The 114,985-nt window shown below is 51.0% G+C and carries 109 protein-coding genes, 1 tRNA gene and 4 pseudogenes; 61 read left to right on the forward strand and 53 right to left on the reverse strand.

Annotated features, from left to right (window positions below):
• The coding region (locus OGX84_RS21185) for a hypothetical protein (protein WP_286450525.1) at nucleotides 1-251 on the forward strand (251 nt) is incomplete at its 5' end.
• Nucleotides 252-315: 64 nt separating this feature from the next.
• On the opposite strand, the gene OGX84_RS21190 is transcribed toward OGX84_RS21185, so the two are convergent.
• The 3 genes and pseudogenes from OGX84_RS21190 to OGX84_RS21200 all read right to left on the reverse strand — a co-directional run.
• The gene (locus tag OGX84_RS21190) at nucleotides 316-1,416 is read right to left on the reverse strand and encodes an ankyrin repeat domain-containing protein (RefSeq protein ID WP_153257859.1); all 1,101 of its coding nucleotides are present in this window, start codon (nucleotides 1,414-1,416) and stop codon (nucleotides 316-318) included.
• Nucleotides 1,400-1,693: a hypothetical protein gene (locus OGX84_RS21195; RefSeq protein ID WP_233594387.1), complete on the reverse strand. Its 294-nt coding sequence runs from the start codon at nucleotides 1,691-1,693 to the stop codon at nucleotides 1,400-1,402. Before OGX84_RS21195 ends, OGX84_RS21190 begins: the two co-directional genes overlap by 17 nt.
• A gap of 48 nt (nucleotides 1,694-1,741) precedes the next feature.
• Nucleotides 1,742-1,864, reverse strand: a pseudogene (locus OGX84_RS21200) (RHS repeat domain-containing protein); the annotation flags it as partial.
• A 120-nt stretch (nucleotides 1,865-1,984) separates the two neighbouring features.
• Between OGX84_RS21200 and OGX84_RS22780 the strand changes: the two are divergent.
• Together OGX84_RS22780 and OGX84_RS21210 are read left to right on the forward strand one after the other, a co-directional pair.
• Nucleotides 1,985-2,122 (forward strand): annotated as a pseudogene (locus OGX84_RS22780) (hypothetical protein); the annotation flags it as partial.
• A gap of 30 nt (nucleotides 2,123-2,152) precedes the next feature.
• Nucleotides 2,153-2,293: a hypothetical protein gene (locus OGX84_RS21210; protein WP_257983259.1), complete on the forward strand. Its 141-nt coding sequence runs from the start codon at nucleotides 2,153-2,155 to the stop codon at nucleotides 2,291-2,293.
• Nucleotides 2,294-2,365: 72 nt separating this feature from the next.
• On the opposite strand, the gene OGX84_RS21215 is transcribed toward OGX84_RS21210, so the two are convergent.
• From OGX84_RS21215 to OGX84_RS21245, 7 genes are all read right to left on the reverse strand, one after another.
• Nucleotides 2,366-2,980: a hypothetical protein gene (locus tag OGX84_RS21215; RefSeq protein WP_047461254.1), complete on the reverse strand. Its 615-nt coding sequence runs from the start codon at nucleotides 2,978-2,980 to the stop codon at nucleotides 2,366-2,368.
• Nucleotides 2,974-7,338: a PAAR-like domain-containing protein gene (locus OGX84_RS21220; RefSeq protein ID WP_286458364.1), complete on the reverse strand. Its 4,365-nt coding sequence runs from the start codon at nucleotides 7,336-7,338 to the stop codon at nucleotides 2,974-2,976. Before OGX84_RS21220 ends, OGX84_RS21215 begins: the two co-directional genes overlap by 7 nt.
• Nucleotides 7,328-8,518 (reverse strand): DUF2169 family type VI secretion system accessory protein, encoded by a 1,191-nt coding sequence (locus tag OGX84_RS21225; protein WP_153257858.1) that lies wholly within the window; start codon nucleotides 8,516-8,518, stop codon nucleotides 7,328-7,330. The genes OGX84_RS21220 and OGX84_RS21225 overlap by 11 nt, the downstream gene beginning before the upstream one ends.
• Nucleotides 8,519-8,528: 10 nt before the next feature.
• Complete coding sequence (gene tssI, locus OGX84_RS21230) at nucleotides 8,529-10,529, reverse strand: type VI secretion system tip protein TssI/VgrG (RefSeq protein WP_012135100.1); 2,001 nt, start codon at nucleotides 10,527-10,529, stop codon at nucleotides 8,529-8,531.
• A 143-nt stretch (nucleotides 10,530-10,672) separates the two neighbouring features.
• Nucleotides 10,673-11,260 (reverse strand): hypothetical protein, encoded by a 588-nt coding sequence (locus OGX84_RS21235; RefSeq protein ID WP_286458365.1) that lies wholly within the window; start codon nucleotides 11,258-11,260, stop codon nucleotides 10,673-10,675.
• Between the two features lie 21 nt (nucleotides 11,261-11,281).
• Nucleotides 11,282-12,247 carry an Ssp4 family T6SS effector gene (ssp4, locus tag OGX84_RS21240; RefSeq protein ID WP_024130945.1) on the reverse strand — a complete coding sequence of 322 codons (966 nt, stop codon included), beginning with the start codon at nucleotides 12,245-12,247 and terminating at the stop codon, nucleotides 11,282-11,284.
• Between the two features lie 206 nt (nucleotides 12,248-12,453).
• On the reverse strand, nucleotides 12,454-12,972 hold the full coding sequence (locus OGX84_RS21245) for an Hcp family type VI secretion system effector (RefSeq protein WP_020689513.1): 519 nt from the start codon (nucleotides 12,970-12,972) through the stop codon (nucleotides 12,454-12,456).
• Nucleotides 12,973-13,553: 581 nt separating this feature from the next.
• Here OGX84_RS21245 and tssB point away from each other — a divergent pair.
• The 18 genes and pseudogenes from tssB to OGX84_RS21335 all read left to right on the forward strand — a co-directional run bounded on the left by tssB (nucleotide 13,554) and on the right by OGX84_RS21335 (nucleotide 35,346).
• Nucleotides 13,554-14,058, forward strand: a pseudogene (gene tssB, locus OGX84_RS21250) (type VI secretion system contractile sheath small subunit).
• 20 nt (nucleotides 14,059-14,078) lie between these two features.
• A complete protein-coding gene (gene tssC / locus OGX84_RS21255) occupies nucleotides 14,079-15,554 on the forward strand; it encodes a type VI secretion system contractile sheath large subunit (RefSeq protein ID WP_153257856.1) in 1,476 nt (491 codons plus the stop codon).
• Between the two features lie 5 nt (nucleotides 15,555-15,559).
• Nucleotides 15,560-15,985, forward strand: coding sequence for a type VI secretion system baseplate subunit TssE (gene tssE / locus OGX84_RS21260; protein ID WP_153257855.1), 426 nt, complete (start codon nucleotides 15,560-15,562; stop codon nucleotides 15,983-15,985).
• Nucleotides 15,986-15,989: 4 nt separating this feature from the next.
• Entirely contained in the window at nucleotides 15,990-17,822 is a 1,833-nt protein-coding gene (gene tssF / locus OGX84_RS21265; protein WP_153257854.1) for a type VI secretion system baseplate subunit TssF, read from the forward strand.
• On the forward strand, nucleotides 17,789-18,823 hold the full coding sequence (gene tssG / locus OGX84_RS21270; RefSeq protein WP_153257853.1) for a type VI secretion system baseplate subunit TssG: 1,035 nt from the start codon (nucleotides 17,789-17,791) through the stop codon (nucleotides 18,821-18,823). The genes tssF and tssG overlap by 34 nt, the downstream gene beginning before the upstream one ends.
• A gap of 16 nt (nucleotides 18,824-18,839) precedes the next feature.
• The gene (gene tagH / locus OGX84_RS21275; RefSeq protein WP_286458368.1) at nucleotides 18,840-20,117 is read left to right on the forward strand and encodes a type VI secretion system-associated FHA domain protein TagH; all 1,278 of its coding nucleotides are present in this window, start codon (nucleotides 18,840-18,842) and stop codon (nucleotides 20,115-20,117) included.
• Nucleotides 20,114-20,626: a type VI secretion system lipoprotein TssJ gene (gene tssJ / locus OGX84_RS21280; protein WP_200073951.1), complete on the forward strand. Its 513-nt coding sequence runs from the start codon at nucleotides 20,114-20,116 to the stop codon at nucleotides 20,624-20,626. Before tagH ends, tssJ begins: the two co-directional genes overlap by 4 nt.
• Nucleotides 20,627-20,628: 2 nt before the next feature.
• A complete protein-coding gene (gene tssK, locus OGX84_RS21285) occupies nucleotides 20,629-21,972 on the forward strand; it encodes a type VI secretion system baseplate subunit TssK (protein WP_286458370.1) in 1,344 nt (447 codons plus the stop codon).
• 4 nt (nucleotides 21,973-21,976) lie between these two features.
• Nucleotides 21,977-22,723 carry a type IVB secretion system protein IcmH/DotU gene (gene icmH / locus OGX84_RS21290; RefSeq protein ID WP_286458372.1) on the forward strand — a complete coding sequence of 249 codons (747 nt, stop codon included), beginning with the start codon at nucleotides 21,977-21,979 and terminating at the stop codon, nucleotides 22,721-22,723.
• 8 nt (nucleotides 22,724-22,731) lie between these two features.
• Nucleotides 22,732-25,416 carry a type VI secretion system ATPase TssH gene (gene tssH / locus OGX84_RS21295; protein WP_286458373.1) on the forward strand — a complete coding sequence of 895 codons (2,685 nt, stop codon included), beginning with the start codon at nucleotides 22,732-22,734 and terminating at the stop codon, nucleotides 25,414-25,416.
• Nucleotides 25,413-26,090 carry a type VI secretion system-associated protein VasI gene (gene vasI, locus OGX84_RS21300; RefSeq protein ID WP_153257851.1) on the forward strand — a complete coding sequence of 226 codons (678 nt, stop codon included), beginning with the start codon at nucleotides 25,413-25,415 and terminating at the stop codon, nucleotides 26,088-26,090. The genes tssH and vasI overlap by 4 nt, the downstream gene beginning before the upstream one ends.
• Nucleotides 26,087-27,490 carry a type VI secretion system protein TssA gene (gene tssA, locus OGX84_RS21305; protein WP_502873620.1) on the forward strand — a complete coding sequence of 468 codons (1,404 nt, stop codon included), beginning with the start codon at nucleotides 26,087-26,089 and terminating at the stop codon, nucleotides 27,488-27,490. Before vasI ends, tssA begins: the two co-directional genes overlap by 4 nt.
• Nucleotides 27,491-27,507: 17 nt before the next feature.
• Nucleotides 27,508-31,047, forward strand: a complete 3,540-nt coding sequence (gene tssM / locus OGX84_RS21310; protein ID WP_153257849.1) for a type VI secretion system membrane subunit TssM — start codon at nucleotides 27,508-27,510, stop codon at nucleotides 31,045-31,047.
• 13 nt (nucleotides 31,048-31,060) lie between these two features.
• Entirely contained in the window at nucleotides 31,061-32,407 is a 1,347-nt protein-coding gene (locus OGX84_RS21315; protein ID WP_112001557.1) for a VasL domain-containing protein, read from the forward strand.
• A gap of 25 nt (nucleotides 32,408-32,432) precedes the next feature.
• Nucleotides 32,433-32,912, forward strand: coding sequence for an Hcp family type VI secretion system effector (locus tag OGX84_RS21320; RefSeq protein WP_112001558.1), 480 nt, complete (start codon nucleotides 32,433-32,435; stop codon nucleotides 32,910-32,912).
• 23 nt (nucleotides 32,913-32,935) lie between these two features.
• Entirely contained in the window at nucleotides 32,936-33,586 is a 651-nt protein-coding gene (locus OGX84_RS21325; RefSeq protein WP_286458375.1) for a hypothetical protein, read from the forward strand.
• Between the two features lie 1,100 nt (nucleotides 33,587-34,686).
• The gene (locus tag OGX84_RS21330) at nucleotides 34,687-34,932 is read left to right on the forward strand and encodes an AcrVA2 family anti-CRISPR protein (protein ID WP_134863651.1); all 246 of its coding nucleotides are present in this window, start codon (nucleotides 34,687-34,689) and stop codon (nucleotides 34,930-34,932) included.
• A 3-nt stretch (nucleotides 34,933-34,935) separates the two neighbouring features.
• Nucleotides 34,936-35,346 carry a hypothetical protein gene (locus OGX84_RS21335; protein WP_012135090.1) on the forward strand — a complete coding sequence of 137 codons (411 nt, stop codon included), beginning with the start codon at nucleotides 34,936-34,938 and terminating at the stop codon, nucleotides 35,344-35,346.
• A gap of 152 nt (nucleotides 35,347-35,498) precedes the next feature.
• On the opposite strand, the gene OGX84_RS21340 is transcribed toward OGX84_RS21335, so the two are convergent.
• Entirely contained in the window at nucleotides 35,499-36,260 is a 762-nt protein-coding gene (locus tag OGX84_RS21340) for a lipoprotein YafT (protein WP_024130942.1), read from the reverse strand.
• Nucleotides 36,261-36,416: 156 nt separating this feature from the next.
• On the opposite strand from OGX84_RS21340, the gene OGX84_RS21345 reads away from it, so the two are divergent.
• The 3 genes from OGX84_RS21345 to OGX84_RS21355 all read left to right on the forward strand — a co-directional run bounded on the left by OGX84_RS21345 (nucleotide 36,417) and on the right by OGX84_RS21355 (nucleotide 37,262).
• Nucleotides 36,417-36,575: an AlpA family phage regulatory protein gene (locus OGX84_RS21345; protein WP_012135086.1), complete on the forward strand. Its 159-nt coding sequence runs from the start codon at nucleotides 36,417-36,419 to the stop codon at nucleotides 36,573-36,575.
• Between the two features lie 65 nt (nucleotides 36,576-36,640).
• Nucleotides 36,641-36,862: a hypothetical protein gene (locus OGX84_RS21350; RefSeq protein WP_012135085.1), complete on the forward strand. Its 222-nt coding sequence runs from the start codon at nucleotides 36,641-36,643 to the stop codon at nucleotides 36,860-36,862.
• 28 nt (nucleotides 36,863-36,890) lie between these two features.
• Nucleotides 36,891-37,262, forward strand: a complete 372-nt coding sequence (locus tag OGX84_RS21355; protein WP_012135084.1) for a hypothetical protein — start codon at nucleotides 36,891-36,893, stop codon at nucleotides 37,260-37,262.
• Here OGX84_RS21355 and OGX84_RS21360 read toward each other — a convergent pair.
• Both OGX84_RS21360 and OGX84_RS21365 read right to left on the reverse strand, forming a co-directional pair.
• A pseudogene (locus tag OGX84_RS21360) lies at nucleotides 37,166-37,857 on the reverse strand (transposase); the annotation flags it as partial. The gene OGX84_RS21355 and the pseudogene OGX84_RS21360 overlap by 97 nt on opposite strands.
• A gap of 58 nt (nucleotides 37,858-37,915) precedes the next feature.
• On the reverse strand, nucleotides 37,916-38,254 hold the full coding sequence (locus OGX84_RS21365; protein ID WP_024130940.1) for an Arm DNA-binding domain-containing protein: 339 nt from the start codon (nucleotides 38,252-38,254) through the stop codon (nucleotides 37,916-37,918).
• Between the two features lie 733 nt (nucleotides 38,255-38,987).
• On the opposite strand from OGX84_RS21365, the gene OGX84_RS21370 reads away from it, so the two are divergent.
• Together OGX84_RS21370 and OGX84_RS21375 are read left to right on the forward strand one after the other, a co-directional pair.
• The gene (locus OGX84_RS21370) at nucleotides 38,988-39,965 is read left to right on the forward strand and encodes an HrgA protein (protein WP_286458376.1); all 978 of its coding nucleotides are present in this window, start codon (nucleotides 38,988-38,990) and stop codon (nucleotides 39,963-39,965) included.
• A gap of 58 nt (nucleotides 39,966-40,023) precedes the next feature.
• Nucleotides 40,024-41,007, forward strand: a complete 984-nt coding sequence (locus OGX84_RS21375; protein ID WP_286458377.1) for a 5'-nucleotidase — start codon at nucleotides 40,024-40,026, stop codon at nucleotides 41,005-41,007.
• A 229-nt stretch (nucleotides 41,008-41,236) separates the two neighbouring features.
• On the opposite strand, the gene OGX84_RS21380 is transcribed toward OGX84_RS21375, so the two are convergent.
• Complete coding sequence (locus OGX84_RS21380) at nucleotides 41,237-42,493, reverse strand: site-specific DNA-methyltransferase (RefSeq protein ID WP_286458378.1); 1,257 nt, start codon at nucleotides 42,491-42,493, stop codon at nucleotides 41,237-41,239.
• Between the two features lie 71 nt (nucleotides 42,494-42,564).
• Here OGX84_RS21380 and OGX84_RS21385 point away from each other — a divergent pair, with 71 nt between their 5' ends.
• Nucleotides 42,565-43,215: a KpnI family restriction enzyme N-terminal domain-containing protein gene (locus tag OGX84_RS21385; RefSeq protein ID WP_286458379.1), complete on the forward strand. Its 651-nt coding sequence runs from the start codon at nucleotides 42,565-42,567 to the stop codon at nucleotides 43,213-43,215.
• A 51-nt stretch (nucleotides 43,216-43,266) separates the two neighbouring features.
• Here the strand turns inward: OGX84_RS21385 and OGX84_RS21390 are convergent, their stop codons facing one another.
• The 9 genes from OGX84_RS21390 to OGX84_RS21430 all read right to left on the reverse strand — a co-directional run bounded on the left by OGX84_RS21390 (nucleotide 43,267) and on the right by OGX84_RS21430 (nucleotide 47,793).
• Nucleotides 43,267-43,578, reverse strand: coding sequence for a hypothetical protein (locus OGX84_RS21390; protein WP_286458381.1), 312 nt, complete (start codon nucleotides 43,576-43,578; stop codon nucleotides 43,267-43,269).
• A 58-nt stretch (nucleotides 43,579-43,636) separates the two neighbouring features.
• Nucleotides 43,637-44,350 carry a helix-turn-helix transcriptional regulator gene (locus tag OGX84_RS21395; protein WP_286458383.1) on the reverse strand — a complete coding sequence of 238 codons (714 nt, stop codon included), beginning with the start codon at nucleotides 44,348-44,350 and terminating at the stop codon, nucleotides 43,637-43,639.
• A 104-nt stretch (nucleotides 44,351-44,454) separates the two neighbouring features.
• On the reverse strand, nucleotides 44,455-45,204 hold the full coding sequence (locus OGX84_RS21400; protein WP_045371317.1) for a YaaW family protein: 750 nt from the start codon (nucleotides 45,202-45,204) through the stop codon (nucleotides 44,455-44,457).
• A 136-nt stretch (nucleotides 45,205-45,340) separates the two neighbouring features.
• Entirely contained in the window at nucleotides 45,341-45,724 is a 384-nt protein-coding gene (locus OGX84_RS21405; protein ID WP_057071823.1) for a hypothetical protein, read from the reverse strand.
• Nucleotides 45,725-45,800: 76 nt separating this feature from the next.
• Nucleotides 45,801-46,040: a DeoR family transcriptional regulator gene (locus tag OGX84_RS21410; protein WP_072059255.1), complete on the reverse strand. Its 240-nt coding sequence runs from the start codon at nucleotides 46,038-46,040 to the stop codon at nucleotides 45,801-45,803.
• Nucleotides 46,019-46,483 (reverse strand): lecithin retinol acyltransferase family protein, encoded by a 465-nt coding sequence (locus tag OGX84_RS21415; RefSeq protein WP_221661572.1) that lies wholly within the window; start codon nucleotides 46,481-46,483, stop codon nucleotides 46,019-46,021. The genes OGX84_RS21410 and OGX84_RS21415 overlap by 22 nt, the downstream gene beginning before the upstream one ends.
• A gap of 58 nt (nucleotides 46,484-46,541) precedes the next feature.
• Entirely contained in the window at nucleotides 46,542-46,970 is a 429-nt protein-coding gene (locus tag OGX84_RS21420) for a DUF2787 family protein (protein WP_286458385.1), read from the reverse strand.
• 45 nt (nucleotides 46,971-47,015) lie between these two features.
• Nucleotides 47,016-47,447 (reverse strand): hypothetical protein, encoded by a 432-nt coding sequence (locus tag OGX84_RS21425; RefSeq protein WP_221661570.1) that lies wholly within the window; start codon nucleotides 47,445-47,447, stop codon nucleotides 47,016-47,018.
• Complete coding sequence (locus OGX84_RS21430; RefSeq protein WP_023892870.1) at nucleotides 47,440-47,793, reverse strand: hypothetical protein; 354 nt, start codon at nucleotides 47,791-47,793, stop codon at nucleotides 47,440-47,442. Before OGX84_RS21430 ends, OGX84_RS21425 begins: the two co-directional genes overlap by 8 nt.
• 495 nt (nucleotides 47,794-48,288) lie before the next feature.
• On the opposite strand from OGX84_RS21430, the gene OGX84_RS21435 reads away from it, so the two are divergent.
• The 3 genes from OGX84_RS21435 (at nucleotide 48,289) to OGX84_RS21445 (ending at nucleotide 52,106) form a co-directional block, all read left to right on the forward strand.
• The gene (locus OGX84_RS21435; protein WP_233132210.1) at nucleotides 48,289-49,701 is read left to right on the forward strand and encodes a site-specific integrase; all 1,413 of its coding nucleotides are present in this window, start codon (nucleotides 48,289-48,291) and stop codon (nucleotides 49,699-49,701) included.
• 85 nt (nucleotides 49,702-49,786) lie between these two features.
• Nucleotides 49,787-51,700 (forward strand): DUF927 domain-containing protein, encoded by a 1,914-nt coding sequence (locus tag OGX84_RS21440; RefSeq protein WP_286458386.1) that lies wholly within the window; start codon nucleotides 49,787-49,789, stop codon nucleotides 51,698-51,700.
• A 49-nt stretch (nucleotides 51,701-51,749) separates the two neighbouring features.
• Nucleotides 51,750-52,106, forward strand: coding sequence for an Arm DNA-binding domain-containing protein (locus tag OGX84_RS21445; RefSeq protein ID WP_097298229.1), 357 nt, complete (start codon nucleotides 51,750-51,752; stop codon nucleotides 52,104-52,106).
• A gap of 55 nt (nucleotides 52,107-52,161) precedes the next feature.
• Here the strand turns inward: OGX84_RS21445 and OGX84_RS21450 are convergent, their stop codons facing one another.
• Nucleotides 52,162-53,346, reverse strand: coding sequence for a tyrosine-type recombinase/integrase (locus OGX84_RS21450; protein WP_221661568.1), 1,185 nt, complete (start codon nucleotides 53,344-53,346; stop codon nucleotides 52,162-52,164).
• Between the two features lie 561 nt (nucleotides 53,347-53,907).
• On the opposite strand from OGX84_RS21450, the gene OGX84_RS21455 reads away from it, so the two are divergent.
• Nucleotides 53,908-55,440 (forward strand): AAA family ATPase, encoded by a 1,533-nt coding sequence (locus OGX84_RS21455; protein WP_286458387.1) that lies wholly within the window; start codon nucleotides 53,908-53,910, stop codon nucleotides 55,438-55,440.
• A complete protein-coding gene (locus OGX84_RS21460) occupies nucleotides 55,437-56,279 on the forward strand; it encodes an HNH endonuclease (RefSeq protein WP_072052121.1) in 843 nt (280 codons plus the stop codon). The genes OGX84_RS21455 and OGX84_RS21460 overlap by 4 nt, the downstream gene beginning before the upstream one ends.
• Nucleotides 56,280-56,476: 197 nt before the next feature.
• On the opposite strand, the gene OGX84_RS21465 is transcribed toward OGX84_RS21460, so the two are convergent.
• Together OGX84_RS21465 and OGX84_RS21470 are read right to left on the reverse strand one after the other, a co-directional pair.
• Nucleotides 56,477-58,306, reverse strand: coding sequence for an ATP-binding protein (locus OGX84_RS21465; RefSeq protein WP_046091465.1), 1,830 nt, complete (start codon nucleotides 58,304-58,306; stop codon nucleotides 56,477-56,479).
• Nucleotides 58,303-59,346, reverse strand: a complete 1,044-nt coding sequence (locus OGX84_RS21470; RefSeq protein ID WP_286458388.1) for an SIR2 family protein — start codon at nucleotides 59,344-59,346, stop codon at nucleotides 58,303-58,305. The genes OGX84_RS21465 and OGX84_RS21470 overlap by 4 nt, the downstream gene beginning before the upstream one ends.
• 752 nt (nucleotides 59,347-60,098) lie before the next feature.
• Between OGX84_RS21470 and OGX84_RS21475 the strand changes: the two genes are divergently transcribed.
• From OGX84_RS21475 to OGX84_RS21485, 3 genes are all read left to right on the forward strand, one after another.
• Nucleotides 60,099-60,347 (forward strand): hypothetical protein, encoded by a 249-nt coding sequence (locus OGX84_RS21475; protein ID WP_046091467.1) that lies wholly within the window; start codon nucleotides 60,099-60,101, stop codon nucleotides 60,345-60,347.
• A 22-nt stretch (nucleotides 60,348-60,369) separates the two neighbouring features.
• Complete coding sequence (locus tag OGX84_RS21480) at nucleotides 60,370-61,023, forward strand: hypothetical protein (RefSeq protein WP_286458390.1); 654 nt, start codon at nucleotides 60,370-60,372, stop codon at nucleotides 61,021-61,023.
• Nucleotides 61,024-61,255: 232 nt separating this feature from the next.
• Nucleotides 61,256-61,438: a hypothetical protein gene (locus tag OGX84_RS21485; RefSeq protein ID WP_128414885.1), complete on the forward strand. Its 183-nt coding sequence runs from the start codon at nucleotides 61,256-61,258 to the stop codon at nucleotides 61,436-61,438.
• 669 nt (nucleotides 61,439-62,107) lie between these two features.
• On the opposite strand, the gene OGX84_RS21490 is transcribed toward OGX84_RS21485, so the two are convergent.
• Nucleotides 62,108-62,183 (reverse strand) — tRNA-Phe (locus tag OGX84_RS21490).
• 105 nt (nucleotides 62,184-62,288) lie between these two features.
• Nucleotides 62,289-62,996 carry a DUF554 domain-containing protein gene (locus OGX84_RS21495; protein WP_012135082.1) on the reverse strand — a complete coding sequence of 236 codons (708 nt, stop codon included), beginning with the start codon at nucleotides 62,994-62,996 and terminating at the stop codon, nucleotides 62,289-62,291.
• Nucleotides 62,997-63,423: 427 nt separating this feature from the next.
• Here OGX84_RS21495 and OGX84_RS21500 point away from each other — a divergent pair, with 427 nt between their 5' ends.
• Complete coding sequence (locus OGX84_RS21500) at nucleotides 63,424-65,559, forward strand: ornithine decarboxylase (RefSeq protein ID WP_104868198.1); 2,136 nt, start codon at nucleotides 63,424-63,426, stop codon at nucleotides 65,557-65,559.
• 72 nt (nucleotides 65,560-65,631) lie between these two features.
• Here OGX84_RS21500 and OGX84_RS21505 read toward each other — a convergent pair whose 3' ends face one another.
• From OGX84_RS21505 to mutY, 4 genes are all read right to left on the reverse strand, one after another.
• Nucleotides 65,632-66,888: a nucleoside permease gene (locus OGX84_RS21505; RefSeq protein ID WP_049010794.1), complete on the reverse strand. Its 1,257-nt coding sequence runs from the start codon at nucleotides 66,886-66,888 to the stop codon at nucleotides 65,632-65,634.
• Nucleotides 66,889-67,099: 211 nt separating this feature from the next.
• The gene (mltC, locus tag OGX84_RS21510; protein WP_065422798.1) at nucleotides 67,100-68,182 is read right to left on the reverse strand and encodes a membrane-bound lytic murein transglycosylase MltC; all 1,083 of its coding nucleotides are present in this window, start codon (nucleotides 68,180-68,182) and stop codon (nucleotides 67,100-67,102) included.
• A gap of 97 nt (nucleotides 68,183-68,279) precedes the next feature.
• On the reverse strand, nucleotides 68,280-68,555 hold the full coding sequence (locus OGX84_RS21515; protein ID WP_112001562.1) for an oxidative damage protection protein: 276 nt from the start codon (nucleotides 68,553-68,555) through the stop codon (nucleotides 68,280-68,282).
• Nucleotides 68,556-68,583: 28 nt separating this feature from the next.
• Nucleotides 68,584-69,636 (reverse strand): A/G-specific adenine glycosylase, encoded by a 1,053-nt coding sequence (mutY, locus tag OGX84_RS21520; RefSeq protein WP_071257998.1) that lies wholly within the window; start codon nucleotides 69,634-69,636, stop codon nucleotides 68,584-68,586.
• A gap of 161 nt (nucleotides 69,637-69,797) precedes the next feature.
• Between mutY and trmB the strand changes: the two genes are divergently transcribed.
• The 4 genes from trmB (at nucleotide 69,798) to ansB (ending at nucleotide 72,844) form a co-directional block, all read left to right on the forward strand.
• Nucleotides 69,798-70,517 (forward strand): tRNA (guanosine(46)-N7)-methyltransferase TrmB, encoded by a 720-nt coding sequence (trmB, locus tag OGX84_RS21525; RefSeq protein WP_024130937.1) that lies wholly within the window; start codon nucleotides 69,798-69,800, stop codon nucleotides 70,515-70,517.
• A complete protein-coding gene (locus tag OGX84_RS21530; protein ID WP_012135074.1) occupies nucleotides 70,517-70,843 on the forward strand; it encodes a YggL family protein in 327 nt (108 codons plus the stop codon). Before trmB ends, OGX84_RS21530 begins: the two co-directional genes overlap by 1 nt.
• A gap of 52 nt (nucleotides 70,844-70,895) precedes the next feature.
• Nucleotides 70,896-71,615, forward strand: coding sequence for a YggN family protein (locus OGX84_RS21535; RefSeq protein ID WP_012135073.1), 720 nt, complete (start codon nucleotides 70,896-70,898; stop codon nucleotides 71,613-71,615).
• A gap of 182 nt (nucleotides 71,616-71,797) precedes the next feature.
• Nucleotides 71,798-72,844, forward strand: a complete 1,047-nt coding sequence (ansB, locus tag OGX84_RS21540; RefSeq protein WP_012135072.1) for an L-asparaginase 2 — start codon at nucleotides 71,798-71,800, stop codon at nucleotides 72,842-72,844.
• Between the two features lie 118 nt (nucleotides 72,845-72,962).
• Here the strand turns inward: ansB and hemW are convergent, their stop codons facing one another.
• From hemW to OGX84_RS21565, 5 genes are read right to left on the reverse strand one after another with little or no spacing between them, the layout of a single operon-like run.
• Nucleotides 72,963-74,099 carry a radical SAM family heme chaperone HemW gene (hemW, locus tag OGX84_RS21545; protein WP_047461345.1) on the reverse strand — a complete coding sequence of 379 codons (1,137 nt, stop codon included), beginning with the start codon at nucleotides 74,097-74,099 and terminating at the stop codon, nucleotides 72,963-72,965.
• Nucleotides 74,092-74,685 carry an XTP/dITP diphosphatase gene (locus OGX84_RS21550; RefSeq protein WP_012135070.1) on the reverse strand — a complete coding sequence of 198 codons (594 nt, stop codon included), beginning with the start codon at nucleotides 74,683-74,685 and terminating at the stop codon, nucleotides 74,092-74,094. Before OGX84_RS21550 ends, hemW begins: the two co-directional genes overlap by 8 nt.
• A gap of 7 nt (nucleotides 74,686-74,692) precedes the next feature.
• On the reverse strand, nucleotides 74,693-74,983 hold the full coding sequence (gene yggU, locus OGX84_RS21555; protein ID WP_112001563.1) for a DUF167 family protein YggU: 291 nt from the start codon (nucleotides 74,981-74,983) through the stop codon (nucleotides 74,693-74,695).
• Nucleotides 74,980-75,546 (reverse strand): YggT family protein, encoded by a 567-nt coding sequence (locus tag OGX84_RS21560; protein ID WP_012135068.1) that lies wholly within the window; start codon nucleotides 75,544-75,546, stop codon nucleotides 74,980-74,982. Before OGX84_RS21560 ends, yggU begins: the two co-directional genes overlap by 4 nt.
• Nucleotides 75,547-75,564: 18 nt before the next feature.
• Nucleotides 75,565-76,269, reverse strand: coding sequence for a YggS family pyridoxal phosphate-dependent enzyme (locus OGX84_RS21565; protein ID WP_112001564.1), 705 nt, complete (start codon nucleotides 76,267-76,269; stop codon nucleotides 75,565-75,567).
• A 17-nt stretch (nucleotides 76,270-76,286) separates the two neighbouring features.
• On the opposite strand from OGX84_RS21565, the gene OGX84_RS21570 reads away from it, so the two are divergent.
• Nucleotides 76,287-77,267 (forward strand): type IV pilus twitching motility protein PilT, encoded by a 981-nt coding sequence (locus OGX84_RS21570; RefSeq protein WP_071257863.1) that lies wholly within the window; start codon nucleotides 76,287-76,289, stop codon nucleotides 77,265-77,267.
• Between the two features lie 100 nt (nucleotides 77,268-77,367).
• On the opposite strand, the gene ruvX is transcribed toward OGX84_RS21570, so the two are convergent.
• The 8 genes from ruvX to metK form a co-directional block, all read right to left on the reverse strand.
• Entirely contained in the window at nucleotides 77,368-77,784 is a 417-nt protein-coding gene (gene ruvX / locus OGX84_RS21575) for a Holliday junction resolvase RuvX (protein ID WP_049010779.1), read from the reverse strand.
• Entirely contained in the window at nucleotides 77,784-78,347 is a 564-nt protein-coding gene (locus tag OGX84_RS21580; protein WP_012135063.1) for a YqgE/AlgH family protein, read from the reverse strand. The genes ruvX and OGX84_RS21580 overlap by 1 nt, the downstream gene beginning before the upstream one ends.
• A gap of 176 nt (nucleotides 78,348-78,523) precedes the next feature.
• Entirely contained in the window at nucleotides 78,524-79,471 is a 948-nt protein-coding gene (gshB, locus tag OGX84_RS21585) for a glutathione synthase (RefSeq protein ID WP_012135062.1), read from the reverse strand.
• A gap of 12 nt (nucleotides 79,472-79,483) precedes the next feature.
• Complete coding sequence (gene rsmE / locus OGX84_RS21590) at nucleotides 79,484-80,215, reverse strand: 16S rRNA (uracil(1498)-N(3))-methyltransferase (RefSeq protein ID WP_112001698.1); 732 nt, start codon at nucleotides 80,213-80,215, stop codon at nucleotides 79,484-79,486.
• A 77-nt stretch (nucleotides 80,216-80,292) separates the two neighbouring features.
• Nucleotides 80,293-81,000 (reverse strand): deoxyribonuclease I, encoded by a 708-nt coding sequence (gene endA / locus OGX84_RS21595; protein ID WP_012135060.1) that lies wholly within the window; start codon nucleotides 80,998-81,000, stop codon nucleotides 80,293-80,295.
• Nucleotides 81,001-81,094: 94 nt separating this feature from the next.
• Complete coding sequence (locus OGX84_RS21600; RefSeq protein ID WP_058668076.1) at nucleotides 81,095-81,592, reverse strand: SprT family zinc-dependent metalloprotease; 498 nt, start codon at nucleotides 81,590-81,592, stop codon at nucleotides 81,095-81,097.
• Between the two features lie 158 nt (nucleotides 81,593-81,750).
• Nucleotides 81,751-83,145 carry a galactose/proton symporter gene (gene galP, locus OGX84_RS21605; protein WP_012135058.1) on the reverse strand — a complete coding sequence of 465 codons (1,395 nt, stop codon included), beginning with the start codon at nucleotides 83,143-83,145 and terminating at the stop codon, nucleotides 81,751-81,753.
• Between the two features lie 417 nt (nucleotides 83,146-83,562).
• Entirely contained in the window at nucleotides 83,563-84,717 is a 1,155-nt protein-coding gene (gene metK, locus OGX84_RS21610; RefSeq protein WP_012135057.1) for a methionine adenosyltransferase, read from the reverse strand.
• Nucleotides 84,718-85,132: 415 nt separating this feature from the next.
• Here metK and yqgG point away from each other — a divergent pair, with 415 nt between their 5' ends.
• The 4 genes from yqgG (at nucleotide 85,133) to speB (ending at nucleotide 88,635) form a co-directional block, all read left to right on the forward strand.
• Nucleotides 85,133-85,270, forward strand: a complete 138-nt coding sequence (gene yqgG / locus OGX84_RS21615; protein WP_269475138.1) for a small protein YqgG — start codon at nucleotides 85,133-85,135, stop codon at nucleotides 85,268-85,270.
• 97 nt (nucleotides 85,271-85,367) lie between these two features.
• Nucleotides 85,368-85,499 (forward strand): acid stress response protein YqgB, encoded by a 132-nt coding sequence (gene yqgB, locus OGX84_RS21620; RefSeq protein WP_048902450.1) that lies wholly within the window; start codon nucleotides 85,368-85,370, stop codon nucleotides 85,497-85,499.
• An 8-nt stretch (nucleotides 85,500-85,507) separates the two neighbouring features.
• Nucleotides 85,508-87,484, forward strand: a complete 1,977-nt coding sequence (gene speA / locus OGX84_RS21625; RefSeq protein WP_024130934.1) for a biosynthetic arginine decarboxylase — start codon at nucleotides 85,508-85,510, stop codon at nucleotides 87,482-87,484.
• Nucleotides 87,485-87,714: 230 nt separating this feature from the next.
• Complete coding sequence (gene speB, locus OGX84_RS21630) at nucleotides 87,715-88,635, forward strand: agmatinase (RefSeq protein ID WP_012135054.1); 921 nt, start codon at nucleotides 87,715-87,717, stop codon at nucleotides 88,633-88,635.
• A gap of 39 nt (nucleotides 88,636-88,674) precedes the next feature.
• On the opposite strand, the gene OGX84_RS21635 is transcribed toward speB, so the two are convergent.
• Both OGX84_RS21635 and loiP read right to left on the reverse strand, forming a co-directional pair.
• Nucleotides 88,675-89,943, reverse strand: coding sequence for an OprD family outer membrane porin (locus tag OGX84_RS21635; RefSeq protein ID WP_012135053.1), 1,269 nt, complete (start codon nucleotides 89,941-89,943; stop codon nucleotides 88,675-88,677).
• Nucleotides 89,944-90,932: 989 nt separating this feature from the next.
• Nucleotides 90,933-91,691 (reverse strand): metalloprotease LoiP, encoded by a 759-nt coding sequence (gene loiP / locus OGX84_RS21640; protein WP_047461362.1) that lies wholly within the window; start codon nucleotides 91,689-91,691, stop codon nucleotides 90,933-90,935.
• A 277-nt stretch (nucleotides 91,692-91,968) separates the two neighbouring features.
• Between loiP and tkt the strand changes: the two genes are divergently transcribed.
• The 7 genes from tkt (at nucleotide 91,969) to OGX84_RS21675 (ending at nucleotide 99,650) form a co-directional block, all read left to right on the forward strand.
• The gene (tkt, locus tag OGX84_RS21645; RefSeq protein WP_049010273.1) at nucleotides 91,969-93,960 is read left to right on the forward strand and encodes a transketolase; all 1,992 of its coding nucleotides are present in this window, start codon (nucleotides 91,969-91,971) and stop codon (nucleotides 93,958-93,960) included.
• Nucleotides 93,961-94,273: 313 nt separating this feature from the next.
• Entirely contained in the window at nucleotides 94,274-94,714 is a 441-nt protein-coding gene (cmtB, locus tag OGX84_RS21650; RefSeq protein ID WP_047461368.1) for a PTS mannitol transporter subunit IIA, read from the forward strand.
• Between the two features lie 27 nt (nucleotides 94,715-94,741).
• Complete coding sequence (locus OGX84_RS21655; protein ID WP_101744087.1) at nucleotides 94,742-96,124, forward strand: PTS mannitol transporter subunit IIBC; 1,383 nt, start codon at nucleotides 94,742-94,744, stop codon at nucleotides 96,122-96,124.
• A 24-nt stretch (nucleotides 96,125-96,148) separates the two neighbouring features.
• Nucleotides 96,149-97,426, forward strand: a complete 1,278-nt coding sequence (locus OGX84_RS21660; RefSeq protein ID WP_112001566.1) for a zinc-binding dehydrogenase — start codon at nucleotides 96,149-96,151, stop codon at nucleotides 97,424-97,426.
• The gene (gene glpX / locus OGX84_RS21665; RefSeq protein WP_112001567.1) at nucleotides 97,423-98,394 is read left to right on the forward strand and encodes a class II fructose-bisphosphatase; all 972 of its coding nucleotides are present in this window, start codon (nucleotides 97,423-97,425) and stop codon (nucleotides 98,392-98,394) included. The genes OGX84_RS21660 and glpX overlap by 4 nt, the downstream gene beginning before the upstream one ends.
• Before the next feature lie 15 nt (nucleotides 98,395-98,409).
• Nucleotides 98,410-98,919: an MltR family transcriptional regulator gene (locus OGX84_RS21670; RefSeq protein ID WP_047461374.1), complete on the forward strand. Its 510-nt coding sequence runs from the start codon at nucleotides 98,410-98,412 to the stop codon at nucleotides 98,917-98,919.
• The gene (locus tag OGX84_RS21675) at nucleotides 98,916-99,650 is read left to right on the forward strand and encodes a nucleoside/nucleotide kinase family protein (protein ID WP_047461376.1); all 735 of its coding nucleotides are present in this window, start codon (nucleotides 98,916-98,918) and stop codon (nucleotides 99,648-99,650) included. Before OGX84_RS21670 ends, OGX84_RS21675 begins: the two co-directional genes overlap by 4 nt.
• Here OGX84_RS21675 and OGX84_RS21680 read toward each other — a convergent pair.
• Genes OGX84_RS21680 through OGX84_RS21700 form a run of 5 tightly spaced genes read right to left on the reverse strand, consistent with a single transcriptional unit; the run spans nucleotide 99,583 to nucleotide 102,685 of the window.
• Nucleotides 99,583-100,290, reverse strand: coding sequence for an ABC transporter ATP-binding protein (locus OGX84_RS21680; protein WP_112001568.1), 708 nt, complete (start codon nucleotides 100,288-100,290; stop codon nucleotides 99,583-99,585). The two genes, OGX84_RS21675 and OGX84_RS21680, sit on opposite strands and share 68 nt — an antisense overlap.
• Nucleotides 100,284-100,961, reverse strand: coding sequence for an energy-coupling factor ABC transporter ATP-binding protein (locus tag OGX84_RS21685; protein ID WP_012135041.1), 678 nt, complete (start codon nucleotides 100,959-100,961; stop codon nucleotides 100,284-100,286). The genes OGX84_RS21680 and OGX84_RS21685 overlap by 7 nt, the downstream gene beginning before the upstream one ends.
• Complete coding sequence (locus tag OGX84_RS21690; RefSeq protein ID WP_012135040.1) at nucleotides 100,949-101,656, reverse strand: energy-coupling factor transporter transmembrane component T; 708 nt, start codon at nucleotides 101,654-101,656, stop codon at nucleotides 100,949-100,951. The genes OGX84_RS21685 and OGX84_RS21690 overlap by 13 nt, the downstream gene beginning before the upstream one ends.
• A complete protein-coding gene (locus tag OGX84_RS21695) occupies nucleotides 101,656-102,234 on the reverse strand; it encodes an ECF transporter S component (protein WP_012135039.1) in 579 nt (192 codons plus the stop codon). Before OGX84_RS21695 ends, OGX84_RS21690 begins: the two co-directional genes overlap by 1 nt.
• Before the next feature lie 25 nt (nucleotides 102,235-102,259).
• Complete coding sequence (locus OGX84_RS21700) at nucleotides 102,260-102,685, reverse strand: PPC domain-containing DNA-binding protein (RefSeq protein ID WP_012135038.1); 426 nt, start codon at nucleotides 102,683-102,685, stop codon at nucleotides 102,260-102,262.
• A 374-nt stretch (nucleotides 102,686-103,059) separates the two neighbouring features.
• On the opposite strand from OGX84_RS21700, the gene epd reads away from it, so the two are divergent.
• The 3 genes from epd to fbaA all read left to right on the forward strand — a co-directional run bounded on the left by epd (nucleotide 103,060) and on the right by fbaA (nucleotide 106,504).
• Nucleotides 103,060-104,079 (forward strand): erythrose-4-phosphate dehydrogenase, encoded by a 1,020-nt coding sequence (gene epd, locus OGX84_RS21705; protein ID WP_012135037.1) that lies wholly within the window; start codon nucleotides 103,060-103,062, stop codon nucleotides 104,077-104,079.
• An 81-nt stretch (nucleotides 104,080-104,160) separates the two neighbouring features.
• Nucleotides 104,161-105,324 (forward strand): phosphoglycerate kinase, encoded by a 1,164-nt coding sequence (gene pgk, locus OGX84_RS21710; RefSeq protein WP_024130932.1) that lies wholly within the window; start codon nucleotides 104,161-104,163, stop codon nucleotides 105,322-105,324.
• A 100-nt stretch (nucleotides 105,325-105,424) separates the two neighbouring features.
• Complete coding sequence (fbaA, locus tag OGX84_RS21715; protein ID WP_112001569.1) at nucleotides 105,425-106,504, forward strand: class II fructose-bisphosphate aldolase; 1,080 nt, start codon at nucleotides 105,425-105,427, stop codon at nucleotides 106,502-106,504.
• A gap of 133 nt (nucleotides 106,505-106,637) precedes the next feature.
• On the opposite strand, the gene OGX84_RS21720 is transcribed toward fbaA, so the two are convergent.
• Nucleotides 106,638-107,543: a carbamate kinase gene (locus OGX84_RS21720; protein WP_275165220.1), complete on the reverse strand. Its 906-nt coding sequence runs from the start codon at nucleotides 107,541-107,543 to the stop codon at nucleotides 106,638-106,640.
• Between the two features lie 337 nt (nucleotides 107,544-107,880).
• Between OGX84_RS21720 and OGX84_RS21725 the strand changes: the two genes are divergently transcribed.
• From OGX84_RS21725 to OGX84_RS21750, 6 genes are all read left to right on the forward strand, one after another.
• The gene (locus OGX84_RS21725) at nucleotides 107,881-109,104 is read left to right on the forward strand and encodes an MFS transporter (RefSeq protein WP_286458397.1); all 1,224 of its coding nucleotides are present in this window, start codon (nucleotides 107,881-107,883) and stop codon (nucleotides 109,102-109,104) included.
• A 13-nt stretch (nucleotides 109,105-109,117) separates the two neighbouring features.
• Nucleotides 109,118-110,779, forward strand: coding sequence for an acyl-CoA synthetase FdrA (locus OGX84_RS21730; RefSeq protein WP_275165225.1), 1,662 nt, complete (start codon nucleotides 109,118-109,120; stop codon nucleotides 110,777-110,779).
• A 16-nt stretch (nucleotides 110,780-110,795) separates the two neighbouring features.
• Nucleotides 110,796-112,058, forward strand: coding sequence for a YlbE family protein (locus tag OGX84_RS21735; RefSeq protein ID WP_286458398.1), 1,263 nt, complete (start codon nucleotides 110,796-110,798; stop codon nucleotides 112,056-112,058).
• A gap of 94 nt (nucleotides 112,059-112,152) precedes the next feature.
• Entirely contained in the window at nucleotides 112,153-113,025 is an 873-nt protein-coding gene (locus tag OGX84_RS21740) for an oxamate carbamoyltransferase subunit AllH family protein (protein ID WP_286458399.1), read from the forward strand.
• The gene (allS, locus tag OGX84_RS21745) at nucleotides 112,943-113,875 is read left to right on the forward strand and encodes an HTH-type transcriptional activator AllS (protein WP_047461391.1); all 933 of its coding nucleotides are present in this window, start codon (nucleotides 112,943-112,945) and stop codon (nucleotides 113,873-113,875) included. The genes OGX84_RS21740 and allS overlap by 83 nt, the downstream gene beginning before the upstream one ends.
• Before the next feature lie 129 nt (nucleotides 113,876-114,004).
• A complete protein-coding gene (locus OGX84_RS21750) occupies nucleotides 114,005-114,862 on the forward strand; it encodes a small-conductance mechanosensitive channel MscS (protein WP_012135025.1) in 858 nt (285 codons plus the stop codon).
• Nucleotides 114,863-114,985 lie beyond the last annotated feature (123 nt).

A 114,985-nucleotide genomic window follows, 5' to 3' on the forward strand; every position in this document is an offset into this window, starting at 1 on the left:
CGGCCAACCGTATCTGTGATGGCATAGTGCAGTTGCCCTTTCTCATAACGCGCCAGCGGCGTAAAGCTCCCCGGCTCGTAAATTCAGCGAATGGCGTTTTCATCTTCCGGTTTAAGGTCTGTGTTTTTCGCCTCCGGCTCAGCCTGGCTTCCCGCGTGCTGCGTGGTCAGCAGTGTAACCCAGCCGCTGGTAAAAACCGGCCTCGCTTTTTCTTGATGCCTCCTGACCACACAGGTCATATTCAAATATAAGCGGCGATAGTTTGTCTGATGATCTCAAGATTGAATACATGACTATTTCGCTTATGTCATTTCGTCATACTGGGGACAACCACTCATTTTTAAACGATACACTATTCCATTTAGCAATACGCCGTTTAGTAATCCATTGATTGAGTTTATCTTCTTTTGGTCGCCCTGACTTGGGGTATTTAATTGGAATAAACAATAGCAAATCGACAGTCTCACCTTCAAGGTTTTGTTCTTTTTCTTGATGATCAAACGAATAATCTACCGCGACTAAAGCATCAATATTTTCTGGCCATTTCAGTTGACTCCAGATGATATCCTGTTTTTCTAAAATAGAGCCTTCTTTAACATCCATACCATTCTTATATAATTCAGATAGTAAAAATAAAAACTTTAATGGGAAAGCTTCTCTATAGTCCCCACTAAATATTTGAACGTTTATCGGCCAGCCATATGGGAGGCAGATAAGAAATTCTCTGCATGGTTTTTTAACAAAACTTCCAAATGTAAATAATATTTTATTGTTTATATATTGCTTCCTTTTCCCTATTAGAGATGTTTTTATTGATACATTACCTCTTATATATTCATCTGTAATAATAACACCTGCATTATCATAGATATGTGATAAGATACCACTACCATTTATATTTTTTAATTCAATAACCTCTAACAATTTTCTGGCACCATTACAGACCAGTATTGACGCAATATGTTCATGCCCATATGCAATTGAAATATCGAGAGCTGTGCAATTAAGTTTTGTTTGCAGCCTGTTAATATTAACTTTATATTTAAGTAATATTTTGACTATCTCTGGATGTCCACCTAAGGAAGCCTCTATTAGTGGCGTTGTAATCCCCCTAGGATCGCCATCGCTCCAAGCTCCGACTTCGAGTAAAAAACACAGAACATCTAGATGTCCCTCTCTTGCTGATTCAACCAAAGGTGTAAGATAATGGTCATCGATAGAATTAACATTGATTCCTTTATCAACTAAATATTTACAAACACGAATTTTTCCTTTAGATGCAGCAATGTGTAATAAAGAATCACCTAAGTATTTTTCATTTATAGAAATATCATGACTATAAAGAAAATCAGATAATGCGGAGATATTCTCATCATAAACTAATTGATAAAGATCAATATCAGAAAAATATGTCACGGCTCATCTCCTTACCTAACTTATCCAAAGCAGCCTCAACAGCATTTATACCCTTTGGTGCAGCATCCATCACTTTTTCCCAAACATGTTTAGCTGCTTTTATCGTATGTGCTCCACGACCATTTGTAGCCCACGTAAAATTACGGAGATCTTTATTTTTATCTATTCCGAAATACTCCAAAACATCATGTACCTGAGTTACATAATCACGATTTTGTTTTGACCAACTCTTGGGAGCATTCTCTCTACCAATATGGTGCCGATGTGGGTTATTCATGTTGGTAGGCGCACTTCCCATCTTGTCTCTGTCTGCTTTAGATAGTAAACATTTCTCCAGCCCTAGAGGATCGATCCAGCTTAACGGATTAGGTGCATATGCATATAAGTTTATGCCTCCCGCCAGCCCTATCGGGTCAAGTTGCGTAATCTGACCGAAGTCCGGTTTATACCGTCAGTTTCGGTCATACTGACCTGAAATTACCAGGTCATAATACATACGCTACCGCCATACCCTGATCAGTTAAGCTATCTGCACACTCATTATTGTACTATTAAATCAGTAAGTTAAATACATAGATATTCATCCAAAACCCGGCACAGTCTTAAAGTCGGTTATGCCGCATCCCCCGCACCAACCGTAAAACCAAAGTCCCCACCAGATATACACGCAGCCCCAGCCTGCACCTTAAAGGGAACGCTGGAAGAGGCGGGATTTGAGACCGGGCGCGGCGTGACGGTGAAGATTTCAGAGGGGTGCATTGTGCTGATGGCTGAGTGCAACGAGGTGCAGGAGCTGCGCGAGCAGCTTTATCAGGCTAAACAGACGGTTAAGGGAATGCAGAAAGGGATGTTTAGTATGCTGAACGAGGCTAAATAATAAAAAAGCCGGGAAGATTTAATTTCTTCCCGGTTCTTTTATCAATCAGTTAGCTAACTTACAAAAACAATCTTACCATTCTTTCAAATTATCAACTGAGTCAACCTCTTGAAAATCAATTCCATTGTTTTTGCAATATTCAATGGCTCTATCCCATATATTACAATCAAAAACAATTATACTTTTCCCGGCTACTGGAGTAAAAAAACAATCAAATAGAAAGTGATAACCTTCTTCTATTAAAGAATTTATTACACTTACTTCAATTCCACCATAATCATTATAGAGATTAAGTAATATAGGTTTTTCAGGACAGGTTTCTTCTAATAATCCTTTGTTAGTTCTTAGCTTATTTTTCAGAAGCACCTTGCGATACTCCACTAACTGTTTATTCATTCGATCATTATTGTTACCATAAAAATAAACCCCATTCTTACTTAGGGTTGAGCAAGCATCAAGCGTTTTGCCCTCTTTACTAAAAAACATAAGATTAGTAAATAAAATTGACAATAACCTATCCGATCTTTCCGTTAAAAAACCATAAGGACCATATCCATTACTATCTATATTGTATTGGTAGCAAATACAATAAGCTACCGATGGTAAATCAGTTTTGAAACGACCTGATTGAACCATCCATTCGGAAATGGGGAATTTAATTAATCTTTCAGGCATATTATTTACCATGTAAAAATCACCTCATTACCTTTAGGATCTATCGCATGTATATGACCACCAGAATGATGCTCAGGAATACCAGCTTGTCCAGCATCAGGATGACCGTCGGGGTGTTCAAACCATTGATTTTTCCCATTGGGATTACGCCGACCTAATGATTGCCCACCATTGGCTTTCATTTTACCCCAATTATTTCCACGACTGGTTAAATTTAAATCATCCAGACCAATATTTTCACCACCCCGCGAAATTCGTGGTACTTGAGCATGCTGCTGAGCTTGTCTCAAAGCATCATTTCGACTTTTAGCTTTGACAGTCTTACAACTTAATCCCAGCGGATCTATCCATGAGAGAGGATTCGGAGCGTAACTATAGAGGTTTATTCCCCCCCTCAGCTCTATCGGGTCTGCACAAATGTACTGCCCTGTCTCGCAATCATAGTACCTGAACCGGTTATAGTACAGCCCTGACTCCGCATCCTCATACTGCCCCGGAAAGCGCAGTCTGCATGGGTGGTTATCGTCGTTCGCACTTTCTTCCCGGCCCCAGAGTTGTTGCTTACCGCGCCAGACAATGGTGCCATCTTCGGTCAGCAGCTCCTGAATGCGGCCAACCGTATCTGTGATGGCATAGTGCAGTTGCCCTTTCTCATAACGCGCCAGCGGCGTAAAGCTCCCCGGCTCGTATATCCACCGAATCGCGTTTTCGTCATCCGGTGTGCCATCAGCGTTAACCGGGATTTCTTCGGTCAACCGGTCGACGTTCCAGTGAAAATACATACCGGGTTTGTCCCGGTTGGTACAGCGCTTGCTGATTCGCCTGCCGAACGGGTCATATTTATATTCCCAGCGCTCGCCTTCCGGTGTCTCCAGCCCGGTCAACTGACTCCGTGAATCCCAGCGGTAGCGCCAGTGAAGAGGGCGGTAGCCGCCTTGATCCACCAGTTTCTCCACCAGACGACCATTAATATCGTATTTCCAGGTGGTCTGCTCATCCCGGATGACTTTGACAAATTTGCCTTCTTCCGGCATCCCACAGTCCGGGTTAATACGGGAAGTTGAATGTCGCCACTCTTTGTACTCCCGTGATGTCACCCTGCCATGCAGTTGGCGCTGGTGTGCCTCACTCTCCATCACCTCATTCATCCAGGTCTGGCAACGGGAGATGTTGAGGCTTTTGTCGTAGGAGAAGCGTTCTTCCCGCATGGGGATATTGCTGCTGCCGGTCCAGGTGGCATGGCTGACCTGGTCATTCTCCGTCAGGCTGTTAACCATCGTCCCCCGGTGGGAATCGGCAATCATTGTCAGGTTGTAGGCTTTGTCGTACAGCCATTGACGGTGCAGAGTATTGTTTCGTCTGTAATGTGGATTCAGTTCTGTTGGGTCACCGGTCTGCTGTTCTGTCAATATTCCGGTGGGGGTGTAGCCCTGTCGGAGGCTGAACCCGGCTTTACTCTGCCGGGATATCTCCTGTCCGCACAGGTCATGTTCAAATGTCAGCGGGGCATGGTCGGTTATCTGCCACTGCGCCAATTCTCCCATCACCCCAAATGTGAAATACTCTCTAATGCCTGAACTGAAACGCTGCGTTATATGGTCGCGCTCATATTCCCATAAGAACTCTGCTCGTCTGCCGTTAAGGGTTTCGGCAGTTATCCGGCTGGCGTCATCGTATTCATACGTGACGGTGGCATCATCATTTTTTGCTTCCACCAGTCGGCAGAGGGAATCATAGCGAAAAGTGGTGGTACTCAGTGTCCGTTCGCTGTCACCCTGTGTCACCACCTCATCCGTTATCTGGTCGGTCACGTTATAGCGCCGGTTGAGGTGTGTATCGTCAGGGAAGGTGGTACGGATGCAGCGCCCGACAGCATCGTATGCGTAGGTCAGTGTGCGCCCGGTAAAGTCGGTTTCGGCGATAAGCTGCCCGGCTTTGTCATACGCCAGGCGGTAATGCCCCCCTTCGGCGTTGGTGATTTCAGTCAGGCGGGTGAGTTTGTCGTAGCGGCATTCCAGTCGTTCGCCATCCGGGCGGACGATTGCAGTCAGCAGGTCAAATGCGCCGTACTCATAGCGGGTGGTTTTTCCTTCGCCATCGGTGAAACTTTCCGGCAGCTTTTCGCTGTTCTGGCGCATCAGCTCCCGTACGCCGTCCGGGCGGTTAATCTCTTCCACGCTGCCTTCTGGCCCGGCATGGTTTTTACTGTGGCGGAACTGTGTGGTGAAGCCCAGCGGGTCTTTAACGCTCAGCAGTCGGCCCAGAATATCCAGCTCCGTCTGCGTCACCCCTCCGTCTGGTGTGGTGGTCTCCCTGAGCTGATGCAGGGTATCGTAGTTCCACTGCCAGGTGGCACCGCCTGGCATAATCTGCTGGAGTAAATTGCCCTGTTCATTGTAGCTGAACTGCTGCTGACGTCCCTGCGGGTCGGTCAGGCTGACGATATTGCCTTTCTCGTCATAAGCCCACTGCCAGACCTGATTGCCCGGTGCGGTTAGCCGGGTGAGCTGACCGTGTTCGTTATAGTCGTAATACAGACTGTAGCCGCCCGGCAGGGAAACCTGGCGGATATCGCCTTCGTCGTTGTACTGGTATTCCGTGGTACGCCCCAGTGCATCAGTCCGGGACTGAAGCTGCGTGTTCTCCCAGACGGTGGTTTCTTCCCGGCCCAGCGGGTCGAGGCTACGAGTGACCAGGCCATCTTCGTTATACCAGTAGTGGGTTTCCCCGCCTTCGGCGTCAATGTAGGTGGTACAGTGTTCTTCATCATTATAGATAAAGCGGTCGTCGTAATAACCTTCCGTTGATAGTGTACTGATAACCCGGCCCCGCATGTCATAACAGATATCCACGCAGGTTTTGTCCGTATCCTGCCAGCGGGTCATAAACCCTTCGGCAGTATATTCATACCGCAAATGGGTAAACTGAAAGGTGTTGCATTCCACCAGGAAGCCGTTGTTGTCATAATGGCAGGTAACGAGGCGTTGTTTTTGTGGGGTGGTCAGGTCAATGCTCATTAGCCGCTGTTGCTGCCAATCGAGTGCAAGCGTGTAACCGTCGCTGTGCCGGATTTCCGTCAGCACGCCATCTGTGCGAATAAAATCAATCCGGTTGTTGTAGTGGTCATGAACGGCAGAGAGCAGATAAATGCCGTGGCCTGCCGGGGAAAATATCTGCGTCTGCTGCGAGCGGCGGTCGAAAAGGGTAAGTTCTTCACGCATGTCGCCTTCCAGTCGGTAATGTGCCTGGCGGGAGTTGACGGTATCATGAAAAATACCGTCCTGCGGGATGGGGTAATAGAGAACCACGCCTTCATGGTCGGTGAAGTGCAAATTATCATCATGTACTGTCAGAGAGACAGACCAGTCATCCGTCCATTTCGGGCCAAAGATACCGCCACTTTTTGCTTGTGAACGGTAGAAACGGGAGAGGGTCAGGGGCAGGGTGCCAGGGAGGTTGAGAACGCTCAGTTCCTGAAGAAAATCGCCGGTTCCGGCATCAATGGGTTCACCGGGTTTAGTACATTTTTTTCCTTCCGCACCTTTTCCTTTGCCACCGTTTTTCTTGTTTTTCCCTTTAATTTTGCCGCCTTTCTTTTTGGCTGCGGCTTTCTTCTGGGCTTTTCTCAGCGCACGTGCCCGTTTTGCGGCTTCCATTTCTGCCTTTTTCTTTGCGGCTTTCTCGGCGGCCAGTTTTGCTGCTTTTGCCGCTTTCTTCCCTTTCAGCAGCATTTTCCCGGCGGCGGCTGCATCACCGATCCCCGGTATGGAGGCCGCCAGCGACATGGCGGCTTCAGCATAATTTCCCCGAGCCGCGCTGATGCCCGCATTGGCCAGGTCAGCAAAAAAACCGAATCCGGGTATAAATCCGGCAACATCTAACCCGGTCTGCAATGCATCAAGCCAGCCACCACCTTCTTTCTCTTCTTCTTCGGTTTCAGGCTCATCATCTGGGTCAGCGTCATCAGCCGACACTCCTGCGACAGGAGGCATACCTACAATCAGACCGACGGTGTTCCGGCTGTTCATCCAGAACTCATCATTGTGTCGCAACATGGGTTTACCGCCAAAGCGCACCGTCTGACTGTGATCCAGAGGTTCACACACATCACCGACTGTGCCGCTGCTGACACCTTTTGCTGCACCTGGTGTATCGCCGATGGTCTGCGGAATTTTACTCTGATCCAGCACCACTGCCGGGCAACCGTTAAGTTTCACCGACGACACGACCATCACTGCGGCACCCATATTTGCTGTCACAGGATAGGGGACGGGGGGCGTGGAATCACCGCGGGGGGTTTTACAGACATCGGGTTTGGTACTGACGACTTTCCATTGCCCGTTCTGGCGAGCGGTAAAATTATCTGCCATCCTGGGCACTCCTGGTTCTGTAACGTGCTTCCATGACCCTTACTGGTGTGCTGCCCGGCAGCAGGAAGCGCCAGGTCAGTGCCACGGTCAGGGCATCAGTATCAATTTCCAGCGTGTCCAGCCACATCGGCAGGGGTACGCGCTGCCCGGTCGGGACTCTCAACAGAATGCGTCCCTGATGTGCTGGCAGGGTGAAATGGATATCACCATCCGGGCGAAAACCACTCAGTACAAACTCCGGCCCCGGTTCGGGATACAGGATTTGCTGGTCATGTGGGGCGCAGTTCCAGTAACCGAAGTCAAAGTCATCCGGCAGATCAGGATGCTGTGTTTCCAGCCATTCCTGGTCATAGGTTCCTGCCAGCGGCAGGCGCGGCAGCCAGGTTCGGGTGATACAGCCAAAACCGGCTGGCTGATATGCCGGAGCAAACCAGTCCGCGTTGCCGTCAAGGGTGTCTGTAAAATGCTGTAGGGTGAACGGGCTGTCCACGGCGATAATTCGGGGGGCTTCGAGCTGCTGTATTTTGCAGGTCTGGAGATACCAGGGTTGCGTATAGCCCAGACCGAGTGGATTGACCGGACAGACTGTATGCGCCAGAGGTGGATTATCTTTATCAGGATGCTCACTGCGCTGCGCGTCAGTCAGACGGAACGCATCGGGGATATGTTTCGCATTATCACTGTCTGCTTCCACCCGGCACTCGCCGCCAAAAGCGTAACGATAATCCAGAGGCAGGGTGGTAAACGGTTCAGGCTCAGTTTCGTACCATTGCCCGGTTAACGCCTGACGCCGGTAAAAACGCTGACCGGTTATCCGCAGTTTCTTATTCAGTACCACGTCACCGGAAGGGGTGCGCATCAACACGCCTGCGGTCATTTCCGGCATGGCAGTGTCGCCTGGTGTGTGAGCTGTTCCGTTGATGATAATATCGCAGGCGGGTTTCAGGGGGGCGAGGTCGCTTTCGCGCTGTACCGGGGAGCGGTTCATTTCCCCTGAGAATTCGTCCTCCATACACAACGGCAGCGGCGGGTTCTCCATCAGTTGCGCCAGCCACTGACCATCGGCGTCCTGTAGCAGACGAAAACCGGTTTTCATGGCAACCACCCGATGCCGTTCATCCTGTTTATCGTCCATCGCGTACTCCATCACTGAGAATGGCGTGAGATTACGAAATTCCATTTGCGTTTCCTCAGTTGATGTCCACATCTTCGCCCTTGATTTCCACCGGACCATTGGCGGTAAAGTTAAACTTCAGACCGGAAATGGTGATGGTCCCGCTTTGCTCCATTTTGATGGAGCAGGGGCCGCAGATGAGTTCAATGGATTTACCCGAAATGATTTTTGTATCGTCAGTGACATTGAGTGTGTAGCTTTTCTTGACGGTTACATTCTGATCTTCTGTCACCGTTTCCGTATCTTTACCCGTGATGGTGACCGTCTGGTTGCCTCCGACGTTTTTCTCTCGATCCTTTGTGACTTCCAGCTTCTGATTATTTTGTACGGTGATGGTCTGATCATTGGCGACTGTGACTTTTTGGTCATGTCCATCTTCTTTCTTGCTACCAACGTTAATGGTCTGCCCGACACCCACAGTGATCGTCTGGTTGTTCTTCACCGTTTCGTTATGGTCGTGGTTTACTGTGGTAGTTTTGTCATTCAGCACCTCTGTTTGCATGTCCTTCTGGGCATGCATATAGATTTGCTCTTTTGCAGTGGCATCTTCAAAACGCAGTTCATTGAACCCCTCGCCTTTGTAAGTTTTAGAGCGAATGGTCATTTGCGTTTTTGTGCCTGGAAGGTCGCCAGGAGAACGATTGTCCTGGTGATAGGTGCGTCCCATGATGATTGGCTGATCCGGATCGCCGTTGAGGAAATCCACTATCACTTCCTGGCCCACACGAGGAATAGCAAGATTGCCAAATCCTGAACCCGCCCATGCCTGCGATACTCGTATCCAGCAGGAGCTGTCTTCACTGCTTTTGGGGCTGTTTCTGTCCCAGTGAAATTTCACACGAACCCGACCATGCTCGTCGCAGAAAATTTCTTCTCCGTCGGGGCCGGTTACGATAGCGCTTTGTGGTCCATCAACTTTGGGCTTAGGTGATGGTTGCGAACGCCAGGTTCGATCCGCTGGTATTACAGTAAAATCGTTGGTGAATGAGGTTCCCTGTCCTTGACTACCGTGCTGTGCCTGAGGTTGTATCCCCGTCAGCGTACTACTCACCACCTGCCACTCTCGGTTAAGGTCGGCTGTTGGGTGTCCTGACAGGGTAAAACGTGTACCAGGCCATAGTTTGGGGGAATTACTGGCACAAGTGGCCGTTTCGGCACTGCTGCGCCAGCCATCTATTTTGTAGCGGGTGAAATTCTGACCGTGTTGTTCATCTTTAAAACGGCCCGGATAATCAAAAATTTCGTACTGTGACCGCTGGCCGTTAAGATTGCCAGCTTTATGAGTATAGAGTCCCGGCCAGCCAGGAACTTTAAAGGTGTAGTCCTGACTCTGCACTGAAGAGTGTGTGACAGTAGCTTCATAGCGGAACAAACTAATGGATTTAGGGGTGACTTCCGTTGTTGCGTTTGGGTTAAATAGGATTGGAGTGGGTATGGTGTGCAATCCAGCAACATTGTCGCATAGAGTCAGCGTCTGCTGCGGCCCATTAGCGTCTGGGGACAGTTTTTCAAAAAAGAAGATTCCCTCTTCAGACCACAATCGTGTCAGAAAAGCGAGATCTGACTCATCGTACTGTACGCAGAATTCACGTGGCGGGTGGTTTTCATAAAAGTGGGACTTCCATTCTGTTACACCATTTTCTCTCAGTAGAATATCAGAGATGCTTTGGATGTCCTGTTGCTGGAAAATACGAAAGTTCTTGCGCAAACCACAGCGCCAAAGTGGAGGGGAAATGGTCAGATGATAATTTGTCTGCCATCCGTTGTTATTTCCCTGGACCATTGCAGTGACAATGCCGTTGATATAGCGTTGTGGAGTATTACCTTGCCAGATAGTCAGAACGACATTTTTTTCCAGAAAATCCGAAGCCACTAGAGTGAATTGAGTACTGGAAACATTTACCTCCATCACAAATGGACCAGAGTATTGCTGGTAAAGAGTAAAATCTACCACGGCCAGCGCTGTCTCTGCCTGACCATCAACATTTAACGTAAAGCGCAGTCCTTTTAATGACATATAATCTCCCTGAGGACGAAAAAATACTCATGTTGTTGATAAGTTACTTGATGTAGACGTTGTAATACCTGAATTAAGGAATGCTTAATATGGGCGCGATGAATGATCATAAGAATAGAGCACTATGCGAGGAGAATTATTTACTATTTTTTTTGCAGCATTTCTCTTTCTTTTTTAGCTTCCAGAATCAGACGTAAAGTGCGAAGAAATGAAATTATTCTATAAAATGATTTGCTATTTATAGTGTATCGAGACAAATAAAGGATCAGTAATTGTAATGAGAAGAAACTCAATTTCCTCATAAATTCATAAAACTCTACTGGTTGTACGAGTGTTAGGATAAAGGTGATTGATGTTAATAATATATTAAAAAAATAAAAATGGCGTATGAGGGTTAATCCACTGGTATAACCTCGTCCTAATCCATAGGGTATAAAAGCGGAGTATACACCAGCAATAGGCATAATAGATAGACATAATATCGTGCTTGTATCAACAGGAAGGTTGAAGAAATATATTATAGGCGTCCATTCCCATGCGATGGAGGCTACTAATAACATAACGATAACCCCAATTGAAATAGGGTTGGGGCTTGAAAGTCTGAACCATTGAAGATTGAGTGCATTTTCCTGCTCCGGGGTAGATTGTTTGAGTAAAGCCGCCCCTCCATTTTTGATCAAGCAGTCAGTTTGTTTTCCTTCATGAATTAATCGCAGGAACTGTGCACCCAATAATACTCTCGTTATATTCATTTAATTAATAGTGTCCACAGACTGTAATAACCCAAAAACATATTCACCGGAGGTGCTGATACTTTCCGGTGAATGTATAACACCACTGACCGCACTTCCAGAAACCGCCATTGTGCTGGTCATCGCGCTGATGAGTTGTTTTATTAACTCTCTGTGAAGTCCTTCTGTAGGATATCGTCTGGGATATTTTCCTGCGCGGATCATCGCTTTCATCGTTTTGTTAGATATCCCTGGGTTAAGTTGTTTTATGATAGCTTCAGTCAGACGAACTCGCTCCATTCTGGGGTAACGTTTTAACCAGTCGATCACTTTCATTGAAGAGGTCGATTTCATCACCTTGTATGTCATGATCACTTCTTTTAGTGGACCGGCAAGCGAGACCAGTGAAATTAAATCAAGTGCAGTGGAGGTGGCCGTGTACCATCCCTGCTGATCAATCCAGTCAACATTTTGGGCATCGTTAAGTCCTATATCATACAAACGCCATAGGCCATTAGCACACTGTACTGCTGTAGCAATCGTTCCGGCAGTCGCGAATACTGCCAGAGGTGTACTCATACCGCCAGTAAGCGGTACGGCGGTCATAGACGCAGCACATGCAACAGCCGTGAGTATACAGGCTCCGCAGGATAGTGCCGTTGACGCAATTTCTATTCCAATTGATGGATCTTTTACGGCTTCTTTGACACTTTTCTCCATCCCTTCACGAGATAATTGCGTGGTTTGAGTCACAATGACATGGGTTATTTGATTCAGGCCCGGAGTGGGGGAACGTTTTGAGGGGCGAACTAAAAATGAGCGATAACCGTCATTGTATATAATACCTGCACCATAAAAATCACGCTGACAATCAAGAGCATCAGCCAGTGCGGCGAAATTAAAATCCGTTCCCTGAGTTTGACCCAGTAGGCGTGACCACTCATAGCCAGGTAAATCATTACCTTCAGGATAAAATAAATGAGACACCTTGCCCTCACATTATCAATTCACTAACTGAATTAGTTGCAATGACCGTACAACGTTACGCTTGTTTTTTTGCACGCTACCGCCGAAGTCTCCGGCATCCGCCATCTCTCGTTTGCAAAAGGTAATTTTGTACCGACACTGTTTTTTATATTTGGACGAAATCGAAACAGCACTCTGCCTTTAGCAAGAGTGCTGTAGGTTAAGACTTAAGCTTCCAGCGGCGCACGCCAGTCATCAGCGCCTGAAGTACCGGCAGAAACGTGTTCCCACTCAATTTTGCGGTAAGCCAGAGAAACTTTAACCAGTTGCGTGAACTCACGTTTGGTGTCGTCCTGGCAGTGCGGCATAGTGCAGTCGATATCGACAATGGTGGAGTCGGTCAGACGGGTGGTGAAGAAGTGCTCCTGTTTACCTTCCACAGAAGTGCGATACCAGTGTAGTTCTGTCGTCGGCAGCATTTCACCGGAAGCCAGTGCGTTGTACAGCAGTGGAACCGCTTTGTTCAGCGCAACGGTGAAGATAAACGGCTTATGAGAACGCTGGCCGCTTGGTTGACCTGATTGTGGATCGGTCGGGACGGTAACGTTATGGCTGAATTCCTGTACCAGCATTTCGTCTTCGTGACCCTGGACGTAAATGTTACCGACAGATTCAGCGGTAAACGCACGATCGGTGATCAGTCCCTGGGTTTGTCCTTTAATTGAGATGTAACATGGAGTTGGCATCTTTGTAGCTCCTTTTGTGTATCCGTGAACATTTTGTTGCTATTTCCCCGAATCATCAGATAGTAATGAACCGAGGGGTTATCCATATTCATAGCAAGCTAATCCATCACTTGCTGTGAGCGTTTTTATTATTTATTTGAACGTTGGTGTATCAAGAATAAATATTATTTACTCCTCTTTGAATGATGTTTACTTTATCTGTGCTTACTTTTGATTTTAGTAAAATTAATTTTATGTATTTATTTTTATCATGAATGAAATAACCTTATGGCTCTTTGTATCTTGTTGTTTATTAAGTGATTCGCTTACTTGCTGTTATTAAATGCACTATGTGTTATTTATGGGTATCATGTAGAGAAAGATAATTTCTGTGCAAGGTGTCACAAACGAATATATCCCTTTATTTTTTCCATAAAATGGTTTTAAAATTCATTCTCTGGCGTATCATACGCCTTGTTGTTAATTCTGCATCATATTTTTTTACCACAAAGGCAGGGTTTTTGAGTATTTCCTTAATAAGGTAAGGAAGATCTTTTGTGACTCAAATATGATATGTAAAACATAATCTGGCGGAATATTTTATGAGTAATAGTAAAGATGGCAGTATAGCTCCTAAAGAGCGTATTAATATTCGCTATGTACCAAAATCAGGTAACCAGACGGCGGAAATTGAGCTTCCACTTAATTTGCTGGTGACTGGTGACTGGTGACTTGCTGGGAAAACCAGACGACACGCCGCTGGATGAACGACAGCCGGTTTCTGTTGACAGAAATACCTTAAATGCGGTGCTTGCCCAGTCCGGTATTGAACGACATGTTTCCGTACCATCGGTGCTCAGCGGTAGGGCTGATGCACGAATGGATATCAGTCTGAAAGTGAATTCGATGGCCGATCTCTCGCCGGACAGTATTGCCAGTCAGGTGCCGGAACTGAAAAAAATGCTGGAGTTACGTGAAGCACTGGTTGCCCTGAAGGGGCCGATGGGCAATATCCCCGCTTTCCGCGCTCAGCTACAGGCGTTACTGGATAACGAGGAAACTCGCGAACAGCTAATTCAGGAACTGGGGCTTGCCAGCCAGAAATAACTCTGCATAAGGATTTCACTATGTCTCTACAGGAAGAAGTCACTCCCGTCAGTGCTGCTCCGGTAACTGCTACGTCGTTGCTGGATAACATTATGGCGCAGAGCCGTTTTCAGCCCGAATCTGAAAGTTATGATATTGCCCGCCAGGGTGTGACGGCGTTTATTGCCGCGCTGTTGCAGAATGAAGCGGAGTCAGTCGATATTTTGGCGGTTAACGCCATGATTGCAGATATTGATGATCGCACAGGCCGTCAGATGGATTTGATCCTTCATGAGCCGGTGATCCAGGAACTGGAAGCGCTACTGCGTTCCCTTAAATTACTGGTGGAGCGTACCGATCCACGCGAAAACATCAAGATCTACCTGCTGCATGCCACCAAAGAAGAGCTGCTGGATAATTTTGAGTTTGCTCCGGAAATCACTCAGTCCGGTTTCTATAAGCATGTTTACTCCAGCGGTTACGGTCAGTTTGGTGGCGAGCCGGTTGCGGCAGTTATCGGTAACTATGCGTTTAAAAACACGGCGGCGGATCTCAAGCTGCTGAAATACGTCAGTGCAGTCAGTGCGATGGCGCACGCACCATTCCTGTCCTCCGTTGCGCCGGAGTTCCTGGGGCTGGAATCCTGGACTGAGCTGCCGGGCATCAAGGATGTTGGGGCGATTTTCGAAGGCCCAGCTTATACCAAATGGCGTTCGCTGCGTGAATCCGAAGATTCGCGCTATCTTGGCCTGACTTCTCCTCGATTCCTACTGCGTCAGCCATATGCACCGGGTGATAATCCGGTGAAAAGTTTTAACTACCGGGAAAATGTCAGCCACAGTCATGATGATTACCTCTGGGGTAACACGGCATTTCTGCTGGCCGCTAATATGGTTGAGAGTTTCAGGCAATACCGCTGGTGCCCGAACATCATCGGTCCGCAAAACGGCGGGGCGGTAAAAGATCTGCCTGTCCATCTATATGAAGCGATGGGGCAGTTGCAGGCTAAAATCCCTACCGAGGTACTAATCACTGACCGTCGTGAATTTGAGCTGGCGGAAGAGGGATTTATTACCCTGACAATGCGTAAGGGCAGTGATAACGCGGCCTTTTTCTCTGCAAATTCAGTACAGAAGCCAAAAGTCTTTCCCAATACCCCGGAGGGTAAAGAGGCAGAGACTAACTATAAGCTGGGTACCCAACTACCTTACCTCTTCATCATCAGCCGTCTGGCACACTACATCAAAGTTTTGCAGCGCGAACAGGTTGGTTCGTGGAAAGAGCGTGGCGATCTGGAACGTGAGTTGAATACCTGGATCCGCCAGTATGTGGCCGATCAGGAAAATCCGCCTGCTGAGGTGCGCAGCCGTAAACCGCTGCGTCAGGCCAAAATTGAAGTGCTGGATGTGGAGGGGGAACCGGGTTGGTACCAGGTGTCGCTCTCCGTGCGTCCGCATTTCAAATATATGGGTGCCAGTTTTGAACTGTCTCTCGTAGGTCGTCTGGACAGAGATTAACAACCATGACGGAACGGGATACTGGAATGCAGGGCAGTTTGTTTGAGCGGGTGAGGAATGCGGCCGGGTCGTCATGTTACTCACCGTCGCCAGGACGGTTGTTACAGTCCATCAGACATAACCTGGAAAACGTTCTGAATACCCGTTCCGGCAGTTGTTATGGCTCACCAGAGCTGGGTATTCCGGACCTGAATGATGATGCACTGATCTCCAGCGATTTTCGCCAGGAAATTGGCCGGGGGATCCGTGACTGCATTCTGCGTTATGAACCCCGGCTCGCTGATGTGGCGGTGGATGCGGACATGCAGGATGTTCATGCCCCGCAGGAATTACGTTTTCATATTGTGGCGCAGGTGAATTTCAACGATGCCAGGGATGTTCTGGCGTTTGACATTTTGCTGGATAACCGCCAGCGCTACCGGGTGGAGTGACAGAATGGCTTTTGAAGAACGTTACTACCGGGAAGAACTGGATTATCTGCGTCAACTGGGCAAACTGCTGGCAGAGGATAAACCTTATCTGGCCCGTTTTTTGTCTGAGAAAGAAGGCGACCCGGACGTGGAGCGTCTGCTGGAGGCCTTTGCTTTCCTGTCTGGTGGCCTCAGGCAGAAACTGGACGACGAGTTCCCGGAATTCACCCATGGGATCATCCGGATGTTGTGGCCCAACTATCTGCGCCCGGTTCCGGCCATGACGGTCATCGAATATAAGCCGGAAAACAATCTGAAAGCGCCGGTTCAGGTTTCCCGTGATGAGCTGGTGGCGACCCGTCAGAATAATCATGGCACGTCTGTACATAAAGGGGCATTAACAAACGGAGAAGGTGCTTTTGCCCCTGCCTGCCATTTCACTCTGGCACGGGATACATGGTTGCAGCCGCTGCAACTTCGCAATGTGCGTAACACCAGCACTCTCAAAAAAGGCACTATTGATATTGATTTTTTCGTGGATGATGGTGTTTCTCCCCGAACCTTGGATTTTAATAAACTCACGTTCTGGCTGGGGAATGACGATGACTATACCCGTCATCAGCTCTATCTATGGTTCAGTGAACACCTGATGGATGCTGAACTGGTTGCGGGGGAGTGTTGTATACCGTTACCGGAGTTGTGGTTGGATGCCGCCGGGTTTGAGCGTGAGGATGCGTTGTTGCCGTGGCCTAAAAATGTTCACAATGGATATCGGGTGCTTCAGGAGTATTTTTGCTACCCGGAAAGCTTCTTTTTCATCCATCTGCGGGATGTGGCACCGTTACCGGAAGATTTTCCGGCAGGCGCGTTCACATTACGTTTTCATTTTAATCAGCCGTTGCCGGTTGATATAAAGCTGCGTCAGAGTTCATTGCGGCTTTACTGTACACCTGCCGTCAACCTATTTGTTCACCATGCTGAACCCGTCAGACCGGACGGCAGTACGCCACAGTATCCATTAAAAGCCAGTCATCAGCACCCTGATGCCTATGACATTTTCAGGGTTAAATCTGTTTCCGGTCATATCACAGAGTCAGAGAATATATCTGGAAAAGGAAACCAAACCCGTTTCTGGCCGGAGTTTGAGAGTTTTAACCACCAGATTGAGTACAGCCGTCAGCGTGAGGTGGTGTACTGGCACCACCGGACAAGAACGTCCCTGTTTCATCGCGGCCTTGAGCATTCCATCGCCTTTGTTCACTCCGATGGCCGGCTGCCTGAGCCGTCTATGCTGGAAGGTGAGGTGGTTACCGCTTCACTGGTCTGCACCAACAGGATGCTCCCCACAGAACTGCATACTGGTGATATCTGTATCGCGGTGGGTAAAAATCCGGCGGTCGCTTCTTTCAGCAACGTCACGCGTCCGACGCGTCCGCTGTATCCGGTCACAGACGGCGATATGCACTGGTCGCTGATTTCCAGCATGAATCTGAACTATCTCTCCCTGCTGGATCGTGATGCGCTGGTGCAGATCCTGCGTACCTTCGATCTGCCAGGGATCCATCATCCGCAGCAGGCCCGGTTGTCGCAGCAAAAGCTGGATGCCATTGAGAAGATGGAAACTCAACCGGTGGATCGATTGTTTAAGGGCGTCCCGGTAAGAGGACTGGCTACCACGCTGTGGATCAACCCGATCCCGTTTGTCTGTGAGGGCGAGATCTATTTGCTGGGGGTAGTGCTGTCGCAATTTTTTGCTCTGTACGCCAGCATCAATTCGTTTCACTGCCTGAAAATTATCAACACGGAAAGTCAGGAGGTCTGGGAATGGAAGAGTACCGGCCAGCACGCCCTGATGTGACGTTTCCGGCAGATGTGCGCGACATCAATTTCTATGTGTTGCTGGAATCATTGCACCGTCGCTACGGTGAGCCGGGCAGTGAACCTTCTCTGCGCAACGAGCCGGAAGATGAGGTGGTGCTGTTTAAATCCGATGCCAGCATCGCTTTTCCGGGGAGCGATTTAACGTCACTCATGCGCAGCGACAAGGGGCAGTTTATGCTGACCTCAAAATTTCTCGGTTTTTCCGGCAGCCAGTCGCCGCTGCCGGGCTATTACCTGGATCGGATGGCACAGGAATCAGCACAGAACGAGGAAGGTCTGAAAGCGTTCCTTGATCTGTTCAGTCACCGCTGGACGCAATTTGCTTATCACGCCTGGCGTAAGTACCGCTACTACATCTGTTTTCGCAACGGCGGGACGGATGTCTTTTCACAGCGCATGTATTCCCTTGTGGGACTGGGTAACCAGAGCGTGCGCGACCGGCTCGCTATCAACCACAGCAAGATGTTGGCCTATGCCGGGGTTCTGGCGACGCCGGGTCGTTCGCCGGACGTGGTATGCAATTTGGTTTCCCACTGTTTTGAACTGCCGGATGTCACTATTGAGAGCTGGCAACTGCGTAAGGTGGCGATCGTGCCGTCAGAGCAGAACAGGGTGGGGGTGCGTAATCTGAAAATACGAACTGCCGGGCATGTCGTCGGACGTTCCGTCCTGGGCGTCAATTTTACCCTCGGTGCTCGGGTACCGGATCGCAGCGGCAAATTTTTGCTGCGGATTAACGGTCTGGAGATGGCGCGTTATCTGTCGTTTTTACCGGACGGTGATCATCATCAGGCGCTGAAAATGTTTATTTCGTTCCTGCTGCGCGATCAGCTGGCCTGGGACTTACGCCTGGATCTGGCGCCGGAACAGGCGCAGGGAATGCGGCTGGGTGACAGGTCCTGTTCCTGTATCGGGCGTACTGCGTTTATCGGGCAGCCGAAAACACCGCCTTCCGTCACTCTCCACATCAGGGAATAATTTTATGGAGCAACAAATGGCTGAGGAAAAATCGCAGTCTCCCTCGTTATCACTGACCTTACAGGTGATGAACGGTAATGAACTGGAAAGCGGCCGTGCGGCGAAATGCCTGTTTTCCGGCGACGGTGGCGAGATAGGCCATGCCGAAGAGTGCCACTGGTCGGTGCAGGATCGTGTCGGCTCGGTTGCCGGGCGTGCCTGTGCCATTGTGCTGTACGACGGTGCTTTCTGCCTGCGCAGCCTGATGCCGGGACTGATGATTAACCTTGCGCCGGTATCGACGGATACCGGTCTGGTACGCCTGCGACAGGGGGATGAAATCAGCCTCGGCGCGCTGGCGCTGAAAGTCTTTCTGCACGAGGGCAAACGTATCAGCTATGACGAGCAGATGGCGACGCCGGAAAGTATTGTGACACAGCGTGATGGCCTGGTGGAGGCGTTGATCTCCACTGACGGCCAGCCGGAGTATCCGGGGATGCAGCAGCGTCATCAGTTGACGTCCACGGTGGTGAACAGTTTTTCCTCCGATCCTTTGCAGGTACTACAAAGTGAAAGTCTGACAGTCTCATCCCTGGCTAACGGGCAACAAACCGTACCGCTTTCCGATCTGCGGGCGAACGGCGGGATCGACACGGCGTTTATGGATCTGCCGCCGGTTTATGCCGATCCGCATGATGAAGACGAATTCACTCCGGCGCAAACGGCGCAGAAACATCTGGCGGTGACGCCGCTGCTGCGCGGACTGGGCAGTTCGCTCAGCGTGCACAATTCGCAGGATGCCGACGCTTTCCTGGAAGAGAGCGGACGCGCCCTGCAGGCCGCGATTCAGGGGCTGCTGGATTTGCAGCACAGCCAGAACAGTCTGTCGGACAAACACCTGCGCCCGCTGGAGGATAACCCGCTGCGCCTGAATCTGGACTATGCCGCCGTGCTGGAGGTGATGTTCGCTGAAGGTAAAAGTCCGGTGCATCTGGCGGCACCTGCCGCCATTCGCGAAAGCCTGCGAAACGTCCGCCACCACGAAGAAGCCAACCGGGCTGCGATTGCCGAAGCGCTGCGGGTGATGCTTGAGGCCTTCTCGCCGCAGAGTCTGCTACGCCGTTTTGTTCAGTACCGCCGCAGCCATGAGCTGCGCCGCGAGCTGGATGATGCCGGAGCATGGGGCATGTACCGCCATTATTACGCTGAACTGGCGTCGGACAGGCAGCAGGGTTTCGCCATGCTGTTTAACGAAGTCTATGCCCAGGTGTACGACCGGGTATTACGTGAGAAGCAGCGGGAACCGGAAGCATGAGACGCGTTTTTGTCATGCTGATGCTGGCGTTAAGTGGATGCACCATGACCAAAAAGATCGGCCAGGTGATCGCCGATCCCGGTATTCAGGTCGGCGATCTGAAACAGCAGTCTTCCACGGTGACCCTCACGCTGTTGACCGAGCCGGATAGCAATCTGAACGGTGAGGGCGATCCTGCTCCGGTTGATATGCAACTGGTGTATCTGACCGATGACTCAAAATTTCAGGCGGCAGATTACGATCTGCTGGCGTCCACGCCGCTGCCGGAAGCGCTGGGGAAAAACTATCTCGATCACCAGGATTTCACCCTGCTGCCGGACACGCTCAAAACGCTGCCCGACGTTAATCTGGATGCAAAAACGCAGTTTATTGGCATCGTCGCCTATTTCTCCGACGATCAGGCCAGCGAATGGAAGCAAATCGTGCCGGTGGAAGGGACCGGGCATCACTACCGTCTGCTGGTGCATGTACGCCAGAATAGTATTGAAATGAAGACCGAGGACAAATAACGATGGCCACAATGAAAAACCGGGTGCTCTGGCAGGAAGGGATGTTTGCGTTGCCGCAGCACTTTCAGCAGCAACAGCGTCATAACGACGCGATGCTGCGCGAACGGCTGGACGCTCTGGGGGACTTTGCCTGGGGATTTACGGAGCTGTCACTGAATACCGAACTTCTGGCACAGGGCAAAGTGATGATTGACCGGGCGGCAGGCTGTCTGCCGGACGGTACGGTGTTCCGTATCCCCGAGCAGGATCTGCTGCCGCTGCCGTTTCAGCCGGGTGAACTGACCACCCCGGAAAGCTACGATATCTATCTGGCGTTGCCGGTGGCCACCCATAACATCAGCGAGGTGCAGGGCATTCGCAGCGCGGGCCAGAGTTCGGAGCGCTACAGCGAAACCCGGATCGATGTGCGTGACGTCCACAGTGATGATGGTGATATGCAGTCGCTGACGCTGGGCCAGCTGGTGCCGAAAATTGTCAGCGGTACGGAAGACCTCAGTGCGATGATGGTGCTGCCGTTGTGCCGTATCCGCAGTTTTCAATCTGGCGGTGCACTGGTGCTGGATGAGGAATTTATCCCGACCTGCCAGACGCTGCGTGTCAGCCCTGTACTGAACCGCTTTGTCGGTGACGTACAGGGGCTGATCGCCACCCGCGCCGCCGATCTGGCGAAACGTATTGGCTCGCCGGAGCAGAGCGGGATTGCGGATGTGGCCGAGTTTATGATGCTACAGATGCTCAACCGCTGGCAAATGCACTTCTCGCACCGGGCGCGCCTGCATACCCTGCATCCGGAAATTTTTTATCTGGATCTGGTCAGCCTGCTGGGCGAGCTGATGACGTTCACCGAAAACAGCCGTCTGCCCTGTGTGGTTGAACCTTACGATCACCGGGATCTGACGCAGTCCTTTAAAACGGTGATCCCGGAACTGCGTCGGGCGCTCAATATTGTGCTGCAACCCCGTGCGCAGAACCTGCCGCTTATCTTTACCGAGGGTGTTTACCTGGCCACGGTCAACGATCCGGGGCTGCTACAGTCCGGAGTCTTTGTGCTGGCGGTTCGCGCCCGGATGCCGCACGCCCAGCTAATCCTCCAGTTTACCCAGCAGTCGAAAATCGCCGCTACCGACAAAATCCGCAATATGGTCAGCGTGCAGGTGCCGGGTATTCCGCTGCGTGCACTTCCGGCGGCCCCCCGCCAGCTGCCGTACCATGACGGCTATGTCTACTTTGAGCTGGAAAAAGGCAGTTCCGCCTGGCAGGACGTGGTGAAAGCCGGAGCGCTGGCGATGCATATTTCCGGGACTTTCCCGGAACTCGATATGCAACTGTGGGCGATAAGAGGATAAGACGATGAGCGAATTCGTGCTTCCGTCAGAACCGGACTCCGGTCGTCAGTACCGTCTGGCACTGCGCGGTAACAGCCTTAACCCGATGATCGACGCCGCCACACCGTTGCTGGGGATGGTGATGCGCCTGTCGGGTATGAACAGCCAGAGTATGCCGGAACACCTGTTTGCGCAGGTGGTGACGGATGTGCAGGCGGTGGAGCAACTGTTGCAGGAGCAGGGCTATGAGCCGGGCGTGATTGTGTCATTTCGTTATGTCTTGTGTACGTTTATCGATGAAGCGGCACTGGGCAACGGCTGGTCAAACAAAAACGAATGGATCAAACAATCATTGCTGGTCCATTTCCATAATGAAGCCTGGGGCGGTGAGAAGGTGTTCATCCTGCTGGAGCGCCTGATGCGTGAGCCAAGGCGTTATCAGGATCTGCTGGAGTTTTTATACCTCTGCTTCTCGCTGGGCTTTCGCGGACGCTACAAGGTGGCGCAGCAGGGACAGGATGAGTTTGAACAGATATACCGTCGCCTGCATCACGTACTGCATCCACTGCGTGGCGACGCGTCGTTTCCGCTACTCCACCAGAATAAGGAAGCGCAGGGTGGACGTTACCGGCTGATAAAACGCCTGACTGTCAGACATCTTCTGCTGTGCGGCATCGTCGTGCTGGCGCTGGTGTATATGTTTTATCTGCTGCGCCTCGACGGCCAGACGCAGGATATTCTCCATCAGTTAAACCGGCTGCTTGCCAGGTAAGGACACCCATGATTCAGATTGAACTCTCCACGCTGGTAAAACGGCTGAACCCGTTCTCCCGCCAGGCGCTGGAAATGGCCGCCACGGCCTGTATGAGCCAGCAGTCCACTGAAATTACGGTCAGCCATGTATTGATACAGATGCTGGCTATTCCGCGCAGCGACCTGCGCGTCATTATTGATAAAGCAGAGATTAGCGTGGAAGAGCTGGGGCAGGCGCTGACGGTGGAGCATTACGCCACGATGCGCCATACCGACAGTTACCCGGTTTTTTCGCCGTTGCTGGTTGAGTGGCTGCGCGACGGCTGGCTGTTGGCCTCGGCGGAAATGCAGTCCAGCGAGCTGCGCGGTGGTATTCTGCTGCTGGCGTTGCTGCATGCGGCATCGCGATATGTGCCGCCTGCTGCGGCCCGGTTGCTGACCGGTATTAACCGCGATCGGTTACGCCAGGATTTTTCCGACTGGACGCGGGAGTCAGCGGAGTCCGTCATGCTGAACGAGGATAAGTCAGCCTCCATGTCTGTGCGTTCAGAAGAGAGTCTGCTTGCCCGTTATGCAAAAAACATGACCGAAGACGCCCGCAACAGCAGGCTCGATCCGGTGCTGTGCCGGGATAATGAAATCGATCTGATGATCGATATCCTCTGCCGTCGCCGTAAGAACAATCCGGTGGTGGTGGGGGAGGCGGGCGTCGGCAAGAGCGCGCTGATCGAGGGGCTGGCGCTGCGTATCGTTGCCGGTCAGGTGCCGGACAAGCTGAAAAATACCGATATCATGACCCTGGATCTCGGTGCGTTGCAGGCGGGTGCTTCCGTTAAGGGCGAGTTTGAGAAGCGTTTTAAAGGGTTGATGGCGGAAGTCATTCAGTCGCCAACATCCATCATCCTGTTTATCGATGAGGCGCATACGCTGATCGGCGCAGGTAATCAGCAGGGCGGGCTGGATATCTCCAACCTGCTGAAACCGGCGCTGGCGCGTGGCGAGCTGAAAACCATCGCCGCCACCACCTGGAGCGAGTACAAAAAGTATTTCGAAAAAGATGCAGCCCTGTCGCGTCGCTTCCAGTTGGTGAAGGTGAGCGAGCCCAATGCTGCCGAAGCCACCATTATTCTGCGCGGTCTGTCGGCCGTGTATGAACAGGCACACGGCGTGCTGATTGACGACGACGCGCTACAGGCGGCGGCGACACTGAGCGCGCGCTACCTCTCCGGGCGTCAGTTGCCTGACAAGGCTATTGACGTGCTGGATACCGCCTGCGCCCGTGTGGCAATCAACCTTTCCTCGCCGCCAAAGCAGATTTCGGCGCTGACCACACAATGCCAGCAGTGTGACGCGGAAATCCACCAGCTTGATCGGGAAATGCGGATTGGCCTGCGCACGGACGGCGGACGACGGGACGAGGTTTACGTGCAGTATGAAGCGGCGCAGGCAGAGCTTCAGGCGCTGGATGCCGCGTGGCATCAGCAGCAGACGTTGGTACAGGAGATTATCGCCCTGCGTCAGGCATTGCTGACGGAAGCAGAGGGGCAGCAGGATGAGGACGATGCGGCAAACGACGATCTGCTGCCGCAGGCTGATACCGTACCGGAAGAGACAACCGCAGCGGCGGAACGGCTGGCTTCTCTGAGCACTGAACTGGATGCCCTGCACCGTACGCAGTTGCTGGTATCCCCCCATGTGGATAAGAAACAGATTGCCGCCGTTATCGCTGAATGGACTGGCGTACCGCTCAACCGCCTGTCGCAGAATGAGATGTCGGTTATCACCGACCTGCCACAGTGGCTGGGGGAGACGATTAAAGGTCAGGATCTGGCAATTAAGCACCTGCATAAACACCTGCTGACGGCGCGGGCCGATCTGCGTCGTCCGGGGCGTCCGCTCGGCGCATTTTTGCTGGCGGGGCCGAGCGGGGTGGGTAAAACCGAAACCGTGCTGCAACTGGCAGAGCTGCTCTACGGTGGTCGTCAGTATCTCACCACCATCAACATGAGCGAATTCCAGGAGAAACACACCGTTTCGCGCCTGATTGGTTCACCGCCGGGCTATGTCGGCTACGGCGAGGGCGGCGTGCTGACCGAAGCGATTCGCCAGAAACCGTATTCGGTTGTGCTGCTCGATGAAGTGGAAAAAGCGCATCCTGACGTGCTCAACCTGTTCTACCAGGCGTTCGACAAGGGCGAAATGGCCGACGGCGAAGGACGGCTGATTGACTGCAAAAACATCGTTTTCTTCCTGACCTCCAACCTCGGTTATCAGGTGATTGTGGAACAGGCAGACAACCCGGAGTCGATGCACGATGCGTTGTATCCGGTGCTGGTGGATTTCTTTAAACCGGCCTTGCTGGCGCGAATGGAGGTGGTGCCATACCTGCCGCTCTCAAGGGATACACTGACCACCATTATCGCCGGAAAACTCGCCCGTCTGGATAACGTGCTGCGTGTCCGTTTCGGCGCGGAGGTGGTGATTACACCGGGCGTGACCGATGAAATTATGCAGCGCGTTACCCGTGCCGAAAACGGGGCGCGAATGCTGGAGTCGGTTATCGACGGTGACATGCTGCCGCCGCTCTCGCTGCTGCTGTTACAGAAAATGGCGGCGAACACCGCCATTGTCCGTATCTCGCTTGATGTGCAGGACGGCGCGTTTACTGCCGATATTGACGACGCTGTGACAGAAGAAGCCGGTGCGGTATGAGACGCTTCGCCCGTTTACTGCTGCCTCTGTGGCTGACGGTTTCACCGTTGTACGCCAGTGAAATGGCGGATGCGCAGGCAACAGTGGATGCGATGAACCTCTGCCGGAAAGAGCCTGCGGCGCTGGAACGTCTGGACTGCTATGACCGCATTCTGTCACCGGAATCCGACACCGGTTTTGCCGGAGCGCTGGTGAAAGCGCGTTATGGCGGCGAGGCGCGTAGGCGGGCCTTTGAACAGGAAAAGCAACGCACGGACAACTCCACCGGGCTGCTGCTCACCCGTACGGAGGGCGAACGTCCGATGGTCATTATCACCACGCCCGCTATCGGCAGCCTGCCGCCGCGCCCGGTGCTGGTTTTCAGTTGTGTGGACAATATCACCCGGATGCAGGTTGCGCTCACCGATTCCCGGCAGGAAAGCGATATTCCGGTCACGCTGAAAACAGAAGGCGGGGCGTTCCGTTCCCGCTGGTTTGTGCGTGAGAACGGCTTTCTGCTGGAAGCCAGCCGGGGGCTGGCGGGGATTGATGAGATTAAACAGCTTTTTGGCGCAAAAACGCTGGCTCTCGATACCGGGACCGACAGCGCCGCCGGAACGCTGACCTTTAACATTGACGGACTGGCGCAGACCATCGCGCCGCTGCGTGAAGCCTGCCACTGGGCGGGGGAATAAATATGGATATACACAACCAGGACGTCTGGCTGTCGCATCTGCAGGAAGGTCTGTCGGAAGAGAAACTGGCCAGCAAGCTCAGCGATGAAAATCCAAAGTGGGAATATATCGACGGTGAAATTGTCAGGCTGGGGTCGCTGAGCCATGCGCAGCTTGATGTTGCGGAACTCCAGCGGCAGGGGCTGGAGCTTCTGGCCTCGGAGAGCAAGGATTTTCGTCTGGTGTCGCACCTGCTGCGCACGCTGCAACATGCGGGTGATCATCTGCTTGCGCTCAGGATGCTGACGCAGTACGTCACGCATTACTGGACCGTCGCCTGGCCGCAGAATGCGGCGAATAAAAAGCGCTTTGCCGACCAGATCCTGAAACGTTTTGAACCCGGAGTCGCCGGTTTTGCTGCCACATCCCCCCCGGAACAGCGTGATGCTCTGCTGGGGGAACTGGCAAAACTGGCGCAGTGCTGGCAGGCGTCCGGAATGCCGGAACTGGCCTCCGCCACCGATGACCTGTTTGCTCAGTATCAGCGGGCGTTTCGTGACCGTTCACCTGCGACAGCCTCTCCGGCACAGCATGTGGATACGACCAGCGCCAGTATCCAGACTGACGTTCCGGCCATGCCCGCGCCGGTGGTGAGTATCGATAATCACGGTGATAAAGCCTGGCGCGACACGCTGCTGAAAGTGGCGGCTATTCTCTGCGAACGCCAGCCTGCATCGCCACAGGGATACCGCCTGCGCCGTCATGCCCTGTGGCAAAACATTACCTCCTCCCCGCAGGCGGAGAGCGACGGGCGTACTCCGCTGGCGGCGGTCTCTGCCGATATGGTCGCCGACTATCAGGCACGTCTTGCCCGTGCGGATATGACGCTCTGGCAGCAGGTGGAGAAAAGCCTGCTGTTGGCTCCGTACTGGCTGGATGGTCACTATCTTTCTGCACAGGTTGCGCGGCAACTGGGTCACGATGATGTGGCGCAGGCGGTGCGCGATGAGGTACGTCGTTTTGTAACCCGGCTTCCGCACCTGGATACGTTGCGTTTTAACGATCGTTCGCCCTTTATCAATGAGGCCACCCGCCAGTGGCTGGCGGATGAGCCGCAGAAGCCTGCCGCCGCTACGGTTGTCACGGATGATATGACACAGCAGGTCTGGCAATACTATCAGGAGCAGGGGCTTCAGGCTGCGCTGGCGCTGCTTGAAACGCAGCCCGGCGACACGCCACGCGCGCGATTCTATTGCCAGTACCTGACGGCGCAACTGCTGGAAGCATCCGGCATGGCAAAGATTGCCCGGCACCATTACCGGATACTGCTTAAAACCGGACTGCATACGATGCTGTCCGACTGGGAACCGGCATTGCTGGAAGAGCTGGAAACGAAACTCGCGACGGAAACGGCGAGCTAAAAAGACAGGAGCGTTTTGTGTTCAGAATACCGACTCCCCGTATTCCCCCACTTTTCAGCGGGCTGGCGTCCATGCTCAGACCCGCGATGCCCAGGTTCAAAGTGTCCGTAGCCTGGCTGCTGGCACTGGTGTGGATTGTGCTGCTGGTCTGGATCTGGTGGAAGGGCCCTGCATGGCGGTTTTACGAGACATACTGGCTGAAACCGCTGGCGAATCGCTGGCTGGCAACAGCTATCTGGGTGCTGCTGGCGCTTATCTGGCTGACCGTCAGAGTGGTGAAACACCTGCAATTGATTGAGAAGCAGCAGAAGCAGCAGCGTCAGGAAGAGCAGGATCCGCTTTCTGTGGCCGTTAACTTCCAGCAGCGTTGCCTCGACCACTGGCTATTGCGGTTGCAACGGCATCTGGACAGCCGACACTACCTGTGGCAACTGCCGTGGTATCTGGTCACGGGACCTGCGGGCAGCGGTAAAACAACACTTCTGCGCGAAGGGTTTCCGGCTGATGTGATCTATACGCCGGACGCCAGCCGGGGAACCGATCAGCAGGTATATATCACGCCGTATGTGGGCAGACAGGCAGTGGTTTTCGATACCGATGGCATGCTGGCGGATCCAGATGACGGCAATCTGCTACACCGTCGCCTGCGCGAACACTGGCTGGGATGGCTGCTGCAAAAACGCACGCGCCAGCCCCTTAACGGCCTGATCCTGACGCTGGATCTGCCGGATTTGCTGACCGCAGACAAACGCCGTCACGAGCAACTGATACAGACGTTGCGCGGCCAGTTGCAGGAGACACGCCAGTCGCTGCATGCCCGTCTGCCGGTCTATATCGTGCTGACCAAGCTGGATCTGCTTATCGGATTTGCCGCGTGGTTCCGTGCCCTGGACCGGAACGGGCGCGATAGTGTCCTGGGTGTCACCTTTACCGGCAACGCCCATGAAAGCGATGCCTGGCACAGCGAGCTGGACGTCTTCTGGCAGACATGGGGGCAGCAGATGAACCGGGCGCTGGCTGACCAGATGCTTGCCCAGTCCAGCCCGGTGGCGCGCAGCGCGGCATTCAGTTTCTGCCGCCAGATGCTGGGGGCCGGGGAGAATATTGCCCGTCTGCTGGATGCGTTGCTGGATGGCGAGCACCAGGATATCTACCTGCGCGGCGTGTATCTGACCTCTTCGCTGCAACGCGGCCAGATGGATGACATCTTTACTCAGTCCGCCGCCCGCCAGTACGGGCTGGAGCATGGCTCTCTGTCGGCCTGGCCGCTGGTGGACACCACGCCGTACTTCACCCGCATATTGTTTCCGGAGGTACTGCTGGCCGAGCCGAATCTTGCCGGGGAGAATCGCCTGTGGCTGGCCCGTTCCCGCCGCCGGATGAGTCTCTTTGCTGGATGCGGTGCGGTGGTGGTGGGGCTGCTTATCTGGGGCTGGCATCACGGGTATAACGAAAACTACCGTGCAGGACAGACGGTGCTGGCGCAGGCTAAATCTTTTATGGACGTGCCGCCGCCGCAGGGAACTGATGAAAGCGGTTACCTGCAACTGCCGCTGCTGAATCCGGTGCGTGATGCCACGCTGGCCTACGGTGACTGGGGCGACAGAAGCTGGCTGGCCGATATGGGGCTCTATCAGGGGACGCGGGTGGGCCCCTACGTTGAGCAGACTTACTTGCATCTGCTGGAACAACGTTACCTTCCGGCCCTGCTGAACGGTCTGGTGAAACAGATGAACAACGCGCCGCCGGAAAGCGAGGAAAAGCTCGCCGTATTGCGCGTCATCCGTATGCTGGAAGATAAAAGCGGGCGTAATGATGCCGTGGTGAAACAGTTTATGGCGAAACGCTGGAGTGAACAGTTTCATGGTCAGCGTGATGTTCAGGCGCAGTTGATGTCCCATCTCGACTATGCGCTGGCGCATACCGACTGGTATGCTCAGCGTCTGCAGGGCGACGCCGATGCCATCAGCCTGTGGACGCCTTACGATAAAACCGTCGCCGCTGCGCAGAAAGAACTGAGCAGGCTGCCGGTTTATCAGCGGGTGTACCAGAGTCTGAAAACACGGGCGCTGGGCGTACTGCCCGCCGATCTCAGCCTGCGCGATCAGACGGGGCCAGCATTTGATCAGACGTTTATTGCAACTGACAATAATAAGCTGATCATTCCGCAGTTTCTCACCCGCTATGGCCTGCAGAGCTATTTTGTGAAGCAGCGTGATGAGCTGGTGAAGCTGACGGCAATGGATTCCTGGGTGCTGGCTCTGACGCACAATGTCACCTACAGCGATGCTGACCGGACGGAAATCCAGCGCCAGCTTACCGAGCAGTATATCAGTGATTACACCGCCACCTGGCGGACGGGTATGGATAACCTGAATATCCGAGGCTATGACTCGCTGGCCGCGCTGACCGGCGCGCTGGAGCAGATTATCAGCGGCGATCAGCCCCTTCAGCGGATACTGACGGCGCTGCGTGACAATACCCGACCTCCCATCCTGTCTGAAAAACTGAGTGACAACGAACGTGCGCAGGCGAAGACCGAGCCGGACTGGCATTTGCTGAACCGTCTGGGGCATGAATTCGCCCCGGAAAACAGCACGCTGGAAGAGCAGAAGGATAAGGGCAGCACGTTGCAGGTGGTCTATCAGCAACTGACAGAATTGCACCGTTACCTGCTGGCGGTACAGAACGCACCGGTACCGGGAAAATCGGCCCTGAAGGCAGTACAACTCCGACTGGATCAGAACAGCAGCGATCCGATTTTCGCCACCCGGCAGATGGCGAAAACGCTGCCTGCGCCGCTTAATCGATGGGTGGACAAACTGGCGGATCAGGCGTGGCATGTGGTGATGATTGAGGCGGTTCGCTATATGGAGCTGGACTGGCGCGATAGCGTGGTGAAAACCTTTAACACCCAGCTTGCGGATAAATACCCGTTTGATCCCCGGTCGAAAGAGGATGCCTCGCTGGATGCGTTTGAACGCTTCTTTAAACCGGGCGGCGTGCTGGACGCATTTTACCAGCAGAACCTGAAACTGTTTGTGGAGAACAGCCAAGGGCTTAATGGGGAGGACAATGTGGTGATCCGTGAGGATGTCCTTGGCCAGTTAGATACCGCACAGAAAATCCGCGATATTTTCTTCAGCCCGCAGAACGGACTGGGGGCGCAGTTTGCGGTGGAAACGGTAGCGCTGTCAGGCAACAAGCGTCGCAGTGTGCTGAACCTTGATGGACAACTGGTGGATTACGCTCAGGGACGCAACTACACGGCGCATCTGGTGTGGCCGAACAACATGCGTGAAGGCAATGAGAGCAAGCTGACGCTGGTGGGCGCGGGGGGAAACTCCTCGCCGCGAAGTATTGCCTTCAGCGGTCCGTGGGCGCAGTTCCGCCTGTTTGGCGCAGGGCAACTGACCAGCGTACAGAACGGCACCTTTACCGCCCGCTTCAGTGTGGACGGCGGCACTATGACCTACCGTATCCACACCGATACGGAAGACAACCCGTTTGCTGGCGGACTGTTCAGCCAGTTCCGGTTGCCGGATACGCTGTATTGAGGAGGGGACGGCAATGAGAACGGATATTCAGACGATTATCACTGGCCAGGACCCGCGCGGCCTGTCGGAGTTCAGCGCCATGCGTGAGGAGATCAATAAGGCCAGCCATCCGGCGCAGCCAGAGATGAACTGGACGCTGGTGGAGTCGCTGGCGCTGACCATCTTTAAAGCGAATGGTGTTGATTTGCACACCGCTAGCTATTACACGCTGGCCCGCACGCGTACGCAGGGGCTGGTGGGATTTTGCGAAGGCGTGGAACTGCTGGCAGCGCTGATAAGCCGCGAATGGGATAAATTCTGGCCGCAGAGTGGGGCGGGGCGAACCGAAATGCTGGACTGGTTTAACGCCAGGACCGGCAATATTCTGCGCCAGCAATTGGCTTTTTCTGAAGCCGACCTGCCGTTGCTGTACCGGGCTGAGCGTGCCTTGCAGGTGATCTGCGACAAGCTACAGCAGGTGGAGCTGAAGCGTGTTCCGAGGGTGGAAAACCTGCTCTATTTTGTGCAGAACACGCGCAAACGGTGTGAGCCGCCGCCAGAAAGGCCAGCGGCGTATACAGCAGTAAAAACCACAGTCCGAACGCTGGTCTATATGCCGGAAAGCACGGCAACCCCGACTCTTCCAGAGCCTCCTCTGCCGGAATTGCCGGAGGTGAAGGTGGCGGTTCATGGGGGGGCAGTAACGCCACTGTCCCCGGCGTCAGTGAAACCGGGAAGCACTGTGAAAGGTTTTATCGCCGGGATTCTCTGTAGTGCAGTCGTCGCAGCTGTCATCTGGTGGTGGCAGGTCTATCCCCTGCAACAGCAGGTAGCGGCAGCGCGTGATACGGCGCAGGGGGCGGCAACGGTCTGGCTGGCATCGCCACAGCTGAGCGATTATCCGCAACGGCTACAGCAACTGACAGGAGCTTCGCCGTTGCAGCCGCTGGAAACCGGTCAGCGAATGGTCCGGACGGCAGACAGCCGTTGGCCGGAAAGCCTGCAACAGCAGCAGGCCACAATGAAGTGGAGTATCGTCCTGAAAGACAGGTCGGCAAACAGTCCGCAGATGCTGGGCTGGCAGCAGGCGCGCACCGATTTACGGGAGTTTGCTGAGCTTTTAGTACAGCGTGAGCAGGCGAAAGAGGGATTCACGCTCTCCTATATCAAAACCATTATTTATCAGGCCGAGCGCACGCTGAACCAGGAGATACCGCTGGAATATCTGCTGACGCAGTACCAGCAGGCGCAGTCTGCCGGGAAAAATACCGGGATGCTGGAAAAACAAATTAATGAACGGCTGGATGGGGTTCTGAGTCGCTGGCTACTGCTGACGCAGGAGCGGTCGAAGGAAGCGCCGGACGGTCAATCAGGGAAATAATCTTCAGTTGAAAAGGAGTATCACTATGGCAAATCTTGTTTATCTGACATTAAACGGGCAGTTGCAAGGGCTGATTTCGGCGGGGTGTTCGTCACTGGCATCCATCGGGAATAAGGCGCAACTGGCACATCTGGATCAGATTATGGTGACCAGTCTCAAACATGGACTGAGCCGGGTGCAGAACGTCAATCATCAGACGCTGGATATCAGTAAACCCGTGGATAAATCCACCCCTCTGCTGAGTAAAGCGATTAATGAAAATGAATGTCTGACCTGTGATTTTGAATATTATCGTACTAACCGATTTGGGATTAACGAATTGTATTATCGGGTAAAACTGATCAATGCAAGGATAGCGAGTATACGCAGTAGTGTTCCTCATTCCATTACCGATAGCGGTGGGCAACCGGAAGAATCGGTATCGTTCACTTATGAGAGTATCACTCAGGAACATTGCGTAGCCGGAACCAGTGCATACAGTCTGTGGAGCGAGCGGGTATTTTAACCATTTCATATCAGGAGTGAAAAATGGGCTATCTGATGAGAACGAACAATTCGTTGTATGTAAAAGCATACCTTCAACAGGAACTACGTAACCAATCTATGGCCCTGTCACTGGAGAAAGTCGTGGGTGCTTTCAGTGAACGATTCAGTGACAATGTTATGGATACACTAACGTCACTGAGTAATGGCGCAGGGCGACTGGCAGGAAGAGGAGTTTGCTTGTTTCTGGGAGATAATGAAACCTGTAATGGGCTACGTTATTATGATCAAAGAATGGCAATATGTATCATCGAGTTAATAAAACGTACTGATGCCATTCTTGATATGTTGTATTTGTGTATTGTTTACGTTCTTCAAAGATATAATGATAAAATGCAGCTCAGAATACTGGCGAAAATAATCTGGTATATGGCCGACTGTAAGAATTATTTATCTTCATTGTGCCAAAATTTTGAACTTGATGATGGGAAAATCGAAGAGGTTTTACGGCGACTTCAGGATCTCGACGAAAAAGAGGAGATTCTTGAGAATCTGATCGGAGAATCCATATATCCTGTTACAGCCAGGTTACAGAAGATGGCCGTGAAGGGGGCTGTTCATATGGCTACAGATATGGTTACACAAGGAATTCTGGCGTACACTGCTGGACCTATATTGCCGGTTCGGCAAGCCTGAGTAAGTCCGTAAAAGATGTATTAACTGGATGGGGAGGGAGAGTCGTTGGTGTTCTTTCTGCCTATGGTAGAATTACGATAGCCACTGGCCTTATTGAAAGGCTAAAATTATGTAACCCAAAACTCTATCATTTACTGTATATCAATAATCTGGAAATGTTTTTCTTTCTCTTTGATAAATATCTTCCATCTGCAATATATCAGGGTGATTATGCCTTTGCGACTGAAGAAGATGCAGTGCGGTTTTTCAAGGAGATGATAAAGTGAAAGAATTTATTCGACGGGGGGCGCAATTGTTCAAGATGTTGCCTCCCGTGTGTTACCAGTTATATTTGTTATTGGTCTTTGGTTTATTGTACTGACGTTTTTTTCAGATTATTTTGATATGTTATTTCTTCCAATATTGATTGGAGTGCCGCTAATTATCTGCGCCATCATTTATCTTATGCCTAAAGACTGATAACGAAAATAGGATGATATATATGAATTTTTTATATTCTAACTGGTTGAGGATACCGATATTTTTTGTAAATGCATCTCTGGATATGCCTGTCTGTAATTTGCTTTCTGGAGGTTTTTTTGCGATTTTAGGAGTGATCTGTTTTCGTCAGAACGCAGGGAGTGTCCATGACTCAGGATAAATGAAATGGGTTCCCGACCGCCGAAAATCAGGTTTATCCAAGAGGCGATAAATGAAAAATTTAATTCTTTGGTTAGTCAAGAAGGTAAGGAATTTAATTAAATAGGTCTTGATTATTAATATCATTGGGTGGGTTCTTGTCGGTATTTTAGTTGTAGTTGCGGTATATTTTCCTGATTATATTGATATATTATTTTTTCCGATGCCTTTAATTGTTTCATTTGTTTTGGCTATAGTCTCAATATTTATTTTTGGTAATGATGATGATCTGTAGGGTAAGTATTGGGAATATCCATGAATAATTTTATGTTTAACCCTGTCGGGATCGCTGACGCTTTTTGTAAGCGTTATCCGGAAGCTATTAGCGGAATTGAAAAAGTCCGGTTAATGAAAGGCCGGGAAATTCCCGACTGGCCATACTGGTGTTTTTTTTTCCGGAAAGTCACTGGACAATGTTGTTTATGGGTAAACAACGTAGTCAGTTCACCAGAGAAATGTGGCGGTATATACAAAAACGCCAGGTGCTGGGTACCTGGCGATATAGCAAAGGGATTTACTCTGTTCATCCGGCACTGCTGAATGCCCTGACAGAAACCTCCATCACTGACTCGCTGCCGATGGATGTGTTTTTGCAGCTTCCGGAATGGTGTATTTACGTCAGAACACCGGGGATGATTATGGACGGGGAACCGTTGTATGGATTCTGATCTATGGTCAGTCAGGATATTAAGAATGGCAGAAATCTTTATCTGCTTCTGAACGGGCAGAACGGTATACGGACTGAATTATTTGCCCTTAAAACCGGTTCCATCAAAGCTTTCCAGGAAAAGATGTTCAGTGACGGCCAGGGCAGTAGCGGTATGACGCCTGACGTTATTGAATCGCTGAAAAAATCCGGTTACATCAACGATTATCTAAAAAGAAAGTCGGACTATATCAGCAAATTATTGTCAATTTTGCTGTTTATTTGTTCTGGCGAGCCTGAAATTGACAGTGAGTGTCAACCTGTTACGTACCCGACTTGCTCAAAACTGGTGAAAACTAAAAAGGGATTCAGACTTTTTCCGGCGAATGGCCCCGGTACTGGACTGTCGGTGAGAATACGGAGCGGCATTCGATGATGCTGCGGTCAGTGCTGTGAGTGGGCGGCAGGTTCGTGCCCATTTGCGGAGTGGACGCTGGCATGGCTTCTGGTCTGGAAAAAGAGATGGCTCAGAGAACAGGAAATTTTGCCGCCACAAATTATTGGCGGCAGGCGAAGTGAAGGTGTTAATTACTGATAGCGGTTTGCCAGGTCTTTAATCACTGTGGCAAAGGTTTTTTGCTTTAACTGAGCGATCTGCTGTTCTGTGATCGGTGTTCTTCCGGTGAGTGGCTGGAGAATATTATCTTCGTAGTTAACAGGAGACCAGGTTGCCCATTCTCCCGTCGCCACATCCACGAGGGCGAAACGCACCAGGTAGCGCAACGAGACTGAATCAGACAACGTTTCGTTTCGGAAATCCGACCAGACAGTGGTTTTTGTCGCAGTATTATATTTCCCCAGTTGTAGCGTATCCCAGTAAACAATGATCGCTTTTTGTTGTCCTTTTGCCGCAATATAACGTAGGGCCTGCATATAATTCATATTTTCGCTGTTGACGGCTTCTCCTTCTTCGTTTTTCATCTTATTACAGGAAATAGCTTTTTGCCTGTCGGGGATACCTGAAAATGTTGATATCCGGTAATAGCGATTCATTTCTTGCTGCATGATCATTTCTGGTGCACGATTGCCAGACTGGACCAGAATGACGGCAGAGTTCAGCGGGACGCTGAATTTCTCATCATCCAGTGCGGCCTGGATATCTTCTTCTGAAACGGCAAGCGTGGTCTCGTTGCCGAAGATATCTTTATCTGTTAACTGGTTGGGAGTATTTTTACTGATGCCACTCTCCGTTCTGGGTAGGGCTTTTTTATTTGCATCAATTGGGGAGTGGATACAGGCACTCAATAAAAATATTGCGGCGCATAAACATATCATTGAACAGATTTTCATATATTTTCCTGAAAATGGATGTTAGATGTGGATGTAATTATAAAGCTCTGGTTGTTGTTATGACTATATCCTATTGTTGATAATTTTAGGAGAATTGTTTTTATATTCATGAATCAAATGAAATGATCTAATTTGATATTTTCTGTTTATTTTTGATTGGTTTCTCATCGATTCCTGCGATTGCGACAGGTTCTGGATAAAATCGGTCTCAAGCGTTCTCAGGTTTACGCCTACATGAAAACGGGACATTTCCTCAAATCCGTCAGGATTGGGCCTGCCAGTGTGGTCTGGCTTGAATCGGAGATTGATGATTAGATTAATGCGAAAATAAACAGTCGCTGACCGTCTTTCTGTTACTCACTGACTTATTCAGGATCATAATGATGAACATTGATCAGGGCATACTCATGCCTGTTGCACTGGATCAACTGTGGGCATTTGATTTAAATCCTCGTATTACCTGTAATCCGAATTACGATGAAATTAAAGAGTCGATTCGCCATCGTGGGCTGGAACATCCACCGCAGATCACCCAGCGTCCGGGAGAGCTGTTTTATATTATCGCCAACGGTGGAAATATCCGTCTTTCAGAGTATCAATAAAGGGTGTTCGAAAAATGAAACTGTAAAAATGCTGACTCTTCGTTCCAGTACCGAAAAATTCTGGGATAAAGCCTGCCAAGAATTACCATCGCCCGTTGAACGTAACCTGCCGTTATTTGATGATATTTTCGTGATGGCGCTGATATCGTTTAATGGCCCGACAACGGGATTCTCACAGGAGCATATTCAGGATGAACTGACCGACCTGAGCAGCCAGACGCTGAATATTGACTATAACACGGTTGTACTGGTGACAGATGCCCGCGCACAAAAGCGCACCTCAATACTCGGTATCTACGTCCTGATATCGCAACTCCAGACTCGATTTGCTTGCGTCGGTGTGAACTGCCGTTTCAGCAAGTTCGGGGAGGCAGATGTTTCTTCCCCGACGTTTCGGTAGGGATGTTTCCCTGGTTGGCGGCTCTCCAGACCACATTCTTGCATCAACCTACGAGCCAGCCAACGTCCCACGTTATAACCGGAGCGACGCATTAGCAGACTCAGGGTTCGATTTCCGGCTGACCCCCGGCTCTGTTGATGTAACTCCCGCAAACGGCTTCTCAGATGCAGTCGGCTTATATCGACCGACCGCTTTAGCGATGCATAGTAAACGCTACGCGTTATTTTCAGCAGACGACACAACTCAATCACCGGCCATTTTGCTTTCAGCCGTGTGATTAATGCATAGATTTGACGGGTATTTCGCTCATCAACACGGCTGCCTGCTTTAGTATTTCTTTTTCCATTTCTGGTCTCTTAATTCGCGCCCTCAGTGACTGGATTTCACGTTGCTCGGACGTCAGAGCAGGATTATCCGGCGTCACGTCACTCACTTCGGCCTAATACTGACGTATCCATTTACGTAATTGGCTGGGGTCTGGTTCAAGAGTATGAGCGACCTCAACAGCAGACTGTTGATATTTAACAACCTGTTCAATCGCTTCGAGCTTAAATTCGGGAGAAAAACGGCGTTTGGTTTGTTTACGTTGGGTCATTATTCGCTTACCTCAATTTACTGTTGTTACAATTAACAGGCTATTGAGGTGTCCGGAATTACTGAGCCACTACAAGTCTCAGGCAATCGGTATGCCACAGGGTGGCGATATACTGAAACGTCAGAGATTCATCAACAATGATTTTTTCAGACCGACACTGTTGTGAAGGATTTAAACCTGATTTTAGTATCCGTTTAGTGGCATTGCGTTTTTCGCGGGCAAGGGCGGGTGAGGTTTCGGGATAAGAACCGAGTGGCACTCTTGATTCTTTTCCCTCAAAACGATATTTGAGATACCAGATAAGGGAACCGGGAAGATACAAATCGAGCGTGTTAACGAGCTTGTAGGGTTTATCAGAGGGTTTTGCACTGCGGACTTGTTTATCGGTTAATGCCATTTGGGGGGGCATTCCTTTATCGAACCAGGTTGACCACCAAAAGCCCCAGATACAGACAGATAAATAGATATCCGCTGGGAAGAGTTTTCCGCTAACTTATTGAACCCGCTACATATAGAGATTCATAGAAACGCGCAAAACAAGCAAGAAAGTGGTGCCCGGACTCGGAATCGAACCAAGGACACGGGGATTTTCAATCCCTTCAAAAAAGACCAAATGCTCTATCAGCACTAACAGTTTTTTACTGGTTTGCCTTGAGAAAAATGTTTAAGTTTTCTGCAATATGATGTAAGCAATGCTTAAATACGGTGTTTCGAAACTACCATAATCCTACCATCAAATTGCCTTGGTTTAAGATGGCCCATCTTCGTATCCCAGTTCTATCAACTATATTGCATTAGGTGAGAGAACTTCATAATGAGCAAGCTAAAGCAATCAGCTCTTCAGAGATATCTGGGCTGATTCTGGTTGTTATGAGCTGCAACAGCTGACGTCCTCAGGTTAAGGTTTACTAAGATAAGTTTGTTTTCTTCGAAAGCTCTTGATGTTTCATGACATGGGCTAGATCGTGAACATATTGAAAGTTCGAGATAGTCACGGTAAACCTCACTTAAAGCAATTACAGTAACTAAGGTTACTACTATGTGGAGCAATTTTGATATAGTTGGAGAGAATAAAGAAGAGTTCTGTTGTTCCAGGCTCTTGGTCTCGTTGAAGCACAAAAGGATAGGGTGTGAACAAAATAAAAGCTGACTCAGATTTTCTTGTTAGTCATAAAATTAAAACATTGATTGGTATGACTTTGTTCGTACTTAAGGCAAGCCCTAATGTTCCGTTTACCGCCAGGCAGTTGGCAATCAAAGTTTGCGAAAGCTTTCCTGAATACGCAGAAAAGAAACTTGCTTCATCAGAACATCTTTCGAGTGTTGAAGACCTAATCTCCCAGGTAGCGGCAGAGATAGGCGCCCAAAGACCTTCGCTGGTTAAGAGAAATGCTCATATTAATGTGACGGCAGGAAAACCTAGAAAGTATCTTTGGTCAGATGATGAGGCAAAGGGCATACAATTAAATAAAGATATCTTTGTCACGGATGATGCTGACGTTTCTGATCCCCATGGCGAATTTTATTCTGAGCATGAATTATATCCTCTTCTAAGCGAGTATACTTCGAGTTCATTAAACGTGCTTGTTCGTCGTGTAGATGAAAAGAAATCCAAAAAGGGAGCCTTCAAGAGTAATAAGTGGGTACATCCAGATGTTATAGGGGTCCAGGATATTGGTCATAATTGGTCGTCCTTGACTAAGGATGCGGTTTCAATTCTTGGTGGTAAACGTGCTTTTCTTTGGTCTTTTGAAGTAAAAAAATCTTTAGTTATTTCGAACGTTAGAGAGGCATACTTTCAGACCGTTTCTAACTCATCATGGTCTCACTATGGTTATCTTGTAGCTGCAAGCATTGAGAATAACTGTATTGATGAGTTAACTGTTCTGAATTCGGCACATGGTATTGGCGTTATCCTCCTCGATGTACATAATCCGTCTGAAAGTCAGATTCTTCTTCAAGCAAAAGAAAAAATAAGTTTAGATTGGCAAACTATTAATCGCCTTATTGAATTGAACTCAGACTTTAAAGAATATATTGATTTGATAAACCAATTCTCATTAAATAAAAAACTTAAAATAAACGAATGGGGTATTGAGGATGAGTAGATATTTATCTTTAATTTGATTTTTGAATTTTAACCAATAAAGAATTCAGGAGATATATATGGCATATGATTTGACTAACACATTGGTTATTGGTATCAGTTCAACAGCACTTTTTGATATGCAGGAGTCAGATAATCTATTTAAGGAGTTCTGTTCCAAAGAGCCAGAAAAAGCAATTGAACAATACAGAGACTACATGCTTTTGCATGAGGATGATGAATTGCTTTCTGGAACTGGATTGCCTTTAGTAGAGGCTTTATTGGGGCTAAATAAGTATAAAAAAGAATCTGACAAATCTCCTTTAGTTGAAGTGGTGGTTATGTCGAGAAATAGCCCTGATACTGGGCTTATGGTTCTGAATAATATAAGAAGAAAAGGTGTGAACATAACAAGATCTGTATTCACTGGTGGAGAAACAGTGGTTGATTATCTCGAGGCTTTCAATGTTGATCTTTTTCTTACCACCAGCATTGATGATGCTCAACGTGTTATAGACTCTAACGCTTGTGCTGTTGCTATTTTAAAAGAGCCACCTAAAGAATCGATAAAATATCCGCAAGATCAGGTAAGAATTGCTTTTGATGGTGACGCTGTTTTATTCGATGAGTCCAGTGAGATTGTTTATAAAACGAAAGGTATACAGAGTTTCCATGCACAAGAAAATGCTAGGCAAAATGAACCATTAGCGGAAGGGCCTTATGCAATGTTACTAAAGAAAATAGCGAGATTGCAAGACCGTTTACCTGCTAGAGTGGATTATTCACCTGTAAGAATTGCTCTTGTAACAGCAAGAAATAGTCCATCTGAACTCCGAGTTATAAAAACATTGAGAGCTTGGGGGATAAATGTTGATGAGGCATTCTTTCTCGGTGGAGTAGAGAAAACAAAAATACTAAAAGCTTTCAATCCTCATATATTTTTTGATGATCAAGATGTTCATCTTGAACCAGCATCCGTCTTTGTCCCTTCAGGGCGAGTACCATATGCATCACGCTCTCCTCTATATCAGCAAATATTATCAATCAAGCCAGCTTTAAAGTGACATCTATGGAAATGGATCTTTTCGCCCCAATGGTTTGGGGCTTATATCACCTCGTAAGGCATCTTCAACCAGTATTTTTAATATGTAAGAAAATATCATTGAATACACAGTTTTTCTATTTGAAGCACATTTTTGAAAATGTTCTATTTCTACTCAAACAAAATACAGTTGATAAATACTTGCAACGTTAAATTACTATCCTTATTTTCGTGATAAGGATAGTAAAGTATTAATCAATAATAAAATAATTGAAATCAGGATCTGAGTTTTTAATATATTTAAGTCTGTATTCTGTGATTTCAGCCATATTCGCAAAACCATGAATGTTGGCAATATGAGAATCATCTATAGAATGTTTATGTTCTACAAGAATGACGTTTCGTTTAGAGTTTCTCTCTACATTGAGCTCATAGCAGGCGGCTCCAGTTGTGCCTGTTCCTGCGAAAAAATCTAGGACTAGAGCATTTTCTTCACAACAAAAATCAATAATATCTTTTATAAGATTTAATGGCTTTGGTGTTTCGAATATTTTTTCACCATAAACCTTTTTTATTTCTTGAGTTGCTTTATCATTCAGATAATTTACATCGTCTAAAATGCTTCTAATTTTTATTCTTTTACCAGTACTATTATAGTTTTTTACGTATATAACTCCTTTTGGGGAGGCGTATAGTTTCCAGCTTTCTTTTTCAGCCTTTTCTTTACCCCACAACCAACGACGATGAATGCCTTTCGAATCAATAGGAAATACTTCTTTCATTTCTGATGATTGTTTTGTCGTTGATACACTTCCATCAGGTGAATAATATAATGGGTAAAACATATTAGGACGGTCTTCCTTTTTACTTGCATCTCCTTTTTTTCTGAAAAGCCCGTCTATTTTATATTCTCCGTATGTATCTCGCTTATCATACTTTGCTGTGTCATTCTCTTCCAGGCCAATTAATTTTGCTTTTTTTGTTTTGCCATAGATGAGTAAATACTCATGATTAACAGCCACGTTTGATTTACTACCTTTACCATTTTTACTTCTGCATATTACAAGTGTAGATATATAGTTTTCCTCGCCAAAAATATTATCCATCAACATTTTAAGGTGAGCATATTCATAGTCATCAATACTAATACTGATTATTGCTTCATCTTTCATCAAAAGTTTTGCGGCAAGCAATCTTGGAAGCATAAATGCCAACCAATCATGGTGTTTACCCCAAATATTATGTGATTTAGATTTTCTTTTATCGTTATATACAAAGCTATTTCCGGTATTGTAGGGCGGATCAATGTAACATAAATCTACTTCTAAGCCATCAGTAGCGAGCATATTGAGAAGTGCAACTAAATTATCTTCCTTGACAAGAACGTATTGATTTTGCAGGATCTGGGAATAGTAGTTGCTAAGGCTAGGTGACTGGATCTCATTGACTGAGATTTTCAGATCATTAGATAATTCAATGAGTTGCTTACGGAATTCTTTGGTTCGCATATCGTAATTTGGGTTACTGAATCAATGTAGTAAGTAATAGTATCATGCTTCAGACTATAACTAGAGTGCATATGAAATCAAACTACCAAACAGCAGAAATAACTAGAATTTACGAGCAGAGAAGCATAATAGCTCGGATTGAGGCTTTTTTTCTTGATAACGTAGGGAGAATTGCTACCACAGCGCAGATCAAAGAAGTTGCAAAGGATCCTGTTAGTGGAATAATCCCGGAAAACTGGCATCAACGGTTATCAGAATTAAGAACACACAGAGGTTACACAATACTAACGAACCGCGATAGAAAATTTTTATCTGTTGGCGAGTATTTAATGGAATCTGCTGATAAAAGGGACGTTGCAGGAAATCGTATCGCCCCTACACCTGAAACTTGGTCTAGAATCTTAATGCGTGCTGGTAATTGTTGTGAATGGCGTGATGGAGGGAATATATGTGGTTTGCATGACGGTGACATAGATCCAGTTGGTGGTGGAACTGTAAGATTGACAGCTGATCATATGACTCCTCATTCAATTAATCCTAATGCAGATCCTAACGACCCTGCTGCTTGGCAGGCATTATGTGGTCGACATCAAGTAATAAAAAAGAATTATTGGGACTCCTCTTCGGGGAAGCTAAATATTGAGGCAATTCTTCAAGCCACGCCAAGGTCAGGTAAGGAGAAAGCTTTCGATTTTTTAAAAAAATATTTTGGCGAAGAATAGTCTCATCCGCCTACATAAATTCTATGTGGGCGGTTATATAAAATTCAAATGCTAATTTACACATCTGAATAGCTGACGGCTCGGTTTGTGTTTTTCGTTCGGGTAGACTCGCATTGCGGATGCACAAAGTGATGAAACCTGTCTTGCTATGTTTTTACCAAAGTTAACAAGAAGACCGTGCTTTATCTTCTCACCATCTGTTCTGACTTTGATGATAAAACTGAACTGATAAATGCTTATGTCCGTTAGGTCATTGCCAAACGTTACGCTGGCGGCTCTGTTTATTTCAATTTCATAATCTCTCAGGTCAGTGTTAAGTCTTGCTGTTGCATCTACAAGTGCGTATTCTTTATCGATAATCATTACTTTCTCACTTATCATGTTAATGTGATTTAATCATTACTAATAATATGTTGTGATTTTAATTGCGATTATTCGGTTGTTTTGCCCCGTAATCCATTATCTGATGAATAATGTTCATGTGGGGTAACGCTTCCATAAAGTCAGACTGTTCAATCAGCGAAATGAGCGCGTTATCGATTTCAAACGTTGTATCCGGCAATACCTCAACCAGCCTGATTCGGGACAGAGAGAGAACGAACACGCACGATAAAGCACACCCGGCAAGATACCACTCTGCATGGCTGCAAAGCAGGCGATAGGGATGAACGGTATGGCTGACGTTTTCGTCGGTTCTGATGCGCACCTGCGTCTGGTTAAGTATGGCGAGCGTCAGTCTGCTGAAATCACCGAATAGTGTGGGTTTCTGGCGCGGTTCTGGTAGCATAATCCTGTAGGGTGAAGGGTGCTCCCCGTCAATCAGAAGGCTCAGCAGCTTGGCGTCCATCGCGGGTAACAGACGGTCAAGATGCAGCAACCTCGCCAGTATCTTCATATCCCGTTCCGTGCGGCGGCGAAAGTAATGCGAAGCAAGCTGATACACGCCGTTGCTCTGTTCAATATCAAGGTACGTCAGACGGACGTTAAAATCCCTTCTCAGCGTTCGCGTTGTCACCCCGAATTCTTCTGCCAGCGTCCCGATATGCAGCTTTTCACCCTGAAATAAACGGCTCAGGATGATGGAAAGGCGGGTTGCCAGTCTGTCATGTTCGTTTTCTTGTGTTATCAGCGTCATACATCGTTCCCGAATTTTGCCGGGAAATGATGCCAGCAGTAGCGGACAGGATTTGTCCGCCCTCTGAAGTTTTTTTTAAAGCCTGAAAATCTTAAATGTAAGTGCTAAACGTCAGTATTCTCAGGTGAATACAGATGCTTCTGGCGCATGTAGGCAATAAAGATGCAGGATGGGATCGTGACCCGGTATGCGGGACCGGCTAAATCTATCAGCAGCCAGAGAGAACTCAGCACCCAGCCCACGGGACCTGCAAATGCGCCCATGGTCCGCGTCAGCATGGCATTTCCTGCGAACGTCAGCCCTCTGCCTAGCAGGGCTTTCGCCACGCCATTTGTGACCACAAGCGCCATCTGATAGGCCGCAAACCCGGATGTTTTTATTCCCGCCTGGATTGCCATGGTCAGCAGCTCCGGCGTGGGATTGCTGTAGCCCGTCTGCAACTCTTCCGCCACGGTCTTTAACTGGTCAGGCGTCATCTTCTCAAGACTTTTCTCAAGGATCTTCATCAGCAGATTCATTTCAATCGTCTCGACGCTGGATTTGCTGTTGTAGTTCACCTTCATTTTATCGCAGGCATCGGTAAGAATTTCCCGGTACAGCACCCCTTTACCCCAGCGGAGCAGCGTGGCGAAGCTGTTTGCACCAAACGTCTGAACCTCGGCGGCAATGGCATCCCAGTAGCGCGGATGGTTGGGCTTGTGTTTTTTATACTGAGGATCGTAAGTCAGCGTTTCCGTAATACGTGCCAGTCCGTCTTTCGGATCGCAGATAAGCACAGAAACCAGTAAATCCAGATCGTCACGATGACAGTGGCGCAGAAACTCAAGGTCAGGGTCGTGTCGGTAGGTAGCCATATTTCACCTCATAGCGGATATTGGACCTGACAGTTTAAGGATGTCCCCGGACAGGGCGTGTCCGGCTGAAAAAGAAAAAAGTAAAAAAAAAACCTGCCCGAAAGCAGGTTTCTGTTCACCGGATATCGCGTACCGGTTACTTTTTACGCCATTCCTTTTCCACTTTATTCGCGAAGGCATCGCACTGCCGCGCATATTCCGGGTTATAAAGCAGCTCCGACTGCGAAAGCTGCATGGCGGTCATGCTGCCATTACGGGCATTTGATTCGAGCCAGGTTCTGCCATAGGTTTTGTTCATCACCTGGAGCACCCGGTTGAATACCGGTCCGTTGAAGCGGGCATTGAGATTGACGCCTTTTACCTGAAGGCCGCTGTCACTGGTCTGGGTCAGGCGGGTGGAGTACATCGCACAGAAGGTCGAGTTGCTTATCATCTGAGCATCAGCCTGCTCGTCGGCGAACGCGCTGTGGCTGAAGGCTGAAAGCAGAATGGTGGCGGTTAACAGTTTAGAAATTTTCATCATGTTCCCTTATGGATTGAAAAGCGGAGACAGCCTGCCATACGGGGTGGTCAGGAGATGTCCGGCAGAGAAAAAATCAGGGTTTTAGTGAGGGGGCCAGTCGCCAGCGGTGAGGGCCAGCGGATTCCAGCACAAAGGCCAGATGAGTGAGGTCCCGTCTTGCCGTACGGGGAGAGACGTCAAATCGTCGGGTGATATAGCGAACAGATATTGTCTGACCGTAAAACAGCACCATGGTCAGACGGATAAGCCGTTCTCCCTGTCCGGTAGCGTGTTGCCTGCGACGATTAACGTTCATCGTTGCCATACGCGCCATCGGTCCCCTTTCTGAAATCTATCGAGGTGTCTGGCAAGCCAGATATCAGGGCACGAATCGCCGGTAACGCAGCGGGCAGTAAACCGGTGGCAGTTAAAGTCGAGCAGGCTGTAGGGATAGTGCTGACCCACTGCCGCCTTTGCCCGTTCAGCGGCCCGCGCACAACCCTGAGGCGTCAAATCCATACAGTCGGTATACACCGAGATAGCGGAGTTCCAGCCATCGAGCCGGTCAAGAAACCCTTTAGCCTTACTTTTGATAACGATGCCGTCACCGTCAAGATGAACAATATCGCCGTTACCCACATAGATACCGCTGTGTGCGGCAAGGCCAAAAAGCAGTTCGCACTGCACGATACCACCGTAAGCCGGTTCATCGACGCAGGAGAGAATGCAGTTATCGATAAATGAATCCACGAAGTTCAGCAGCAGAAGCCGGTACATAACATTCAGTTCCTTACTACGGGGGAGAGGGGGGATGCGGGGGAAACGTTGTGAACACTCAGCTTTCCCACAACGTACGGACCGTGAAAGCCCCCATATCGTGGTAAGCCATAAAGTTACTTTCCCATAGCGACCAGAACTCACGGGCGTCGACATGAGAGATATCGCCACAACGGGAAAGCCACGTGTATTGTTGCGTCCAGCTCACATCGACATCTTTTTCAAGCTCAGGCCATGGATGCCCTGCATAGTGAAAATCGGTGACGTAATCGAGCTGCCAGTCTTCTCCGGCAGGAATGAGGCGTATTTCGACCGGATGCCAGCCACCTGTTTCCGGTGAGTATTCAGGGTCACGAAAGTTAATGGTTAATCCGGTGATAGGGTGACGATGGGGCGGTTTTTGCGCGACGATATCCAGAAGCATTTGGGTGAACGACCGGGAGAGCGGCAGCACATAGCCGCCCTGCAATATAGCGGGTGATGACATAGTGAATTTCCTTTTTAAGGGGTATGGAACACAGAAAAAACGGGGTTAGTCCTGGCTGAGCGTAGCAAGCTGCGTCATACGATGCGGCCAGTCGGCATAACAACGGTGCATAAAGAGCCTGCTGCTGTCCGCCTCGATAAGACAGATATCCGGACTTCTCAGTACGGCGGCAAGAAACCCGGCGTTGTTGGTGCTGCCCTGACCAAACAGCGGTCGAAACACGCGGGACGGAAAGCTGTCCTGCTGCCGTTCAAGAATGGCGTGAATCGCATCAAGCGCTATCCATTCACGGGAGAACAGCCCCCCTTCGCCATTGGCGGTTAAGCGCAGGGCAAGGCTGCCGGTATCACCCTCCTTACCCAGCTCATACGTCAGCAGCCCCTTACTGTGGGGGCTGATTTTCTCGGCTTCACCACTGTAGAACACGGTATAGCTTTCGGTGACGGCGGCTTCGGTAGCGATTTTTTTCTTACTCATGGTTCAGAGCCTCAATCAGATTCTGTAGCTCAGTGATAATGGTCGTGCCCGGGAACACCAGATAGATACCCTGACCGTTATCGCAGACGATACCGAGCAGGAGATACCAGCCATCATCAAGTGCGGTGACGTATTCCGGGTTAGCCAGAGCGACTGCCAGCAGCGGGTCTTCGGGGAGAGTGTCGTTGTGGTTGAGATGCCAGAGCAGGGTTCCCGTTTCGTTCCAGAAAGCGGTAAAGAGGTTGATATCATCGACGGGGCCGAGGATTTCATTGTTCAGGGCCGCCAGTGCGGTGGCGGGCAAGTTGAGAAGGGGAAGACTGGTAGGGGTCGTGAGTTTAAACATGATTATCTCCATAATGAATTGATTTACATGGAAATAATATGTGCATAAAAAGAGGTTTTTTACGGTCATAGTCGTTGGTGTGGGTGAGCTTTGTGAATGTACAAAATCAAAGCACACCGCAGGTGTGAAATGTGACGAGCGTCACAATAATAAAAAATGAATAGAGTGTGATTTTGATTATGGAAAGGTTGATTCACCCTTAAGTTTGGCTGCATATTGTCAAAACCATTACTTTAATCTATTGATTTGAAAGTATTAATTTTAAATACCTTATGAGGTCGTTTTTCAGGCGAAAATCGGTGAGGTGTATCACCATTTTCTTATTTCAGAGCCTCAAAAGTTGACTTACTTTGGGCGACGCATCCGGAACACAATTTTTTTATATGGTTTAACGCTATTTTCCCTTTTCCCTGGGCAGGAGTACTCCTGATGAATCATCATGGTCTTTCTGACTTGAGTATTAAATGTCAATGGGCATGTAAGAGCTGATTTTTCATGGGCTTGAAAGTGATGTCACGAATAAATAAGCTTATCCCATTGTTGGCCGACATATTAACTTACTCATTATCATCTGAATTTTCAGAGGACCATGTACATATTATGGATGTTAATTACCCTTTAAATAAAATAACGCAAGCGCTGGATGAAAAGAGCATCGCTGCTGCTCATAAAAATTCCTTCAATGTAGATGCGGAGATTCATGGATATTCCGACCATGGAGTATCTAATGCTATAGAATATTCAGAGGTTGCACCTAAAAATACTGGAGGTGTTTTTACTAAAGCCTTTCTTGATGAATATAAAATCCGTGCAGTACAAACTGGCCGGACTATCGAAGCCAGCGATACAAAATGTACCGGGCTTAAGGCTATATTCCACTCATCCGGACGCATTAAGTTTATTGTCCGCAAAAGTATTCGTGGAAAGAATGTTTACGTTGCCATAGGAAGTTACCCTGAATTTTCCATTAATAACGCAAGGGAGCATGCCTTTAAAATAATTCAGGAGCTTAAGGCTTCCGTTGAGACTTATGGTGAGCGTTTTCTTACGCACAGCAAAATAACGTTTAATGAACTTGTGGAACAGTATGTGAAATGCGTACTTAGCACGGGCGTTAAGCGTTCAGCTAACACCGACCTTTCTAAGATCCGTAAATACCTGCGCCCTCTTCTCGGTGACAAAAAGCTGGCAGGTATGACGGAGGCAGATATTCTGAGCTATCTGCATAATCTCGATCTCAAGCCTGCCACCCGCAACCGCCATCTGGCGCTCATTAAAGCGGTGTTTACCTGGGCTATACGCATGGGATACATCAGCCGCTCTCCGGCGCTTTATATCAAAGCGCTGCCTGAAGTGACGTCAGATCGCCGTGCCATGGATGACTCCCAGCTTCAGCGCTGGATGGACGTCTGTGAGCGCTGGCGTAATGGTAAACCCGATCATGAAGCCCTTGCTCTTCTCATGTTCCTTGCCCTGACGGGGCTGCGTCTGGGGGAAACCCGTCACCTTCGTCTTGAAGATGTGGACTGGAGCCGCAAGGTTATCACCCTTCGCCATACCAAAAACGGCAAACTACGCCGTGTACCGGTATGTGATAAGGCTTTCGTTCTTCTGACAGAACAGCGTCAGCATCTGGGTGATGAAGGCTGGGTATTTCCGGGCAAGGGAACCGACAATCCGGTTGCTGAGCCACGTCGCCTGCAAAAACGACTTTGTGAGGCTGCGGGTATTCCACCGTTCACCATCCATGAGATGCGTCATACCTTTGCGACAAAGCTCATCGAGAGCGGGGCAGACATTCATACCGTCAAAGACTTACTGGGTCACAGCACAATCAAAGTAACAGAACTTTACTTGCACGCCTCCCCGGCACGTTATCACGAAGTTGTTAACCGGGCGATGGGGTAACAACCTTCACTCAACGGGATGGTTTTTAACTATGGTTCTGATGCTATCCGTTTTCTGACGGTGGCGTAATTTGATGGTAATACACATGAATAAAAAAGTGACAACTAATGTTCCTAAGGTTTCCGGGATTAAGCGTATTCGCGCTTTTGCTGATCGCGATAAAAATTTCACCAAAATGTCGGAGGCAATTATCAGGCGTGCTGAAAACACTGAAGTCGGTGAAGATGATATCGCTTCACTCGGTATTAGTGATGGGCTGCCACGGCATTATGTGAATACAGCTGATGGCCTTTTCTACATCGGTGGACAGAAACCAGTGCTGGTTTGCGGTACGCCAGTTGTGCCTGTCGCCCTGTTTTGTGGGAAAGATAAGGAGTCCAGTCTTGGTATCAGCCTGATGACCGGTAACGGACTGGGTAAGTATGTTAAGGCCCAGGTGCGCTTTGAGGATATTGTCCAGAGCGGTGCTCAGGTAGTAGGCAAACTGGCAGATCGTGGATTTTGGGTTGGCTCCTCTCCACAGCAGTTTGCCCTTTTTGACCGTTTTCTTCAGCGCTGCCGGAGTTTACCGCTGCCTGTCTATCTGATGGCAGATGCGATGGGATTCGTTTCGGAGGATATGGCTTTTTTACATGGTTATGAGCCCGTAGTGACCTCTCTGAGCGGGTTTGATTATCTGCTACCGGGATTCCGCGTGCGTCCCGGACTGCACATAGGCGGGGCTCTGGAGGAGTGGATTAACCTCATCCGGGAAAATGTCCATGGCTGGGCGCAGACCTTTGCGCTGAGTGCGTCCTTTGCTTCGATGCTTCTGGTTCCTGCCGGTATGGATGTGGGCATGTTTCATTTTCACGGCGTATCCACCACCGGTAAAACGCTTCTCCTGATGCTGGCTGCATCGATCCATGGCGATGGCAGCGAGCCGGGCAGTGGGGGGAATGTAAATATTATTCGCTGGAATACCACGCCTAACGCGATGGAGCGCCTTCTCGCTGACTATTCCGGTCTGGTCGCCTGCGTCGATGAACTGGGTGCGAGTAATCATAAGCAACTTTCCTCACTGCTTTACAACATTACGTCAGGTACGGCAAAAGAGCGCCTGAACCGTGGCCTGACGGCAGATGAGCCGTTTAAATGGCGCATGTTTATTCTCTCCACCGGGGAGATGTCAATCTCCGAAAAGCTGGCTGAACAGAAAGCCGTGTTACAGGGAGGGCAGGAGCACAGGGCCATCAGTATGGAACTGTTGCCTGAGGATGCTCAAAAACCGGATGAACCGGTATCAGAAACACGTGCCCGTGCAGATGCACTGAAGACGGGGCTGGCAGAGGCTTATGGTCATGCCGGGCCTGCATTTATCGGCAAGCTGTTATCCGAAAAAAATGCGGCTGATACTCTTCGCACCTACGCAGAGTTTTCATCCTGGCTCCAGGAACAGACAGATGATTGCTGTAACGCACTGGAAGAGGCCCTGAGGGATGAGGGGCGTGATATTACCCGCGTTCAGCGGCGCGGACTGAAAAGATTTGCGCTGGTATGGCTGGCAGGAGAGAAGGCGCTGAAATATGGCCTTTTACCTTTCGAAAGCGATGCGGTGGCTGAATCCGTTATGTCCGCTGCACGACGCTGGCTGGATGATAACCAGAATCAGTATAACCCGGTGCGTAACATGCTGGAGGAGCTTCAGCTGACGCTGGTGACAAAAAGCAGCAGGCACTTTATCACCCTGCGTGACGAACATGCCCGATGCCCGGGAGATATGTGGGGATTCGTCCATTACAAAACCGGCGACTTCCTGATTTATGAATCGGTGTTTGAAAAGCTCTGTTCTGAAAAGGGACTTAAGACCGTTGATGTGGCCAGACCGTTAGAGCGTTCCGGTTATCTGCTTGGCGAAAGTGCCGGACACTATAAAAAAAGAGCGCTGAAGACGATGGCGCAGTCTTACTACCAGGTCAAAAAAGCGTTTCTGAAATGCAATGTGATGACCGAATTTTAACCCTGAATAAAACCATTTTGACTGAATAACAACGAATAGAAGGTGATGTATGATTTTTGAATCAGACCAGTACTATGACGGTTTTCCTCACGCTATCAGCAGCGAAAATGAAGAAAAAACCTCATTCAATGATTACGCTCTGGTTAACACACTGGCGGAGTGCCTTTATCACGGCATTTCTCGTGAAATCTTCGATGGCAGCGAGCCTGCGCTCCGGGCCGTCATTGCCAACGGTGAGATTAAATTCCTGGCTCGTTATACGCTTAGAGGGGCCTGCTATTATGAACCCCTCGGCAGGTTCCCTCGTATGTCTATTAAAGACGCGCGCGAGTGTGCTCGTGAACTCTATAACAGATATGATGATAATCGTGTGCCGGATGAAGAATATGGGGCCATCCCGTTCTGACTGATGGCTGAACAGTAAAAAAAAAGCAGGGGCACTTGCCTCTGCTTTTCTGTTATCACAAGGACGGTAGCTGAGCCGTTATCCTTTCCGCCAGTAACTGACTGGTGTTTTGTAAGCGCTGAGGGTGAAGATGCGCATAACGTTGTGAAGACTGACTGCTGCGGTGCCCCAGTTGAGCCTGAACGTCATACAGTGTTCCGCCGTAGGACACGATGAGGGCGGCAACCGAATGGCGGCAGGTATGAATACACACTTCCTGGTCGAAAATTCCCGCCCGACGAACGATACGCTGAAAGGCTTTAACGGGGTTATTCAGCGGCATTCCTTGTTTTTTACCGATAAACAACCACGGATTTCCACGCTGTGTTGGCAGCGTTCTGATTACGTCCATCGCCAGTGAGTTAAGATGAACAATCCGCCCATAGCCATTCTTGGTTTCCGGGAGCCACAGAGTGTGTTTAACCGGGTCAACATGCTCCCACTTTGCCAGACGCAGCTCATCGCGGCGAAGGCCGGTCAATAACAGCAGTTTGACATAGCGGGCAGCTACGGGGCTGGTATCGTTATCGGCGGAGAGAAAAATACGACGAATTTCGTCCTCGGTGAAATAGCGCTGTCGGGCGTTGTTCTCCCTGAGAAGCTGTACAACTCTTGCCGGATGGACAGAAGTGATGCTTTGCCTTCCGGCCCAGGTAAATACCGCTTTAATCAGTACGATGACACGATTACAGGTTGCTGCTGATAATGAAGTGCTTAACGTCTGCTGGAGGCGGAGAATGCTGGCAGGTGTGATATCGCTAAGCAGCATCTGACCAATGGCGGGACGGATATGATCCCGGTAGCGCTGGAAATCCTTGCCCCAGCTACGTTTAGCAGACTTTGCCCAAACCAGATAATGCTGGTTAAAGAGTTCATCAAATGTCATCTCTTGTCTCTTGTTTTCGCGTTCCTGCTTAGGGTCAGTTCCGGTGGCAAGTGAGCGTTTATGTTCCATGGCAATCTTACGGGCTAAGGTGACATCCACCTCAGGCCAGCGACCAATAGCGATGGCACGTTTTCTTCCATGGTAGAGGTAGCGGAGCAAAAACTTTTTACGTCCTTCTCCTTTGCTGACCAGACATTTCAGGCCAGAAATCTCGGTGTCGCTGTATTCGGCATCGGTGCTGCGTGAATCTGATGTGTTAGGGGGCAGGGATTTAATGAGCTGGTTAGTAAAACGGAAGCGTTTCGGACTGGACATATTACCTCCTGTGACTGGTGTAAAGAACGTCAGGGTTGACCCATCCCCGGCACGGCGTTGTTAATCGCTGAGATGACTTTCTGGCGTGGCGAAAGGAATGCTGTTGCCACATGAGATGAATGAAGACGAGAAATGCAGTAAGAATAAGCTCTACGGTCCAGTTCTGGTCTGAAGGGGAAGATACAATCTGGGATGGAGTTCACAGAAATAATATGTGTTTCAGTCTGGGACAATTACATGCCATAAGGGCCAAGATCATTGCGCGTATATGTTGGGTCTCACAGTCGACCATGTGCAAGAAACGGACTTTGCAATCTTCCTATGATCTAGCCCTCTAGTCTTAACAGATAACTCTGGTAGGGTTTAGGTCAACCATAGGATGAGAATTACCTTTTTGGTCATTGCAACTAATGCCAATATGTTATTGAATATACGGGTAAATTGAAACGATTTTGTCAAAATTTTCTGGCAAAATAGTAAGGTTTTTTGAGGTGACTTAGCTTAAATTACTCTGAATATATAGAGGCGAGCTTTTATCAACCATGAGTGAGTGGGGTGAAGATGAGATTCAAGGTGCTGCCTGCGGGAAATAAGCCCTCTATTGAACAACCTAACTGTGCCTATTTAATCATTGATAATTGGGATGACTGGTTTGAATTTTCAACAATGTATACATTGATTTATATAGACAAAAATAAAGAGAAAATTACTATTGGTTCTACTAAAATCGGCCAGATTAATATGGCCAAAGGTCAAAGCAGACCAAGTATTCCCGAAACTTTCGAAAAACTAGATGGTGATTTTTTCTCTGTTGGCCAGGATGACAGTTTTTACGAGGTGTTAAACGAACTCGGAGAAAATATCCGAAATGAAATATTATCCTCCCTTAATGACATTGCTTTAAGTGAGGATATCTATAATAAAGCAATAAATGAGCGAGTCACTAGTATATCTCTTCTGCGATCCATTAGTCACACATCTATTAAGGGACAGTTCCGCAGACTTGCGAACGGAGGTGCTCGACTTTCAAAATATACATTTGCTTATAAGTCACCGATAATGAAAGGCTCTAACTCTGACCGCATTCATTTAAGTTTCGACGTAATACCAGAGAGTAATCCTCCAACAAATATTCATGTACTAATCGGTCGGAATGGTGTTGGGAAAACGCACTTAATAAATAATATGATTAGTTCATTGATTGATGAAAAAACAAGCCCAGCAAAAGTTGGGGAGTTTTCATCTAAAGATCAGTTAGCTGGTGAGCTTTTCTCTAATGTAGTATCAGTTACATTTAGTGCTTTTGATGAAACAGAACCTTTATCTGAAAAGAAAGACAAATCTACAGGCATTCAGTTTTCATACGTAGGACTTAAAAGAGTAAAAAAAGGTGATGAGAAAAACCTTCCTCCCAAAAGTCCTGTGATATTAAAAAATGAATTTGTGAAAAGTATGCTTTCTTGTAGAGCTGGAGGGAAAATTGAACGTTGGAAAAGGGCTGTGGATAAACTGGAGTCAGACCCAGTATTTGCTGATATTAATATAGCATCAATATTAAATAAGCAGGATGAAAATGAGTTCAAAGATATAGCTGGGAGAGTATTTAAAAATTTGAGTTCCGGACATAAGATTGTATTGCTAACTATCACTAGGCTTGTCGAGTCAATGGAAGAAAGAAGCTTGGTTTTTCTAGATGAACCAGAAGCTCATCTCCATCCACCATTATTATCAGCTTTCATAAGGTCTCTCTCTGATTTGTTAATTAACAGGAATGCAGTATCTATAATAGCTACCCATTCTCCAGTAGTTCTCCAGGAAGTTCCCCGAAGCTGCACTTGGAAGTTATGGCGTAGTGGATATTTGTCTAAAGTAGAAAGATTAGAAACTGAATCATTTGGTGAAAATGTGGGAATACTTACTAGGGAAGTATTTGGACTGGAAAATACCGACTCAGGATTCCATAATCTTCTTAATGATGCTGTAAATAAATTCGATAGTTATGATTTGGCTGTACAACATTTTGATGGACAGCTAGGAATTGAAGCTAGAGGTATTTTGCGGGCTTTATTTTCAATTAAGAGAAACCGATTATGAAGAAACTTTTAAAGCCGAATGATAGTGCGTTAGATGTATTTCAAGTATGCATTGATCGAGTTCGTGATGAAGATTTAAAAAGAAGACTTATTGCCTGCTCTCAGGAAATACAAGATTCCTCTATAGAGTTTGATGCAAAAGCTTCAAATGCACAATTACATACGATTTTGCCAAAAGATAATATTGCCACCGTTGTTACAGCTAACGAAATGAAGGCTGTGTACACAAATAGGATGGCTAAAAAATTAGCCCCAGGGCGTATCTTTTATGATAAGTTAATGTCACTTCCAGATCATGGAAGATGCCCCCTCTGTTCTCAAAGAGTGGTCTCAACATTAGATCATCACTTGCCTAAAGCACATTTTCCATCGTTGGCTGTTTCACCTTTTAATCTTATACCAGCATGTCAAGACTGTAATAAAACAAAGAGCGAAGATATCCCAAGTTGCTCGGAAGAAGAAACTTTGCATCCATACTACGATGATGTAGAAGCATTTGTTTGGGTTAAGGCAAGAATACGGGAATCTATTCCTGTAGTGATTGATTTTTATGTTGATCCACCTGAAGAGTGCCCTCCAATTTTAGCCGAAAGAATGAAGTATCACTTTAAAGCGTTTAGGTTGGCTACTCTTTATGCATCACACGCAGCTGAAGAGCTGGCAAGCATTGAGTATATTGCAAAAAAGGTTCATGATGAAAGTGGTAGTGTAGAGTTAAAAAAATATCTGGCAGAAACTGCAGCAGGAAAACAATCAGTAAGCTTAAACTCTTGGCAATCCGCACTCTATAGCTGCCTCTCAGAAAATGAGTGGTTCTGTGAGGTTAGATTTAGGTTGTAGAAAAGGTTTTCAGCCAATATCAGCGAGAAATTATATGATGAATTACTATTTTTCTGGCGATAATTGTGTCAAGTCAATTTTTCGCTCATAGCAGCCCCAGACCTCACGGCACTGCAGGAGGTCCGCTCCGTGCTAGGAGCGGATGTTACCACTTCAGGACCTTGTTAATTAGCGAGACTAGTTACTACGTAGCCGCTCTAGTCATCATCTCCCTGCCTCTCAGGTATTAAATCGTTGAAGGAAATAGTATTACTCTTAGGTTTCTCTTCAGTTGGAAGTTCAGCTACTCTTAATTTGAGCGGCATGGGACAGACAACACCACTAAAAATACATGTTCCTGTAGATAGTGTGGGAATCGACTCTTCAGTCAGACGGTCTATATATGATACCGATTTTTCAATTGCGTAGAGATCATTCTGATTAATAAGGCGATGAATAAAATAATTGTGTGCTTGTGATATAATTGTCGACGATATATCATTAGGGCGTTGGCTGGAAATTGTGATGAAAACTCCAAATTTCCTCCCCTCCTTTATGATTTCCTCAAAGGTTTCCAGACGATAATCTTTCCAACTTTCTGTTTCTCGAAAAGAAGTATTAGACAAAATATTGTGGGCTTCATCTATAATGATGTGCAGTGTAGATGTCTCGGTAGACATTTTCTTCATATTGTAAGCCCACTTGGCTATCAAAAGAGGAAGCGTTTTTTTCATGGTTATATTAACCATGTTTAGATTCAAAACCGTGAAGTTATATTCTCCCCAAAAATCAAACTGTCCTGAAGTGTCAAAAATTTTGGCTATGTCTTTACGGTTTGCACTCATTCTGTTTATAACTGGTGAAATATGTTCAGGGTTAGACTTGTTGGATAAATACTCCTGAATTAACTGTAAGTACATAAAATCCAACAGATCTTCAATCATATCATTTTTAAATAAAAAATTGCTTGCGAGAGTAAATAGATAGGAGCGCTCCGTATCAGCCTCAGCATTGAATATGATACCAGTCCTCAATTTCCATTTATATGCAGTTGAATGATACTCAAGATCAGATATAAGTTCTGGGTCATCATTAAAAATTGGACTAAAAAATTGATTTATAGCATCGCATTTGGGCTTATCCCCACTAAAGAGATTCTGCCTAACTCTTTTCTTCAGGATATTACGCATAAACTCAAGAGGATTGTCAGAGGTCATCACCTTCTTGCGAAATTCAAGAACTCGCTTCAGAAATGGTTTCTGTGTTTTGTCTGTTGCATCGGTTAGAACGGAGAGCATATCATGCTCAAGCAGAACCTCTCTGGGTAAAGGAAGTTTGTCACCACCTGCATGATGTGTGTTGAGATTATAAACCGTCTTCTCGTTAGTAATGCATTGTGGGGCGGTATACTCTCCATTAAAATCAAATAGAATAAATTTACATCTTTCCCTAAAATGGTTGCCGAGAATATGTTTAACCTGGGCAGTACCTGCTTTGTATAGCGCGGCTAGGGTGTTTGACTTTCCGCTACCAGTATTACCGAAAATTGCAATGTGCGAATTAATAAGGCCATTGATTGGTAGTGCAATCTCAATATCTTCAAGGTCTGTACGAGTAAACCTCATTACAGTTTCGTCTGCATCAGCTATCTGATGCACCGTATGTATCATCTCTTCAGTCACTACGAAGGCTTCATTGCCGATGAGAGGTAGTTCACGCGAGCCACCAATGAAGCAACCAGTACGATCAATGTAACCCGTCAGAGTTGATGTCAGGTATCGCCGATATCGCCAAGCATCACTGCCGCTCCCACCTAGATGTTTTTCCTCAATGACTCGTTCCGCTTCAACCTTGCCGATCAGGCTCATGAAACCTTTTTTTATTTCAATGAAGCTACCCACTGATACATTTCTTAGAACTTTCCCATGATAAAATAAATCACTGAGATTTTTGTTTTTATCTACCAAAATGGTCACAGCGCGTCCAGAAACCTCGCAGACTTCGCCTATACGGAGCACCGCTTCCTCTTCAGTAAAGTGCCTGCTCATCTCGAGCCTCCCAGATAGCACGTGATAATGTTATTCATTACCGAGAAATCAACATTTCCTCCCGGGCGATAAATAACCTCTACGTTTGAGTAATCTCGAAATCTCTCCATAAATCCGCTAACACTGGCCTCATCGTAAGCAAAAATCAGCAGTTTCAGGGTAGCGTTTCGTAAGGCTTTTTTAGTTATTGTTTCAAGGTGCTCATCAGCAAACGAGAACCCAAAGACAATTAGCAGGGTTGCTTCTTTATCAAGCTCATTGGAATAGGTTCTCAGTAAATCATAATAAACGTTCTGTAGTAGAGTCTCTTTAAACTTCTCCTTGCGTGGAAGAATAAGTGTATGAGCAAGTACCCATTCTTTCATTTCGGCTGGGGTGGGAAAGTTAAACGGCTTAATATCTGCAATGCGATAAATAATCTTTCCTTTAGAATGTTTCCAAGAGAGTGACCCATGAAGTTTTATAAGGTTAACAGTAGGAAGTTCAACTTTATAATTATACAGATTCCCAGTTGCACTTACCGAATGGTTAAAGCTGCCCGTATCAAATTCCTGATCTCCCCAAACATTTGATCTTCTATTAAAACCATCATTAAAAAGAATGTTATTATTACGAGTGGCTGCTTCTTCAATGAATAAATCATAATTAGTTGTAAAAACGTTAATACGCCTCGGAAGTAGGCCAGTCCGGCGTCGAGTCAGTATCTTTTCCAGTGAAGACATAAAAGCATCATAATTCTTACGGGTACATTCTAAATTGGTGATCACCTGAGGTGCGAAGGGGGCACCATGGCCGCGCTGCAGCATGCATTCATGAGGAAGCCAAACAGCTGATAAAAAGTCAGTGCCCATCCTGAAGTATTCTTCTTCCTGCTCATCATTAATAAGTTGCTGAAGGTCCGTTTCGATTGTCCCCAGTACTTTAATCGCAGGGAGGGATGCACCAGAACCGATGAGAAAGTTAATGTTAGCTGACTGAAATACCCGCTCAAAGTAGTCTCGGTCACTATCGTTACCGTAGTATGCGCGCTTAGCTGCCATTTTACCCTTCTATAAAACATTGGATTTATCTGTAAGTTATTTAATCTTAACGCTGAGCTCAATACTTTGACATCACTTCTTCAGGCGATTGTGATGATTTCTTCTTGAGCAAAAGTACACTCGGGGAGTAGACCCTTCGTGCCACAAGCTTTCTAACTATCCTCAAAAAATAGGTCTTAAAAGTGCGCCAACAAAGTTGCAAGGTCCGCTCATCGCTCATAACTGCCATTCACAACCCTTATGGTTGAAAAGGCAGACATGAGCTATGGGGACCAGCAATAATGAAAGAAATTGGACCTGTTGGCGCGTGGCGAACAAGGCACATAGGGCCGGAACAAAAAAGCCCGCAAAAGTGATTTTTCACGTCACTAGGGAGCCAAGACTGCTTTGCGTATCCTTTGGGTCTCCTCACAGTCTGGTCGGTGTGCTACTGAGACAGTTAAATTCCTGTTGTTGCTAGTGGTGTTCTATAACTGTCCAATCACGATTGGCGGAGCTGGATTGAAGCGACATTAAATGCTAACTGTCTGATTTATCTTATTAAGTAGTGGTAATCAATGCCTCAGCAGTATTTGGCAAAGATTAGCCCTGCTTTAAGACTCAAAGCACTGTTTATAGAAACAGTATTTCTATGATCTGCATCACGATTAGTCCTTGCAATAATGTTGTTATCGATTTTTTTCTGGAATACTATATGTAGTTGTAATTGTTCGTAAGCTGTCAATATATTGTATTTCTCTTGGAGATATTCTATGGCTATTAACAAAAAGCAATCCTCACCTAAGCTCGCCTCTCAAGCAGCGAAAGCTCTACAAGATGAAAACTCATCTGAAATCAAGAAGAAGCTTGCTGCTTCTGTTGTCGCACAAGCCCGGACTGGTAAGCAAACTGGTGCTGAGATGGAGACATTAGCTTCCGATGTTATGAAAAGTTCAAAGTATAGCGAGGAAACCAAAAGCTATGCTGCGTCATTGTTGTCGCAGTCGAATAAACCTCGTTAAGTTCAGCTAAAGGAATCAATAAGTGGCAAGGACTGAAGAGGAGCGAACTCAAGCAACATCAATTTTCGCTACTTACAAAGCTGAAGTTGATAAGCGTGAGCTTTCTAATACTGACAATTATGATAAGAACATACTGACGTTATCATCTGCTGGCCTTGCCATCTCATTAACTGTCTTTAAAGATATAGCCCCTCATAATCAAACGGCGCATATTTGGCTGCTTTACTCTGCATGGGTATTATTTGGATGTGCAATATTATCAACAATATTCAGTTTCTTGATTAGTAATGCAGCACTGAGGGCTCAGTTAGAAATAGCTCATAAATATTACATCGAAGAAGATGAAAGTGTTTTTGGGAAAGTAAGCCTCGAATCAAAGGCTTTGGATTGGGTGAATAGGTTTTCAGGTGGTTTTTTTGTTTTAGCTATAATCTCGGTCATTACATTTGGTGTGATCAACTTTGATAGAAGAACGGAGGTAAGCAAAAGCGATATGGTTAATAAAACGCAGCAAATTAATAACGATGGGGTGCCACCACCAATGATGCAAAGAGTACCTGTTGATAAAGGTGCTACGGTCCCCCTCATGCAACCAGTAACACAAACAAATCAGACAGATGCAACAGTAAACGGTACTCCTTCACCTACAACATCTACTGATTCCGCCAAAAACTAAATTAACGTCAGGAGCTAACTTGAACGATAAATCTAAGGTAATACACTCAGGCTTAGGGATGGATGGGGCAATTATGCCTTCCATGCAGCGTGTATTTGTAGGAAATGGTGCAAATGTTCCTCAGATGCAGGCGATCCCTACCGCCCGAGCTTCGCAACAATCATCTGGAGGAACTACTCAGCAACCTTCCACAACTTCGTCCAATAGCCGCGAATAAATAAGGAGCCTAGTAATGAGTTCAAATAATTACAAAACAGTTCGTATTGGAGATGGTGCCATATCACCTCTGATGGTTAAAGTATCAAACTCTAGCATTGAGAAACACGGCGCAACGATGCCGAAAATGCAGCCAGTTCCCAGTCAATCATCAGGCAGTGCTCCCTCAGCCGCTAAAACAACGAATAATAAACAGTAGCCTAACCATCGATACGGGCCTTTGCGCTGAAGTAAAGGCTTGTCATTACACAAATACATGACTTGCTCCCCATTGACTTAAACACCGCTATTTGAGTAATGCCTCTGTAAGTATCCCTGTAAAACGGCCCCTCGCTTTCTGCGCCCACTTAGGTTTGACAGTGCAATACGTTTAGTTCAACTAGTATTACTTCTGATATATCATTTTATGATGACGTGGAGGACGGGGGATTCTGGTAACGGTAAGAAGTGAAAGGGAAGAAGATCTTGCTGCAGGTGGGCGGACTGGTGAAGATTCCCATGTGATTGGTGGAGGACATATGCTGTCAGGTTTTCCCGCTTACTATAGGGGATTTCCCCACCTTATTCCCCGCGACAAAATCACGTTAAGACCAGCGGATTAAGGTGAAATGATAATTCCCCCGTTTTCCCCGTATTTTCTACTTCATTACGAATGATCTGAGAGAAAGGAACCGTAGAGGACCGTAGAAAGACCGTAGCAGTGAGGTTAGGAAAAGGTACATCAGAGGATGTTGAGGGGTCTAAAAGTAACGAACATCTGCGAAAATGGCGAGAAATCCAGCAAACAAATAACGTGTTGCAACGACCAGAAATCTACCGTAGCTAAGAAAGGAAAAAGCCCCGCTTTGCAGCGAGGCCTTATGAATAGTGGTGCCCGGACTCGGAATCGAACCAAGGACACGGGGATTTTCAATCCCCTGCTCTACCGACTGAGCTATCCGGGCAACGGGGCGCATTAAAACCGATTCGCTTCGTTTCGTCAACGAAATTTCTTCAAATCCATGCAGACTGCACAATCTATCACCAGATTGTTGGTATTGCACGCATTTTCAGGCAAAAAACGCGGTCCACGCGGCGGAAAGCGGCATCGCCAGGAGCAGGGCGGGGAGCATATTGACCACCGCAAACATCTTGATTCCGCAAATACGTAGACCGGTCGCCAGCAGCAGTAATCCGCCTACGGCACTAAAATCTGCCATCATCGCCGGGGTGGTGAGCGGTAAAATTAAGGCTGCGCAGGTGGCGAGCAATAGCTGGATAACCAACATAGGGGCGGAAATAACGGCGACGGCGACTCCCAGCGAGCAGGCGAAGATCATGGCCGTGAAGAAATCGAGAAACGATTTTGCGATGAGAATGCTCGGGTCGCCGGTCATGCCTTCATGCATCGCGCCGAAAATGCCGGTTCCGCTGGCGCAAAAAAGAACAATAATGGCGACATAGTTCTGAATAAAGGTGTCGTGGACGGCTTTCTTCCCCGGTTTCTTAATCAGTTGCTGCGCTTTCGTCACCGCCGTGTTGATGCCTTTTTCCAGGTAACAAAACTCGCCGATAAGCGCGCCGATGATTGTTGCCAGAACCATCACCGGAAGATTAGCGCATTTTATGACCAGTAAAATACCGATCCCCAGCGATGCCAGCCCGAAAATAGAGGTCATTGAGACACGAATCCGTTCCGGTAAACGCTGGCTGAGAAGCGCGCCAAGCACGCCTCCAGCTAAAACGGCGCTGGCGTTAATAAAAGGCCCGATTACCACAGTCGCTCCTGTTATTTGTTTTATCTGATTGCATTATTATGCCCCGAATATCACGCATTATGCGCGTTTGTCGATGGCGCGTATGTCCGGGATTTGATCTTGCGCCCCCAGGGGAAAGGTGCCATGATTGCGCGAATTTTCTCCTGTTTGTACGGGGCTGCCTGGGATGACCATATTACCCTTACATCGCCTTCAACTTCGCCTTTCTGCGCGACGATTGCCCCTTTCTTTGATCTCCCTTCATTCTCTCACCATGCGGTGAGGGCAGCGCACGCTCACTGCGGGACAACAGTAAGATCAGAGGCTGTCTGCTTTTACTGATGTCTGGCGGTCGGAGCTGGTGACCAGTTTGACCCAACATTTCGTGGGGCAGGGTAATGTTACCTTGCCCGGGACTTCTATTCTCCCGAAACGGGTTTTTGCGCTTATGAAATCAATGAATATTGCCGCCAGTGGTGAACTGGTCTCCCGCCTGTCTACCCACCGCCATGTGGTGGCGCTGGACGGCACTGACTTTACTGATGTCGCGGCAGTCGTCATTACCGTTGCGGATAGTCGCAGCGGCATCCTGGCATTGCTTAAACGCACCGGTTTTCAGTTGCCGGTGTTTATTCTCTCTGACGATCATGTTGATGCGCCTGCCGGTGTTGAGGCGGTGATAAGCGGCAACGCGCAGGACTGGCTGGAACTGGAGTCGGCCGCCTGCCGTTATGAAGAGAATCTGCTGCCGCCGTTTTATGACACGCTGACCCAGTATGTCGATATGGGTAACAGCACCTTTGCCTGCCCGGGCCATCAGCACGGTGAGTTTTTCAGAAAGCACCCGGCCGGTCGGCATTTTTATGACTTCTTCGGCGAAAACCTCTTTCGGGCGGATATGTGCAACGCCGACGTAAAGCTGGGGGATCTGCTCATTCATGAGGGATCGGCCAAGCATGCGCAGAAGTTTGCGGCGAAAGTCTTTCATGCGGATAAAACGTATTTCGTGCTGAATGGCACCTCGGCGGCGAATAAAGTTGTGACCAACGCGCTGCTGACGCGCGGCGATCTGGTGCTGTTCGATCGTAACAACCATAAATCAAACCACCACGGGGCGTTGATTCAGGCGGGCGCCACGCCGGTCTATCTCGAAGCCGCGCGCAACCCGTTTGGTTTTATCGGCGGCATTGATGAGCACTGTTTTGACGAGGCATACCTGCGTGAGCAGATCCGTGAGGTCGCCCCGCAGAAAGCCGATCGGCCGCGCCCGTTTCGTCTGGCCGTCATTCAACTGGGGACGTATGACGGCACGATCTACAACGCCCGTCAGGTCATCGACAAAATCGGCAGTCTGTGTGATTACATCCTGTTTGACTCCGCCTGGGTCGGGTATGAGCAATTTATTCCGATGATGGCGGACGGTTCGCCGCTGCTGCTGGCGCTGAACGAAAACGATCCGGGGATTTTTGTTACGCAGTCGGTACACAAGCAGCAGGCTGGTTTCTCGCAAACCTCGCAGATTCACAAAAAGGACAATCACATTCGCGGTCAGGCGCGTTTTTGCCCGCACAAGCGCCTGAATAACGCCTTTATGCTGCATGCTTCCACCAGTCCGTTCTACCCGCTGTTTGCCGCGCTGGATGTCAATGCCAAAATCCATGAAGGGGAGAGCGGTCGCCGCCTGTGGGCAGAGTGCGTGGCGCTGGGCATTGAGGCGCGCAAGGCGATACTCGCCCGCTGCAAACTGCTTCAGCCATTCATTCCGCCGCTTGTGGACGGTAAACCGTGGCAGGATCATCCAACGGCACTGATTGCCAGCGATCGACGCTTCTTCAGCTTTGAACCCGGGGCGAAATGGCATGGCTTTGCAGGCTATGCGGAGGATCAGTATTTTGTCGATCCGTGCAAACTGCTGCTGACCACGCCGGGCATTGATGCTGAAACCGGGCGCTATACCGACTTTGGTATCCCGGCCACTATTCTGGCGCACTATCTGCGTGAGAACGGCATCGTACCGGAAAAATGCGATCTCAACTCGATTTTGTTCCTGCTGACGCCTGCCGAAAGCGAAGCCAAAATGGCGCAACTGGTGGCGATGCTGGCCCAGTTCGAACAACATATCGAAGACGACACGCCGCTGGCGGATGTGCTGCCGACCATCTTTAACAAATATCCGGTACGTTACCGCGACTACACCCTGCGCCAGTTATGCCAGGAGATGCACGATCTGTACGTCAGTTTTGATGTGAAAGATCTGCAAAAAGCGATGTTCCGCAAAGAGAGCCTGCCTGCGGTGGCGATGAATCCGCAGGATGCCAATAGCGCTTTTATTCGCGGCGATGTTGAGTTAGTGCGTATTCGTGACGCTGAAGGGCGTATCGCGGCAGAAGGCGCGCTGCCATATCCTCCGGGCGTGCTGTGCGTCGTGCCGGGCGAAGTGTGGGGTGGGGCGGTACAGCGCTACTTCCTGGCGCTGGAAGAGGGCGTCAATTTGCTACCCGGCTTCTCGCCTGAGTTGCAGGGAGTTTACAGCGAAACCGATGCCGATGGGATTAAACGGCTGTATGGCTATGTGCTGAAATAAGTTCGCGTTATCCGGCCTACGGGGCGACTCCCTTGTAGGCCGGATAAGCATTAGCGCCATCCGGCGTAAAGATTAATGCGCGATAGTCTGCGCGCCTGCCGGAACGCGAACGTGTTTGTATTTAAACAGCGCCACGAACGCAAAGGCCAGAACCAGAGAGTAGCCTGCGAAAATCAGCCACACGGTCTGCCAGTCGGTAATGCCGTTCAGGGTGTAGTGTTCCACCACTTTACCACTCACGACGCCGCCAAGGATACAACCGAAGCCGTTAGTCATCATCAGGAACATGCCCTGCGCACTGGCGCGGATTTCAGGGCGTACCTCTTTTTCCACAAACACTGAACCGGAGATGTTGAAGAAGTCGAAGGCGCAGCCGTAAACAATCATCGACAGAACCAGCAGCACGGTACCGAACGGCGTTGGGTCGCCATAAGCGAACAGGCCAAAGCGTAGCATCCAGGCCACGATACTGATCAGCATGACGTTCTTAATACCGTAACGGCTTAAGAAGAACGGAATGGTCAGGATGAACAGCGTCTCGGAAATCTGCGAAATCGACATCATGACCGAGGCATGCTGCACGATAAAACTGCTGGCGAACAGCGGATCTTTATCAAAGCTGTGCAGGAAGGTGTTACCGAACATATTGGTAATTTGCAGCTCGGCGCCCAGCATCATGGAGAAGATAAAGAAAATCGCCATGCGTTTGTTTTTGAACAGCGCGAAAGCATCCAGCCCCAGCATTGAAGTCCAGCTCTGGTTCTTCTGCTGTCTGGCAACCGGAATGTGCGGCAGCGTAAGCGTAAACAGTACCAGAATGACGGAAAGCGCCGCGCCGATGTACAGCTGCATATGGCTCAGTTCAAAGCCAGAGAAGCTTACGCCCCACATCGCCATAATAAAGCCGATGGTGCCCCAGATACGAATAGGCGGGAAGTCGGTGACGATGTCCATCCCTGCGGATTGCAGGCGGTAGTAGGAGATGGTGTTGATCAACCCTAACGTTGGCATATAGGCCAGCGAGTTAAGCAAGATCACAAAGAACATGGCGCCTGGCGTGGTCACTTCGGCAGCCATGAACAATGTTGCAGCGCCAACGACGTGGCAAATGGCGTATACCCATTTCGCACTCAACCATTTGTCGGCCACAATCCCTAACAGCGTGGGCATAAAGACGGCGGCAATCCCCAGCGAGCTATACACAGCACCGATGGATGCACCGTCGAATTTAAGGGTGACAAACATATATGAGCCGAGGGTGGTAAGCCAGCTTCCCCACAGGCAGAACTGCAGAAAGGAGAGGACTTTCAGCTGCAGCTTAAGATTCATGTTAATTTCCTCACACCATATAGCGGATGAATGTTTTAAAAGGCACATTTGCCGTTGCAATATGATGTGATTCTATCAATGAGGAAAGGGTATTTTTTGTTACCTGTGACAAATATTTGCAAACAATTTCTAATTGCAAAGCAAAAGAGTGATGGAGTTAACACTTTTCGGCCTTCCCGCCCCAGTGCGATCGGGGGCGGGAACGGCGAGATTACTTCCGACGATAGGATTTCTGGGTGGCATTGACCTTATACAGATAGCGACGCGATTCCGCAGAAGGATGTCGCGTGGTTAATGTCTGGTACACATCGCCCGGGGACATACTGTTGATAATGTTTGCCGCCTGAACCTTATCGTTAGAGAAAACGCGCAACACGCTGCCTGCACCGCCGTTATAGGCGGTGATCACCGCGTAACGACGCGATGTTGGATTATCAATGCCGCCTAAATAGACATTGTTGAGCATCGCCAGATAAGCGGTGCCGGTATCAATGTTGCTGGCAGGATCGAACAGGAAACTGCGGCCTGGCGTGCCCGATTTCCCCTGTGAACGGAATACGTCCTTCCCGGCGGTGTGCTGTACTACCTGCATCAGCCCCAGCGCGTCGGAACGGCTGACCGCATACGGGTTGAAAGAGGACTCGGTTTGCATAATCGCCAGAATCAGCGACTCATCGACGCCGTATTTGCGTGAGGCCTGGCGAACCATGCCAACATATTTATGCGCACGTTTATCCAGGTGGTTCGGCACCAGATTGATCGTCACGCTGTAGATGATGCGCAGACCATTACTGCGACTCTTAAGACGCGTTTTCAGCAGATAGTCAGCGAAGTTGGTTGCGCGTCCCTCCCAGCGAATGGGTTGCCCGGTATTATCGACCACCTGACCATACAGGAACGGCTCTCTGGAGATCTGAATATCATCGACGTCCGAGTAGAGGTCTACCGAACCGGGATCGTCGCCCATTAACAGCGTCTTGATGATCGCGCGACGCAGGTGCGCGGCAGGCTCTGTTCCGGCAATGGTTTCGACGGTGATGGTACCGTCGTCAAAGTTGATGTGGCTGCGGGTCTGATACTGGTCAGTGTACTTCACGTAGTCCTTCGGACCCGCGATCAACACTTCCTTGAACCCCCACAGATTCTCAATATTATGGGCAAACTGCCCCATCAGAATATCAAAACCGTTGGTATCCTTGACCCAGGCTTCGTTATAGGTATCGCCTTTTTTGGTCGAACTGGAGCAGGAGATGAGCAACGGCGCAACAAGAGCAAGCGCGAAAAATTTTTTCATCATTCCGGGAGTGCGTGTTGTGTTTGTTGTTGTATCGTTTTGCCGGATGGCGGTGCAAGCACCTTATCCGGCCTACGAGATTGCCAGCAAGAGATGCTTATTTTTTCTCTTCCGGCGTATAGCCTTCAATATGCACGTCTTTCCCTTCAAACAGGAAGTTGATCATCTCCTGCTCCAGCAGTTTGCGGTGCTCGACGTTCATCATGTTGAGTTTCTTTTCGTTGATCAGCATGGTTTGCTTATGCTGCCACTGCGCCCACGCTTCTTTAGAGATCTCGTTGTAGATACGTTTCCCCAGTTCGCCCGGGTACAGCTGAAAATCCTGGCCTTCCGCTTCATGTTGCAGGAAAGTACAAAAAATGGTTCTGCTCATAAAAAATCCTCTTTATCGACCGGGGTGCTCAAACCGGCGCGCCGGTACGTAACTGCTGTAACAAACGCTCCACGGGGGCCGCCAGTCCGACCGACGGCGGTTGCGCTAAGTTATACCAGAGCGCGTTGCCTTCATCCATGCACTCGGTGAATGAAGACACGGGAAGCCACATAGGCACAATATCTAAGTGGAAATGGCTAAACGTGTGGCGAAAAGCATTAAGTTGACTGAGATTATCGGCCTGAATATGCCGTTGCGCCAGCCACTGACGCAAGCCATCTTCATCCTCAAACTGAGGAAAACAGTATAATCCGCCCCATAAGCCGCTCGGCGGACGCTGCGCCAGAAACACGTCGTCATTATGCTGCAACAGCAAAAAATAGCCTGTACGCTCCGGCAGCGTCTGTTTTGGCTTCTTGCCGGGGTACAGCGACCAGCTCTCGTTCGCGGCGGCAACGCAGCCATTCTGGAGCGGACACAGCGAACATTTCGGCCTGGAGCGCGTACACACCATAGCGCCTAAATCCATCATCGCCTGGTTAAAACGCGCCACGCCGTTGGCAGGCGTAACCTGTTCGCTCAGATCCCACAGCCGTTTCTCAACCTCTTTTTTCCCCGGCCAGCCGCTGACAGCATAGCAGCGTGCCAGCACGCGTTTAACATTGCCGTCGAGAATCGGAAAATGTTTATCCAAAGAGAGCGAGAGAACCGCGCCGGCGGTGGAGCGGCCTACGCCGGGCAGGGCGGCGACCTCGTCGAACGTTTCCGGGAACCGGCCGCCGTGCAGCGTCGCCACCTGTTGCGCCGCCTTATGCAGATTGCGCGCGCGGGCGTAGTAGCCGAGGCCCGTCCACAAATGCAGAACCTCATCCAGCGGCGCGTTGGCTAAATCCGTCACCGTTGGAAAGTGCGACATAAAACGTTCGAAATAGGGGATAACTGTCGCAACCTGCGTCTGTTGCAACATCACTTCCGAGAGCCATACTTTGTAGGGCGTCTTGTCAATTTGCCAGGGCAGGGTTTTCCGCCCGTATTTATCGTACCAGCCCAAAACCTGAGCCGAAAATTGAGACGCTTGCATGGTCACCGCTTTAAAATTGCTGGGGGCAAGATTGCAGCACAGAGGCAACGAGGTGTAAACCGGAACTTTCCTGTGATCACTCTCTTCCTTTACTTGCATCCGGCAACTAACTTTGGATAATGCCCGTTTTCGGAACTCAATCACAAGCAGACTTAACTTTTATGAAGAACGACGTCATTTCACCGGAATTTGATGAAAACGGCCGCCCGTTGCGCCGAATTCGTAGCTTTGTTCGTCGCCAGGGGCGACTGACGAAAGGGCAGGAACACGCGCTGGAAAACTACTGGCCGGTGATGGGCGTTGAATTCAGCGAAGAACCGGTGGATTTCGCCACGCTGTTTGGCCGCGACGCGCCGGTTACGCTTGAGATTGGTTTTGGTATGGGCGCCTCGCTGGTCGCGATGGCGAAAGCCCGCCCGGAACAAAATTTCCTCGGTATTGAAGTGCATTCGCCTGGCGTTGGCGCATGTCTGGCGTCTGCGCACGAAGAAGGCGTCGGGAACCTGCGTGTGATGTGTCATGACGCGGTTGAAGTGCTGCATAAAATGATTCCTGACAATTCTTTATCGATGGTTCAGCTCTTTTTCCCTGACCCGTGGCATAAAGCGCGTCATAATAAACGCCGTATCGTTCAGGTTCCGTTCGCCGAACTGGTGAAAAGCAAACTGAAGCTGGGCGGTGTGTTCCATATGGCGACCGACTGGGAAGCCTATGCGGAGCATATGCTGGAAGTGATGTCCTCCATCGACGGGTATAAAAACCTGTCAGAGAGTAACGATTATGTACCGCGCCCGGAATCGCGCCCGGTAACCAAATTTGAACAACGTGGTCATCGTCTTGGCCACGGCGTATGGGACTTAATGTTCGAGAGGGTGAAATAATGGCAAAGAACCGTAGTCGTCGTCTGCGTAAAAAAATGCATATCGACGAATTCCAGGAATTAGGGTTTTCGGTTGCATGGCGTTTCCCGGAGGGCACTTCTGAAGAGCAGGTTGATAAAATTGTCGATGACTTTATCAATGACGTTATTGAGCCAAATAAACTGGCGTTTGACGGCAGCGGTTATCTGTCCTGGGAAGGGCTGATCTGCATGCAGGAAATCGGCAAATGCACCGAAGAACATCAGGCGATTGTGCGTAAGTGGCTGGAAGAACACAAACTTGAAGACGTGCGCACCAGCGAACTTTTCGACGTTTGGTGGGACTAATAAAGCATACGGGGCCAGCATTTGCTGGCCCGATTTGTCTTGAGGGTAAGTTATGATGCGCAAAACGCTGCTGGCGGCAGTTCTTTCGTTGACGGCGATGGCCGCACACGCAGATTATCAATGCAGCGTCACTCCGCGTGACGATGTGATTCTTAGCCCGCAAACGGTTCAGGTAAAAGGCGAAAACGGCAACCTGGTGATCGCGCCGGACGGCAATGTGATGTTTAACGGCAAACAGTACACCCTTAGCGCTGCGCAGCGCGAACAGGCGAAAGATTACCAGGCGGAATTGCGCAGCGCGCTGCCGTGGATCGATGAGGGCGCCAGAAGCCGCGTCGAGAAAGGCCGCGTGGCGCTGGATAAAATCATCGCGCAGGAAGTGGGCGAAAGCAGCAATATGCGTGGTCGATTGACCAAACTTGATGCGCAACTGAAAGAGCAGATGAACCGCATCATTGAGCATCGTACTGACGGCCTGACCTTCCACTACAAGGCGATTGATCAGGTGCGCGCCGACGGCCAGCAACTGGTGAATCAGGCGATGGGCGGCATTTTGCAGGACAGCATTAACGAAATGGGCGCGAAAGCGGTGCTTAAAGGCGGCGGTAATCCGTTGCAGGGCGTGCTGGGTAGCCTCGGTGGTCTGCAAACGTCGATTCAGAACGAATGGAAGAATCAGGAAAAAGACTTCCAGCAGTTCGGCAAAGATGTGTGCAGTCGCGTTGTGACGCTGGAAGACAGCCGCAAAGCGCTGGTGAGCAGCCTGAAATAAAACTCTTGTCTATGGCACAGCGCCTGCTGTGCCGTTTTATGTTGTCATACCCCGCCGTTTTGATATCCATCTCTAAAAACCACAAACGTAAAAAGATATTTATCTGGTTAATTGGAAGACGTCACATTATTCATCTTCGACATTGGGATAATGCGTCAAATTCACGTAACTGGAGAAATAACATGGAGTTTTTCAGGAAAACGGTACTCGCCGCTCTGGTAATGGGTTGCAGCGGCGCGGCGCTGGCTTTGCCGAATGTCACTATTCTGGCGACCGGGGGAACCATTGCCGGTGGCGGTGACTCCGCGACAAAATCAAATTATACGGCGGGTAAAGTTGGCGTCGAAAGCCTGGTGGACGCGGTGCCTCAGTTAAAGGATATCGCAGTTGTAAAAGGTGAGCAGGTCGTCAATATCGGTTCGCAGGATATGAACGATGAAGTCTGGTTAACGCTGGCGAAGAAAATCAACACCGACTGCGATAACACCGACGGCTTCGTGATCACCCACGGTACCGATACGATGGAAGAGACGGCTTATTTCCTCGACCTGACCGTCAAGTGTAATAAACCGGTAGTGCTGGTCGGGGCGATGCGTCCGTCCACGTCAATGAGCGCCGACGGCCCGTTCAACCTCTATAACGCCGTGGTCACTGCGGCGGATAAAGCGTCCGCGAGTCGCGGCGTACTGGTGGTGATGAACGACACTGTGCTGGACGGCCGTGACGTTACCAAGACCAATACCACCGATGTCGCCACCTTCAAGTCTGTGAATTACGGGCCGCTGGGCTACATTCACAACGGTAAAATTGATTATCAGCGTACGCCAGCGCGCAAGCACACCACTTCCACGCCGTTTGACGTTTCTAAGCTGACTGAGCTGCCGAAAGTCGGGATTATTTATAACTACGCGAATGCGTCCGATCTGCCTGCGAAAGCGCTGGTGGATGCGGGTTACGAAGGGATTGTGAGCGCGGGCGTGGGTAACGGCAACCTGTACAAAACGGTTTTCGATACGCTGGCGACTGCTGCGCATAAAGGTACGGTTGTCGTGCGTTCTTCTCGTGTACCGACTGGCGCCACCACGCAGGATGCTGAAGTCGATGACGCGAAATACGGGTTTGTCGCTTCCGGTTCGTTGAACCCGCAAAAAGCGCGCGTGCTGTTGCAACTGGCGCTGACGCAAACCAAAGATCCGCAACAGATCCAGACGATGTTTAATCAGTATTAATCGGTGAAGGTGGCTGCGCTTATCGCCCTAACCCTGTAGGCCTGATAAGCGCAGCGCCATCAGGCAATTTGCCGGATGGCGGCTCAAGGCCTTATCCGGCCTACATCTTCACCCGCCATCACTCCGCCAGAAACAGCTCCAGCAGGGAGTTTAAAAACAGCTTGCCGTGTTGGGTAATCTGCCAGTGCTGCTCGTATTCGGTGAGATACCCCTGGGCGATGGCCTCGTCGAGCTGCTCACGAATTACCGCTTCGGCAAGCCCGGTATACTGCGTAAACTCTGCCCGGGGAGCCGCTTCCAGTAACCGAAAACGGTTCATAAAGAACTCAAACGGCTTGTCGGCCTGTTCGACATCACGCTGGCTTTCCAGATAGCGCCCCTGCATATAACCGCGCGGGTGACGCGTTTTAGTGGTACGCAGGATGCGCCCGTCCGGGAAGGTCACTTTACCGTGTGCGCCGCAGCCAATTCCGAGGTAATCGCCAAAGCGCCAGTAGTTCAGATTGTGCTGACACTGATAACCCGGCCTGGCATACGCGGAGGTTTCGTACTGCTGATAACCTGCCGCCGTCAGCAACTGGTGGCCTTGCTCGAAGATATCCCACAGCGCGTCATCGTCTGGCAATACCGGCGGGCGTGAGCCGAACAGCGTGTTAGGTTCGATAGTCAACTGATACCACGACAGATGCGGCGGATTGAGCGCGATAGCCTGGCGCAGGTCGCCCAGCGCCTCTTCCAGCGTCTGATCCGGCAGGCCGTGCATCAGGTCCAGGTTGAAGCTGCGCAGCCCCAGACCGCTTGCCAGATTCGCTGCCCGCTTCGCCTCTTCCGGGCCGTGAATGCGCCCGAGGCGTTTTAGCTTCGGCTCACTAAAACTCTGCACGCCGATGGAGATACGGTTTACCCCGGCGCGTTGGTAATCAACGAAACGGTCGGCTTCTACCGTCCCCGGATTCGCCTCCATCGTGATTTCTGCATCCGCCGCCAGCGGCAGGCGCGCCCGCACGCCGTCCAGCAGCGTTTGCATTGCCGGGCCTGAGAGCAGACTCGGCGTACCGCCGCCAATAAAAATGGTCTTTACTTCGCGCCCCTGCGCATATGCCACGTTGGTATCGAGATCGCTCAGCAGGTGCTGAACATAATCGTCGTGCGGCACTTCGCCTTTCAGCGCATGCGAGTTGAAATCGCAGTACGGGCATTTCTGTACGCACCACGGGATGTGAATATAAAGACTCAGCGGCGGCAGCTTAACCATTGCGTAAGGCGTCCAGCAGCAGCTTCAGCGCCTGCCCACGGTGGGAGATCGCGCTTTTTTCTTCACGGGTTAACTCAGCTGCCGTTTTACCTTCCGACGGAACAAAGAAAATAGGGTCATAGCCGAAACCGCCATTGCCCGCCGCTTCGCGGGTAATCATTCCTGGCCAGCTTCCGTGGCACACCAGCGGCGTCGGGTCTTCTGCATGGCGCATGTAGACCAGCACGCAGTGGAAGCGCGCCTGGCGCTTCTCATCCGGCACCTCCCGCAGGGTATGCAGCAGTTTTTCCAGGTTACGCTGATCGGTGGCGTCTTCGCCGGAATAACGGGCGGAGTAAATACCCGGCGCGCCGCCCAGCGCATCAACGGCCAGGCCGGAGTCGTCGGCAATGGCGGGCAGACCGGTAGCTTTTGCGGCATGACGCGCTTTCAGGATCGCATTTTCGATGAACGTCAGACCGGTCTCTTCGGCTGAGTCAACGCCCAGTTCGGTTTGCGCGATGACATCAAGCCCAAAATCGCTCAACAGTGAGGCAAGCTCACGCACTTTACCGGCATTGCCGGTAGCGAGGACAACTTTTTGCATAGGATACCTAATCAGTTAACGCCGCGATTTCTGGCGGGATCTGTTGCGGATGAATGATTTTAACCTGTTTGTGGCGGCCCAGTTCGCCCTTTTCAATGACGACCTGGCTTTTCGCCACGCGGAATTGTTTGCCAAGAAACTTCACCAGATGGCTGTTGGCCTGGCCATCAACCGGCGGGGCGGTAATGGCGACTTTCACTTCGTCGCCATGTAAACCCACAATACTGTCACGGCTGGCTTTCGGCTGAATATAGAGCCGTAAAATCAGACCGTCAGCGCAGGGTGTAATGGCACTCATAGCGCCATCCACAGCCCCGGCAGCAGCATATTGCCTGTCGCCTGTAAGACTTCAGCGATGCCCATGTTGATAACATACAGCAGCAGAACCAGGATCATCGGCGAGAAGTCGATGCCGCCCATCGAAGGGAGCAGACGGCGAATCGGGCGCAGCAAAGGGTCCGCCAGTTGAAGCAGAACGTATTCAATCGGGCTGCGGCCCTGGCTCACCCAGCTCATGATCGCCATCACCAGCAGTACCCAGAAAATCAGCAGGCCGATGGTTTTCAGGACGATAAGTATGGCGGCGATCCAGATAATCGGCTGGAACGTCACGACCATGAAAAGCACTATCGCTTTGATAAAGCTCAGAATAAATGCCAACAGCATGGAGGCGCTATCAATCGGCCCCATTGGCGGAATAATACGACGCAGCGGCCCGATAATGGGTTGAGTCGCTTTCACCACAAATTGTGAGAAAGGGTTGTAAAAATCACAGCGAGCCCACTGCATCCATACGCGCAACAATAGCACCATGGTATACAGTTCAATTACCGTTGAGAGCAGGAAGGTCAACGTCTTCATGGCGTTCCTCAGTTTTCCTTAATTTTTTGTGTAATCACGCGCACCAAAAATAGCGGTGCCGATGCGCACCATCGTGCTACCTGCCGCAATTGCGGCGTCCATATCATCCGACATACCCAGAGAAAGGGTATCAACGCCAGGATAGCGCGTTTTCAGCCCGGCAAATGCTACAGCCATTTGGCGTGCAACTTCAAACTGCCTTACATAATCTGACTCAGGGGCGGGGATCGCCATCAGTCCGCGCAGCCTGATACCGGGAAGCTCAACCACGCTTGCCGCCAGAGCGTCCAGTTCCGTAAGCGGAATCCCGGACTTGCTGTTCTCATCGCTGATATTAATTTGAATCAGCACGTTCAGCGGCGGCAGACCTGCCGGGCGCTGTTCGCTCAGACGGTCGGCGATACGCAGACGATCGATCGTATGGCACCAGTCAAAATGTTCTGCCACCAGACGACTTTTGTTGGACTGCAAGGGGCCAATAAAGTGCCATTGCAACCCTTCGACGCCGCTTTCTTTGAAGTGGCGAATTTTCTCTACCCCTTCCTGAACATAGTTTTCGCCAAACGCCCGCTGCCCGACCGCGATGGCTTCTGCGATGGCGCTCGCAGGCTTGGTTTTACTCACTGCAAGCAGCGTAACTTCTTCTGAAGACCGCCCGCAACGCGTCGCGGCGGCTGAGATTTTGTCCCGGACATGTGCCAGGTTATGCGCGATATCGTTCATTTTCCGAGGATGTTCGTATGGATATGGAAGAAATAGTGGCCCTTAGTGTAAAGCATAACGTCTCGGATCTACACCTGTGCAACGCATGGCCTGCGCGCTGGCGTAAACGGGGAAAAGTGGAAATAGCCCCGTTTAGCAGCCCGAATGTCGAGGTTTTGCTGTCACAATGGCTTAACGACGCGCAGCGCCGGGCGTGGCAGGCGGATGGTCAGCTCGATTTTGCGGTGTCGCTGCCGGGCGAACTGCGGTTACGCGCCAGCGCTTTTCATCACGAGCAGGGCGCATCGCTGGCGCTGCGGTTGCTGCCCACTACGTGCCCGCAACTGGACGCGCTCCAGACGCCTGCCGCGCTACCCGCGCTCCTTGGCGGCGAGAACGGACTGATTCTGGTGACCGGGGCGACGGGAAGCGGGAAATCCACCACGCTGGCGGCAATGGTGGAATACCTCAACCAGCATCTCGATGGTCATATTCTGACGCTGGAAGATCCTATTGAGTACCGCCATACCAGCCAGCGCTGCCTGATTCAGCAGCGGGAGGTTGGCGTACACTGCCGCTCCTTTGCCGCCGGGTTACGCGCTGCGCTGCGTGAAGACCCGGATGTGATTTTATTAGGCGAACTGCGCGACAGCGAGACTATTCGCCTGGCGCTGACGGCGGCGGAAACGGGGCATCTGGTATTGGCGACGCTACATACGCGCGGCGCGGCACAGGCGGTAGAGCGGCTGGTCGACTCCTTTCCGGCGCAGGAGAAAGATCCGGTACGCAGTCAACTTGCAGGCAGCCTGCGCGCCGTGTTGTCGCAGAAGCTGGAAACCGACAGGCAGGACGGACGCGTGGCGTTATTCGAACTGCTCATCAACACGCCAGCGGTTGGCAATCTTATTCGGGAGGGGAAAATTCACCAGTTGCCCGGCGTTATTCAGACCAGCCAGCAGGCGGGGATGCAGACGTTTGCCCAGAGTCTGCAACAGCGGCAGGCGCAGGGCAGGCTTTAGCGAACGGTTGTGCCGGATGGCGGCCGATGGCCTTATCCGGCCTACACGCGTGCCCGTAGTTTGTAGGCCTGATAAGCGAAGCGCCATCAGGCAATTCGCTTCAGTAACCCTGCTCGAAATAGCTTTCGAGGATGATGACGGCCGAGGCGGAATCCACTTTGCCTTTGTTGAGTGCGCGATAACCGCCCTGTTCAAACAGGCCAGAGCGCGCTTCTACGGTGCTGAGGCGTTCGTCATGCAGCGTAACCGGCACGCCAAAACGGCCATGAATGCGGTTGGCGAACTTGCGGGCGCGAGCGGTGAGGGGCTGCTCTGTGCCATCCATATTGAGCGGTAGCCCGACAATAATTTCATCCGGCTGCCACTCTTTCAGCAAACGCTCGATAATGCTCCAGTCTGGCGTTCCGTCCTGCGCTTTTATCGCTGGCAGCGCGCGGGCGGTGCCGGTGATGCGCTGTCCTATCGCTACGCCGATACTTTTGGTGCCGAAATCAAATGCGAGTAAGGTTCCGCTCATCAGGCATGCCCCGCCACACCAGGCATGGTCAGAATATCAATTCCGATTAATTTGGCCGCGTCTCGCCAACGGTCGGCAATCGGCGTTTTGAACAGAATATTGAGATCGGCAGGGGCCGTGAGCCAGGCATTATCCATCAGCTCTTGCTCCAGTTGACCTTTATCCCATGATGAATAACCCAGCGCCACCAGCACCTCAGAGGGTTGCTCCGGTGTGCCTAACGTCTCCAGCACGTCGCGGGACGTGGTGATCACCGTATTGTCAGAAATGCGAATACTGGACGAAAAGCGGGAGGGCGGAGTATGTAAAATAAATCCCCGATCTTCCGCCAGCGGCCCGCCGAGCATTACGGCTTTATCCAGACGAATCGCCGGATCGCGCGGTTCAGGCGTAATCTTCAGTTTTTCCAGAATCCCTTCAATCTGTAGATTTTCCAGAGGCTTATTAATGATAATCCCCATTGCGCCATCTTCATTGTGTTCGCAAATGTACACCACGGAGCGGCGGAAAATTGGGTCCTGGAGAGCAGGCATGGCAATAAGAAAGTGATGCTGTAAATTCATTGTCAGAGGTTCTGTATCCGGGTTCAAAAAAGCAACAGCGTCCAGTATGTGGGGAAAGCGCGAAGATGTCACCCTCTGAAAATAGCTTTGCTGGATGGCAGTTTCGTCTTATCCGGCCTGTGGGGTGAAATTCCAGGCCGGATAAGACGCGAAGGCGTCGTCATCCGGCAACTAATTTACTTCTGCAAACGCGCCTCAATGGCATCCATCAGCATTCCGGTAATCGAAACCGGGAACTCCGCTTCAATTTCACGAATACAGGTTGGGCTGGTGACGTTAATTTCCGTCAGACGATCGCCGATGATATCCAGACCCACAAAAATCAGCCCTTTCGCTTTCAGGGTTGGGCCAATGCGGCGGGCGATTTCCCAGTCGCTGTCGGTAAGCGGGCGCGGTTCGCCGCGACCACCGGCCGCCAGGTTGCCACGGGTCTCGCCGCCCTGCGGAATCCGCGCCAGGCAGTACGGAACGGGTTCGCCGTCAACAACCAGCACGCGTTTGTCGCCGTCTTTAATGGCAGGCAGGTAGTTCTGCGCCATGCAATAGCGGGTGCCATGCTCGGTCAGCGTTTCGGCGATCACGCCGAGGTTGGGGTCGCCTTCCTTGACGCGGAAGATAGACGCGCCGCCCATGCCGTCCAGCGGCTTGAGAATGATGTCGCTGTGCTTCTGCCAGAAGGCTTTCAGCTGCGCTTTGTTGCGCGTGACCAGTGTTTCCGGCGTCAGGTCGGAGAACCAGGCGGTGAACAGTTTTTCGTTGCAGTCGCGCAGGCTCTGGGGCTTATTGACGATCAGCGCGCCTTTCTCTTCCGCGCGCTCCAGAATATAAGTGGCGTAGATAAATTCGGTATCGAACGGCGGATCTTTACGCATCAGGATGACATCCAGATCGGCCAGCGGCAGATCCTGCTCGTCGTTGAACGTATACCAGTTGTCATAGTTCTGCTCTACGCTCAGGGTACGCGTGCGGGCGCGAGCCTCACCGTTGATCAAATACAGATCGGCCATCTCCATGTAATGAAGTTCGTAGCCACGACGTTGTGCTTCCAGCAGCATAGCGAAGCTGGAATCTTTCTTGATGTTGATGCTTGCGATGGGGTCCATCACGATGCCGAGCTTGATCATTGTTCTTCTCCGTTAGCCCAGATCGCCAAAACGCACCTGTAGCGCGGTAATGGCGGTGAGCGCAGTTGTCTCAGTACGCAGAACGCGAGGTCCTAACAGGATATCAGTAAACTGGTAGCGGGCGGTCATGGTGATTTCATCTGCCGACAAACCGCCTTCCGGGCCAATCAACAGGCGTACGCGCTCCACGGGGAGCGGCAGGGTGTTGATACTGGCGCTGGCGCGCGGGTGAAGGTTCAGTTTCAGCCCCTCGTCCTGCTCGGCGCACCAGGCTTCCAGATCCATTGCCGGGCGAATTTCCGGCACCCGGTTACGACCACACTGTTCGCAGGCGGCAATAGCGATTTTTTGCCACTGCTGGCGCTTCTTGTTCAGACGTTCGCTGTCCAGTTTAACGCCGCAGCGCTCAGAAAAAAGTGGCGTAATGAGGCTTACACCCAGTTCGATCGATTTCTGGATAGTGAATTCCATTTTTTCGCCGCGCGACATCACCTGGCCGAGGTGAATATGCAGTGGGGATTCACGATCGTCGAGGGTGGCGCTGAGCACTTTTACATCGACGCTTTTTTTGCTGGCGTTGGTTATCTCGGCGTCAAACACCTGATTGCTGCCGTCAAACAGCTGGAGCGCCTGGCCTGGCCCCATACGCAGCACGCGTCCGATATGGTTGGCGGCGTCTTCACACAGGGAGAACTGGCTGCCGGATGTGATGGGTTCAGGGTGATAAATGCGGGGAATGCGCATAATAGAAAAATCCGCGTCATCTCCCCACGCCATCTGATCGCGTGGGGCAGGGTTAAAAATATTCCCGCTAGTGTAGGTTAGCTCTTTTGCGCCTGGCAAGCGCGTTGCACGTATGGATTGTGGTTCCCTTGTACCCTGGCGATGCGTTCGTCGCGCTCGCACTCCCAGTCCGTGACCGGATACAGCTTGTTCCAGGCGTTGAAAAGCTGCGTTTGCTGACGGGAGAGCGTCAGATTGTACTGGTCGCGCATATAAAAGTAGGTACGGGCGATCGCACCACGGGCGCGAGCAGGCGGTTCGGCGATTTTTTCCTTGAAATTGACCTTCATGGCGCACTGGCCGTACTGACCTTCGCCGCCATTCCACTGGCTGTACATGAAGTTGCCGCGATCGCCATTCACCTCGCCGACGGCGGGTTGCAGATTGTGCATGTCGCTCTCCATCTTGCGGTAGACAGGATCTTTCGCACAGTTTTTTCGCCCGCCGTCCTGCCAGCACTGACGCTGGTGGCCGAACTGCCAGGCGGGTACGACGTGTTCCCATTCAATGCGGCTGGCGCGGTTTTCATTTTTTCGGACTTTATAGCCGCAGGAGGCGAGGTCCACAACGCCTTTTTTACCCTGCCAGTTAATTTTACACCCGCAGTAGAAATCGCCGGGAACATCGGCATTGACTTTTACCCCGGCGGTTTTGGCCTGAGAAAAACTGTTGATGCCTGTAGCCAGCACCTGCCCTGAGAGCATCATCGCCAACAACGCTGCGGCAAAAGAGAAATTACGGTACATCACGAACTCCGTGTCAAAACGAGCCCGCAACGTAGCGAAAGTTGTTCTTGTATGCAATCAGGCAGATCAGAAAAGTTCCTGATTATTCTGGCGATTATTCAGCAACAAGCGGTTCGCCGCAGTGAACGCAGCGGTAGGTGGCTTCACCGCGCACGATGCGATTATGGCGGCGCACGGTGAGCTGATGCTGCTGGCATTTACAGCGGTAGGTAAAGGTATTGCGGCGAACGGATTGCAGTTCAAACTGATGCGTGCGTCTGGCAGGGACGCCCAGTACGCTTTCCATCATCCATTTCCACTCTTTGCCGTGCGGCGCAACCCGGCCAAAATGTTTCCAGACCAGCAAATGCGCCAGTTCATGGGGCACCACTTCATTAACGAACGCGTCGACGTTTTCCATCAATAGCACAGGATTGAGACGGATTTCGTAGGTTTGTAGCCATGCAGTTCCCGCGGCAGTTCCACGTTGTTGATAAACCAGCCTGGGTTCCGGGTAATGACGTTCCAGTTTGAGATTGGCCTGGGCGAGTTTTTCCCGCAGGCTGCGCATAACGGCTTGCTGGACAGCGATAGGGAGACGGGAGGTTTTCATAACGACAGAGGATAATGGGAGGTGATGGAGACTGCAAGAGGGACGCTTCACCCCGCTAAGTTTTGCCGGATGGCGGCCGACAAACCGGTCTGCGTTCAACTGAGGGCAGTAGGCCCGATAAGCTTGCGCCATCGGGCACTTACCGCTAATTATCAGCGTTAGTCGTGAGCGCCGATTTCGCGCAGCTTACGGCCTTTCATCAGGTTACGTTCAATGTGTTCCAGAGAGACGTGTTTGGTTTCAGGAACCAGCCAGATGGTCAGGATGATGAAGAACAGGTTCAGACCGGCATAGACCCAGAAGGTGTTTGCGTTGCCCAGCGTGTTGAGCATGGTCAGGAACGTTGCGCCGACGATCATATTGGCGATCCAGTTGGTGGCGGTAGAGCAGGTGATACCGAAATCGCGGCCTTTCAGCGGCTGAATTTCAGAGCACAGTACCCAAATCAGTGGGCCGGCGCTCATCGCGAACCCGATGATAAACATCAGCAACATGGCGATAGCGAAGTATTGCGCTGACGGCGAGTGAATGCCGATATGCATCATGGTGCCGAGAGTGCCCATGCCGATAGCCATGACCAGGAAGCCCAGCGTCAGCGTTGGTTTACGCCCCCAGCGGTCTACCAGGCCGATAGCGATAAAGGTGGCCAGCACGTTCGTCAGGCCAACGATAACGGTGCCCCACATCTGCTCGGTGGTATTGGTATAACCTGCCAGTTCAAAGATTTTCGGCGCGTAGTACATGATGACGTTCATCCCGGTGAACTGTTGCATCACCTGCAAAAGCACCCCGAGGAACACCGCGCGACGGAAGTTACTGTTCTCTTTAAACAGCGCCCAGCCGCTCTGTTTTACTTGCAGACTTTCACGGATCTCATCCAGCTCGCGTTTGGCTTCTGCGCTGGTATCACGCAGGCGCAGCAGTACGCGTTCGGCATCAATAAAGCGACGTTTCGCCGCGAACCAGCGCGGGCTGTCCGGCAGGAAGAACACGCCGATCAGCAGCAGAATGGCCGGAATGATGATCACGCCCAGCATCCAGCGCCATGCGCCGCTGTAGCTGAACGCGGTGTCAGACAGATAGGCGCCAAGAATACCGATGGTGATCATCAACTGGTACATGGAGATCATACTGCCGCGAATTTTCTCCGGCGCGATCTCAGACAGGTACAACGGGGCGGTGTAGGACGCGACGCCAACGGCCAGGCCTAACAGCACGCGGGAAACGATCAGCACCTCAACGTTAGGCGCGGCGGCGGAAAACAGCGAACCGGCCACAAACAGGATCGCGCCGATCATCAGGCTTTTCTTACGACCTAATTTGAAGGAGAGCCAGCCGCTGCCGACGGCACCGACGGCGGCGCCGAACATCATCGAACTGACCACCCACTCCTGAGTGTGCGCGGTAATCTGGAATTCGTCAGTGATGAAGGGTAAAGCACCGGCGATAACGCCGATATCCAGGCCAAAAAGTAATCCTGCCAGGGCTGCAAGAAAGCAGACAAAAAATGTCATGGCCTTGTTTGAACGCCCCTGTTTTTTATTGTCAGGCATGATGCCTCCGGTTGGGTTGCCAGTTTTGTTGATGCTAAGGGTAGGTGAGTAGCCCGTAAAAATATGTGATTCGAATCACGTTAGTGTAATCGTTTACACTAACATTTGATGGTGAAAGTAATTAATGCTTTGAAAACATAGAGGTAAGTGAGGCCGTTTGTATCGTGAATACGCACATTTAAGACTTAACTGAAAAAAATGTAAAGTCAGAAGAAAAATGATCATGCAAAAGGATTATTTTCAACGCGTGGCTTATAGAATGGAGGGTAAACGGTTTCATTAATCGCCGGGTGACGGCTATGCCAAAACGACAGAACCCGTAGGCCCGTGCAAGCGAAGCGACTCCGGGCAAAAGATGCGCGCACAAATACAAAAGGCCAGCACGAGGCTGGCCTTAAAAAAAGCAACGTCAGTAAATTACTTCAGACCTGCGGCATCACGCAGCAGCTGCGCTTTGTCGGTTTTTTCCCACGGGAAATGTTCGCGGCCAAAGTGACCGTATGCAGCGGTTTCTTTGTAGATCGGGTGCAGCAGATCCAGCATCTGAATCAGGCCGTACGGACGCAGGTCGAAGAACTCGCGTACCAGCAGGGTCAGCTGTTCAGAAGGCACTTTTTCAGTACCGAAGGTTTCAACCATGATAGAGGTTGGTTCAGCCACGCCGATAGCGTAAGAAACCTGAATCTCACAACGGTCAGCCAGACCTGCGGCAACGATGTTTTTCGCAACATAACGCGCGGCGTAGGCTGCGGAACGGTCAACCTTAGACGGGTCCTTACCGGAGAATGCGCCACCGCCGTGACGCGCCATACCGCCGTAGGTATCCACGATAATCTTACGACCGGTCAGACCGCAGTCGCCCATCGGGCCGCCGATAACAAAACGACCGGTTGGGTTGATGAAGAATTTCGTCGACGCGTTCAGCCATTCTGACGGCAGGATCGGCTTGATGATCTCTTCCATCACCGCTTCCTGAAGCGATTTCTGGTCAATTTCTTCAGCGTGCTGAGTAGACAGCACTACCGCGTCGATGCCGACAATTTTGCCGTCGTCATACTGGAAAGTGACCTGGCTTTTCGCATCCGGGCGCAACCACGGCAGCGTGCCGTTTTTACGCACTTCAGCCTGACGCTGTACCAGACGGTGCGCGTAGGTGATCGGCGCTGGCATCAGCACGTCAGTTTCATTGGTCGCGTAACCGAACATCAGGCCCTGGTCGCCCGCGCCCTGTTCCAGCGGATCGGCACGGTCAACGCCCTGGTTGATATCCGGGGACTGTTTGCCGATAGCGCTCAGCACGGCGCAAGAGTTGGCGTCAAAGCCCATGTCGGAATGCACATAGCCAATCTCACGGACCGTGTTACGGGTGATCTCTTCGATATCAACCCATGCGCTGGTCGTGATCTCACCGCCAACTAAAACCATACCGGTTTTAACGTAGGTTTCGCATGCGACGCGCGCTTTCGGATCCTGTTCCAGGATCGCATCCAGCACGGCATCAGAGATTTGGTCAGCAATTTTGTCAGGATGCCCTTCTGATACGGACTCGGACGTAAAAAGGTGTTTTGCCATGTTTTATTTCACCTAAGGAGAATTTGGTTAGCTCAAACTGTTGTGTGGAATAGCCAAAGCAGAGGATTCTACCAAGGCTTGCAGGTTGATGACACTGGCAGTCTGAGTGTTAATCAGTATGGATGGATTAACATCTGGATGGCTATTTTAGGTCACTTCTTCACCCGATTTCCAGTTTTTTTTGAATCAACTCTCGTTGCGTTGAAAACACGACTGGAAATTTTTCAGGACACTGCTGGCAATGTGCGCATTTATGCTTTGCATTTTTCCCCTCTTGTCGGTATAAAACGCGGCGCGCGGCTCATACTAAAAAGCACACGACGGATTCCTCGTGTCGCCACTTCCAGCCGGGCTAAAACGTTGCTTTGGCTTAGAGGCTTGTCTTACGGGGCGGCCGTGGAGGTGATACGAGATAATGAACCGTTGTATTCTGCTGAATCTGTCGCACCGTTCTGGTGTGCGCATGTCCCCCGCAATCTGCATCTCTGCTTTGCATACCTGCCGATGTTATACCCATCTCGGCGCTTCTCAGGACTCCAGAGCCGGTCGGTAACGGAAGACTGAACAAGGGCGCTCTTGTTGAAACAAGAGTTTTCTCGTGGTTTCGCCGAACCGTCATACTTAAGTTCGGTTACGTGTTTTACAATGATATGAAAAAGAAACCGGTCGCGCAGGCGGAGTGTCAGCACTATCTGCTGGAAAATACGTCTGTTTATGGGTTGTTATCGCGTCTACGGATTGCGATAGTAGTCAACTGTTTTACACTTGTTAATAAAATTTGAGGTTCGCTATGTCTGACGACATGTCTATGGGTTCGCCTTCGTCAGCAGGCGAACAGGGTGTACTACGCTCCATGCAGGAGGTTGCAATGAGCTCCCAGGAAGCCAGCAAGATGCTGCGTACTTACAATATTGCCTGGTGGGGCAATAACTACTACGACGTCAACGAACTGGGACACATCAGCGTGTGCCCGGACCCTGACGTCCCTCAGGCGCGCGTCGATCTCGCCAAACTGGTGAAAGCTCGCGAAGCGCAAGGCCAGCGTCTGCCTGCGTTGTTCTGCTTCCCGCAGATCCTGCAACACCGTCTGCGCTCCATTAACGCGGCGTTTAAACGTGCGCGTGAATCCTACGGTTATAACGGCGACTACTTCCTCGTTTATCCGATCAAGGTCAACCAGCACCGTCGGGTGATTGAATCGCTGATTCACTCCGGCGAACCGCTGGGGCTGGAAGCCGGTTCGAAGGCGGAGTTGATGGCGGTTCTGGCGCATGCCGGAATGACCCGCAGCGTGATCGTCTGTAACGGCTACAAAGACCGTGAATACATCCGTCTGGCGCTGATCGGCGAAAAGATGGGCCACAAGGTCTACCTGGTCATCGAGAAGATGTCAGAAATCGCTATCGTGCTGGATGAAGCCGAGCGTCTGAACGTGATCCCGCGCCTGGGCGTGCGTGCGCGTCTGGCCTCGCAGGGTTCCGGTAAATGGCAGTCTTCCGGCGGCGAAAAATCCAAATTCGGCCTGGCGGCGACGCAGGTGCTGCAACTGGTTGAAACCCTGCGTGAAGCCGGGCGACTGGACAGCCTGCAACTGCTGCACTTCCACCTCGGCTCGCAGATGGCGAATATCCGCGACATTGCCACCGGCGTGCGCGAATCCGCCCGTTTCTACGTTGAATTGCATAAGCTGGGCGTCAACATTCAGTGTTTCGACGTCGGCGGCGGTCTGGGCGTGGATTACGAAGGAACCCGCTCGCAGTCTGATTGCTCCGTGAACTACGGTCTGAACGAATACGCTAACAACATCATCTGGGCGATTGGCGACGCGTGTGAAGAACACGGTCTGCCGCACCCAACGGTGATCACCGAGTCTGGCCGTGCGGTAACTGCGCACCATACCGTGCTGGTATCGAACATCATCGGCGTGGAGCGTAACGAATATACCGTGCCCACCGCGCCTGCCGACGACGCGCCGCGCGCGTTGCAGAGCATGTGGGAAACCTGGCAGGAGATGCACGAGCCGGGCACCCGTCGCTCGCTGCGTGAATGGCTGCACGACAGCCAGATGGACCTGCACGACATTCACATTGGCTACTCTTCCGGGACGTTCAGTTTGCAGGAACGCGCCTGGGCGGAACAGCTTTACCTGAGCATGTGCCACGAAGTACAGAAACAGCTGGACCCGCAGAACCGTGCGCATCGTCCGATCATCGATGAGTTGCAGGAGCGTATGGCGGACAAAATGTACGTCAACTTCTCGCTGTTCCAGTCAATGCCGGATGCGTGGGGTATCGATCAACTGTTCCCGGTGCTGCCGCTGGAAGGGTTGGATCAGGTGCCTGAGCGTCGCGCGGTGCTGCTGGACATCACCTGTGATTCCGATGGCGCGATCGATCACTACATCGACGGTGACGGCATCGCCACCACTATGCCGATGCCGGAGTACGATCCAGAGAACCCGCCGATGCTCGGTTTCTTTATGGTCGGCGCCTATCAGGAGATCCTTGGCAACATGCACAACCTGTTCGGCGACACCGAAGCGGTTGACGTGTTTGTCTTCCCGGATGGCAGCGTGGAAGTTGAGCTGTCTGACGAAGGGGACACCGTGGCGGATATGCTGCAATACGTACAGCTCGATCCGAACACGCTGCTGACCCACTTCCGCGATCAGGTGAAACAGACCGGTCTGGACGATGCGCTGCAACAGCAGTTCCTCGAAGAGTTTGAGACGGGGCTGTACGGGTACACTTACCTGGAAGACGAGTAGCCGCTGATGCCCGGTGGCGCTGCGCTTACCGGGCCTACGAATATAGGCCGGATACGGCGAAGCCGCCATCCGGCAGAATGCTATACTCACTTGAACCCGTATGAATTAACGGCGATAATTCGCCCCAATAAGCGATTTACGAATCAATCCCTTCCTCGTCGGGTTTAACGACGCGGAGGGGATTTTTTTTCATCTGTTTTTAATGTATCGACTTTAAAAGAGGTCAGGACATGAGCACTTTAGGTCATCAGTACGATAACTCCCTGGTTTCCAACGCCTTCGGCTTTCTGCGTCTGCCGCTGAATTTCCAGCCTTATGACAGCGACGCCGACTGGGTGATCACCGGCGTACCGTTTGATATGGCGACTTCCGGTCGTGCGGGCGGCCGCCACGGCCCGGCGGCAATCCGTCAGGTTTCCACTAACCTGGCCTGGGAGCACAACCGCTTCCCGTGGAACTTCGACATGCGCGAGCGCCTGAACGTTGTGGACTGCGGTGACCTGGTCTATGCGTTTGGCGACGCGCGCGAGATGAGTGAAAAATTGCAGGCGCATGCGGAGAAACTGCTGTCAGCCGGTAAACGTATGCTCTCCTTCGGCGGCGACCACTTCGTGACCCTGCCGCTGCTGCGCGCTCATGCAAAGCACTTTGGCAAAATGGCGCTGGTGCATTTTGACGCGCATACCGACACCTACGCGAACGGCTGCGAGTTTGACCACGGCACCATGTTCTACACTGCGCCGAAAGAGGGATTGATTGACCCGAACCACTCCGTGCAGATTGGTATTCGTACTGAATTTGATAAAGACAACGGTTTCACCGTGCTGGATGCCTGCCAGGTGAACGATCGCGGCGTGGATGACATCATCGCGCAGGTTAATCAGATCGTTGGCGATATGCCGGTCTACCTGACCTTTGATATCGACTGTCTGGACCCGGCGTTCGCACCGGGCACAGGGACGCCGGTGATCGGCGGCCTGACTTCCGATCGCGCCATTAAACTGGTGCGCGGTCTGAAAGATCTGAACATCGTCGGGATGGATGTGGTGGAAGTGGCTCCGGCTTATGACCAGTCCGAAATCACCGCGCTGGCTGCGGCGACCCTGGCGCTGGAAATGCTCTACATTCAGGCGGCGAAAAAAGGCGAATAAGTGCTTCCCCCTCTCCGTCATCAGGAGAGGGGTTTTAACTTAAAAGATGTTAAACGGATATTCCACGTAAGCGCGAATCTCGTTGCCGCTAACGTTATAGTCGCTGGCGTTGCTGGACACGCGTAATACGGAATAGCGCAGCTTCAGTTTCAGGTCTTTTGCCATGCCGTCCTGAACCTGGTATTGCACCTGGTTGAACCACTCGTGCTCTTTGCCGTTGCTGGTTGCCGATGTTTTGATGTTATCGCCGCGAACATAAGCGGTTGTCCAGCTCAGCCCCGGTAAACCGAGACCGGCAAAATCCAGTCCATATGACGCCTGCCAGGAACGTTCGTCTTCACCGTTAAAATCAGACCAGTAAGAGTTCGCCAGCCAGATGGTGTTGCCGCCATCGCCGACGCCGCCCTGATCGCGATAGCTGCCGTAGTGATAACCGGTGCTGCCGCTGCTTTGCTGATACGCCACTTTAAAGGTATGAATATCCCAGATATAACTTGCCGCCAGGCTCCAGATGCTGTTGCTGCGGCCAGTATTCAGGCTATCGGCGTAACCGGAATCCAGACGTGAGTTGTAGCCGTTGAAGTCCAGCACCAGCTGCTGTCCGGTGCTGAAAGGCTGTTTGAAGTTCAGCCCCAGATACTGTTTGTTCAGCACATCTTCGACGTGCGAGGCATACAGGGCGCCGCTGAACTGATCGTTAAACTGGTAGCTCGCGCCGCCGAAAGAGAGGCTTTTCAGGCCGCTGTTGTGGCGGTCGTCGCTTTTGCGCTGCTCGTCGGTGAAATAACCGGCATTAATCTCCAGACCGTCGATCTCTCTGGAGGTCAACATGGTGCCGGTGAAGCTTTCAAACAGCAGACGGGAATCGTCGGCGTAGACGATCGGGAGCTGCGGACGCTGGTTGCCGTAGCTCAGGACGGTGTTGGAGATGCGCATTTTGGCGGTTGCGCCAAATTTTGCCAGATCGGATTTCGCGCGGCCGTCGCTGTCTTGTTTGAAGAAGTCGATACCGCCTGCGCCACTGCGGCCACGGCCGCCGTCCAGACGCACGCCATACTGCGCAATACCGTCAACGCCAAAGCCGATCAGACCTTCGGTATAGCCGGATTCAAAGGTGGCGACAATGCCCTGGCCCCATTCGGCTTTGTCCTGTACGCCGCCCTGATAGTCGCGGTTAATCCAGGCGTTACGTAAAAAGAGATTTAAATGGCTGTCATTAACAAAACCCTGGCTGTCGGATTGTTGGCTGGCAATGGCAGGCAATGCGGCGAATAAACTTAATGCGATTAACGATATTTCTTTTTTCACTGAGGGAACTTCTCTTTATGGATAATATCAAATTGAATTGCTGCGTTACGGATAGTTACCTGAATAATTATTGATTGCAAACATTTTGTGACAAAGGCTTACAGCCGTTGGCGTGCCGGCCATATCGGGGCTGGACTATTTTATATTTTGTCTGTGGCGTTAAAAGAAGTGATAAAACATGCCGGGGAATATAAATACTAAAATAATCCTCTATCAGAGAATAAAACGTCGAATATATCGCTACTGTTTATATTCTGATATTTAACGTTCTGTGCGCTTAAGTTATCAATTTATGCGTTATAAAAATGGGGTAATTACCATTTGAGCGCTATTCTGTCTGCCGGGAGAATATTTAGCCAGGAAGATTGTTTCCGTTCACCTGATGTTCAACATTCCTCTGAAAACTCAGTACTCGTGAACGTGCAAGGGAGGCTCGCCGCCGCCTCCCTTGCAACCCAGGCTCTCCGGCAAGGAAAATCGCCGCTGCGCGGTTCATTCGCCTTATTCCGTCTGCCTTTCGGGTCGGGGCCGAGCCTGCGTCCCGGCAGGCCGTCCCCTCCGCCCGCGTCCTTGCGGGCGGACCCGGTCAGCCGTCAACGTCTCATCGATTTTCAGCCGGAACAGGGGCATTGCTGCAATGCTCTGATTTTCAGCCGCACCGGTTTTGCTGTTAAAAAAAAACCGTGGAAATGGTCAGGTGTGGGCGGGTCCGGCTGAAAATTGCCGACGTGTTTCCGTAAGGCCGGAGGAACCCGCATGGATGCGGGTTCAGGGCGCGTTTTGCAGGGACGCTACCTCGCGCCCGCCCCGGTAGCCTGGAGGAATAAGCGGAGGGTATTGCGAAGCAACAATTTTCCCGCCGGGAGCCAGGATTGTTAAGGAGGCGGCGACGAGCCTCCTTAACACGTTCGCAAATGCTATGGTTTCAGACAGGTAACGAACATAAGGCGAACGGAACAGCTAACAAGAGCTACATGTTGCTCTCGTTTTTATTTAATACCGTCTGCCGCCATTCGGTCGCGAATATGCTGGGCACGTTCGGCGGAGGCCGGGTGATCGTCAAACATGGAGCTTTGACGTCCCGCTTCCAGCTTCGCCAGTTTCTCAAAACTGGTTGCCAGCCCGGCCGGACTGATGCCGCGTTTGCGCAACAAATCATAGGAGTAATCATCCGCTTCGGACTCCTGGCGCTGGGAGAACTGTGAGTTCACCAGTTTCTCGCCAAGATCGCCCAACTGTGACTGCGACAGACTGCCGACAATACCGCCAGCGGAAGCGGCTGCGGCGCGAACCGCGTTAGTCCCCAGCGCAACCTGCATCCCTTTCTTCACATGGCCGAGCGCAACGTGTCCCATTTCGTGGCCGATGACCGCCTCCACTTCGTTATCGGTCATGATGTCCATCAGGCCGCTATAGACGCGGATACAGCCGTTCGCCATTGCAAACGCGTTAACGTCTTTCGCCACATAGACTTTGTAATTCACCGGCTGGCCGTTGATATTGTCGCCGAGCGCAGAGGCGATTTTGGTCAGTCGCTTCGCGTATTCGCTGCTGGCCGGGGCGATCGTCGCCTTGCTGTCCATTTCCGTACATGCCTGGTCGCTGAGCGCTTTTACTTGCTCATCACTAAGGCTGTAAGCCTGAAAAGCGCCTGCACCTGAAGCGAGCAGTCCATTGGAGTCCATATTCTGGCAACCGGTCAGAACCGTCGCCATGCTCATAGCAAGCAGTAAAGCGCGAATTTTCATGTTTTCTCTTCCGCACGAAATCAGGATTGTTCTAAAAGTGCGCCTTGTGTCGATGAACCAGCGCCACGCTAAGTATAAAGAAAAGAACGACAAGGGGGTGAGCAGATTGCGCAACATGCGAACACGATCCGGAGATTTCTGAAGCGGCGAAAGGATGCTCCATGTACATGGCTCGCGGCTTGGGTTACATTGTTGGCACTTTTTTCCGGCGTAGCCCAAAACGCGCTGTCGTCAAGTCGTTAAGGGCATGGCCTTCATCATCCGATCTGGAGTCAAAATGTCCTCACGTAAAGAGCTTGCCAATGCTATTCGTGCGCTGAGCATGGACGCAGTACAGAAAGCCAAATCCGGTCACCCGGGTGCCCCTATGGGTATGGCTGACATTGCCGAAGTCCTGTGGCGTGATTTCCTGAACCACAACCCGCAGAACCCTTCCTGGGCTGACCGTGACCGCTTCGTGCTGTCTAACGGCCACGGCTCCATGCTGATCTACAGCCTGCTGCACCTCACCGGCTATGACCTGCCGATGTCTGAGCTGCAAAACTTCCGTCAGCTGCACTCCAAAACGCCGGGCCACCCGGAAGTGGGTTACACCGCAGGTGTTGAAACCACCACCGGCCCGCTGGGCCAGGGGATTGCGAACGCGGTCGGTATGGCGATTGCGGAAAAAACACTGGCGGCGCAGTTCAACCGTCCAGGCCACGATATCGTGGATCACTTCACCTATGCCTTCATGGGCGATGGCTGCATGATGGAAGGTATTTCCCATGAAGTCTGCTCTCTGGCAGGAACGCTGAAGCTGGGCAAACTGATCGCGTTCTACGATGACAACGGTATCTCTATCGATGGCCACGTTGAAGGCTGGTTCACTGATGACACCGCTAAACGTTTCGAAGCCTACGGCTGGCACGTTGTGCGCGGTATCGACGGTCACGATGCTGAAGCGATTAAACGCGCGGTTGAAGAAGCGCGCGCCGTTACTGACAAACCGTCCCTGCTGATGTGCAAAACCATCATCGGTTTCGGTTCCCCGAACAAAGCGGGTACGCACGACTCTCACGGCGCGCCGCTGGGCGATGCTGAAATCGCACTGACCCGCGAACAGCTGGGCTGGAAATACGCGCCGTTCGAAATCCCGTCTGAAATCTATGCGCAGTGGGATGCGAAAGAAGCCGGTCAGGCAAAAGAAGCGGTCTGGAATGAGAAATTCGCCGCCTATGCAAAAGCCTTCCCGCAGGAAGCCGCTGAATTTACCCGTCGTATGAAAGGCGAAATGCCGTCTGACTTCGACGCGAAAGCGAATGAATTTATCGCTAAGTTGCAGGCTAACCCGGCGAAAATCGCCAGCCGTAAAGCGTCTCAGAATGCGATTGAAGCGTTTGGGCCGCTGCTGCCTGAGTTCCTCGGCGGTTCCGCTGACCTGGCGCCAAGCAACCTGACCCTGTGGTCGGGTTCTAAAGCCATCAACGAAGATGCTGCGGGTAACTACATCCATTACGGCGTGCGCGAGTTCGGTATGACCGCCATCGCTAATGGCATCTCCCTGCACGGTGGTTTCCTGCCGTACACCTCTACCTTCCTGATGTTCGTGGAATATGCCCGTAACGCGGTGCGTATGGCTGCGCTGATGAAACAGCGCCAGGTGATGGTCTACACCCACGACTCCATCGGTCTGGGCGAAGATGGCCCGACTCACCAGCCGGTAGAGCAGGTGGCTTCTCTGCGCGTAACGCCGAACATGAGCACCTGGCGTCCGTGTGACCAGGTTGAATCCGCAGTGGCGTGGAAATACGGCGTTGAGCGTCAGGACGGCCCGACCGCGCTGATCCTCTCCCGTCAGAATCTGGCGCAGCAGGAACGTACCGAAGAGCAGCTGGCGAACATCGCGCGCGGTGGTTATGTGCTGAAAGATTGCGCCGGTCAGCCGGAACTGATCTTCATCGCAACTGGTTCTGAAGTTGAGCTGGCCGTTGCCGCATGGGACAAACTGTCTGCCGAAGGCGTGAAAGCGCGCGTGGTCTCCATGCCGTCTACCGACGCGTTCGACAAGCAGGATGCCGCTTACCGTGAAGCCGTACTGCCGAAAGCGGTTTCCGCTCGCGTGGCAGTGGAAGCGGGTATCGCTGACTACTGGTTCAAATACGTGGGCCTGAATGGCGCTATCGTCGGCATGACCACCTTCGGTGAGTCTGCGCCTGCTGAGCTGCTGTTCGAAGAGTTCGGCTTTACCGTTGATAACGTTGTCGCGAAAGCAAAAGAACTGCTGTAATCACGATACAACTCCGAACGGGTCGCTCAGGCGGCCCGTTTTTTATAAAGAGATTATAACTAATTTCGTTCAGACAAGTAGCTATGTATGATCTAATTCACATATTTGATATTTAGTGATTTGATGTAATTGTGATGAATAGCACATAAATACAGTTGCTTTTTATTTTTATGTTTTTAACTGTCTGTTTTTATTGAGTTCTAAAAAAACACTTTCTCCTTCTTCGCATTTTTCCCCTCGATTGATTTCGCTTTGCCGCGCGAGTATTTTGTTTTTAACGATAAGCAGTACCCTATATAAATAAGGATAATTTATGCGGCTGATTGATTATTTCCCTGAATCGTCAATAGCAATAAAAAATTCAGCGACTGACTGGCGCGAAGCAATTGATTTTTCCATGTCCTCTCTGCTTTCTCATGACTATGTTAACTCACGGTATATTCAGGCCATTAAAGAGTCCACATTAACCAATGGACCTTATTATATTCTGGCGCCAGGCGTCGCAATGCCGCATGCGCGTCCTGAATGTGGTGCTTTAAAAACGGGGATGTCGTTAACACTCCTCCGGCAAGAAGTGAAGTTTACAGAAGATGATCCGATCAAACTATTAATCGGTTTATCCGCCGCAGATGCGGACTCTCACATTGGCGCTATTCAGGCGTTAAGTGAATTATTATGTGAAGATGAAATTCTTACTGAGTTGTTAACAGCGACATCTGAAAAACAGCTAGCGGATATTATTGCTCGCGCATAATTAATTTCTCCTCTACAGGATATTATTATGGAACACAAGTCTGCTCGTGCAAAGGTCCAGGCTTTTGGGGGCTTTTTGACTGCAATGGTCATTCCCAATATCGGCGCATTTATTGCCTGGGGGTTTATTACTGCCTTATTTATTCCAACCGGTTGGCTACCGAATGAACATTTTGCCAAAATAGTTGGCCCTATGATCACCTATTTGCTGCCAGTTATGATCGGTTCTACTGGCGGCCATCTGGTGGGTGGGAAACGAGGCGCGGTGATGGGGGGAATTGGTACGATTGGCGTCATTATCGGCGCGGATATTCCTATGTTCCTCGGCTCAATGATCATGGGGCCACTTGGTGGGCTGGTGATTAAACATATCGACCGACTGCTGGACAAGCGTATTCCCGCTGGCTTTGAGATGGTGATTAATAACTTCTCTCTGGGTATTGCCGGGATGCTCCTGTGCCTGCTGGGGTTTGAGGTGATTGGCCCGGCAGTGCTCATCGCGAATAATTTTGTGAAAGAGTGTATTGAATCGCTGGTGCATGCCGGTTATCTGCCGCTGCTGTCGCTTATTAACGAACCCGCGAAAATTCTCTTTCTGAATAACGCGATTGATCAGGGCGTCTATTACCCGTTAGGGATGCAACAGGCGTCGGAGACGGGGAAATCGATTTTCTTCATGGTGGCCTCTAACCCTGGCCCGGGATTAGGGCTGCTGCTGGGCTTTACCTTCTTTGGCCGTGGTATGAGCAAAAAGTCCGCGCCGGGAGCGATGATCATCCACTTCCTGGGGGGGATTCACGAGCTGTACTTCCCGTATGTACTGATGAAACCGTTAACGCTGATTGCGATGATCGCTGGCGGGATGACGGGAACCTGGGTGTTTAATCTGTTAGGCGGTGGACTGGTTGCAGGCCCAAGTCCAGGTTCGATTTTCGCGTACCTTGCGCTGACGCCGAAAGGATCTTTCCTGGCTACGATCGCGGGTGTAACGGCGGGAACGCTGGTGACCTTCATCGTGACTTCGATCATCCTGAAAATGGAAAAGAGCGTTGAAACGGAGAATGAAGAAGACAATTTCGCAGAGTCTGCGAAAGCCGTGAAGGCAATGAAACAGGAAGGCGCATTTTCTTATAAGAATATTAAACGTATCGCTTTTGTCTGCGATGCCGGAATGGGTTCCAGCGCGATGGGGGCAACGACATTCCGTAAGCGTCTGGAGAAAGCCGGTCTGGTGATTGCGGTGGCTCATCATGCTATCGAAAATGTTCCTGATGACGCCGATATTATCGTGACGCATGCCAGCCTTGAGGGCCGCGTTAAGCGTGTGAGTAATAAACCCACGGTGTTAATTAAAAATTACATCGGTGACCCACTGCTGGATGAATTATTTAAAAAACTCATCGCGGATTAGCATCATCAATTTTTCGGAGTAACTATGAAGACCAAAGTAGCTGCTATTTATGGTAAGCAGGATGTTCGCATCCGCGAGTTTGAATTGCCTGAAATTACAGATAATGAACTGTTAGTGAGTGTAATATCAGACAGCGTGTGTTTATCGACATGGAAAGCCGCCACGTTAGGTAGCGAGCATAAACGTGTGCCTGATGACTTAGAGAATCACCCGGTTATTACTGGTCATGAGTGTGCAGGTATTATTGTTGAAGTGGGGAAAAACCTGACCGATAAATATAAAAAGGGACAACGTTTTGTGTTGCAACCGGCGATGGGGTTGCCCAGCGGATATTCAGCGGGATATAGCTATGAATATTTTGGCGGCAATGCGACGTATATGATTATTCCTGAGCTGGCGATTAACCTCGGCTGTGTTTTACCGTATCACGGCTCTTATTTCGCGGCGGCGTCACTGGCAGAACCCATGTGCTGTATTATCGGCGCATACAATGCGAACTACCACACGACGCCTTATGTTTATGAGCACCGTATGGGGGTGAAACCCGGCGGTAATATTGCGCTTCTGGCGTGTGCCGGGCCGATGGGGATCGGCGCCATTGATTATGCCATCAACGGTGGTATCCAGCCTTCGCGAGTGGTGGTGGTCGATATTGATGAAGCCCGTCTGTCACAAGCGAAAAAACTGCTGCCGGTCGAGCTGGCGGCGGCGAAGGGGATTGAGCTTGTTTATGTGAATACCAGCGGCATGGAAAACCCGACGGCAAAACTGCGTGCGCTAACGGAAGATGCGGGTTTCGATGATGTTTTCGTTTACGCCGCCGTCCCGGCAGTGGTGGAAATGGCCGATACACTGCTGGCTGAAGACGGTTGTCTGAACTTTTTCGCGGGCCCAACGGATAAAGATTTTAAGGTTCCGTTTAACTTCTACAACGTGCATTACAACAGTACCCATGTTGTGGGAACATCCGGCGGTTCGACCGATGACATGAAAGAGGCCATTGCGTTGAGCGCCACAGGGCAACTACAGCCTTCATTTATGGTAACGCACATTGGCGGGCTGGATGCCGTCCCGGAAACGGTGCTTAACCTACCCAATATTCCGGGCGGGAAAAAACTCATTTATAACGGTGTGACTATGCCGCTGACCGCTATCGCCGATTTTGCCGAAAAAGGAAAAACCGACCCGTTATTCAAAGCGCTGGCGCGTCTGGTTGAAGAGACGCACGGCATCTGGAATGAAAACGCGGAGAGATATTTGCTGGCGCAGTTTGGCGTAGATATTGGGGAGGCGGCGGCATGATGTCTCTGGCGTGGCCGCTTTTTCGGATTACGGAACAGGCAGCGCTTGCTGCCTGGCCGCAAACCGGATGCGGCGATAAAAACAAAATCGATGGACTGGCGGTGACAGCCATGCGTCAGTCATTAAATGAAGTCGCCATGCGGGGCAAAATTGTTATCGGCGAAGGCGAAATCGACCATGCGCCGATGTTGTATATCGGTGAGGAGGTCGGAACCGGGACAGGGCCGAGCGTGGATATCGCCGTCGACCCGATTGAGGGAACGCGCATGGTGGCGATGGGGCAGAATAATGCGTTGTCCGTGATGGCGCTGGCGCCGCAGGGGAGCCTGCTGCATGCGCCTGACATGTATATGCGCAAACTGGTGGTTAACCGTCAGGCGAAAGGGGCGATTAACCTCGCGTTATCACTGGAAGAGAACCTGCGTAATATTGCCGCTGCGCTGAATAAGCCGCTCACGTCGTTGCGTATGGCGACGCTGGATAAACCGCGCCATCAGGCGGTTATTCAGCAGGCCGAGCAGCTTGGCGTTAAGGTGTTTGCTTTGCCGGATGGCGATGTCGCCGCCAGCGTATTAACCTGCCAGCAACATCATCCGTTCGATGTGATGTACGCTATTGGCGGCGCGCCGGAAGGGGTGATATCAGCCTGTGCCGTGAAGGCGCTTGATGGTGATATGCAGGCTGAGTTGATTGACTTTTGTCAGGCTAAAGGTGAAACGGCGGAACACCGATTGATCGCGAACGATGAGTTACGTCGCTGTAAGCAAATGGGTGTCGCGGTGAACCGGGTTTATACGCTGGATGAACTTGTGGGAAGCCAGGATATTCTGTTTTCAGCAACGGGCGTAACGGGAGGCGATCTGTTACATGGCGTGCAGAAAACGGAAAATGGCGTCAGTACGCAAACATTACTGATCGGCGGCATCGATCGAACGTGTAATATAATAGACTCTCTGCATTGCTGGTGATTTATCGAGAAACGCATGACGACGTTGACAGAAGATGATGTACTTGAGCAACTGGACGCTCAGGATAATTTACTTTCGTTTATGGCAACCGCAAATGACATCCTGTTGCAGGCCATCAAAAATTTTCTGCCGTCATTATTCGTCAATAACGATGAAGAAATCGTCGAATATGCAGTGAAGCCGTTACTGGCTCAAAGCGGCCCGCTTGATGACATTGATGTGGCAATACGTTTGATTTATGCGTTGGGAAAAATGGATAAATGGCTGTATGCCGATGTGATTCACTTTTCTCAGTTTTATCAGTATTTACGTGAACAGCGTGAAATTCCCCGTTTTTCTGATGATATCACCTGGGATTTTATGAGTAACGTCAATAGCATAACGACGAATGCCACACTCTACAATTCGTTGAAATCAATGAAGTTTGCAGATTTCGCCATCTATTCAGAAATACGTTTTGTCACCATGATCAAAACCGGGCTGGCTTTAGCGGTAACGACGATATTAAGGGAACTAACACCGTGAAAATATCGCTCCAGATTAATGGGCTGATGACCGACGCCTGGTATGATGACGATGAAGTAGAAAATGTCCATAAACCGCTGTTACGGCATCTGGCAACATTAAACGCGAAAACACCTGAGCGCCGCACCGTTATTTTTCTGAGCGCTCCGCCAGGAACAGGAAAGTCAACGCTCACCACCTTCTGGGAATATCTGTCGCGTAACGATCCAGAATTACCGACGATCCAGACGCTGCCGATGGATGGCTTCCATCATTATAATCGCTGGCTGGATGAGCATGAACTACGCGCCGCTAAAGGTGCGCCTGAAACCTTTAACGTTGAAAAACTGGCGAGTAATTTACGTCAGCTCCATGAGCAAAATGCAACCTGGCCTCAATATGATCGCCAACTGCATGACCCTGTCGAAAATGCCATTCAGGTGACGGCGCCTGTCGTTATTATTGAAGGAAACTGGCTGTTGTATAACGCGCCGTCCTGGCGCGAGCTACGGCAGTATTGCGATTATTCACTGTTTATCCGAGCGCCTGCCGATGTGCTGCGCGGCCGTTTAATCGCACGTAAACAGGCAGGAGGGCTGAGCGAAGAGCAGGCGCAGATATTTTTTGACCGTACCGACGGACCTAACGTTTGTCGGGTGCTGGAAAACAGCTTACCTGCGAGTCTTACGTTAGAGATGACGGCAAAGGGTGAGTATCGTCTTGCGCAGGCGTTGCCTGACGAGCCCCAGTAATGGCCCCGTTATGCAGACGAACCACCCTGGAAAAATGGCGCTGCGTAAAGGCGGCGTCATGACTGATCGCCACCACGCTGGTTCCCCGTTGTCGGCAAACCGCGAGCCAGTTTTCAAAGATTGCCAGCCAGTGGGCGTCAAAATCCCGGCTGGGTTCATCAAGCATCAGAATTGCTGGTCTCATGACGTCAAGACTGGCAACAGCGACCATACGGCGTTGCGCCGTATGAAGATCTAACGGATGCATATCCGCGACCTCTTCCAGAGCGCATAATTTCAGCGCCGTAGCGGTGCGTTGCGCAATTTCGGTCGGCGGCAACTTTTGTAGCCGCAAGCCAAAAGCGACCTCTTCGGCGACATTACTGTGAAAAAGCTGGTTTTCCGCTTCCTGAAACAGCACGCCGAGAATCTGCGCGCGTTCGCGGTTTTTGCGTTGCGCAATCGGCGTTCCCTGAAGCAGCACGTCGCCGGATGACGGAGTGAGTAAGCCAGCCATGATGCGCAGAAGCGTCGATTTCCCCGTGCCGTTATTACCGGTCAGCGCCAGCCATTCCCCTGCGTTCAGCGTCAGTGAGATATCGTGAAGGCAGGGAGTAGCGGCGCCCGGCCAGCGAAAAGTCACCTGTTCTAGCGTCAGCATCGTAAAGATAATCCTTCGTTGTGCAACTGCCATGTGCGATCGCAATAGGCGAGAAAGGGGGCGGGGTCACGCTCAAAAAGAATGATTAACGCCTGTTGCGTATGCGCCCAGTCCTGTAAACGCGCCAGCAGCAGCGCCGTGGCCTGAGCCGTTAAACGGCTGAACGCTTCATCAAGAATCAACAGTTTCGGCTGCATAGCGAGTGCGCTGGCAATCACCACGCGCTGAGTTTCCCCGCCGGAAAGCGTACCCGGGTGGCGATGGCGCAATGGCTGGCATTCCGTCAGCGAGAGCGCGGCATCAACGCGACGCAGGATCTCCGCTTCTCTGAGCGCAAGGTTTTCCGGGCCGAACGCGATCTCTTCCTCTACGCTGAAGGTACAGCCGGAAAGTTGCAGCCAGGGCGACTGCTGGACAAGCTGGATGGTTTGCGCGTGTTCCGCCAGGGAGCGCTGCCCTATGGGCGTGCATAACAGTTCGCCTTTGCCGTCGATCGCGCCGGGAAGAAAATCGGGAAACCAGCCCGCCATTAACTGCGCCAGCGTACTTTTTCCGCTGCCGTTATTGCCAAAAATCGCCACGATACCGGGCGTGTCGTAATGAAAATCGAAGCACAGCGGGGCGCGCGTCGCATGTGTCGGGTGATAACGGAACTGCTCTAGCGTAACCATATCCACACTCCGGTTTCGACCAGCATCGCCAGTATCATGCTGTAGCGTGCGACCCGTTGCCGGGCGCTGTCCTCCGGCGCCCACAATGTGGTGCGACGGCGATGTAAACGAAACGCCCGCATATCCAATGCCGCGCCGCGAACCGCCAGATCGTTGAGCGCATTGTGCGTTAACGGAACGATAAGCGCAGGCATGGCGCGAAGTCGCTGATACCAACGTTCGTCCAGCGGCACGCCGCGGGCGCGCTGGGCTTCATGAATGATCGACAGCTGGCGTTTTAGCTGTTCGACAACCAGTAGTGGGCCGGCAAACAGGTAGGCGATGCCCGGCGGCAGGCGTGAGGCGAACAGGGCGCGAATAAACTGGCGAACCGGCACGTACTGCATCCACAACTGTGAGGTGGAGACTATCGCCAGAATCCGTAGCCAGAGCGTGACGGCGTGTTGCCAGCGTTGCGGATCGCGCGGCTGGCCGCTGATCCACTCGGTCAGCCAGCCTCCGTGTACCAGCCATAGGCCGAACCCCAGAGAAAACATCAGCCACGCGACATATTTCGCCCGCGGGCGCGTGGCGCTTATCCCCAGTAAACAGAGAAACGTCGCCGCGCTGTACAGCGTGAGCGCCATGCCGGCAGGAAGCAGCAGCGTGGTGCAGGCGGCCAGCGCCCAGAGCGTTAACGAGGTAAAAGGGTGCATTAGCGCACGGGCGACATCGTTGGGAAATGGCGCGTGGTGCGTAATGGCAACTGGCGCAACAGCACCCAGACGATAATCGCGGTCAGGATTTTATCGACCAGATTCGCCCCCAGGACGGTAATCGCAACGGACTCCACCAGGTTCTGACCGACAGAGTGCATCCAGGCGACAAACAGGTCGGCGCCGCTTCCGGTCACACCGCCAAACAGCGTGGTTCGCAGCGGCACGGCGACAACTGTGACCGCCAGCGTAATCACCACGCCGCTGGCCACCACTTTTGGCAGGGTGCGAAACCATCCGGCACGCGCCAGCCAACCGGCGACCAGACCAATCACCATCGCGACCGGCGCAAAGGCGGCGGCGATGGGATCGGTTAATAATCCCCAGAGTACGTTGGTGAGCAACCCGGTTAACATGCCGACAATCGGGCCGAGCAGGACGGCGCTGATCAACGTCCCGATGGAGTCGAGGAAAACCGGTAACTTCAACATGCTGATGAGCTGTCCGCCGATCATATTGATGGCGATAGCAATCACGATCAAAGCCAGGGACTGGCTGGAAAACTGGCGACGCGCCATAGAAAACCTCTTACTGAGTGAAACGTTAACGGGGTGAGATAACCAGTTCTTCATAACCGGAAACAGCGCAGGGCTGGCGGCTAAACGCCAGCGCGTTAAGCTCTCCGATGACTAGCTCAAGCGTGGTGCGAACGGTACAGCCTGCCATCATATGGCCGCCCAGCATTGCGCCTTTTGGGTCGGAAACAGAGAGATGAAGGTGTTCGCCAGTGAGTTCCAGCGTGCCGTTCAGGGAGATGACCTCATACGTTCCGGTGAGCAGGGTGGTTTCCTCTTGCCCGGCGAATCGCAGCGCGACGTCAGTCAGGCTGCCGGTACACCCGGCTATCCACGCGGCGCGCAGTTGGTGCTGTTGGACGAACGCGTGTAGTTGTGAAAAAACTTCCTGGCCGGGAAGCAGGCGCAGCGCATAAAAGCGTGCGGCAGATGAGGGAACTGGCGGCATTGTCATGGTTTGGGGACTCCGAGACTCGGACGTAGCGCTGATAATATAGACGCTGGCTCACGTACTTCCTGATATAAATCAGGATTTGTGATGCGGCAACGAAAAGATATTGCTACGCTTATTCGCCATTCTGGAATATGGAATAAATCGGGCGCTGAAGGGGGCGAAAGTGTGATGCAGGTCAGATAACTGGCTTCTTTGACTGGACAATCATTCCTTTTATTCCTCGTTTCGCTTATTCTAGCTGAAGCGTTTCAGTCGATTAAATGTTCGACAAATAATCAATCAGTCGCAGTTTGCGACAGGTAAGGTTTTCCTCGACGATTTGCTGGATTACTCTGTCAGCCTCATCTGAATCGGGATAGCCTTGCAGGAGACCTATGACCGTACGCGTAGCGATTAATGGCTTTGGTCGCATCGGGCGTAACGTGGTTCGTGCTTTGTATGAATCAGGACGCCGGGCGGAAATCAGCGTGGTGGCAATCAACGAACTTGCGGATGCTGCGGGCATGGCGCATTTGTTGAAATATGACACCAGCCATGGACGTTTTGCATGGGATGTTCGCCAGGAGCGCGAGCAGCTCATCGTCGGCGACGACACGATTCGCATTTTGCACGAGCGAACGCTGGATGCGCTCCCCTGGCGCGAACTGAGTATTGATGTCGTGCTGGATTGCACGGGCGTGTACGGTAATCGTGAACACGGCGAGGCGCATCTTGCCGCTGGCGCGAAAAAAGTGCTCTTTTCACATCCCGGCAGCCACGATCTTGACGCCACCGTCGTGTTTGGCGTGAACCAGGAGCAATTGCGTGCGGAACACCGCATCGTATCGAATGCGTCCTGTACCACGAATTGCATCATCCCCGTCATTAAATTGTTAGATGATGCATACGGCATTGAGTCGGGAACCGTCACGACGATCCACTCCGCTATGCACGATCAGCAGGTGATCGACGCGTACCATTCCGATCTGCGACGCACCCGCGCCGCCAGCCAGTCGATTATTCCGGTTGATACCAAACTGGCGGCGGGCATTACGCGAATTTTCCCGCAGTTCAACGACCGTTTTGAGGCGATTGCGGTACGCGTACCGACCATAAATGTGACGGCGATCGACTTAAGCGTGACGGTGAAAAAGCCGGTAAAAGCCAATGAAGTCAACCAGTTGCTGCAAAAAGCAGCACATGGGGCATTTCATGGTATAGTTGACTATACGGAATTGCCGTTGGTCTCGATAGATTTCAACCACGACCCGCATAGCGCCATCGTTGATGGCACCCAGACACGGGTCAGTGGCGCCCACCTGATCAAGACATTGGTCTGGTGCGATAATGAATGGGGCTTTGCTAACCGAATGCTCGACACGACGTTAGCGATGGCCGCAGTTGGTTTCAAGTAGGACATTCCATGCGCAAAATCCTTCAAAAGGATGAAGCGCATGACGTCTGCAAAACTTTATGAATCAATGAGAGGATTCACCATGTCTGTAATTAAGATGACCGATCTGGATCTTGCTGGTAAACGTGTTTTTATCCGTGCGGATCTGAACGTTCCAGTTAAAGAAGGGAAAGTAACCAGCGACGCGCGTATTCGCGCTTCCCTGCCGACCATCGAACTGGCCCTGAAACAGGGTGCGAAAGTGATGGTTACTTCCCACCTGGGTCGTCCTACCGAAGGCGAGTACAACGAAGAATTCTCTCTGCTGCCGGTTGTTAACTACCTGAAAGACAAACTGTCCAATCCGGTTCGCCTGGTAAAAGATTACCTGGACGGCGTTGAAGTGGCTGCCGGTGAACTGGTGGTTCTGGAAAACGTTCGCTTTAACAAAGGCGAGAAGAAAGACGACGAAGCCCTGTCTAAGAAATACGCTGCGCTGTGCGACGTATTCGTGATGGACGCTTTCGGTACTGCGCACCGCGCCCAGGCTTCTACCCACGGTATCGGTAAATTCGCCGACGTCGCTTGCGCAGGTCCGCTGCTGGCGGCAGAACTGGATGCGCTGGGTAAAGCGCTGAAAGAACCGGCTCGCCCGATGGTGGCTATCGTTGGCGGTTCTAAAGTGTCTACCAAACTGACCGTTCTGGACTCCCTGTCCAAAATCGCTGACCAGCTGATCGTTGGCGGCGGCATCGCAAACACCTTCGTTGCCGCTCAGGGCCACAATGTGGGCAAATCCCTGTACGAAGCTGACCTGGTTGACGAAGCGAAACGCCTGCTGACCACCTGTGATATCCCGGTTCCAACTGACGTACGCGTAGCAACCGAGTTCTCCGAAACCGCTACCGCGACCCTGAAATCTGTTAACGACATCAAAGACGACGAGCAGATTCTGGACCTGGGCGATACTTCCGCTGAGAAACTGGCTGACATCCTGAAGAATGCGAAAACCATTCTGTGGAACGGCCCGGTTGGCGTGTTCGAATTCCCGAACTTCCGTAAAGGCACCGAAATTGTTGCCAACGCGATCGCAGACAGCGAAGCGTTCTCCATCGCAGGCGGCGGCGACACTCTGGCGGCAATCGACCTGTTCGGCATTGCTGACAAAATTTCCTACATCTCCACTGGCGGCGGCGCATTCCTCGAATTCGTGGAAGGCAAAGTGCTGCCAGCAGTAGCAATGCTCGAAGAGCGCGCTAAGAAGTAATCGTTACGGGCAGGGATTCCTGCCCGTTGATTTATTGCCGTGCTGACATTCAGGGCGGCCCGTGTTTTTTCTAAGGCCCGACGATACAGGACAACGAAACATGTCTAAAATTTTTGATTTCGTAAAACCAGGCGTAATTACTGGTGATGACGTACAGAAAGTGTTCCAGGTAGCAAAAGAAAACAACTTTGCTCTGCCAGCAGTTAACTGCGTGGGCACCGATTCCATCAACGCCGTTCTGGAAACCGCTGCGAAAGTTAAAGCGCCGGTCATCGTCCAGTTCTCCAACGGTGGCGCTTCCTTTATCGCGGGTAAAGGCGTGAAAACCGACGTTCCTCAGGGCTCGGCAATCCTGGGCGCTATCTCTGGCGCGCATCACGTTCACCAGATGGCTGAACACTACGGTGTTCCGGTAATTCTGCACACCGACCACTGCGCGAAGAAACTGCTGCCGTGGATCGACGGTCTGCTGGATGCGGGTGAAAAACATTTCGCTGCGACCGGTAAGCCGCTGTTCTCTTCTCACATGATCGACCTGTCTGAAGAGTCTCTGGAAGAGAACATCGAAATCTGCTCCAGATACCTGGCGCGCATGGCCAAAATGGGCATGACTCTGGAAATCGAACTGGGTTGCACCGGTGGTGAAGAAGATGGCGTGGACAACAGCCACATGGACGCTTCTGCACTGTACACCCAGCCGGAAGACGTTGATTACGCATACACTGAGCTGAGCAAAATCAGCCCGCGTTTCACCATCGCGGCTTCCTTCGGTAACGTACACGGTGTTTACAAACCGGGTAACGTGGTTCTGACCCCGACCATCCTGCGCGACTCTCAGGAATATGTTTCTAAGAAACACAACCTGCCGCACAACAGCCTGAACTTCGTATTCCACGGTGGTTCCGGTTCTACCGCTCAGGAAATCAAAGACTCCGTAAGCTACGGCGTAATCAAAATGAACATCGATACCGATACCCAATGGGCGACCTGGGAAGGTGTTCTGAAGTATTACAAAGATAACGAAGCGTATCTTCAGGGTCAGCTGGGCAACCCGAAAGGCGAAGATCAGCCGAACAAGAAATACTACGATCCGCGCGTATGGCTGCGTGCCGGCCAGACTTCCATGATCGCGCGTCTGGAACAGGCTTTCAAAGAACTGAACGCGATTGACGTTCTGTAATTCAGCCTGCTGATTGTAAAAATGGCTTCCTTCGGGAAGCCATTTTTTTTGCCGGATGGCGATTACGATTGGCAACCGTGCTTCCCGTAGGCCGGATAAGACGCTTTCGCGTCGCCATCCGGCAAAAAGAGGTTTACCGCGTCACGCAGGTGCCTTTTTCCCCCGCCAGAATCTGTGGCGCATCTTTTAGCGCGCCGATAAACGCAGTGTTCCCGGTCTGCTTAACAAACTGCATCACCGCTGCGGCTTTGGGGCCCATCGCACCATCGGGGGCGGCAAACGGCGCCAGTTCTTCTACCGTTGCATGGTGTAGCGCGCGCGCCTGTGGCGTTCCCCAGTTCTCATACACAGCGTCCGCATCCGTCAGGATCAACAGATGATCGGCGTGGAGAGACTGCGCCAGCACCGAGGCCGTTAAATCTTTATCAATGACCGCTTCGACTCCCTGGTATCCCTCGTCTTGTGCGATAACCGGAATGCCGCCGCCACCGCAGCAAATTACCGTATGTCCGGCATCTATCAACGTTTGTATTGCGTCACTGTCGAGAATTTTTAATGGCGTTGGAGAGGGAACAACCCGACGAATATAGTTGCCATCGGCTTTCATCTGCCAGCCGTAGCGTGCTTCCAGCTCCGCCTGCTGCACCGGTTGATATACCGGGCCGATATACTTGCCGGGCGTTGCAAAGGCGTCATCCCGCGGATCGACCGCCACGCGGGTCATCAGCGTTGTGACGGGCGCGCCGCCAGTGTATGACGCCAGTTCCTGAGCGATAGCAAAACCGATCATTCCTTGGCTTTCGGCGACCAGAATATCCAGTGGCCAGGCGGGGGAGTCTGTACAGGCCGCATTCTGTAACGCCAGCAGACCCACCTGCGGGCCGTTGCCGTGAACAATCACCAGTTGATAATCCCGGGCCAGTACGGATGCCATTCTGGCGAATACCTGAATGCTACGCTGCTGATTTTCCGCGCTAAGAATTTCTCCGCGCTGTAATAACGCATTGCCGCCAAGGGCAATGACGATTTTCTTTTTCATGATGACCTCATTGTGCGAAATATCTCGCGGTAAAAATATCGTCTTGTTATTTTCATAATGTGATGTAACCGACAGCTCATTTACCCACAAAAATATCTCGCTAATCCTTAGCGTTTTTATCTTTTTTATTTAAATTGTTTTAAAAATGATTATTAGACTTTTTTTAATAATGCAGCGGTCAGTTCCCAGGAATTTATAACAATGGATTTTGTGTGATTTTGTTCAAATGAAATGGATTTTTCCCCCGATAAGGTAGCCTCAGTTAAAACATCAAACCTCACGTATCATGTCAGATAGCATGAGGTGTTCAGCGGTAAATATTACCGGGAGATTGCTTATGTCTGGATCATATGAAGTGACTGAGGTCACGAATAAAAGAGGAATACCGGCCTGGTGGATCACCGTTTTCCTGTTCTGGTTAGGGTGGATTTTTATGTACGCTGACCGCACGATACTCAATCCGGTAATGGGAGAACTGGAAAAAGAATTTGGCTTAAGTGGTACGCAATTAGGTATTCTTAATTCAGTTTTCTATTTTTCTTATGCTTTGCTTCAGGTTCCGGCAGGAATTCTGGGCGATAAGATTGGCAAAAAGAAAGTGCTGGTGCCGGGGTTTATTCTTTTTGGCGTATTCACCGCCGTCACCGGTTGGGCGAAAAGCTGGTATACGCTGCTGTTTGCCCGCGTGGTAACGGGAGCGGGAGAAGGGACTTACTATGGCCCGCAGTATGGCTTGTCTTCCGAGCAGATCCCCAAAAAATACCGTTCGCTGGGCAGCGCAATCATCAATAGCGGGATGGCCTTCGGTATTGCGCTGGGCCTGATGACCTCCAGTTGGCTGGTGTACGACCAGGGGTATTCGTGGCGTATGCCATTTTACGCGATGGCGATCCCCTCCGTGCTGGTTGGGATTGCGATCTGGTTGTTTGTGAAAGAGAAGAAGCGAACTGCCGAAGCCGATGGCAAACCGGTAAAAAAAGGGAATTTCAGCGACCTTCTGAAAAACCGTAATTTAATTATCACCTATATTATGGTGTTCTGTAGCCTATTTGGTTTCTTCGTTATTCTGACCTGGCTTCCCTATTATCTGCAAAGTGAACGTGGCATCGCGGGCAGTGAAACCGGATTTATTTCTTCGCTGGTGGCGTGGATTTCAATTCCTGGCGCGCTGTTATTCTCCAGCCTGTCTGACAAACTGGGTAAGCGTAAACCATTAATTATGTTCCTGGTGCCCGTTGCCATTCTCAGCATGCTGTCAATTATCTGGATGCCAAATATGACCGGCGTCATTATCGCTCTGTGCGTTTATGGCCTTGTCGGAAAACTGGCGCTGGACCCGGTACTGGTCGCTCTGGTGGCGGATAGCGTCGATGAAAATAATTACAGTACGGCATTTGGCTTATTTAATTTTATCGGCATGAGTTCATCCATTCTGGCACCCATTATTGCAGGCGCGGCGCGTGATATCACCGGAAGTCTGGCTTCCAGTTTCTATGTTTCAGCCGCGCTGCTGGCTGTCGGTTTATTCGCCATGTTGTTTTTAAAAGAAAAACGCACATAAAGAGGTAGCGGTAATGATTTACGCCTTTATTAAAAAGGGAAGTTTTCAGGACTCCGTCAGCCTGATGATTATTTCCCGAAAACTCAGTGAACGCCCGGAAGTTGATCAGGTCTCGGTGATGATGGGCACGCCAGCGAATAAGTCGATGCTGGATTCAACCGGGTTCTGGCATGACGATTTTGCCGATGCCACGCCAAACGATATTTGCGTGGCGGTGCGAACCGAAAGCGAACAGCCCGGCATTCTGGATTTGATTCGTGAGCAACTGGAGAAAGAACTGAATGCGATGACGAATGCCTCGGGCAGCTCGCACCAGTTGATTAAAGCGCGCCGCTGGGAGAGCGCATGTCAAAAATTACCCCAGGCCAATCTGCTGTTAGTTTCCGTTGCCGGGGAATATGCCGCATCGGTTGCCAGAGAGGGGCTGCTGGCGAATAAAAACGTGATGCTGTTTTCCGATAACGTGCCGCTGGAACAGGAAGTCGAGCTGAAAACAATGGCGCGCGAGCGGGGGCTGATTGTGATGGGGCCTGACTGCGGCACGGCGATGATTGCCGGAAGTCCGCTGGCGTTTGCCAACGTACTGCCTGAAGGCGGGATTGGCGTAATTGGCGCATCGGGGACGGGGATTCAGGAAGTGACGTCGCAGATTGCGCTGCATCAGCAGGGAATCAGCCATGCGATAGGTCTGGGCGGGCGCGACCTGAGCGCGGAAGTGGGCGGCATCAGCGCGCTGACCGCGCTCGACATGCTGGCCGCGGATGACGCCACGCGGGTGATTGCTTTTGTCTCCAAACCGCCGTCGCCGCAGGTGCGAACCCGCATCATTGCGGCCATGCAAAATGTGGGGAAACCGGTGGTCGCGTTGTTCCTCGGGCGTCAACCGGAACAGCGCCGTGAAGGTAACGTCTGGCTGGCGAACTCCTTGTCGGATGCCGCCCAGCTGGCGGTGCTGCTGATGCGCGTGGCGCAACAGCGACGGATTCAGCCGGAAGTGACAGGGAAAGGTATTTATGGCCTGTACGCCGGGGGCACGCTGGCAGCCGAAGCCGCCATGCTGCTCTCCTCCGGGCTGGGCGTCCCCGTCAGCGAAAGCCACGACCAGGGCGTGATGCTGGAGGCTGGCGGCCATCGCATTGTCGACCTCGGTGATGACAGTTACACCCTGGGCAGACCTCATCCGATGATTGATCCAACAACCCGCAGTATTGAAATCGAAAAACTGACTGCAATGCCGGCAGTGGGCGTGCTGCTGCTGGATGTGGTGCTGGGCTATGGCGCCTGTGCCGACCCGGCGGGAGCGGTCGTTGAAGCGATAGAGCAAGTGCGCGCCAAACGCGCCGCGCCGCTGGTGGTGATTGCCACCCTGACCGGTACTGATGCCGACCCGCAGGGGCGCAGCGGGCAGGCGGAAAAACTTCGCGAGGCCGGGATTGCGGTGGTGGAAACGCTGGAAGAAGCCGTCCTGCTCGCCATCAGTCTTACACGCCATCAGGAGCGCGGCATACCGCAAGCACATCGCGCGCTTCTTGATGGCGTGCAGGTCATCAACGCCGGGTTGCGCAGCTTCGCGCTGGATCTGCAAAGCAGCGGTACGCCGGTTGTGCATTATCAGTGGGCGCCCGTTGCCGGTGGCAACGCCCGTCTCGCCAGTCTACTCAAACAGTTACATTAAGTTCAGAGGTACGAATATGTATTCATCTATTGCACAGGCCAACGAAGCCATTATTGAACGAATCAAAGCCGCGCGCCCACATTGGGTTGCGGTACGCCCGGCGAAAGACGCGGTGGCCGAATTAGCGTTTGGACGTAAATTACTGCACGCCGGCCCGCCGATCGCCTGGGAAGAGATGACCGGCCCGATGCGCGGCGCCTGTATCGGCGCGTCGCTGTTTGAAGGCTGGGCGGCCAGTGAGGAAGAGGCCGTACGCATGCTGGAACAAGGTGAGGTGGCGTTTATTCCTTGTCATCATGTGGGCGCAGTGGGGCCGATGGGCGGTATCACCTCCGCCAGTATGCCGGTGCTGGTGGTGCGTGACGTGGTGCATGGCAACTCGTCCTGCTGCAACCTTAATGAAGGGATCGGCAAAGTGATGCGTTTCGGCGCTTACGGCGATGACGTCCAGAAACGCCTGCGCTGGATGCGTGATGTGCTGGCGCCGGTGTTGCAGGAAGCGCTCTCGCGGATGGAAAACGGCGTCGATCTGACGGCGCTGATGGCGCAGGCGATCACCATGGGGGATGAGTTCCACCAGCGTAATATTGCCGCCTCTTCTTTGCTGCTGCGCACGTTGTCGCCGGTGATCGCCGGACTGGATCGTCCGAAGGCTGAAATCATTGACGTGCTGCAATTCCTCAGTGTCACCGACCAGTTCTTCCTCAACCTGGCGATGGCTTACAGTAAAGCGGTGATGGATGCGGCGGCGGAAATTAAAGCCGGATCGGTCGTTACGGCTATGACGCGTAACGGTCGCGACTTTGGTATTCGCGTAAGCGGCACCGGCGACCGTTGGTTTACCGCGCCGGTGAATACGCCGCAGGGGCTGTTTTTTACCGGTTACAGCCAGGCCGATGCGAACCCGGATATTGGCGACAGCGCCATCACGGAAACGTTGGGGATCGGCGGCGCGGCAATGATTGCCGCGCCTGGCGTAACGCGCTTTGTCGGCGCAGGCGGTATGGGGGCGGCGCTGGAAACGTCGGAAGAGATGGCTGAAATCTATCTGTCCAGCAATCCGCTGTTCCAGATTCCGTCCTGGGATTTCAGGGGTGCCTGCCTGGGGCTGGATATTCGCCGCGTTGTTGAAACGGGGATCACGCCGCTGATTAATACCGGTATTGCCCATCGTGAAGCGGGAATTGGGCAGGTGGGGGCGGGAACCGTACGCGCTCCGCTGCTTTGCTTTGAAAAAGCGCTGGAAGCGCTGGCGGAGTTGCATCACATCACGGCGTAATCGCTTTGCCCGGTGGCGCTACGCTTACCGGGCCTACGGTCTGGCAATGCTGTAAAGGCGTTTACGCCGCCATCCGGCATACTGGAGTGTACTGATGAGCATTATCAATCCCCTGGCCTGTGCCGGACTTTATCGACTTCCCGATGGTGAGTGGTCGTTACACAGCCGCTTCTCGCAGGCGATTAACTTTTGCCATTCCGGTGGCGAGCTGTTGACGCTGTTTCGCTATGGGAAAGGAATGGGGCCGACGGGCGTGTTACTGAGCACCGCGCAGTTTTCCCGCGTGTCCCATGTTGAACGACTTATCAAACAGGGGAACACCCTGTGGGGGCAGGGCATAATGCTTGACCCTCGTCGCATACTTCGTGTGTCGCTGAGTTCTGCTGCTGTCGCTCCTGTCGATCTCTCATTCTGTACGCAACGCAGCGGCTTCTCCGGGGCGTTAAATCAACCGCTGACGGCTCTGCCGCACTATCCTGAAATAATTAAGCAGCTTGCATGCTGGCATCATGGCATGATGCCAGACTGGCGCTGGCTTATCGGGTGCGGGCCAGGACTGACGCCCAGCGGCGATGATATGCTGACGGGTATGCTTGCCGTGCTGTATGCCGCCGGGTTTTCTGCGCGGCTGGGGCATTTCTTACCTCCGGCGGATCAGCTTGCGCAACTTACAACGTCGGTAAGTTGCAGCTATCTGAACAGCGCCAGAATGGGGGAATTTTCAATACCGGTGCTGAAGGTGATGCGCCGTTTACAGTCAGGGCGCGACCCGCAGCCCGCGATTCAGCGTTTGCTCGCGGTTGGACACACTTCAGGCGCCGATACATTACTGGGGATAGCAATAGCGCAACGGTGGTTACAGATGGTCGACTCAAGGGGAAGGCATGCTCGATCAGGAAACAATACGCACATTTATTCGGGTTGCGGAGACGGAGAGCTTTTCCCGTGCGGCCAGCTCGCTACATAAAACGCCAGCGGCGATCAGCTATCGCATAAAAACGCTGGAGGAGCAGGTGGGAACGCAGCTCTTTTTACGTACGACCCGATCGGTCAGCCTGACTCTTGCCGGGCAGCACCTGCTTGAGCATTGCCGCCAGTGGCTTAACTGGCTGGATGCAATGCCGGACGAGCTTCAGCAGATCAATGCAGGCGTTGAGCGGCAGGTAAATATTGTTATCAATAACCTGCTGTATCAGCCGCAGACCACGGCGGACTTACTGACGTGGTTACATCAACAGTTTCCGTTTACCCGTTTTCAAATTTCCCGTCAGGTCTACATGGGCGTGTGGGATTCGCTTTTGTATGACGACTTCCAGTTAGCGATTGGCGTAACGGGCTCGGAGTCGCTCTCCAATAACATCTCTCTGCTGCCGCTGGGGGATATCAGCTGGCAGTTTGTGGTGGCGCAGAGTCATCCTTTGGCGAGCCATCCTGCGCCGGTATTGTCTGACGATATGCTGCGCCGTTACCCCGCCATTAATATTGAAGATACTTCGCGAACGCTGACGCGCCGTGTTGCCTGGTTGCTGAGCGGACAAAAGGAGATCAAGGTTCCTGATCTCAGCACCAAGCTGGCCTGCCATTTAAGCGGCCTCGGCGTCGGTTTTTTACCGGAGCGATTGTGCCGTCCGTATGTCGAGTCCGGGGCGCTGGTTGCCCGCTCAGTGGTCAATCCACGCCAGCCTTCGCCGCTTTCTATCGCCTGGAAGAATGCGGGCAGCGGAAAAGTGGTGAGTGAAATCGCCGACGTATTTAAGCAGAAGAGTGCATTAGTGAGCGGATTTATCAGAATGGTCGATCGACCTGCGGAGTATTAACGCTGCGCGTTTCCTTGATGGGATCATGTTGAAAAATGGCATATTCGACTGTTTTTGTTTACCTTTAAAAGGTCGTTTTCGTGAGAATGATCTCATTTGCGTTTTTTTGATATGACCAAGGAATATTGAATGGAAGATTTGAATGTTGTCGACAGCATAAATGGTGCGGGCACCTGGCTGGTGCGCAACCAGGAGCTGCTGCTGAGTTATGCGGTTAACATCGTTGCGGCTATCGCTATCATCATCATCGGGATGATCGTGGCGCGTATTGTTTCCAATACCGTTAATCGCCTGATGCTGGCGCGCCATATTGATGCGACCGTGGCTGACTTCCTGTCTGCGCTGGTGCGTTACGGCATTATTGCCTTCACGCTGATTGCCGCGCTGGGGCGCGTTGGCGTACAAACGGCTTCCGTTATCGCTGTGTTGGGGGCCGCCGGTTTAGCGGTCGGTCTGGCCTTACAAGGCTCTTTGTCTAACCTCGCGGCAGGCGTACTGCTGGTGATGTTCCGTCCTTTCCGCGCGGGAGAATATGTCGATCTCGGCGGCGTCGCGGGTACGGTACTGAACGTACAAATTTTTTCGACCACCATGCGTACCGTGGACGGCAAAATTGTGGTGATCCCGAATGGCAAGATTATTGCCGGAAATATCATTAACTTTTCCCGTGAGCCGGTGCGTCGTAACGAATTTATCATTGGCGTGGCGTATGACTCTGATATCGACCAGGTGAAAAAAATCCTGACCGATATTATCCAGTCCGACGAGCGTATTCTGAAAGACCGTGAAATGACGGTGCGCCTGAATGAGCTGGGCGCCTCCTCCATTAATTTCGTGGTGCGTGCATGGAGTAAAAGCGGCGATCTGCAAAATGTTTATTGGGATGTGCTGGAACGCATTAAACGTGAGTTCGATGCCGCAGGCATTAGCTTCCCGTATCCGCAGATGGACGTGAATTTCAAACGAGTGAAAGAAAACGCGGAATAAGCCGTTTGCCGTTTCGCCCGGTGGCGCTGTCGCTTACCGGGCCTACAGGTTTGTTTTGTAGGCCGGATAAGGCGTTAGCCGCCATCCGGCATTTCCTTCCCCCTTTATTAATTCCCCTAATCT

The organism is Citrobacter sp. CK202 (assembly GCF_030333225.1).
Classification (GTDB): Bacteria; Pseudomonadota; Gammaproteobacteria; order Enterobacterales; family Enterobacteriaceae; genus Citrobacter_B; species Citrobacter_B koseri.

Bases quoted from the DNA above. Each gene is read 5' to 3' on its own strand.
- cmtB (WP_047461368.1), top strand. From the start codon at position 94,274: ATGCGGCTGATTGATTATTTCCCTGAATCGTCAATAGCAATAAAAAAT.
- OGX84_RS21400 (WP_045371317.1), bottom strand. From the start codon at position 45,204: ATGGCTACCTACCGACACGACCCTGACCTTGAGTTTCTGCGCCACTGT.
- tssC (WP_153257856.1), top strand. From the start codon at position 14,079: ATGTCTCTACAGGAAGAAGTCACTCCCGTCAGTGCTGCTCCGGTAACT.
- OGX84_RS21435 (WP_233132210.1), top strand. From the start codon at position 48,289: ATGGGCTTGAAAGTGATGTCACGAATAAATAAGCTTATCCCATTGTTG.
- OGX84_RS21740 (WP_286458399.1), top strand. From the start codon at position 112,153: ATGAGCATTATCAATCCCCTGGCCTGTGCCGGACTTTATCGACTTCCC.
- OGX84_RS21415 (WP_221661572.1), bottom strand. From the start codon at position 46,483: ATGTACCGGCTTCTGCTGCTGAACTTCGTGGATTCATTTATCGATAAC.
- OGX84_RS21350 (WP_012135085.1), top strand. From the start codon at position 36,641: ATGATGAACATTGATCAGGGCATACTCATGCCTGTTGCACTGGATCAA.
- OGX84_RS21700 (WP_012135038.1), bottom strand. From the start codon at position 102,685: ATGACAATGCCGCCAGTTCCCTCATCTGCCGCACGCTTTTATGCGCTG.
- OGX84_RS21440 (WP_286458386.1), top strand. From the start codon at position 49,787: ATGAATAAAAAAGTGACAACTAATGTTCCTAAGGTTTCCGGGATTAAG.
- OGX84_RS21355 (WP_012135084.1), top strand. From the start codon at position 36,891: ATGCTGACTCTTCGTTCCAGTACCGAAAAATTCTGGGATAAAGCCTGC.
- OGX84_RS21325 (WP_286458375.1), top strand. From the start codon at position 32,936: ATGGGCTATCTGATGAGAACGAACAATTCGTTGTATGTAAAAGCATAC.
- OGX84_RS21410 (WP_072059255.1), bottom strand. From the start codon at position 46,040: ATGGCGCGTATGGCAACGATGAACGTTAATCGTCGCAGGCAACACGCT.
- ruvX (WP_049010779.1), bottom strand. From the start codon at position 77,784: ATGAGCGGAACCTTACTCGCATTTGATTTCGGCACCAAAAGTATCGGC.
- OGX84_RS21600 (WP_058668076.1), bottom strand. From the start codon at position 81,592: ATGAAAACCTCCCGTCTCCCTATCGCTGTCCAGCAAGCCGTTATGCGC.
- OGX84_RS21430 (WP_023892870.1), bottom strand. From the start codon at position 47,793: ATGTTTAAACTCACGACCCCTACCAGTCTTCCCCTTCTCAACTTGCCC.
- OGX84_RS21560 (WP_012135068.1), bottom strand. From the start codon at position 75,546: ATGAAGACGTTGACCTTCCTGCTCTCAACGGTAATTGAACTGTATACC.
- OGX84_RS21385 (WP_286458379.1), top strand. From the start codon at position 42,565: ATGAAATCAAACTACCAAACAGCAGAAATAACTAGAATTTACGAGCAG.
- OGX84_RS21405 (WP_057071823.1), bottom strand. From the start codon at position 45,724: ATGAAAATTTCTAAACTGTTAACCGCCACCATTCTGCTTTCAGCCTTC.
- OGX84_RS21735 (WP_286458398.1), top strand. From the start codon at position 110,796: ATGTATTCATCTATTGCACAGGCCAACGAAGCCATTATTGAACGAATC.
- OGX84_RS21670 (WP_047461374.1), top strand. From the start codon at position 98,410: ATGACGACGTTGACAGAAGATGATGTACTTGAGCAACTGGACGCTCAG.
- OGX84_RS21340 (WP_024130942.1), bottom strand. From the start codon at position 36,260: ATGAAAATCTGTTCAATGATATGTTTATGCGCCGCAATATTTTTATTG.
- tssJ (WP_200073951.1), top strand. From the start codon at position 20,114: ATGAGACGCGTTTTTGTCATGCTGATGCTGGCGTTAAGTGGATGCACC.
- OGX84_RS21195 (WP_233594387.1), bottom strand. From the start codon at position 1,693: ATGAATAACCCACATCGGCACCATATTGGTAGAGAGAATGCTCCCAAG.
- OGX84_RS21695 (WP_012135039.1), bottom strand. From the start codon at position 102,234: ATGGCGCGTCGCCAGTTTTCCAGCCAGTCCCTGGCTTTGATCGTGATT.
- allS (WP_047461391.1), top strand. From the start codon at position 112,943: ATGCTCGATCAGGAAACAATACGCACATTTATTCGGGTTGCGGAGACG.
- icmH (WP_286458372.1), top strand. From the start codon at position 21,977: ATGAGCGAATTCGTGCTTCCGTCAGAACCGGACTCCGGTCGTCAGTAC.
- fbaA (WP_112001569.1), top strand. From the start codon at position 105,425: ATGTCTAAAATTTTTGATTTCGTAAAACCAGGCGTAATTACTGGTGAT.
- metK (WP_012135057.1), bottom strand. From the start codon at position 84,717: ATGGCAAAACACCTTTTTACGTCCGAGTCCGTATCAGAAGGGCATCCT.
- OGX84_RS21685 (WP_012135041.1), bottom strand. From the start codon at position 100,961: ATGGTTACGCTAGAGCAGTTCCGTTATCACCCGACACATGCGACGCGC.
- OGX84_RS21515 (WP_112001562.1), bottom strand. From the start codon at position 68,555: ATGAGCAGAACCATTTTTTGTACTTTCCTGCAACATGAAGCGGAAGGC.
- rsmE (WP_112001698.1), bottom strand. From the start codon at position 80,215: ATGCGCATTCCCCGCATTTATCACCCTGAACCCATCACATCCGGCAGC.
- OGX84_RS21580 (WP_012135063.1), bottom strand. From the start codon at position 78,347: ATGAATTTACAGCATCACTTTCTTATTGCCATGCCTGCTCTCCAGGAC.
- hemW (WP_047461345.1), bottom strand. From the start codon at position 74,099: ATGGTTAAGCTGCCGCCGCTGAGTCTTTATATTCACATCCCGTGGTGC.
- OGX84_RS21565 (WP_112001564.1), bottom strand. From the start codon at position 76,269: ATGAACGATATCGCGCATAACCTGGCACATGTCCGGGACAAAATCTCA.
- OGX84_RS21330 (WP_134863651.1), top strand. From the start codon at position 34,687: ATGGGTAAACAACGTAGTCAGTTCACCAGAGAAATGTGGCGGTATATA.
- OGX84_RS21485 (WP_128414885.1), top strand. From the start codon at position 61,256: ATGAGTTCAAATAATTACAAAACAGTTCGTATTGGAGATGGTGCCATA.
- OGX84_RS21720 (WP_275165220.1), bottom strand. From the start codon at position 107,543: ATGAAAAAGAAAATCGTCATTGCCCTTGGCGGCAATGCGTTATTACAG.
- OGX84_RS21725 (WP_286458397.1), top strand. From the start codon at position 107,881: ATGTCTGGATCATATGAAGTGACTGAGGTCACGAATAAAAGAGGAATA.
- epd (WP_012135037.1), top strand. From the start codon at position 103,060: ATGACCGTACGCGTAGCGATTAATGGCTTTGGTCGCATCGGGCGTAAC.
- OGX84_RS21215 (WP_047461254.1), bottom strand. From the start codon at position 2,980: ATGGTAAATAATATGCCTGAAAGATTAATTAAATTCCCCATTTCCGAA.
- tssK (WP_286458370.1), top strand. From the start codon at position 20,629: ATGGCCACAATGAAAAACCGGGTGCTCTGGCAGGAAGGGATGTTTGCG.
- OGX84_RS21420 (WP_286458385.1), bottom strand. From the start codon at position 46,970: ATGTCATCACCCGCTATATTGCAGGGCGGCTATGTGCTGCCGCTCTCC.
- tssF (WP_153257854.1), top strand. From the start codon at position 15,990: ATGGCTTTTGAAGAACGTTACTACCGGGAAGAACTGGATTATCTGCGT.
- mltC (WP_065422798.1), bottom strand. From the start codon at position 68,182: ATGAAAAAATTTTTCGCGCTTGCTCTTGTTGCGCCGTTGCTCATCTCC.
- loiP (WP_047461362.1), bottom strand. From the start codon at position 91,691: ATGAAAATTCGCGCTTTACTGCTTGCTATGAGCATGGCGACGGTTCTG.
- OGX84_RS21750 (WP_012135025.1), top strand. From the start codon at position 114,005: ATGGAAGATTTGAATGTTGTCGACAGCATAAATGGTGCGGGCACCTGG.
- OGX84_RS21730 (WP_275165225.1), top strand. From the start codon at position 109,118: ATGATTTACGCCTTTATTAAAAAGGGAAGTTTTCAGGACTCCGTCAGC.
- OGX84_RS21315 (WP_112001557.1), top strand. From the start codon at position 31,061: ATGAGAACGGATATTCAGACGATTATCACTGGCCAGGACCCGCGCGGC.
- OGX84_RS21465 (WP_046091465.1), bottom strand. From the start codon at position 58,306: ATGAGCAGGCACTTTACTGAAGAGGAAGCGGTGCTCCGTATAGGCGAA.
- speA (WP_024130934.1), top strand. From the start codon at position 85,508: ATGTCTGACGACATGTCTATGGGTTCGCCTTCGTCAGCAGGCGAACAG.
- OGX84_RS21445 (WP_097298229.1), top strand. From the start codon at position 51,750: ATGATTTTTGAATCAGACCAGTACTATGACGGTTTTCCTCACGCTATC.
- OGX84_RS21505 (WP_049010794.1), bottom strand. From the start codon at position 66,888: ATGAATCTTAAGCTGCAGCTGAAAGTCCTCTCCTTTCTGCAGTTCTGC.
- tagH (WP_286458368.1), top strand. From the start codon at position 18,840: ATGGCTGAGGAAAAATCGCAGTCTCCCTCGTTATCACTGACCTTACAG.
- OGX84_RS21475 (WP_046091467.1), top strand. From the start codon at position 60,099: ATGGCTATTAACAAAAAGCAATCCTCACCTAAGCTCGCCTCTCAAGCA.
- OGX84_RS21225 (WP_153257858.1), bottom strand. From the start codon at position 8,518: ATGGAATTTCGTAATCTCACGCCATTCTCAGTGATGGAGTACGCGATG.
- OGX84_RS21680 (WP_112001568.1), bottom strand. From the start codon at position 100,290: ATGCTGACGCTAGAACAGGTGACTTTTCGCTGGCCGGGCGCCGCTACT.
- speB (WP_012135054.1), top strand. From the start codon at position 87,715: ATGAGCACTTTAGGTCATCAGTACGATAACTCCCTGGTTTCCAACGCC.
- tssE (WP_153257855.1), top strand. From the start codon at position 15,560: ATGACGGAACGGGATACTGGAATGCAGGGCAGTTTGTTTGAGCGGGTG.
- endA (WP_012135060.1), bottom strand. From the start codon at position 81,000: ATGTACCGTAATTTCTCTTTTGCCGCAGCGTTGTTGGCGATGATGCTC.
- glpX (WP_112001567.1), top strand. From the start codon at position 97,423: ATGATGTCTCTGGCGTGGCCGCTTTTTCGGATTACGGAACAGGCAGCG.
- OGX84_RS21550 (WP_012135070.1), bottom strand. From the start codon at position 74,685: ATGCAAAAAGTTGTCCTCGCTACCGGCAATGCCGGTAAAGTGCGTGAG.
- OGX84_RS21460 (WP_072052121.1), top strand. From the start codon at position 55,437: ATGAAGAAACTTTTAAAGCCGAATGATAGTGCGTTAGATGTATTTCAA.
- OGX84_RS21470 (WP_286458388.1), bottom strand. From the start codon at position 59,346: ATGGCAGCTAAGCGCGCATACTACGGTAACGATAGTGACCGAGACTAC.
- yqgG (WP_269475138.1), top strand. From the start codon at position 85,133: ATGAACCGTTGTATTCTGCTGAATCTGTCGCACCGTTCTGGTGTGCGC.
- OGX84_RS21690 (WP_012135040.1), bottom strand. From the start codon at position 101,656: ATGCACCCTTTTACCTCGTTAACGCTCTGGGCGCTGGCCGCCTGCACC.
- OGX84_RS21220 (WP_286458364.1), bottom strand. From the start codon at position 7,338: ATGGCAGATAATTTTACCGCTCGCCAGAACGGGCAATGGAAAGTCGTC.
- ansB (WP_012135072.1), top strand. From the start codon at position 71,798: ATGGAGTTTTTCAGGAAAACGGTACTCGCCGCTCTGGTAATGGGTTGC.
- trmB (WP_024130937.1), top strand. From the start codon at position 69,798: ATGAAGAACGACGTCATTTCACCGGAATTTGATGAAAACGGCCGCCCG.
- OGX84_RS21365 (WP_024130940.1), bottom strand. From the start codon at position 38,254: ATGGCATTAACCGATAAACAAGTCCGCAGTGCAAAACCCTCTGATAAA.
- OGX84_RS21395 (WP_286458383.1), bottom strand. From the start codon at position 44,350: ATGACGCTGATAACACAAGAAAACGAACATGACAGACTGGCAACCCGC.
- OGX84_RS21660 (WP_112001566.1), top strand. From the start codon at position 96,149: ATGAAGACCAAAGTAGCTGCTATTTATGGTAAGCAGGATGTTCGCATC.
- OGX84_RS21455 (WP_286458387.1), top strand. From the start codon at position 53,908: ATGAGATTCAAGGTGCTGCCTGCGGGAAATAAGCCCTCTATTGAACAA.
- OGX84_RS21390 (WP_286458381.1), bottom strand. From the start codon at position 43,578: ATGATTATCGATAAAGAATACGCACTTGTAGATGCAACAGCAAGACTT.
- tssI (WP_012135100.1), bottom strand. From the start codon at position 10,529: ATGTCATTAAAAGGACTGCGCTTTACGTTAAATGTTGATGGTCAGGCA.
- tkt (WP_049010273.1), top strand. From the start codon at position 91,969: ATGTCCTCACGTAAAGAGCTTGCCAATGCTATTCGTGCGCTGAGCATG.
- OGX84_RS21425 (WP_221661570.1), bottom strand. From the start codon at position 47,447: ATGAGTAAGAAAAAAATCGCTACCGAAGCCGCCGTCACCGAAAGCTAT.
- vasI (WP_153257851.1), top strand. From the start codon at position 25,413: ATGAGACGCTTCGCCCGTTTACTGCTGCCTCTGTGGCTGACGGTTTCA.
- OGX84_RS21655 (WP_101744087.1), top strand. From the start codon at position 94,742: ATGGAACACAAGTCTGCTCGTGCAAAGGTCCAGGCTTTTGGGGGCTTT.
- OGX84_RS21375 (WP_286458377.1), top strand. From the start codon at position 40,024: ATGGCATATGATTTGACTAACACATTGGTTATTGGTATCAGTTCAACA.
- pgk (WP_024130932.1), top strand. From the start codon at position 104,161: ATGTCTGTAATTAAGATGACCGATCTGGATCTTGCTGGTAAACGTGTT.
- mutY (WP_071257998.1), bottom strand. From the start codon at position 69,636: ATGCAAGCGTCTCAATTTTCGGCTCAGGTTTTGGGCTGGTACGATAAA.
- yqgB (WP_048902450.1), top strand. From the start codon at position 85,368: ATGAAAAAGAAACCGGTCGCGCAGGCGGAGTGTCAGCACTATCTGCTG.
- tssG (WP_153257853.1), top strand. From the start codon at position 17,789: ATGGAAGAGTACCGGCCAGCACGCCCTGATGTGACGTTTCCGGCAGAT.
- OGX84_RS21535 (WP_012135073.1), top strand. From the start codon at position 70,896: ATGATGCGCAAAACGCTGCTGGCGGCAGTTCTTTCGTTGACGGCGATG.
- OGX84_RS21245 (WP_020689513.1), bottom strand. From the start codon at position 12,972: ATGCCAACTCCATGTTACATCTCAATTAAAGGACAAACCCAGGGACTG.
- tssH (WP_286458373.1), top strand. From the start codon at position 22,732: ATGATTCAGATTGAACTCTCCACGCTGGTAAAACGGCTGAACCCGTTC.
- OGX84_RS21450 (WP_221661568.1), bottom strand. From the start codon at position 53,346: ATGTCCAGTCCGAAACGCTTCCGTTTTACTAACCAGCTCATTAAATCC.
- OGX84_RS21530 (WP_012135074.1), top strand. From the start codon at position 70,517: ATGGCAAAGAACCGTAGTCGTCGTCTGCGTAAAAAAATGCATATCGAC.
- OGX84_RS21335 (WP_012135090.1), top strand. From the start codon at position 34,936: ATGGTCAGTCAGGATATTAAGAATGGCAGAAATCTTTATCTGCTTCTG.
- galP (WP_012135058.1), bottom strand. From the start codon at position 83,145: ATGCCTGACAATAAAAAACAGGGGCGTTCAAACAAGGCCATGACATTT.
- gshB (WP_012135062.1), bottom strand. From the start codon at position 79,471: ATGATCAAGCTCGGCATCGTGATGGACCCCATCGCAAGCATCAACATC.
- yggU (WP_112001563.1), bottom strand. From the start codon at position 74,983: ATGAGTGCCATTACACCCTGCGCTGACGGTCTGATTTTACGGCTCTAT.
- OGX84_RS21320 (WP_112001558.1), top strand. From the start codon at position 32,433: ATGGCAAATCTTGTTTATCTGACATTAAACGGGCAGTTGCAAGGGCTG.
- OGX84_RS21500 (WP_104868198.1), top strand. From the start codon at position 63,424: ATGAAATCAATGAATATTGCCGCCAGTGGTGAACTGGTCTCCCGCCTG.
- OGX84_RS21570 (WP_071257863.1), top strand. From the start codon at position 76,287: ATGGATATGGAAGAAATAGTGGCCCTTAGTGTAAAGCATAACGTCTCG.
- OGX84_RS21380 (WP_286458378.1), bottom strand. From the start codon at position 42,493: ATGCGAACCAAAGAATTCCGTAAGCAACTCATTGAATTATCTAATGAT.